The sequence below is a fragment of the Arcobacter sp. F2176 genome (genome assembly GCF_004116465.1).
GTDB classification, from domain to species: Bacteria; Campylobacterota; Campylobacteria; order Campylobacterales; family Arcobacteraceae; genus Arcobacter; species Arcobacter siniprincipis.
Map to the genome: position 1 here is coordinate 57,672 of NZ_PDJV01000004.1, position 115,343 is coordinate 173,014.

At 28.3% G+C, this 115,343-nt stretch carries 107 protein-coding genes and 13 tRNA genes (2 of these 120 cut by a window edge); 57 read left to right on the forward strand and 63 right to left on the reverse strand.

Annotation, left to right across the window (positions count from 1 at the left end; translation table 11 throughout):
• The 8 genes in view from CRU95_RS04985 to CRU95_RS05020 are tightly spaced (at most 14 nt apart) and all read left to right on the forward strand, a layout consistent with a single transcriptional unit that may run on beyond the window.
• Window positions 1-1,252, forward strand: the 3' portion of a protein-coding gene (locus tag CRU95_RS04985; protein ID WP_129100051.1) for a hydrogenase 4 subunit F. It extends 233 nt beyond the left edge of the window; the window shows 1,252 of its 1,485 coding nt (coding positions 234-1,485); its start codon lies beyond the left edge, outside the window; it ends in the stop codon at window positions 1,250-1,252.
• An 11-nt stretch (window positions 1,253-1,263) separates the two neighbouring features.
• Window positions 1,264-3,003, forward strand: a complete 1,740-nt coding sequence (locus CRU95_RS04990) for a hydrogenase large subunit (RefSeq protein WP_129100052.1) — start codon at window positions 1,264-1,266, stop codon at window positions 3,001-3,003.
• A gap of 9 nt (window positions 3,004-3,012) precedes the next feature.
• Window positions 3,013-3,549 carry a formate hydrogenlyase complex iron-sulfur subunit gene (locus CRU95_RS04995; RefSeq protein WP_129100053.1) on the forward strand — a complete coding sequence of 179 codons (537 nt, stop codon included), beginning with the start codon at window positions 3,013-3,015 and terminating at the stop codon, window positions 3,547-3,549.
• A complete protein-coding gene (locus CRU95_RS05000) occupies window positions 3,546-4,361 on the forward strand; it encodes an NADH-quinone oxidoreductase subunit B family protein (RefSeq protein ID WP_129100054.1) in 816 nt (271 codons plus the stop codon). The genes CRU95_RS04995 and CRU95_RS05000 overlap by 4 nt, the downstream gene beginning before the upstream one ends.
• Before the next feature lie 10 nt (window positions 4,362-4,371).
• Window positions 4,372-4,719: a formate hydrogenlyase maturation HycH family protein gene (locus tag CRU95_RS05005; protein ID WP_013134548.1), complete on the forward strand. Its 348-nt coding sequence runs from the start codon at window positions 4,372-4,374 to the stop codon at window positions 4,717-4,719.
• Complete coding sequence (locus CRU95_RS05010) at window positions 4,716-5,168, forward strand: hydrogenase maturation protease (protein WP_129100055.1); 453 nt, start codon at window positions 4,716-4,718, stop codon at window positions 5,166-5,168. Before CRU95_RS05005 ends, CRU95_RS05010 begins: the two co-directional genes overlap by 4 nt.
• 14 nt (window positions 5,169-5,182) lie before the next feature.
• On the forward strand, window positions 5,183-6,037 hold the full coding sequence (locus CRU95_RS05015) for a formate/nitrite transporter family protein (RefSeq protein WP_129100056.1): 855 nt from the start codon (window positions 5,183-5,185) through the stop codon (window positions 6,035-6,037).
• A 13-nt stretch (window positions 6,038-6,050) separates the two neighbouring features.
• Window positions 6,051-8,303 carry a molybdopterin oxidoreductase family protein gene (locus CRU95_RS05020; protein ID WP_129100057.1) on the forward strand — a complete coding sequence of 751 codons (2,253 nt, stop codon included), beginning with the start codon at window positions 6,051-6,053 and terminating at the stop codon, window positions 8,301-8,303.
• A 113-nt stretch (window positions 8,304-8,416) separates the two neighbouring features.
• Here CRU95_RS05020 and CRU95_RS16595 read toward each other — a convergent pair whose 3' ends face one another.
• The 8 genes from CRU95_RS16595 to CRU95_RS05055 form a co-directional block, all read right to left on the reverse strand.
• The gene (locus CRU95_RS16595) at window positions 8,417-8,590 is read right to left on the reverse strand and encodes a hypothetical protein (RefSeq protein ID WP_164969735.1); all 174 of its coding nucleotides are present in this window, start codon (window positions 8,588-8,590) and stop codon (window positions 8,417-8,419) included.
• A 261-nt stretch (window positions 8,591-8,851) separates the two neighbouring features.
• Window positions 8,852-10,639: a translation elongation factor 4 gene (gene lepA / locus CRU95_RS05025; protein WP_129100058.1), complete on the reverse strand. Its 1,788-nt coding sequence runs from the start codon at window positions 10,637-10,639 to the stop codon at window positions 8,852-8,854.
• Window positions 10,640-10,752: 113 nt separating this feature from the next.
• Window positions 10,753-11,784 carry an OmpA family protein gene (locus tag CRU95_RS05030; protein WP_129100059.1) on the reverse strand — a complete coding sequence of 344 codons (1,032 nt, stop codon included), beginning with the start codon at window positions 11,782-11,784 and terminating at the stop codon, window positions 10,753-10,755.
• A gap of 30 nt (window positions 11,785-11,814) precedes the next feature.
• Window positions 11,815-12,750 carry a ribose-phosphate pyrophosphokinase gene (locus tag CRU95_RS05035; protein WP_129100060.1) on the reverse strand — a complete coding sequence of 312 codons (936 nt, stop codon included), beginning with the start codon at window positions 12,748-12,750 and terminating at the stop codon, window positions 11,815-11,817.
• Window positions 12,751-12,823: 73 nt separating this feature from the next.
• Window positions 12,824-13,885, reverse strand: a complete 1,062-nt coding sequence (gene mnmA / locus CRU95_RS05040) for a tRNA 2-thiouridine(34) synthase MnmA (protein WP_129100061.1) — start codon at window positions 13,883-13,885, stop codon at window positions 12,824-12,826.
• Window positions 13,886-13,913: 28 nt separating this feature from the next.
• The gene (gene mnmA, locus CRU95_RS05045) at window positions 13,914-15,011 is read right to left on the reverse strand and encodes a tRNA 2-thiouridine(34) synthase MnmA (RefSeq protein ID WP_129100062.1); all 1,098 of its coding nucleotides are present in this window, start codon (window positions 15,009-15,011) and stop codon (window positions 13,914-13,916) included.
• A 118-nt stretch (window positions 15,012-15,129) separates the two neighbouring features.
• Window positions 15,130-15,609, reverse strand: coding sequence for a 2-amino-4-hydroxy-6-hydroxymethyldihydropteridine diphosphokinase (folK, locus tag CRU95_RS05050; RefSeq protein WP_129100063.1), 480 nt, complete (start codon window positions 15,607-15,609; stop codon window positions 15,130-15,132).
• A gap of 91 nt (window positions 15,610-15,700) precedes the next feature.
• The gene (locus tag CRU95_RS05055) at window positions 15,701-16,723 is read right to left on the reverse strand and encodes a M24 family metallopeptidase (RefSeq protein WP_129100064.1); all 1,023 of its coding nucleotides are present in this window, start codon (window positions 16,721-16,723) and stop codon (window positions 15,701-15,703) included.
• Between the two features lie 63 nt (window positions 16,724-16,786).
• Here CRU95_RS05055 and aroQ point away from each other — a divergent pair, with 63 nt between their 5' ends.
• From aroQ to sppA, 3 genes are read left to right on the forward strand one after another with little or no spacing between them, the layout of a single operon-like run.
• Window positions 16,787-17,269 (forward strand): type II 3-dehydroquinate dehydratase, encoded by a 483-nt coding sequence (gene aroQ, locus CRU95_RS05060; protein WP_129100065.1) that lies wholly within the window; start codon window positions 16,787-16,789, stop codon window positions 17,267-17,269.
• 2 nt (window positions 17,270-17,271) lie between these two features.
• A complete protein-coding gene (locus CRU95_RS05065) occupies window positions 17,272-18,498 on the forward strand; it encodes a metal-dependent hydrolase (protein WP_129100066.1) in 1,227 nt (408 codons plus the stop codon).
• Window positions 18,491-19,378, forward strand: a complete 888-nt coding sequence (gene sppA, locus CRU95_RS05070; RefSeq protein ID WP_129100067.1) for a signal peptide peptidase SppA — start codon at window positions 18,491-18,493, stop codon at window positions 19,376-19,378. Before CRU95_RS05065 ends, sppA begins: the two co-directional genes overlap by 8 nt.
• A 216-nt stretch (window positions 19,379-19,594) precedes the next feature.
• On the opposite strand, the gene CRU95_RS05075 is transcribed toward sppA, so the two are convergent.
• The 3 genes from CRU95_RS05075 to cowN form a co-directional block, all read right to left on the reverse strand.
• Complete coding sequence (locus CRU95_RS05075) at window positions 19,595-20,794, reverse strand: acetate/propionate family kinase (RefSeq protein WP_129100068.1); 1,200 nt, start codon at window positions 20,792-20,794, stop codon at window positions 19,595-19,597.
• 28 nt (window positions 20,795-20,822) lie between these two features.
• Window positions 20,823-21,821 (reverse strand): phosphate acetyltransferase, encoded by a 999-nt coding sequence (gene pta / locus CRU95_RS05080; RefSeq protein WP_129100069.1) that lies wholly within the window; start codon window positions 21,819-21,821, stop codon window positions 20,823-20,825.
• A gap of 232 nt (window positions 21,822-22,053) precedes the next feature.
• A complete protein-coding gene (gene cowN, locus CRU95_RS05085) occupies window positions 22,054-22,368 on the reverse strand; it encodes a N(2)-fixation sustaining protein CowN (RefSeq protein ID WP_129100070.1) in 315 nt (104 codons plus the stop codon).
• Between the two features lie 99 nt (window positions 22,369-22,467).
• On the opposite strand from cowN, the gene CRU95_RS05090 reads away from it, so the two are divergent.
• Window positions 22,468-23,469, forward strand: a complete 1,002-nt coding sequence (locus tag CRU95_RS05090; RefSeq protein WP_129100071.1) for an AraC family transcriptional regulator — start codon at window positions 22,468-22,470, stop codon at window positions 23,467-23,469.
• On the opposite strand, the gene CRU95_RS05095 is transcribed toward CRU95_RS05090, so the two are convergent.
• The 21 genes from CRU95_RS05095 to CRU95_RS05195 all read right to left on the reverse strand — a co-directional run bounded on the left by CRU95_RS05095 (window position 23,466) and on the right by CRU95_RS05195 (window position 34,997).
• Entirely contained in the window at window positions 23,466-24,662 is a 1,197-nt protein-coding gene (locus CRU95_RS05095; protein ID WP_129100072.1) for an acetate/propionate family kinase, read from the reverse strand. The two genes, CRU95_RS05090 and CRU95_RS05095, sit on opposite strands and share 4 nt — an antisense overlap.
• 87 nt (window positions 24,663-24,749) lie before the next feature.
• Window positions 24,750-25,379 carry a 3'-5' exonuclease gene (locus CRU95_RS05100; protein ID WP_129100073.1) on the reverse strand — a complete coding sequence of 210 codons (630 nt, stop codon included), beginning with the start codon at window positions 25,377-25,379 and terminating at the stop codon, window positions 24,750-24,752.
• Window positions 25,379-27,196, reverse strand: a complete 1,818-nt coding sequence (locus tag CRU95_RS05105; protein WP_129100074.1) for a putative nucleotidyltransferase substrate binding domain-containing protein — start codon at window positions 27,194-27,196, stop codon at window positions 25,379-25,381. Before CRU95_RS05105 ends, CRU95_RS05100 begins: the two co-directional genes overlap by 1 nt.
• 121 nt (window positions 27,197-27,317) lie before the next feature.
• Window positions 27,318-29,171, reverse strand: coding sequence for a sodium:solute symporter family protein (locus CRU95_RS05110; protein ID WP_129100075.1), 1,854 nt, complete (start codon window positions 29,169-29,171; stop codon window positions 27,318-27,320).
• Between the two features lie 12 nt (window positions 29,172-29,183).
• Complete coding sequence (locus CRU95_RS05115) at window positions 29,184-29,438, reverse strand: DUF4212 domain-containing protein (protein WP_129100076.1); 255 nt, start codon at window positions 29,436-29,438, stop codon at window positions 29,184-29,186.
• 175 nt (window positions 29,439-29,613) lie between these two features.
• On the reverse strand, window positions 29,614-30,276 hold the full coding sequence (locus CRU95_RS05120) for a response regulator transcription factor (RefSeq protein WP_129100077.1): 663 nt from the start codon (window positions 30,274-30,276) through the stop codon (window positions 29,614-29,616).
• On the reverse strand, window positions 30,257-31,837 hold the full coding sequence (locus CRU95_RS05125; protein WP_129100078.1) for a cache domain-containing protein: 1,581 nt from the start codon (window positions 31,835-31,837) through the stop codon (window positions 30,257-30,259). Before CRU95_RS05125 ends, CRU95_RS05120 begins: the two co-directional genes overlap by 20 nt.
• 72 nt (window positions 31,838-31,909) lie before the next feature.
• Window positions 31,910-31,986, reverse strand: a tRNA-Asp gene (locus CRU95_RS05130).
• 19 nt (window positions 31,987-32,005) lie between these two features.
• Window positions 32,006-32,081: transfer RNA gene (locus tag CRU95_RS05135), tRNA-Val, on the reverse strand.
• A gap of 3 nt (window positions 32,082-32,084) precedes the next feature.
• A tRNA-Glu gene (locus CRU95_RS05140) sits at window positions 32,085-32,159 on the reverse strand.
• Between the two features lie 33 nt (window positions 32,160-32,192).
• Window positions 32,193-32,268: transfer RNA gene (locus CRU95_RS05145), tRNA-Lys, on the reverse strand.
• Window positions 32,269-32,276: 8 nt separating this feature from the next.
• Window positions 32,277-32,353 (reverse strand) — tRNA-Asp (locus CRU95_RS05150).
• Between the two features lie 21 nt (window positions 32,354-32,374).
• Window positions 32,375-32,450 (reverse strand) — tRNA-Val (locus tag CRU95_RS05155).
• A 3-nt stretch (window positions 32,451-32,453) separates the two neighbouring features.
• Window positions 32,454-32,528: transfer RNA gene (locus CRU95_RS05160), tRNA-Glu, on the reverse strand.
• Window positions 32,529-32,561: 33 nt separating this feature from the next.
• A tRNA-Lys gene (locus CRU95_RS05165) sits at window positions 32,562-32,637 on the reverse strand.
• A gap of 8 nt (window positions 32,638-32,645) precedes the next feature.
• Window positions 32,646-32,722: transfer RNA gene (locus CRU95_RS05170), tRNA-Asp, on the reverse strand.
• Between the two features lie 21 nt (window positions 32,723-32,743).
• Window positions 32,744-32,819, reverse strand: a tRNA-Val gene (locus tag CRU95_RS05175).
• A 3-nt stretch (window positions 32,820-32,822) separates the two neighbouring features.
• Window positions 32,823-32,897 (reverse strand) — tRNA-Glu (locus tag CRU95_RS05180).
• A 53-nt stretch (window positions 32,898-32,950) separates the two neighbouring features.
• Window positions 32,951-33,026 (reverse strand) — tRNA-Lys (locus tag CRU95_RS05185).
• A gap of 40 nt (window positions 33,027-33,066) precedes the next feature.
• Window positions 33,067-33,573, reverse strand: coding sequence for a CinA family protein (locus tag CRU95_RS05190; RefSeq protein ID WP_129100079.1), 507 nt, complete (start codon window positions 33,571-33,573; stop codon window positions 33,067-33,069).
• A gap of 71 nt (window positions 33,574-33,644) precedes the next feature.
• Complete coding sequence (locus CRU95_RS05195) at window positions 33,645-34,997, reverse strand: FAD-dependent oxidoreductase (RefSeq protein ID WP_129100080.1); 1,353 nt, start codon at window positions 34,995-34,997, stop codon at window positions 33,645-33,647.
• Between the two features lie 329 nt (window positions 34,998-35,326).
• Between CRU95_RS05195 and ileS the strand changes: the two genes are divergently transcribed.
• The 4 genes from ileS to CRU95_RS05215 all read left to right on the forward strand — a co-directional run bounded on the left by ileS (window position 35,327) and on the right by CRU95_RS05215 (window position 40,310).
• Window positions 35,327-38,053: an isoleucine--tRNA ligase gene (ileS, locus tag CRU95_RS05200; RefSeq protein ID WP_129100081.1), complete on the forward strand. Its 2,727-nt coding sequence runs from the start codon at window positions 35,327-35,329 to the stop codon at window positions 38,051-38,053.
• A gap of 127 nt (window positions 38,054-38,180) precedes the next feature.
• Window positions 38,181-38,459, forward strand: a complete 279-nt coding sequence (locus CRU95_RS05205) for a NifU family protein (RefSeq protein WP_129100082.1) — start codon at window positions 38,181-38,183, stop codon at window positions 38,457-38,459.
• Window positions 38,459-39,052, forward strand: coding sequence for a hypothetical protein (locus CRU95_RS05210; RefSeq protein ID WP_129100083.1), 594 nt, complete (start codon window positions 38,459-38,461; stop codon window positions 39,050-39,052). The genes CRU95_RS05205 and CRU95_RS05210 overlap by 1 nt, the downstream gene beginning before the upstream one ends.
• On the forward strand, window positions 39,033-40,310 hold the full coding sequence (locus CRU95_RS05215) for a UDP-N-acetylmuramoyl-L-alanyl-D-glutamate--2,6-diaminopimelate ligase (RefSeq protein ID WP_129100084.1): 1,278 nt from the start codon (window positions 39,033-39,035) through the stop codon (window positions 40,308-40,310). The genes CRU95_RS05210 and CRU95_RS05215 overlap by 20 nt, the downstream gene beginning before the upstream one ends.
• Here CRU95_RS05215 and CRU95_RS05220 read toward each other — a convergent pair.
• From CRU95_RS05220 to CRU95_RS05240, 5 genes are read right to left on the reverse strand one after another with little or no spacing between them, the layout of a single operon-like run.
• Window positions 40,301-41,110 carry a hypothetical protein gene (locus CRU95_RS05220; RefSeq protein WP_129100085.1) on the reverse strand — a complete coding sequence of 270 codons (810 nt, stop codon included), beginning with the start codon at window positions 41,108-41,110 and terminating at the stop codon, window positions 40,301-40,303. The genes CRU95_RS05215 and CRU95_RS05220 overlap by 10 nt on opposite strands.
• Before the next feature lie 54 nt (window positions 41,111-41,164).
• Entirely contained in the window at window positions 41,165-42,070 is a 906-nt protein-coding gene (locus CRU95_RS05225; RefSeq protein ID WP_129100086.1) for a VWA domain-containing protein, read from the reverse strand.
• Window positions 42,063-42,446 (reverse strand): FeoB-associated Cys-rich membrane protein, encoded by a 384-nt coding sequence (locus tag CRU95_RS05230; protein WP_129100087.1) that lies wholly within the window; start codon window positions 42,444-42,446, stop codon window positions 42,063-42,065. The genes CRU95_RS05225 and CRU95_RS05230 overlap by 8 nt, the downstream gene beginning before the upstream one ends.
• Complete coding sequence (locus CRU95_RS05235; RefSeq protein ID WP_129100088.1) at window positions 42,443-43,279, reverse strand: DUF58 domain-containing protein; 837 nt, start codon at window positions 43,277-43,279, stop codon at window positions 42,443-42,445. The genes CRU95_RS05230 and CRU95_RS05235 overlap by 4 nt, the downstream gene beginning before the upstream one ends.
• A 3-nt stretch (window positions 43,280-43,282) precedes the next feature.
• Window positions 43,283-44,236, reverse strand: a complete 954-nt coding sequence (locus tag CRU95_RS05240; protein ID WP_375153684.1) for an AAA family ATPase — start codon at window positions 44,234-44,236, stop codon at window positions 43,283-43,285.
• Window positions 44,237-44,428: 192 nt separating this feature from the next.
• On the opposite strand from CRU95_RS05240, the gene rpsB reads away from it, so the two are divergent.
• The 5 genes from rpsB to gmk all read left to right on the forward strand — a co-directional run bounded on the left by rpsB (window position 44,429) and on the right by gmk (window position 48,407).
• Entirely contained in the window at window positions 44,429-45,229 is an 801-nt protein-coding gene (rpsB, locus tag CRU95_RS05245; RefSeq protein ID WP_129100089.1) for a 30S ribosomal protein S2, read from the forward strand.
• Between the two features lies 1 nt (window position 45,230).
• Window positions 45,231-46,277 carry a translation elongation factor Ts gene (tsf, locus tag CRU95_RS05250; protein WP_129100090.1) on the forward strand — a complete coding sequence of 349 codons (1,047 nt, stop codon included), beginning with the start codon at window positions 45,231-45,233 and terminating at the stop codon, window positions 46,275-46,277.
• Between the two features lie 64 nt (window positions 46,278-46,341).
• Window positions 46,342-46,995, forward strand: a complete 654-nt coding sequence (locus tag CRU95_RS05255; RefSeq protein WP_129100091.1) for an ABC transporter ATP-binding protein — start codon at window positions 46,342-46,344, stop codon at window positions 46,993-46,995.
• The gene (locus CRU95_RS05260; protein WP_129100092.1) at window positions 46,992-47,780 is read left to right on the forward strand and encodes a hypothetical protein; all 789 of its coding nucleotides are present in this window, start codon (window positions 46,992-46,994) and stop codon (window positions 47,778-47,780) included. The genes CRU95_RS05255 and CRU95_RS05260 overlap by 4 nt, the downstream gene beginning before the upstream one ends.
• Before the next feature lie 9 nt (window positions 47,781-47,789).
• The gene (gmk, locus tag CRU95_RS05265) at window positions 47,790-48,407 is read left to right on the forward strand and encodes a guanylate kinase (RefSeq protein WP_129100093.1); all 618 of its coding nucleotides are present in this window, start codon (window positions 47,790-47,792) and stop codon (window positions 48,405-48,407) included.
• On the opposite strand, the gene CRU95_RS05270 is transcribed toward gmk, so the two are convergent.
• Window positions 48,404-50,023 carry an EAL domain-containing protein gene (locus tag CRU95_RS05270; RefSeq protein WP_129100094.1) on the reverse strand — a complete coding sequence of 540 codons (1,620 nt, stop codon included), beginning with the start codon at window positions 50,021-50,023 and terminating at the stop codon, window positions 48,404-48,406. The genes gmk and CRU95_RS05270 overlap by 4 nt on opposite strands.
• A 106-nt stretch (window positions 50,024-50,129) precedes the next feature.
• Here CRU95_RS05270 and CRU95_RS05275 point away from each other — a divergent pair, with 106 nt between their 5' ends.
• Both CRU95_RS05275 and ccoS read left to right on the forward strand, forming a co-directional pair.
• Window positions 50,130-52,568 (forward strand): heavy metal translocating P-type ATPase, encoded by a 2,439-nt coding sequence (locus CRU95_RS05275; protein WP_129100095.1) that lies wholly within the window; start codon window positions 50,130-50,132, stop codon window positions 52,566-52,568.
• Window positions 52,569-52,796, forward strand: coding sequence for a cbb3-type cytochrome oxidase assembly protein CcoS (gene ccoS / locus CRU95_RS05280; protein ID WP_129100096.1), 228 nt, complete (start codon window positions 52,569-52,571; stop codon window positions 52,794-52,796).
• Window positions 52,797-52,822: 26 nt separating this feature from the next.
• Here the strand turns inward: ccoS and CRU95_RS05285 are convergent, their stop codons facing one another.
• Window positions 52,823-53,104, reverse strand: coding sequence for a c-type cytochrome (locus tag CRU95_RS05285; RefSeq protein ID WP_129100097.1), 282 nt, complete (start codon window positions 53,102-53,104; stop codon window positions 52,823-52,825).
• Between the two features lie 130 nt (window positions 53,105-53,234).
• Between CRU95_RS05285 and CRU95_RS05290 the strand changes: the two genes are divergently transcribed.
• The 10 genes from CRU95_RS05290 (at window position 53,235) to CRU95_RS05335 (ending at window position 61,106) form a co-directional block, all read left to right on the forward strand.
• Entirely contained in the window at window positions 53,235-53,834 is a 600-nt protein-coding gene (locus CRU95_RS05290; RefSeq protein WP_129100098.1) for an ATP-binding cassette domain-containing protein, read from the forward strand.
• Window positions 53,827-54,756 carry a ferrochelatase gene (gene hemH, locus CRU95_RS05295; RefSeq protein WP_129100099.1) on the forward strand — a complete coding sequence of 310 codons (930 nt, stop codon included), beginning with the start codon at window positions 53,827-53,829 and terminating at the stop codon, window positions 54,754-54,756. The genes CRU95_RS05290 and hemH overlap by 8 nt, the downstream gene beginning before the upstream one ends.
• A gap of 9 nt (window positions 54,757-54,765) precedes the next feature.
• Window positions 54,766-55,311 carry an AmmeMemoRadiSam system protein A gene (gene amrA, locus CRU95_RS05300; protein ID WP_129100100.1) on the forward strand — a complete coding sequence of 182 codons (546 nt, stop codon included), beginning with the start codon at window positions 54,766-54,768 and terminating at the stop codon, window positions 55,309-55,311.
• On the forward strand, window positions 55,308-56,105 hold the full coding sequence (gene amrB / locus CRU95_RS05305; RefSeq protein ID WP_129100101.1) for an AmmeMemoRadiSam system protein B: 798 nt from the start codon (window positions 55,308-55,310) through the stop codon (window positions 56,103-56,105). Before amrA ends, amrB begins: the two co-directional genes overlap by 4 nt.
• A complete protein-coding gene (locus tag CRU95_RS05310; RefSeq protein WP_129100102.1) occupies window positions 56,095-56,799 on the forward strand; it encodes a YdcF family protein in 705 nt (234 codons plus the stop codon). The genes amrB and CRU95_RS05310 overlap by 11 nt, the downstream gene beginning before the upstream one ends.
• 41 nt (window positions 56,800-56,840) lie before the next feature.
• The gene (locus CRU95_RS05315; protein WP_129100103.1) at window positions 56,841-57,689 is read left to right on the forward strand and encodes a S1 RNA-binding domain-containing protein; all 849 of its coding nucleotides are present in this window, start codon (window positions 56,841-56,843) and stop codon (window positions 57,687-57,689) included.
• An 88-nt stretch (window positions 57,690-57,777) separates the two neighbouring features.
• Window positions 57,778-58,302, forward strand: coding sequence for a thiol peroxidase Prx-SUH (prx-suh, locus tag CRU95_RS05320; RefSeq protein WP_129100104.1), 525 nt, complete (start codon window positions 57,778-57,780; stop codon window positions 58,300-58,302).
• Window positions 58,303-58,362: 60 nt separating this feature from the next.
• The gene (locus CRU95_RS05325) at window positions 58,363-59,553 is read left to right on the forward strand and encodes an NnrS family protein (protein WP_129100105.1); all 1,191 of its coding nucleotides are present in this window, start codon (window positions 58,363-58,365) and stop codon (window positions 59,551-59,553) included.
• A 69-nt stretch (window positions 59,554-59,622) separates the two neighbouring features.
• Window positions 59,623-60,564 (forward strand): protein-methionine-sulfoxide reductase catalytic subunit MsrP, encoded by a 942-nt coding sequence (gene msrP / locus CRU95_RS05330; RefSeq protein ID WP_129100106.1) that lies wholly within the window; start codon window positions 59,623-59,625, stop codon window positions 60,562-60,564.
• Window positions 60,564-61,106 carry a sulfite oxidase heme-binding subunit YedZ gene (locus CRU95_RS05335; RefSeq protein WP_129100107.1) on the forward strand — a complete coding sequence of 181 codons (543 nt, stop codon included), beginning with the start codon at window positions 60,564-60,566 and terminating at the stop codon, window positions 61,104-61,106. Before msrP ends, CRU95_RS05335 begins: the two co-directional genes overlap by 1 nt.
• Here the strand turns inward: CRU95_RS05335 and CRU95_RS05340 are convergent.
• Complete coding sequence (locus CRU95_RS05340) at window positions 61,098-62,759, reverse strand: GMC family oxidoreductase (protein WP_258238638.1); 1,662 nt, start codon at window positions 62,757-62,759, stop codon at window positions 61,098-61,100. The genes CRU95_RS05335 and CRU95_RS05340 overlap by 9 nt on opposite strands.
• Window positions 62,737-63,231: a gluconate 2-dehydrogenase subunit 3 family protein gene (locus CRU95_RS05345; protein WP_129100109.1), complete on the reverse strand. Its 495-nt coding sequence runs from the start codon at window positions 63,229-63,231 to the stop codon at window positions 62,737-62,739. The genes CRU95_RS05340 and CRU95_RS05345 overlap by 23 nt, the downstream gene beginning before the upstream one ends.
• Window positions 63,232-63,361: 130 nt before the next feature.
• On the opposite strand from CRU95_RS05345, the gene CRU95_RS05350 reads away from it, so the two are divergent.
• On the forward strand, window positions 63,362-65,404 hold the full coding sequence (locus CRU95_RS05350; protein ID WP_129100110.1) for an ATP-dependent helicase: 2,043 nt from the start codon (window positions 63,362-63,364) through the stop codon (window positions 65,402-65,404).
• A 131-nt stretch (window positions 65,405-65,535) separates the two neighbouring features.
• Complete coding sequence (locus CRU95_RS05355; protein ID WP_129100111.1) at window positions 65,536-68,253, forward strand: EAL domain-containing protein; 2,718 nt, start codon at window positions 65,536-65,538, stop codon at window positions 68,251-68,253.
• Here the strand turns inward: CRU95_RS05355 and CRU95_RS05360 are convergent.
• Window positions 68,250-69,350, reverse strand: a complete 1,101-nt coding sequence (locus tag CRU95_RS05360) for a GGDEF domain-containing protein (protein WP_129100112.1) — start codon at window positions 69,348-69,350, stop codon at window positions 68,250-68,252. The two genes, CRU95_RS05355 and CRU95_RS05360, sit on opposite strands and share 4 nt — an antisense overlap.
• Before the next feature lie 128 nt (window positions 69,351-69,478).
• Between CRU95_RS05360 and CRU95_RS05365 the strand changes: the two genes are divergently transcribed.
• Window positions 69,479-72,127, forward strand: a complete 2,649-nt coding sequence (locus CRU95_RS05365) for a valine--tRNA ligase (protein ID WP_129100113.1) — start codon at window positions 69,479-69,481, stop codon at window positions 72,125-72,127.
• A gap of 185 nt (window positions 72,128-72,312) precedes the next feature.
• A complete protein-coding gene (locus tag CRU95_RS05370; protein WP_129100114.1) occupies window positions 72,313-74,286 on the forward strand; it encodes an EAL domain-containing protein in 1,974 nt (657 codons plus the stop codon).
• Window positions 74,287-74,348: 62 nt separating this feature from the next.
• Here CRU95_RS05370 and CRU95_RS16600 read toward each other — a convergent pair whose 3' ends face one another.
• Window positions 74,349-74,501 carry a hypothetical protein gene (locus CRU95_RS16600; protein WP_164969736.1) on the reverse strand — a complete coding sequence of 51 codons (153 nt, stop codon included), beginning with the start codon at window positions 74,499-74,501 and terminating at the stop codon, window positions 74,349-74,351.
• A 16-nt stretch (window positions 74,502-74,517) separates the two neighbouring features.
• Window positions 74,518-75,981: an NAD(P)/FAD-dependent oxidoreductase gene (locus CRU95_RS05375; protein WP_129100115.1), complete on the reverse strand. Its 1,464-nt coding sequence runs from the start codon at window positions 75,979-75,981 to the stop codon at window positions 74,518-74,520.
• 159 nt (window positions 75,982-76,140) lie between these two features.
• Here CRU95_RS05375 and CRU95_RS05380 point away from each other — a divergent pair, with 159 nt between their 5' ends.
• The 3 genes from CRU95_RS05380 to CRU95_RS05390 are packed head-to-tail and all read left to right on the forward strand — an operon-like array spanning window position 76,141 to window position 80,145.
• Window positions 76,141-76,953: an efflux RND transporter periplasmic adaptor subunit gene (locus CRU95_RS05380; RefSeq protein WP_129100116.1), complete on the forward strand. Its 813-nt coding sequence runs from the start codon at window positions 76,141-76,143 to the stop codon at window positions 76,951-76,953.
• 1 nt (window position 76,954) lies between these two features.
• Window positions 76,955-78,502 (forward strand): efflux RND transporter permease subunit, encoded by a 1,548-nt coding sequence (locus CRU95_RS05385; protein WP_129100227.1) that lies wholly within the window; start codon window positions 76,955-76,957, stop codon window positions 78,500-78,502.
• Entirely contained in the window at window positions 78,502-80,145 is a 1,644-nt protein-coding gene (locus tag CRU95_RS05390) for an efflux RND transporter permease subunit (RefSeq protein WP_129100117.1), read from the forward strand. Before CRU95_RS05385 ends, CRU95_RS05390 begins: the two co-directional genes overlap by 1 nt.
• 37 nt (window positions 80,146-80,182) lie before the next feature.
• Here the strand turns inward: CRU95_RS05390 and CRU95_RS05395 are convergent, their stop codons facing one another.
• The gene (locus CRU95_RS05395; protein ID WP_129100118.1) at window positions 80,183-80,527 is read right to left on the reverse strand and encodes a helix-turn-helix domain-containing protein; all 345 of its coding nucleotides are present in this window, start codon (window positions 80,525-80,527) and stop codon (window positions 80,183-80,185) included.
• 94 nt (window positions 80,528-80,621) lie between these two features.
• Here CRU95_RS05395 and CRU95_RS05400 point away from each other — a divergent pair, with 94 nt between their 5' ends.
• The 3 genes from CRU95_RS05400 to CRU95_RS05410 all read left to right on the forward strand — a co-directional run bounded on the left by CRU95_RS05400 (window position 80,622) and on the right by CRU95_RS05410 (window position 82,725).
• A complete protein-coding gene (locus tag CRU95_RS05400) occupies window positions 80,622-81,686 on the forward strand; it encodes a 12-oxophytodienoate reductase (RefSeq protein WP_129100119.1) in 1,065 nt (354 codons plus the stop codon).
• Between the two features lie 72 nt (window positions 81,687-81,758).
• A complete protein-coding gene (locus CRU95_RS05405; RefSeq protein ID WP_129100120.1) occupies window positions 81,759-82,064 on the forward strand; it encodes an NIPSNAP family protein in 306 nt (101 codons plus the stop codon).
• A gap of 22 nt (window positions 82,065-82,086) precedes the next feature.
• The gene (locus CRU95_RS05410) at window positions 82,087-82,725 is read left to right on the forward strand and encodes an alanyl-tRNA editing protein (RefSeq protein WP_129100121.1); all 639 of its coding nucleotides are present in this window, start codon (window positions 82,087-82,089) and stop codon (window positions 82,723-82,725) included.
• Between the two features lie 351 nt (window positions 82,726-83,076).
• Here CRU95_RS05410 and CRU95_RS05415 read toward each other — a convergent pair whose 3' ends face one another.
• Window positions 83,077-83,616 carry a TetR/AcrR family transcriptional regulator gene (locus CRU95_RS05415; protein WP_129100122.1) on the reverse strand — a complete coding sequence of 180 codons (540 nt, stop codon included), beginning with the start codon at window positions 83,614-83,616 and terminating at the stop codon, window positions 83,077-83,079.
• A gap of 103 nt (window positions 83,617-83,719) precedes the next feature.
• On the opposite strand from CRU95_RS05415, the gene CRU95_RS05420 reads away from it, so the two are divergent.
• The 3 genes from CRU95_RS05420 to CRU95_RS05430 are packed head-to-tail and all read left to right on the forward strand — an operon-like array spanning window position 83,720 to window position 89,389.
• Window positions 83,720-84,874: an efflux RND transporter periplasmic adaptor subunit gene (locus tag CRU95_RS05420; RefSeq protein ID WP_129100123.1), complete on the forward strand. Its 1,155-nt coding sequence runs from the start codon at window positions 83,720-83,722 to the stop codon at window positions 84,872-84,874.
• Entirely contained in the window at window positions 84,871-88,008 is a 3,138-nt protein-coding gene (locus tag CRU95_RS05425) for an efflux RND transporter permease subunit (RefSeq protein WP_129100124.1), read from the forward strand. Before CRU95_RS05420 ends, CRU95_RS05425 begins: the two co-directional genes overlap by 4 nt.
• A complete protein-coding gene (locus tag CRU95_RS05430; RefSeq protein ID WP_129100125.1) occupies window positions 88,001-89,389 on the forward strand; it encodes an efflux transporter outer membrane subunit in 1,389 nt (462 codons plus the stop codon). Before CRU95_RS05425 ends, CRU95_RS05430 begins: the two co-directional genes overlap by 8 nt.
• Before the next feature lie 22 nt (window positions 89,390-89,411).
• On the opposite strand, the gene metA is transcribed toward CRU95_RS05430, so the two are convergent.
• The gene (gene metA, locus CRU95_RS05435; RefSeq protein WP_129100126.1) at window positions 89,412-90,320 is read right to left on the reverse strand and encodes a homoserine O-succinyltransferase; all 909 of its coding nucleotides are present in this window, start codon (window positions 90,318-90,320) and stop codon (window positions 89,412-89,414) included.
• Window positions 90,321-90,466: 146 nt separating this feature from the next.
• Between metA and CRU95_RS05440 the strand changes: the two genes are divergently transcribed.
• Window positions 90,467-91,240, forward strand: a complete 774-nt coding sequence (locus CRU95_RS05440; protein ID WP_164969737.1) for a hypothetical protein — start codon at window positions 90,467-90,469, stop codon at window positions 91,238-91,240.
• A 2-nt stretch (window positions 91,241-91,242) separates the two neighbouring features.
• On the opposite strand, the gene CRU95_RS05445 is transcribed toward CRU95_RS05440, so the two are convergent.
• The 4 genes from CRU95_RS05445 to CRU95_RS05460 all read right to left on the reverse strand — a co-directional run bounded on the left by CRU95_RS05445 (window position 91,243) and on the right by CRU95_RS05460 (window position 98,611).
• Window positions 91,243-94,329, reverse strand: a complete 3,087-nt coding sequence (locus tag CRU95_RS05445; RefSeq protein ID WP_129100128.1) for an efflux RND transporter permease subunit — start codon at window positions 94,327-94,329, stop codon at window positions 91,243-91,245.
• Window positions 94,330-94,410: 81 nt separating this feature from the next.
• Window positions 94,411-96,636, reverse strand: coding sequence for an EAL domain-containing protein (locus tag CRU95_RS05450; protein WP_129100129.1), 2,226 nt, complete (start codon window positions 96,634-96,636; stop codon window positions 94,411-94,413).
• Between the two features lie 12 nt (window positions 96,637-96,648).
• Window positions 96,649-97,296 carry a transglutaminase-like cysteine peptidase gene (locus tag CRU95_RS05455; protein WP_129100130.1) on the reverse strand — a complete coding sequence of 216 codons (648 nt, stop codon included), beginning with the start codon at window positions 97,294-97,296 and terminating at the stop codon, window positions 96,649-96,651.
• Between the two features lies 1 nt (window position 97,297).
• Window positions 97,298-98,611, reverse strand: a complete 1,314-nt coding sequence (locus tag CRU95_RS05460) for an MFS transporter (RefSeq protein ID WP_129100131.1) — start codon at window positions 98,609-98,611, stop codon at window positions 97,298-97,300.
• 76 nt (window positions 98,612-98,687) lie between these two features.
• Here CRU95_RS05460 and rdgB point away from each other — a divergent pair, with 76 nt between their 5' ends.
• Entirely contained in the window at window positions 98,688-99,278 is a 591-nt protein-coding gene (rdgB, locus tag CRU95_RS05465; protein WP_129100132.1) for an RdgB/HAM1 family non-canonical purine NTP pyrophosphatase, read from the forward strand.
• Here the strand turns inward: rdgB and CRU95_RS05470 are convergent.
• The 4 genes from CRU95_RS05470 to CRU95_RS05485 are packed head-to-tail and all read right to left on the reverse strand — an operon-like array spanning window position 99,273 to window position 101,004.
• Window positions 99,273-99,635, reverse strand: a complete 363-nt coding sequence (locus CRU95_RS05470; RefSeq protein ID WP_129100133.1) for a hypothetical protein — start codon at window positions 99,633-99,635, stop codon at window positions 99,273-99,275. The two genes, rdgB and CRU95_RS05470, sit on opposite strands and share 6 nt — an antisense overlap.
• A complete protein-coding gene (locus CRU95_RS05475) occupies window positions 99,632-99,982 on the reverse strand; it encodes a type II secretion system protein (protein ID WP_129100134.1) in 351 nt (116 codons plus the stop codon). Before CRU95_RS05475 ends, CRU95_RS05470 begins: the two co-directional genes overlap by 4 nt.
• Window positions 99,966-100,259 carry a hypothetical protein gene (locus CRU95_RS05480; RefSeq protein ID WP_129100135.1) on the reverse strand — a complete coding sequence of 98 codons (294 nt, stop codon included), beginning with the start codon at window positions 100,257-100,259 and terminating at the stop codon, window positions 99,966-99,968. Before CRU95_RS05480 ends, CRU95_RS05475 begins: the two co-directional genes overlap by 17 nt.
• The gene (locus CRU95_RS05485; RefSeq protein WP_129100136.1) at window positions 100,240-101,004 is read right to left on the reverse strand and encodes a pyrroline-5-carboxylate reductase; all 765 of its coding nucleotides are present in this window, start codon (window positions 101,002-101,004) and stop codon (window positions 100,240-100,242) included. Before CRU95_RS05485 ends, CRU95_RS05480 begins: the two co-directional genes overlap by 20 nt.
• Before the next feature lie 91 nt (window positions 101,005-101,095).
• Here CRU95_RS05485 and CRU95_RS05490 point away from each other — a divergent pair, with 91 nt between their 5' ends.
• The 7 genes from CRU95_RS05490 to CRU95_RS05520 all read left to right on the forward strand — a co-directional run bounded on the left by CRU95_RS05490 (window position 101,096) and on the right by CRU95_RS05520 (window position 108,088).
• The gene (locus CRU95_RS05490; RefSeq protein ID WP_129100137.1) at window positions 101,096-101,764 is read left to right on the forward strand and encodes an outer membrane protein assembly factor BamD; all 669 of its coding nucleotides are present in this window, start codon (window positions 101,096-101,098) and stop codon (window positions 101,762-101,764) included.
• 28 nt (window positions 101,765-101,792) lie between these two features.
• On the forward strand, window positions 101,793-104,210 hold the full coding sequence (lon, locus tag CRU95_RS05495) for an endopeptidase La (RefSeq protein ID WP_129100138.1): 2,418 nt from the start codon (window positions 101,793-101,795) through the stop codon (window positions 104,208-104,210).
• 4 nt (window positions 104,211-104,214) lie between these two features.
• Window positions 104,215-104,796 carry a hypothetical protein gene (locus CRU95_RS05500; protein ID WP_129100139.1) on the forward strand — a complete coding sequence of 194 codons (582 nt, stop codon included), beginning with the start codon at window positions 104,215-104,217 and terminating at the stop codon, window positions 104,794-104,796.
• Window positions 104,786-105,313, forward strand: a complete 528-nt coding sequence (locus CRU95_RS05505; RefSeq protein WP_129100140.1) for a rhomboid family intramembrane serine protease — start codon at window positions 104,786-104,788, stop codon at window positions 105,311-105,313. Before CRU95_RS05500 ends, CRU95_RS05505 begins: the two co-directional genes overlap by 11 nt.
• Before the next feature lie 266 nt (window positions 105,314-105,579).
• Entirely contained in the window at window positions 105,580-106,845 is a 1,266-nt protein-coding gene (locus CRU95_RS05510; protein ID WP_129100141.1) for a DNA polymerase IV, read from the forward strand.
• 65 nt (window positions 106,846-106,910) lie between these two features.
• Window positions 106,911-107,312, forward strand: coding sequence for an ester cyclase (locus CRU95_RS05515; RefSeq protein ID WP_129100142.1), 402 nt, complete (start codon window positions 106,911-106,913; stop codon window positions 107,310-107,312).
• Window positions 107,312-108,088 carry a CorA family divalent cation transporter gene (locus CRU95_RS05520; RefSeq protein ID WP_129100143.1) on the forward strand — a complete coding sequence of 259 codons (777 nt, stop codon included), beginning with the start codon at window positions 107,312-107,314 and terminating at the stop codon, window positions 108,086-108,088. The genes CRU95_RS05515 and CRU95_RS05520 overlap by 1 nt, the downstream gene beginning before the upstream one ends.
• Window positions 108,089-108,094: 6 nt before the next feature.
• Here the strand turns inward: CRU95_RS05520 and CRU95_RS05525 are convergent, their stop codons facing one another.
• The 8 genes from CRU95_RS05525 to CRU95_RS05560 all read right to left on the reverse strand — a co-directional run bounded on the left by CRU95_RS05525 (window position 108,095) and on the right by CRU95_RS05560 (window position 114,056).
• Window positions 108,095-109,141: a peptidase M42 gene (locus CRU95_RS05525; RefSeq protein ID WP_129100144.1), complete on the reverse strand. Its 1,047-nt coding sequence runs from the start codon at window positions 109,139-109,141 to the stop codon at window positions 108,095-108,097.
• A gap of 1 nt (window position 109,142) precedes the next feature.
• The gene (locus tag CRU95_RS05530) at window positions 109,143-110,189 is read right to left on the reverse strand and encodes a succinylglutamate desuccinylase/aspartoacylase family protein (RefSeq protein WP_258238639.1); all 1,047 of its coding nucleotides are present in this window, start codon (window positions 110,187-110,189) and stop codon (window positions 109,143-109,145) included.
• 5 nt (window positions 110,190-110,194) lie between these two features.
• Window positions 110,195-111,127 (reverse strand): 30S ribosomal protein S6--L-glutamate ligase, encoded by a 933-nt coding sequence (gene rimK, locus CRU95_RS05535; RefSeq protein WP_129100145.1) that lies wholly within the window; start codon window positions 111,125-111,127, stop codon window positions 110,195-110,197.
• A 2-nt stretch (window positions 111,128-111,129) separates the two neighbouring features.
• Window positions 111,130-111,555 carry a RimK/LysX family protein gene (locus CRU95_RS05540; protein WP_129100146.1) on the reverse strand — a complete coding sequence of 142 codons (426 nt, stop codon included), beginning with the start codon at window positions 111,553-111,555 and terminating at the stop codon, window positions 111,130-111,132.
• Window positions 111,556-111,724: 169 nt separating this feature from the next.
• On the reverse strand, window positions 111,725-112,336 hold the full coding sequence (locus tag CRU95_RS05545) for a TPM domain-containing protein (RefSeq protein ID WP_129100147.1): 612 nt from the start codon (window positions 112,334-112,336) through the stop codon (window positions 111,725-111,727).
• Entirely contained in the window at window positions 112,336-113,238 is a 903-nt protein-coding gene (locus tag CRU95_RS05550; protein WP_129100148.1) for a YgcG family protein, read from the reverse strand. Before CRU95_RS05550 ends, CRU95_RS05545 begins: the two co-directional genes overlap by 1 nt.
• 1 nt (window position 113,239) lies before the next feature.
• Window positions 113,240-113,830 (reverse strand): LemA family protein, encoded by a 591-nt coding sequence (locus CRU95_RS05555; RefSeq protein WP_129100149.1) that lies wholly within the window; start codon window positions 113,828-113,830, stop codon window positions 113,240-113,242.
• Window positions 113,831-113,972: 142 nt separating this feature from the next.
• Window positions 113,973-114,056: transfer RNA gene (locus CRU95_RS05560), tRNA-Leu, on the reverse strand.
• Window positions 114,057-114,228: 172 nt separating this feature from the next.
• On the opposite strand from CRU95_RS05560, the gene CRU95_RS05565 reads away from it, so the two are divergent.
• Both CRU95_RS05565 and CRU95_RS05570 read left to right on the forward strand, forming a co-directional pair.
• Window positions 114,229-114,666: a MarR family winged helix-turn-helix transcriptional regulator gene (locus CRU95_RS05565; protein ID WP_129100150.1), complete on the forward strand. Its 438-nt coding sequence runs from the start codon at window positions 114,229-114,231 to the stop codon at window positions 114,664-114,666.
• Window positions 114,667-115,343: the 5' portion of an SDR family NAD(P)-dependent oxidoreductase gene (locus CRU95_RS05570; protein ID WP_129100151.1), read on the forward strand. 37 nt of this gene lie beyond the right edge of the window; 677 of the gene's 714 nt are visible here — the first part of the coding sequence; the start codon lies at window positions 114,667-114,669; the stop codon falls past the right edge of the window.

Below are 115,343 nucleotides of genomic sequence, written 5' to 3' on the forward strand. Positions count from 1 at the left end.
AATAGCAGTAACAGGCTTATTAGTAAATTTATATTCTGTTAAATATATGCAATGGGAAATTAACAATAAGCATTTAGTTGTAAAAGATACGAAATTGTTTTTTTCATTATTCCACTTGTTTGTTTTTACAATGACTTTCTCAGTGCTTTCAAATAATATTGCATTGATGTGGGTAGGAATTGAAGCTACAACTTTATCTTCTGTATTTATGGTTGCTTTACATAAAAGTAGTAAATCAACTGAAACTGGATGGAAATATATAGTTATTTGTAGTATTGGTTTGGCTTTTGCTTTATATGCAACTGTATTGCTTTATAGTGCAGGGTTTAATGTAATCAATGACAGCCACAGCGCGATGCTTTGGACAACTATAATGACACATGCTAAAGATATAGATCAAGATGCATTAAAACTTATATTTGTTTTTGCTTTGATTGGTTTTGGAACAAAAGCTGGGCTTGCACCAATGCATACTTGGTTACCAGATGTTCACGCAGAAGGTCCAGCACCATCATCAGCAATGCTTTCAGGAATACTTTTAAAATGTGCAATATTAGGACTTATTAGATATTACGCAATTGTAGGGAACTCATTTGCAGGATTTGAATATGTTCAAACAATGATGATTTTTAGTGGATTGATTACTATATTTATAGCATCATTTTTTCTTCTTGTTCAACATGATGTAAAAAGAATGTTTGCTTATCACTCTATTGCACATATGGGTGTTATCGCTTTTGGTTTAGGAATTGGAGGACCAATAGGATTATTTGCTGCACTATTTCATGCTTTAGCACACTCAGTTACAAAAGCCTTAGCTTTTTGTGTAACAGGAAATATGATTCAAATATATGGAACAAGAGATATGAGAAAAATGGGTGGATTAATAAGAATAGCTCCTATTACAGCGATTTTATTTGGAATTGCTGTTTGTTCTTTAGTAGGTGTTCCTGGTTTTGCAATATTTGTAAGTGAATTCTTGATGATAAAACAAGCAATTATTAACAATATGAATGTCGAAGTGATTTTATTTATCATAGGACTTATAATTATTTTTATTGCTGACTTTTCACACTTTAATCTTGCTACATTTGGAGAAAGTAATTCAAGAGTATTAAGAAAAGAATTACCATTAAGTGCTAATTTACCTTTAATAGGATTAGGAGCATTAATTATGGTATTTGGATTATTTACTATTGAACCTTGGTTTACACTGCTTAAAAATGCAGCAAATATTATCATGGGAATTTAAGGAGCTATGTTATGAAAATAGGTGATAAATTAATAAATAAAGTGAAAGAAAAAATAACAATTCACGAAATATATAGACAACCAGAAGATCAAATTACAATAACTGTTGATAGAAATGATTTACCAGAAACTGTGAGAATTTTATATTATGATTTAGGTGGTTGGTTATCAAGCATGATTCCAAATGATGAAAGACAAATAAATGGTAATTTTGCTCTTTATTATGTTTTATCAATGGAAGGTGGGAAAATGACTCCTGAAGATGAGTTACCACAAGATGAAAAATGTTGGATTACAGTTAAAACTTTTATTCCAGCAAATGACCCAACTTTTCCATCCGTAACTTTAAAAGTTCCTGCTGCTGTTTGGTATGAAAGAGAAGCATATGATATGTTTGGTTTAACGGCAATTGGTTTACCAGATCCTAGAAGATTGGTTGTATCTGATGATTGGCCAGAAGGTTTATTTCCATTAAGAAAAGATGCTATGGATTATAGACATAGACCAGATCCCGTTGATCATAAAGATGAACCTGAAGCAAAATTTCTAAAACCAGAAGGTGCAGGAGTACTTGATGTTCCCTTAGGACCTTTACATATTACAAGTGATGAACCAGGTCACTTTAGATTGTATTGTGATGGAGATACAATTATTGATGCAGATTATAGACTTTTTTATCAACACAGAGGTATGGAAAAACTAGCAGAAAATAGAATGAATTATGACCAAATGGGATACTTAGCAGAGAGAGTTTGTGGTATCTGTGGTTATGCTCATGCTATTGGTTGTATAGAAGCTGCAGAAAAAGCAATTGGTTTAGAAATACCACTAAGAGCTCAAGCTATGAGAGTAATTTGTCTAGAAATAGAGAGACTTCATTCCCATTTATTAAATATAGGTCTTGCCTGTGAAGTAACTGGAAATGTAAATGCTTTTATGCATATTTTTAGAATTAGAGAATTTTCTATGGAATTAGCTCAATTAGTAACAGGTGGTCGTAAAACATACGGAAATGTTGTTATGGGTGGATTAAGAAGAGATATGACAGGAACTGAGATTAAAAAAAGTCTTGAGTTATTAGAAACGATTGAAGAACAAACTAAAGAAGTTTGGGAAGCTGTTATGGATGATAAAAATCAAGTTGATAGATGGAAAGGTGTAGGACTTTTAGATAAACAAGTAGCAAGAGACTTTTCTCCCGTTGGTCCAAATATTAGAGGATGTGGTTTTAAAAGAGATTCAAGATATGACCATCCATATGATTTTTTAACACAATTAGATTTTGAAATACCAACTGAAAATGGATGTGATGTATTTGCAAGAGAAACTGTTAGATATAGAGAATTATTAGAATCAGTATCTATTATAAGACAGTGTTTTGAGATGATGCCAGGAGGTTTAACTGTAATTAAACCACAAACCATGATTAAACCAGGTGCATATGCAATTGGCAATGATGAAGCACCAAGAGGTGAAAATATCCATTGGATTATGCATGGAAATGCACAAAAAGTATATAGATGGAGATGTCGAGCTGCGACATATAACAATTGGACATCTTTAAGATATCAGTTTAGAGGAAATACTATTGCTGATGCTGCACTTATTGTTTGTTCTTTAGATCCATGTTATTCTTGTACAGAAAGAGTAACTGTTGTTGATATTAATAGTAAAAAAACAAAAATATTAACTTATCAAGATTTGAAAAGATATTCACAATCTTCGAAAAATCATCCATTGAAAAACATGTAGGAGTAAGAGATGAAACTACTAGATATGACAAAAAAATATGGGAAAGCAACTTATAAATATCCTTTAGAACCTTATGAAGTATCTGAAGGATTTAGAGGAAAACCATCATATACATATGATAACTGTATAGGTTGTACAGCTTGTGGGGTTGCTTGTCCATCAAATGCAATAAATGTAAAATTAAATGAAGATAAAACAAAACTTGTATGGGAATTTGATGCTGCGAGATGTATTTTTTGTGGTAGATGCGATGAGGTTTGTCCTACTGGTGCAATTGTTCTTTCTCAAGAGTTTGAATTAGCTGTTAAGTTTGATAAAAATAACTTGAAAGAAAGAGGAGAGCTTGATGTTGAATATTGTGAAGTTTGCAATAAACCATTTACAACTAAAAGATTAATCTCTTACATCTTACATAGATTAGAAAAAGTTGGTTGGGACAAAGAAACTTTAGGTGAAAAAGTAAAATATGCAAAAACTTGTCCTACTTGTAAAAGAGAAGAAAAAGTTGAAGTTATAACAAAATATTTAAAAAGGGGTACAAAATGAGTAAAACATATGTAGTACCAACAGAAATAGAAAATTCAAATACTCTTGAAGCCAAACTTGAACATTTAAAAAATATTAAAAGAAGTTTCAATGTATATAGGGTGGATTGTGGCTCATGTAATGGTTGTGAAATTGAAGTGTTTGCAGCTATTACACCAATGTGGGATCCAGAAAGATTGGGATTTAAACTAGTAGCTAGTCCAAGACATGCAGATATTTTACTTTGTTCAGGACCAGTTACTAGACAAATGTATTATCCACTCTTAAGAGCATATGAAGCAACTCCAGATCCAAAAGTAGTAGTAGCAATTGGTGCTTGTGGTTCTAGTGGAGGAATATTTCATGATGCTTATAGTGTTTGGGGTGGAATTGACAAAGTTATACCTGTAGATGTTTATATTCCAGGATGTCCTCCTCATCCTGCAACTATTATACATGGATTGGCTTCTGCTCTTGGAATTTTAGATCAAAAACTACAATTCAAGGAGCATACACAAGATAGCGATGAAGCAATTCTTGTAGAAGATTCATTAATAGGAAATATTCTTTTTGAAAGAGATATTTTAATCGAATCAAAAAGATTGATGAGTTATTTTTTTGGTAGAAAACTTTATGAAAAATATATAAGTGCACTAAAAAAATCAACTGATATTAAAAATATTAAAAAAACTAAGGAGGTAATTGAAATATATAGTAGTGAAGAAGAAGATTCAAGATATGAAGAGTGTATGAAAAGACTTCATAATAATGTTTATTTGAGATATATGAAACAGTTTGCACCCATAAAAGACGATTATAAATTTATAATATAAGAAGTTTAAGATGATTGAAATATGTAAATTAACAAAAAGAAGAGTGGAACCCACATCAAATGAGTTACCTCAAAAATATGAACAAGTGAAAATTTTTTCTATGTCTGTTGGCCATGGTGTTGGCACAATTGATTTTATGGAATGTATAGAAGAGATAAAAGAAGAAGATTACAAAAAACTTATAGAACAATGTGAGGATTATGCACAGTTTAAATTAGGAAATTTAACTAAATATTTTGAAGTTGAAATTTTCCCAGAACATGCACAGAAATTAATTCCCCAAATGCCAGATTGTTCTTTAAAAGATATTTTTTCTTCTTTAGAAGAAGGTTTTATTGTTATAAGGAAAAGTATATGAAAAAAGCAATTCTTACAATAGGAAATACCTTAAGAGGTGATGATGGAATCACTTCATATTTAGGAAAGCTAATTGAAGGTGAAGAATCTTTAGATTGGAAAATATTTTATGGTGAAGATGTACCAGAGAGTCAATTTCATAAAATTAGAGAATATAAACCCGATTTAGTTGTTGTTGCCGATGCAATGACAGGAATGAAAATAGGACAAGTGGAAGTTATTGATATTAGCAATGAAAGAGATTATATGTATTCAACACATAATCTTCCAGCACCAATATTAATGAGTTATTTAAAAGGATTTTGTAAAAGCGTTCTTTTTTTAGGTCTTACAGTAGATTTAGAAAATGTATTAGAGATTAATGAGAATATTTCAAAAGAAGCTGAAATTACAGCTAGAAATGCATTGAAAAAAGTTTTTGAAATTGATTCAATTTTTGATAATAATTAAAAAAGGAATAAATTATGTTATCACCAGCAGATACAGCACAGTCGTTATTTAGTGGGATGAGTCATAAAGCAAAAATGCCAATAGTAAGTATTATATTTTTATCTATTATGGCAGGTGGCTCAATAGCAATGGGTGACATTTTTTGGGCCCATTCAACAGTTGGCGTTGCCAAAGCATCTTCTCCTGGAATTGCAAACTTTATTGGAGGAGTTGCCTTTTCAGTAGGACTTATGATGGTTGTTTTTTTTGGAGGACATTTATTTACAAGTTCTTTGATGACAGGAGTTTCAACAATAGACCATAAATTGACATTTTCAAAAATGATTGCTTATTGGGTTATTGTTTGGATTTTCAATTTTATTGGAGCTGCAGTAGTTGCTTATATGTATTATAGGTCACAACTGCCACTTAAATATGATGGAGAGATATTACATCACTTCCTTGTATTAGGTGTGGGAAAAAATAGTTTGTCATTTGAAGCAGCATTTATAAGAGGAATATTTTGTAATGTTTTTGTATGTATGGCAGTTTGGGCTGCAACTGGTGCTTCTGATGCTGCTGGTAAAGTTTTATCGATACTGTTTATTATAGCAGCATTTGTGGGTTCAGGTTATGAACACGTCGTGGCAAATATGTTTATTTTTACAGAAGCATTATTGGCAAAAGCACATTATTTACATGAAGTAGGAGGAACAATTCAGGCCTTGTCAGAACATATGAATATTTCTGTAGAGAAATTGGAAGCATTGAGTTTTACAAAAATCTTCCCTAATAATTTATTACCAGTTACTTTGGGAAATATTGTTGGTGGATTATTTTTTGTTGGTGTAATAGGATTTATGTCTCATAAGACAGATATGAAAAAATAAAAAGGTGAATATTATGAAAGAAACAAATGTTATTTGTCCATATTGTGGAACAGGATGCGGAATTAAATTAACTTCGCATGATAATAAAATTGTAAAAATAGAAGGTGTTAAAGAAAATCCAGTAAATGAAGGACATTTATGTCTTAAAGGATTATATGGATGGGATTATGTTGAGTCAAAAGATAGATTAACAAAACCTTTAATTAGAAAAAAAGATGGTGTTTTCTCTAAAGAAGGAACTTTTGAAGAATCTTCATGGGATGAAGCATTATCATTAGTTGTTTCAAAAATGAAAGAAGCTAAAGAAACATATGGTGCAGATTCAATAGTTGGAAATTTTTCAGCTAGATGTACTTTAGAAGAAAATTATTTAGCACAAAAATTTATGAGAGCAATCATTGGTACAAATAATGTAGATCATTGTGCCAGAGTTTGTCATGCACCTACAGTAGCCGGTCTGGCTAAAACAATAGGTAATGGTACAGCAACAAACAGTTTCACTGAATTTGAAGATCATACAAATTGTATTATGATGATAGGTTCAAATCCTGAAAATGCACATCCCATTGCAGCTATGTATATACAAAGAGCTATTAATAGAGGAGCAAAACTTATAGTAATAGATCCTATTAGAACAGAATTTGCACAAAAAGCAGATGTATTTATTCAATTACCACCTGAATATAATATTCCAATTATAAATGCATTGATTAATCATATTATTGCAAAAGATTTGTATGATAGAGAGTTTGTAGAAAATTATACTCATGGTTTTGAATATTTAAAAGAAGCAGTAAAAGATTACACTCCTCAAAAAGTTTCTGAAATGACAGGAGTTGATGCTAAATTATTAATCAAAGCAGCAGAATTATATGCAACTGTAAGTCCAGCTGCAATCACTCATGGTATGGGTGTTACTCACTTTAATCATGGTGTTGGTAATGTTTGTGATATTTCGAATATTATGTTAATAACTGGAAATATTGGAAAAGTGGGAGCAGGGGATTTACCACTTAGAGGTCAACAAAATGTTCAAGGTGCCTGTGATATGGGTGTATTACCAAATATATATCCAAACTTGAAACTTGTTACTAGTTTAAAAGAAAAAGCATTCTTTGAAGAATTTTGGGACTGTAAACAACCTTTAAGTACAAAAATTGGTATTCATAAAACAGAAGTTCCTGATGCAATTATGGATGGAAGAGTAAAAGTCTTTTATACAATAGGTGAAAATCCTGTTATGTCAGAACCAAATACAAATCACTTCTTAAAAGGTATATCAAAACTTGATTTTTATGTTGTTCAAGATATTTTTATGACAGAAACTGCACTTAAAGCAGATGTTGTTTTCCCAGCAGTTAGTGTTGGAGAAAAACAAGGATGTTATTTAAATGCTGAAAGAAGAGTTCAACTAAATGATAAAACATTAGATCCAAAAGGTGAGGCTAAACAAGATTGGGAAATCATTTGTGAATTAGCAAAAAGATTTGGTGCTACTGATTTTGAGTATGAAAAACCTGAAGATATTTGGAATGAGGTAAGAAAAGCAGATCCTGTAAGATTTGGTGGTATTAGTTATGCAAGACTACAAGGAAAAGAAGGTATTGCATGGCCATGTCCAACTGAAGATCATCCTGGAACACCAAGTTTATATATGGATAAAAAGTTTTTTACTAAAGACACAAAAGCAAATCTTGTACCTGTAATATTTGTTGATGATAAAGAAAATATGATTGATGCAGAAACTGAATTAAGAAAAAAACTTGATCTTCCAGAAAACTATCCTTGTATGATAGGTTCTGTTGATGAAAAAGTAGATGAAATGTATCCTATATCATTATTAACAACAAGAAAAGTATATCAATATACTGTTGGAACAATGACAAGACGATCAAAAGTTATTGAATACGGTGGTGATTCACATGGACCATCAGCAGAAATACATCCTGATTTAGCAAAAAGATATAATCTTAAAAATCATGACTTTATAAAAGTTGAGAGTAGATATGGTTATATTGCACTATTAGTAGAAATAACAGAAGTAGTTCCAGATAATATTATGCAAATGGCATTTCATTATTGGGAAGGATTATGTAATGAGCTAACAAGTGGTGGTTGGGACTATACAACAAAAACACCAACTTATAAAGCAGCTGTAAGAATGGAAAAAATTACTCAAGAAGAGTATAGTACTATTATGAGTCTTAAAAAAATGAAATTTAAAACTTCAAAAATAATTTATGACGATTATCATCATCATGAATAAGTAAAAAAGAGGACTTCCTCTTTTTTACTATTACTTAATTAATGATTCTTTTGTTTAGATTGATGTTTATTACTGATAATTTAGTATGAAAGTTTTTACAAATTAATTAAAAATTAATTAGTTTTATCTATACAAAATACTTTATCTACTCTCTCACCTGTTCTATAATTTAGAACATTTTCTATTTTATATTTTTTGTTTAATTTTGTACAATCTTCGATTGTAGTTTCATTAGATGTACATGAAATAAAAAGTACAGAATAAAATAATAATATTAATAATTTCATTAGATTTCCTATATAATAGAAATATTATAACATAAAAATTATTAAATAACAAAATATAATAATAATGAAACTGATAATGCATATTAATTCTATTTTAAATTTTAAAATTCATGCTTTTCATTGAAATAACAAAAATGAGTTTCCACTTTGTCCAATTTGTTGGAAAAAAAATGCTAAAGAACATCATTTAACACATGTAAAAAAAAATCGTTGGGGACAAGAATTACATTATTGTAAGATATGTATTAAGGAATTTTATCATTAAATCTTCAACACGGCCATAAAGGCTTCTTGTGGAACATTAACCTTTCCTATAGCTTTCATTCTTTTCTTACCAGCTTTTTGTTTCTCAAGTAGTTTTCTTTTTCTCGTAATATCCCCACCATAACATTTTGCAGTTACATTTTTACCTGTAGATTTTACAGTCTCTCTTGCAATGATATTAGAGCCAATAGACGCTTGTATTGCTACTTCGAATAGTTGTCTTGGGATTAACTCTTTTAAGGCTTTGATAAACTCTCTACCTTTGCTAAGGGCTTTATTTTCTGGAACTATGATTGATAAGGCATCAACAATTTCCCCTGCTACTTTTATATCAAGTTTTTGTAAAACACCTGGTCTAAAACCTATTGGTTCATAATCAAAAGATGCATAACCTTTTGTTGTTGATTTTAATTTATCATAAAAATCCATAACAATCTCATTCATAGGTAAATCATAATCAAGTAAAACTCTAGCACCTATATAGTCCATCTTATTTTGGATACCTCTTTTGTCATTTAGAAGTTTTATAACATTTCCTAAAAACTCATCTGGTACTAAGATTGTAGCTTTTACATATGGTTCAAATATCGTTTTTACTTGACTTGGTTCTGGAAGTTCAGAAGGATTTCTAATAACTATCATTTCCCCATTTGTTTTTTCAATTTCATAAATAACTGTTGGTGCTGTTGCTATTAAATCAAGATTAAACTCTCTTTCAAGTCTCTCTTTGATAACTTCCATGTGAAGCATTCCTAGAAAACCAGCTCTAAATCCACTTCCTAGTGCAGCAGAACTCTCTGGTTCAAAAGAGATAGATGAGTCATTTAATTGAAGTTTTGTAAGAGCCTCTCTTAAATCTTCAAATTTATCAGTTTCGATTGGATAAATACCAGCAAATACGAAAGGTTTTGCAGGCTCAAATCCATCAATGATTTGGGCAGTTGGATTTTTAGCATCAGTCATAGTATCACCAACGGCAATACCATCTAATGTTTTAAGTCCAAGAACTACGATACCAATTTCACCTGTTTTGATTTCAGTTGTATTTTGTCTTTTTAGTGGATGAGGATACATAAGGTTTAGAACTGGATGTTCAACTTTTGTATTCATCATTTTTAATACTTGATTTTTTTTGATACTCCCATCATAAACTCTTACAAGTGCTAAGGCACCAAGGTAGTTATCAAACCATGAATCATAAATAAGTGCTTTTGTTGGAGCTTCTTCATCACCTTTTGGACAAGGAACTCTATCAACTATAGAATCAATTAATTCTCTTACCCCAAGACCTGTTTTTGCACTAATTAAATTATGATATGTACAATCAAGTCCAATAGCCTCTTCAACTTCTTCTAAAACTCTATCTGGATCAGCACTTGGAAGGTCGATTTTATTTACAACTGGAAGAAGTTCTAAATCGTTATCCATAGCAATATATACATTGGCAATAGTTTGAGCTTCAACTCCTTGAGTTGAATCTACAATTAAAAGTGCACCCTCTGATGATGCTAAAGAACGGCTAACTTCATATGAAAAGTCCACATGACCTGGAGTGTCAATTAGATTTAAAACATAGTGTTGACCATCTTTTACATAATCTAGTCTTACACTTTGAGCTTTGATTGTAATACCACGCTCTTTTTCTATATCCATTGTATCCATCATTTGAGCAGACATATCTCTATCTGCTACTGAACCACACTCTTGTATAATTCTATCAGCTAGAGTTGACTTCCCATGGTCAATATGAGCGATAATTGAAAAGTTTCTTATATTTGCTTGCAAAATAAATCCTATGTTTATATTAATGTTCGCGATTATATCTAAAAAATTGTAATGATAATGTTAAGAGAGTAAAAAGTATTGATTTTAGGCAAAAAGCCTAAAATCATGTGTGATTATTTTGAGACAGTAGCTTCAATTCTTCTATTTTGAGCTCTTCCCTCTTTAGTTTTATTAGTTGCTTTTGGTCTTGTTTCACCATATCCAATAGTTTTTAATCTAGCAGGATCAACATCATATTTTTTCAATGCTTCAAATGCAGAATTTGCTCTTCTTTTTGATAACCATAAATTATATTTTTCAGTACCAGTGTAGTCAGTGTGACCTTCAATAGTAGCTTTTAATTTTGGATGTTTATTTAAGAATTCTGCAAATTCTTTGATTCTATGTTTATATTTCTCATCTATGATTGAAGAATCAATTGGGAAATGAACTTCTAAATCAAGCATAACAATACAACCATTTTTATCAACATTTGCACCTCTCATAGTATCAGGACATTGGTCTAATGAGTCAATAACACCATCATTGTCTGAATCTAGAACTTTAGGTTCTTCTACTTTTTTAGGTTCTTCAATTACAACAGGCTTAGGTTCTTCTTTCATGATAGGCGCAGGAGCTGCTTTTTTACCAAAAGGAATTGCTAATCCAACTGTATAAAGTAAATTGTTATTACCATTATCAAATGATACTAAATGTCTTACATCAGCTTTAATAGCCATGTCATTATCTAGTTTATATTTATATCCAAACCCATAATTTGCAAATGGCCCTGTTTCATTACCAAATTGTTCATTATCATAAACTTCAACACCAAGACCAGCTAAGGCATAAAGTGATGATTTAGCATTTAAACTATACTCTTTAATAACATTTGTAAAAACTCTTGTTACTGCTGTATCTTGATTACTATTTTTGTAATCAACATCATCAAGTGTTCTAAGAATTCCTAATTCAATTTGATCAAACATCGAGTCATCTAAATTAAATCCTAAAGAAATACCTGCATTTGCATAATTTCTATCTAAGTCTAAGTTACCTTCTGTAATTGCACCTGAAATCATAGGAGTAACTTCATATTTATATTCACTATTTGCAGCGAATAAAACTGACGAACATACTAAACTTGTCATTAATAGTTTTTTCATTTTTTCTCCTTCTTCTTTTTAATATAACATTTATTTCACAAATATACTATTAACTGATTCATTATTGTGAATTCTTCTAATTGTTTCACCAATAATATTAGAAGCAGTCAACACTGTAATCTTATCATGTTTTTGTTTTAAAGGAATTGTATCAGAAACAACTAACTCATCTAAAGCATCACCTTTATCAAGTCTTTCATAAGCTGGACCACTCAATACACCGTGTGTACAGCATGCCATTACCGAATTTGCACCTTTTCCTTTTAATACTTCAGCTGCTTTTACTAAAGTACCTGCTGTATCTACCATATCATCTACTAAAATTATATCTTTACCACTTACATCACCTATGATATTCATAACTTCTGATTCATTTGCTTTTTCTCTTCTTTTATCAACTATTACTAAATCATAGTTTAACTTTTCTGCATAAGATCTAGCTCGTGCTACTCCACCAATATCTGGACTTGCAATAATTGGATTAGCAAATTTCTTTGATTTTATATAATCAAGAAACATGATTGAACCAAAAAGGTTATCAGCTGGAATATTAAAAAATCCTTGAATTTGTGCTGCATGTAAATCTATTGTAATTACTCTAGAAATACCAGCTGCTTCTAATAAGTCTGCAACTAATTTTGCAGTAATTGGAACTCTTGGCGCTGCTTTTCTATCTTGTCTTGCATATCCATAATATGGAATAACAGCAGAAATAGATTTTGCACTTGATCTTTTTAATGCATCTACCATAATTAATAATTCCATTAAATTGTCATTTGTTGGAGCACATGTTGGTTGGATAATGAATACATCCATTCCTCTTACACTTTCTGTAATTTTTACAGAAATTTCTCCATCACTAAATTTTGTTAGTTTTGCTGGACTTATTTCGATATTTAAGTATTTTGCAACTTTCTTGGCAAATTCAGGGTTAGCTGATCCCGTGAATAGTCTGTATCCTCTCATGATTTTCCTTAGATTTATGTTTATAATTTTTTTGGATTATAGCTAAAACTTCATAAAAATTACTTAGTGCGGATTAATTTGTTTCCTTAATCCATGCACTACCAATAACTTTTTGGTCATCATAAAATACTGCTAATTGACCAGTAGCTACTCCAAAAACAGGCTCTTTTAATGTAATATTTACTTTATCATCTTCGATTTTTATTTCACAAGGTGTTGAAGTTGTTCTATATCTTAATTTTACAGTACAAGAAAACTCTTTATCATCAACAAACATGTTTAAATTATCTGCTATTACATTATTTATTTCTAGGGCTTCTTTTTTACCTACAACAATAGTATTATCTTTTGGATTTAATTTAGTTACAAAGTGAGGTTCATGTGCACCATTAACTGAAAAACCTCTTCTCTTACCAATTGTGTAGTGAGCATAACCTTTATGTTCGCCTACAACATTACCTTTTTCATCTAAAACATTTCCTGGTACATCTATATTTGCATGTCTTTTTACAACATCAGTATAAACAGTTTCAACAAAACAGATTTCTTGGGATTCGTTTTTTTCTGTAATTCTTTTGTATGCAGAGTCTAGTTCAGCACCAAATTTTACGATGTCTTCTTTTTTATAAGTACTTAGTGGAAACATCATATATGGAAGTGCTTCTTTGCTTACTTGAGATAAAAAATAACTTTGGTCTTTTGTTTTATCATCAGCTTCATAAAAAAACTTACCATCTGTTTTTGCATAGTGCCCAGTTGCAAGATAGCTTGCTCCATGTTCTTTTGCAAAATCTAACATTGCACCAAATTTGATTTGTTTATTACATTTAACACATGGATTAGGCGTAGTTCCCTCTAAGTAAGACTCAACAAAGTAATCATAAACTTCAGCTGTAAATTTATCAGCCAAATCTAAAATGTGATATTTTATACCTAAAAAATCAGCTACATCTTTGATATATCCTAAGTTTTTTTCGTGATAACCATCATTTCTGTTGTGAAGTCTTAAATAACATCCTTCAACTTCATAACCCCCTTTTTGTAGCATGTATGCTGTAACTGATGAGTCAATTCCTCCACTCATTCCTACCATGACTTTTTTTTTATCTGTAGGTAGGATTTCATTTTTTCCCATTATTTCCATCCTTTTTAGGTCTTTCTAATTAATAGTAATTGTTTATAAATCCCCCACCTAGACAATAATCCCCCTCATATAAAACAAGACTTTGTCCTAAAGTCACAGCTCTTTGTGGCTTGTCAAATTGTACGAGAACTCTATTCTCATTCGCTTCTGTCACTGTACAAGCTTGCTTTTGTTGACGATAACGAATTTGTGCCATTAATTTATCACCAATTTTAGGTGCTTCATCTAGTACCCAATGCATATGACTAGCTTCTACACTTTGGTTCATAAGTAAAGGATGGTTGGTATCTTGTACAACTGTTAATGTATTGTCTTCCATATTTTTTTTGGCTGCATACCATGGATTGTGGATATGATTAGCTGATTCAGTCTCTTTTATACCACCAAGACCAATACCTTTTCTTTGACCTAATGTGTAACAAATAAGACCTTTATGTCTTCCTAATACTTTTCCATTTTCATCTACAATATCACCTGGAATTGCTTTTAAATGTTGTGTAATAAATTCATCAAATTTTTGATTACCTATAAAACATATACCAGTACTATCTTTTTTATCACTAACTGAAAGATTGTGAACTCTAGCTATTTCTCTAACTTCTTTTTTAGTTAAATCTCCAAGAGGAAACATAGCATGAGATAGTTGTTCACTTGATAGTGCATGTAAAAAATAAGTTTGATCTTTACTATTATCTTTTGGAGTGTCAAGTACATAGTGGTCTTTATATTTAGCAATTTTGGCATAGTGTCCAGTTGCAATCATATCTGCACCCATTTTTTTTGCTTCATTTAAAAATACATTAAATTTAATTTCACGATTACAAAGTATATCTGGATTTGGAGTAAGACCTTTTTTTAAACCTTCTAAAAATACATCAAACACTTTAGTTCTGTATTCTTCAACAAAATCTTTACCTTTTACTTCAATACCAATTAGTTCACCCACTTTTTTAGCATCTTCAAATTCAATACGATTAGGGCATTGACTACCTTCGATTCCATACTCCCAATTACGCATAAATAAGCCTACTACTTCATAGCCTTGTTGTTTTAGCAGTAAAGCAGTAACTGAAGAGTCAACACCACCAGACATACCTACAACTACTTTTTTTTTCATTATCTTCCTTAAAAAAGTTCCTTTCTTAAGGGAACCATATATTTAATAACTTCTTTTAGCAGTGGAAGTAAATTCCACTTAAAGAAGCAAATTCTAAAGGGAACAACGAGTTGTTCTTTTATTTAAAATGTTTTAAAGGAATAATCACTGATTCTCTATTTGCCCAGTCTTTATGAGGAATAATAAGTTTTTCTGTATTTATTTTTTTATTATCAAAAAATATTATATCAATATCTAAGGTTCTAGGCGCATCTTGAAAGGATCGCTTTCTTCCGAATTTTTTTTCATATCTTTGCATAACTTTTAGTAAATCATTAGCACAAAGATTTGATTTAAGTCGAATTATACCATTTAAAAAATAATTTTGATGCAAATAACCAAAAGGAGGATTTAAAAGTAGGGGAGAAGTCTCTAATAAATCAAATCTAGAATCTTTTAATAAACATAAAAATAACTTATCAAATAATTGTTTTGTATTTCCTATATTTCCCCCAATACCTATGGTTATTAAGTATCTTTTATTGGAATTTTTTTTTATAAATCTAGGATAATTTGCAGTAAAAAAAAGTGTCAAATCTTTATTTATAGTTTTTTTCATAATTTCCTTAAATAATCTTTAGTAAAATACTCAAGAAATAGCCTATTTTATGTGTAAAATAAGCTAGAACTATCTTGCGTAATTTACTAAGTTATAATATTACAGCTTTTCCATTTTTCATTACAATTGTATCTTCGATTCTTACTCCAAATTCATTTGGAAGGTAAATACCAGGTTCAATTGTAAAAACCATATTATCTTCAATAATAACATCAGATTTTGAATTGATATATGGATGTTCATGAATATCAAGTCCTACTCCATGTCCAGTGCTATGAATAAAATATTTTCCAAAACCAGCTTTTTCAATGACACTTCTTGTTAAGTTGTCTATATCTTTTGCCTTCATTCCAACTTTTGCATTTTCTATTGCATTCAGTTGAGCTTTATAGACTAAGTCATAGATTTTTTGTTGTTTTTTTGATTTGAATTTTTGTTTTCTTGAAAAATTTAATTCACCACCAAAAGATGCTGTACAAGTTCTATCTGAACAATATCTTTTGTATTTCACACCCGCATCTACCAAAAGTAAATCATTTTTTTGTAATTTTTTATTTGTAGGAAGTGCATGTGGTTTTGCTGCATTTTCATTTATGGCAATGATTGGATCAAAACTTAAATCATATTTTCCCATATTTTTATATGCTTCCACTGCTTTAAAATGAATCAAGGTCTCTTTTTTATTTAGACCATTTTTATTGATATATTTTGCAAGTCTTTCAAAACCATTTCTTCCAATTTTGGCAGCTTTTTTTAAAATAGCAATTTCATCATCTGTTTTAATGACTCTTTTTAGATGTGAAAAATTTACTTGGTTTGTAAAGTTTACTTTTAAATTTTCTGTTAATTTGTTAAATTTATTATATGTAAAATCATTGCCATCAAAGATTATCTCTTTTATCTTCTCTTTTGTTAATATCTCTTGTGCACTTTTTATTAAGTCACTACTTTCTATTACTTCTGTATTTTTAACTTTCTCTTTTGCTTCTATTGTATATCTTGCATCTGTGATAAAAAAAGATTCATTTCCTAGTTTTATAAAAATCACATTATCACAAGAGTAGTTGCATTCATAATAAATTGCATTTTCATTTGTTAGTATATAATTGCTCACTTATTTAGCCTTAACTATAATTTGAATATAATCATAGCTAAATTTTACACAAGGAAAAATAATATGAAAATTGCGGTAATTCAAGGTCCAAACATAAATATGCTAGGTGTAAGAGAACAACACATATATGGACCTATGACTTTAGACCAAATTCATCAAGGTATGAAAGATCAAGCTTCTCAAAATGGAATAGAATTAGAATTTTTTCAATCAAACTTAGAAGGTGAAATCGTAGATAAAATTCAAGAGTGTTTAGGTGAGTTTGATGGTATTATTATAAATCCAGCAGCTTATACTCATACTTCAATTGCTATTAGAGATGCTCTATCAGCTGTAAATTTACCAACAGTTGAAGTACATATTTCAAATATATATAAAAGAGAAGAGTTTAGACAAAAGTCAATTACTGCTGCTAGTAGCACAGGTGTTATAGCTGGGTTTGGACCATTTGGTTATCACTTAGCACTTATTTCATTAGGTCAAATTATTAGTGAAGTAAAAGCTATGGAAAAAGCAAGAGCAGAACAAGTGGCTGCTAAAGCGTAAGTATGAAAATATTAAAAGCTTCTTGGCTTATATGTGTCGATGAAAATAGCACTATCATAAAAGATGGTGCTATTTTATTCGACAAAAAAATTAAAGATTTTGGAGAAATAGAGTCTTTAAAAGCTAAATATAAAGATTTAGAAGTAGAAGACTTAGGTGATAATACAGTTTTAATGCCAGGTCTTATTAACTCACATATTCATTTAGAATTCTCTTCAAATAGCACAAGTTTATCTTACGGAAACTTCATGTCATGGTTAAACTCTGTTATTATAAATAGAGAAGCTTTGATAGAAAAAAGTAATACAAAACTTATAAACACAAAACTTGAAGAGATGCTAAAAGGTGGAACTACTACAATAGGTGCTATTAGTTCATATGGTTTTGAAATAGAAGCTTGTAAAAAATCGCCAATAAATACTGTTTTATTTTCTGAGGTAATTGGAAGTAAAGCAGATATGATTGATACACTTTTTTCTGATTTTAAAGCTAGATTAGAAAGTGTTAAAAAAAATAGTTCCGAAAATTTTATACCAGCTATTGCTATACATTCACCTTATTCTGTACATCCTTTTTTAGTTAGAGAAGCTTTAAGACTTGCAAGAGAAGAGAATTTATGTGTTAGTGCACATTTTTTAGAATCAGTTGAAGAGTTTGATTGGTTACATAAAGATGAAGGAAGTTTTTTAGAGTTTTTTAAAAACTTTTTAGGACAAGAAAAAAGTGCAACAAAACCTATGGAATTTTTACGACAATTTTCTGGCATAAAAAATTTATCTTTTACGCATTGTGTGGAAGCTAGCAATGATGATTTAGCAAAAATTAAAGAACTAGGTGCTGTGATTAATCACTGCCCCACCTCAAATAGAGTTTTGAATAACAAAAGACTTAAAATAGAAAGTTTAGATGGAATAAATTATTCTATTGGAACTGATGGACTTAGTTCAAATAACTCTTTACAAATGTTTGATGAACTTAGAAATGCTCTTATGATACATACAAATTTAAATATAAATGAACTATCAGCTGATTTAATAAAAGCTGCAACTCTAAATGGTGCAAAAGCTTTAGGACTAAATAAAGGTAGAATAAAACAGGGCAGTGATGCAGATATAATTGTATGCAAACTTCCAGATGAAGTTAAAAATGAAAAAGAACTTTGTACACAAGTTATTTTACATACAAAAGAAGTACAAGATGTCTATATAAATGGAGAAAAACATGTTTAATTTTTTTAAGACGATTTTTACACCAATAATTGCTATTTTAGATTTTATAACAAAATATTTTAAAACAATAGTATTTTTAACTATTATTTATTTTATTGTAAGTTCAAATAGTACTTCGGGATTAAGTTCAGTTGAAGATAATACAAACTTACAAAAAATAGAATTAGCTGGTCCAATTTTAAATGTTGATAAAGTTTTAGATGAAATAAATAAAGCTAAAACAAATCCAAACATAAAAGGGGTTTTATTAGTAGTTAATTCTCCTGGTGGCTCAGTAGCTCCTTCTGTTGAGTTAGCTTATGCAATAAAAGAGCTAAGAGCAGTGAAACCAGTAGTTGCTTATGCAAGTGGTGTGATGGCTAGTGGAAGTTATTATGCATCTATTTGGGCGAATAAAATTATTGCAAATCCTGGAAGTATGGTTGGATCTATTGGAGTTATATTCCAAGGTGCAAATGTTGAAGAACTAATGAATAAAATTGGTGTTTCTACTCAAACTATCAAAGCTGGAAAATATAAAGAAGCTGGTACTTTCTCAAGAGAATGGAATGAAAATGAAAAAGAGGAATTAGAATCAGTTATATCAGATACTTATGATATGTTTATAACAGATGTTGCAAATGCTAGAAAACTAAAAAAACAAGATAATGAAAAATATGCAAATGCACATATTTTTACAGCAAGACAAGCTAAGAAAGTAGGGCTAATTGATGAGGTTGGAACTATTAGTATTGCTAAAAATGAACTTTATAAAATATCAAAAGTTAGAAATCCTGTTTGGAATAAACAAGATAAATTTGATAAATTCATTGATAGAATAGTTAGTGAAACTGTGACAAACTTTTCATTGAGATTCAATGACGGTTTAAAAGCCTATTAAAAAAACAAATTTAGCTCTTTAACTTACTTTGAAAATCTTCGTTAAAGAGTTAAATTTACTCAGTCACATACTCTTTGTATGCTCCTTCCTAAATTCATCTCTTTGCCTTAATTTTCTTTGTAATTTAAATTCTAAATTTGTTTTTAGTATTAAATTTTAAGACATAAAAAAAGGTAAGAATTTATATTCTTACCTTTTTATTTTAACTCTAAATTATTATCTAGATTCAGTAACTACTTTAAATGTATCATTTGCTATTACATACTCTTCATTTGTAGGAATTACAAAGATTCTTGAGGCTGAACCATTTGTTGCTATATCTCTAGCTGTTTTTGATCTTTTGTTGTTTTTAACAGGGTCTAAAACTAATCCCATAGCATCAAGACCTGCACAAACTTTTTCTCTGATTAGCGCTGCATTTTCACCAATACCACCAGTGAAACATAATGCATCAACTCCATCAAGTGCTGCAACATATGAACCTACATATTTTTTAATATTATATGCAACCATATCAACAGCTAATCTACATCTTTCGTCACCATTTTGCATACCTTCAAGTACTTCTCTAAGATCTGATGATTTTCCAGAAATCCCTAAAATACCTGATTTTTTGTTCATAATATCTAGTGCTTCTTCTATTGTCATATTTTCTTGATGCATCATAAATTGTAAAGCCCCAGCACCAACATCTCCAGATCTTGTACCCATCATAAGACCTTGAACAGGAGTAAGCCCCATAGAAGTATCAATACACTTACCATCATGAACAGCAGAAACAGAAGAGCCATTTCCTAAGTGACATACGATGATTCTAGTATTATGCTTTCTATCCAACATTTGTCTAGCTTCATTTGATACAAAGAAGTGACTAGTTCCATGGAAACCATATTTTCTAATACCATGTTTAGTATATTGATCATATGGAAGTGCATACATATACGCATAATCTGGCATTGTTTGGTGGAATGCTGTATCAAATACTGCAACATTTGGTTTACCAGGCATAAGTTCTTGACAAATCTCCATACCTAAAATATTTGCAGGATTGTGTAATGGCGCAAGAGGAATAAGTTTTTTCATTGTCTCAATTACTCTATCATTTACTAAAATTGAAGCTGAGAATTCTTCTCCACCATGTACTGCTCTATGTCCTATTGCTTCAATATCATTGATTGAATCAATAACTTTACCTTCCCCCGAAGTTAAAGTTGATAAAACAGCTTCAATAGCCTCTTTATGTGTTGGCATTGAAATTTCAAGTTTTAACTCTTTGTCATCCCCATACTCATGTTTTAAAACCCCATCAATTCCTATTCTTTCACAAATACCTGATGCAAAAACCTTTTTTATAATTGGATTCATTAATTGATACTTTAATGATGAACTTCCTGCGTTTAAGATGAATACTAACATAAATAAAACTCCTTTGTTTGATTGTTAATTATTTTACTACTTGAGTTGCTGTAATAGCTACTAAATTTGATATATCTTCCACTGAACAACCTCTTGATAGGTCATTTACTGGTTTGTTTAGACCTTGAACAATAGGTCCATGTGCTGCAGCCCCTGCAAATCTTTGTACTAGTTTATATCCTATATTTCCAGATTGTAAATCAGGGAATACTAAAACATTAGCTTTTCCTGCTACTTTTGATCCTGGTGCTTTTGAAGCCCCCACCGCTTCAATTATCGCAGCATCTGCTTGCATTTCACCATCAAAAGAGAAGTCAACATTTCTCTCTTCTAAAATATCACATGCAAATTGAACTTTATCAACTAAAGGATGTTTTGCACTTCCTTTTGTAGAAAAAGACAACATTGCAACTCTTGGTTCTAATCCAACAACACTTTTTGCAGTTGCTGCTGTTGCACTTGCAATATCTGCTAGTTGTTCAGCATTTGGCTCTGGGTTTACAGCACAATCTGCAAATAAAATTAAACCATCATCTCCGAACTTTCCATCGGCAGTTTCCATTATAAATGTAGAAGAAACAGTGTTTATTCCAGGTGCTGTTTTAATAACTTGAATTGCAGCTCTTAAAACATCTGCTGTAGGAGAATTTGAACCTGCAACTAAACCATCAGCATCTCCAAGTCTTACCATCATACAACCAAAAAATCTAGGTTCAGTTGTCATGATTTCTCTTGCTTCTTCTTTAGTTAAGCCCTTAGATTTTCTTAATAGAACTAATTCATCTACATATTTATCTAAATTGTTAAAAGATTTTGGATTTATTATTGAAGCTCCGTCAATATTTGCTCCACATGCTTTTGCATCAGCTTTGATTTTATCCTCATTTCCAATTAAAATAACATTAGCAGTTTTATCTTTTAAAACTTGCTGTGTTGCTTTTAGAACTCTTTCATCTTCAGATTCTGGAAGAACGATAGTTCTTAATTGCTCTTTGGCTTTTGATTTAATACTGTCAATTAGACCCATAGAATTAACCCTTTCTGCTTAATTTGTATTTAGATTATATTTTACTAAGATAGCATTAATATAGCAAGTATGTATAATCTAAAAAGTACATAATAATTTTATGAAATGTATTACCAAAAGATACATAATTTGTACATATTTTGATTTAAAATAAAAATATGGGAAGAAAAGTAATAAAAAAGTAGTTGAAAAAGATTTATTTTGTTAGTAGTTGTGTTTCAAGAGTGTATTATTAACAACACTCTTGTTCACATTTATTTAATGCATTAATTGCTTGTTCATCTTCTGCTTTTTCAAAAAGTTCATCTAAATAAAAACTATTAGAACAAACTAAATACAAAAGTTCTTCTTTTGTGTCAGATTTTGGATCCCTATCATAATATGCTTTAGGAATCATTGGCACAATTTTTTTCCAATAAATATTCATATTTTTTGGATTTTCAAGAACCCTTAACATATTGTCAATAACTACACAAGCATTTTCAAAACAATCAATATTTTTGAAGCTTTCATAGCTTTCGTTTACTCTTATTTCAAAATTAGACATTTTTTCTCCTAGATGTTGTTTAAAAATTATACAGTTTAATATATTATTTGATATGCTATGAAATGAAAAAATATTGACATTTTACGAAAATGGAGTTGCATGGCACAGGTTTCTTCTATTACATTTCACTATATACTCAAAGCACTAGAAAAAAGTACTTTGATTTCAATTGATGAAATGTTAAATCAAGTTAATTTATCAAAAAATGTTTTACTAAAAGAAGATATTAAAATAGATAGTTCAAAGTTATCTGATATTTTCAATTATTGTATGAAAAAAAGTGGTGATTATACTTTGTCTTTAAAAATAGGTAGTTCTATTACTTATCACTCTTTAGGAATTTTAGGCTATTTATTACTAAATGCCAAAAACCTAAAAGAAGTGATTGAAAAGTTTGATTATTACCAAAAAATTATTAGTGGATTTATAAAGTTTCATTTAATAAAAGATGAACAATATTATAAAATGCTTATATATATAAATGAAAATCCAATGATACCAGTACCAAATTTTCATGCTGAAGTTCACTTAAGTGCAATAATGGCAATTTTAAATCAAATAATTGGTTATAAAATTACTCCTGATTTAACAAGCTTTTCTATAGGTAGTTTGGAAAATATTGAAAAATATAAAGATATATTTGGTGAAAATATTATTTTTAATAAAAGTGAAAATGCAATTTTATTTAAAATGGATAAATTAAATATTGAAATAAATAATTCAAACCCAGTAATGCTAGAACATTTTGAATCACAAGCAAATAATATACTTGAAACTATGCAAATAAGTACTTGTTATTCAAAAGTAAAAAGGGAAATTTTAAAGAATATTGGAGAAAATGAAATAAGCATAGAACTTATAGCAAATAGACTACACGTTAGTATTAGAACACTACAATATAACTTAAAAGCTGAAAATAAAAAATTTAGAGATGCACTGTTAAGTGTTAAGATGCAATTAGCAAATCATTATATAAAAAATACAAAAATGGATTTTGGAAGTATCGCTATTTTATTAGGATATAAAGAGTCTAGCTCATTTTTTAGAGCTTATAAAAAGTATTATAATCAAACTCCTAAGAGTTTCGAAGTAAAGGGTTAGTTACCCTTTACTAGCTTATATGTATCTTGTGCTATTACTAGTTCTTCATTTGTAGGAATTACAAATATTCTTGTATTCGAATCTTCTGCACTTATTTCTCTATTTTCTTTTGATCTAATTTTATTTTTTTCTTTATCTAGTACTATACCCATAAAGTCCAAATCAGAACAGGCATTTTCTCTTATTAAATCTGAATTTTCACCAATACCAGCTGTAAAACAAATAGCATCAACTCCACCCATTAATCCTGCATAAGAACAGATAAATCTTTTAATTTTATTACATAACATTGTGATTGTAACTTTTGCTCTTTTATCTCCATCATTGGCAGCTTTTATTACCTCTCTTAAATCAGAACTGATACCAGATAGTCCTAAAATACCAGATTTTTTATTTAGATAATCAATTATTTGATGTGGATCCATATTCTTTTTTCCCATTAAATATGGAATAACACCAGCGTCAATATCTCCACATCTAGTTCCCATAATTAAACCTTCTAGTGGAGTTAATCCCATAGTTGTAGATAATGATTTTCCATCTTTAACTGCACAAAGTGAAGAGCCATTTCCTAAATGACAAACAATAATTCTAGTATCTTTTTTGTTTCCTAAAAGTTTTATTGCTTCTTTTGAAACATAACTGTGACTTGTCCCATGAAAGCCATATTTTCTTAATTTAAATTTTGTATAATCTTCATGTGGAACAGCATATAAATAGTTTTCAGGTGGCATTGTTTGATGAAATGCTGTATCAAATACAGCAACATTTGGTTTTCCTGGTATTAATTCTTGACAAATTCTCATGCCTAAAATATGAGCAGGATTATGTAAAGGTGCTAAAGGTATTAGCTCTTCAATTTGTTTTATTACTTTTTCTGTGATTATTACTGATGATTTAAAGTGCTCCCCACCATGAACAACTCTGTGCCCAATAGCATCAATTTCATCAACAGAATCAATAACTTTTGTTTCATAAATAGTTAATGTTTTTAAAACAAGTTCTATTGCTTCTTTATGTGTTGGCATCTCTATTTCAAAAGTTAATTTCTTATTTACACCAACTTCATGTTTAAGTATTCCATCAATTCCAATTCTTTCAACCAATCCACTAGCTATTGCTTCCCCTGTTTTCGTATCCACTAGTTGATATTTTAAAGAAGAACTCCCCGCATTTAATACAAGTACTAACATATATAAATCCCTTCGTTATAATTTAAGGTAAAGATTATAGTAGTATTTTTTGGAAATACTTATTAAGTTATTATTTAAATTTGTTTGTTAAGTATAAAATGTTGATTTGGCAGCTGGTAAGCCTTTTAGTTTTAGAAAAATCATAGAAGTCATTATTGCATCATTTAGAGCATCATGTTTTCCTAATAGTGGTATATCTAGTTCTTTCATTATTGTGTCAAATTTTAAATCAACAAATTCATAGTCACTTCTTCTTTTTTTAGTTTTATAATACATAGAAGATACTTCAATTGATGAGTTTGGAAGTTTTATTCCAATATATTTTTTTGTGTATTTTGAAATAATTGCCATATCAAATTTTATGTAATATCCAACAATAACTCTAGAACCTATGAATTTAATAAGTTCATAAATAGCTTCTTCTGGTTCAATTGCATTTTCTAAATCTATTGGTCTTATTCTATGAATAAGAATTGATTGCGTAGATATTTTATCAGATGGTTTTACATATATGTTAAATGTTTTGCTCATTAGCACTTTATTTTCTTTAATAATAACTGCACCAATAGATAAAATTTCATCTTTTTTGGGATTTAGACCTGTGGTTTCACAATCTAAGCAAACATATTCATTTTTTGGTTCTTCATCAAAAAGATATTCAAACTCTTTTTTTATGAGTTTTTTCTTTTGCAGATTTCTAAAAAAGTTTCTGAACATTATGAAATCTTATCTATTCTAAATGTATATGTAATGAATTTCTTGAAGTCAATTACAATTTTAAAACTATCTTTTAATAAATCCCTTTCTATTTTTCCCAAAGAATGAGTATCTATTTCATTATTTATTTTTTTATTTTCTTGAAGTTTTAAAAGTTGTGATTTTAATCTTAAGGTACAAAGTACATCAAATGCTTCCAATAACTCATTTGCCATACTTGATTCTAAAACTTTTTTTCTCTCTAAAATTTTGATTCTTTTTACTGTTGTTGTTTCTCTAATTCTTTCTCTTAGTGCAAGACTTCTTACTCCTTGTACAATTGGAAAAATACCTGTTTTTTTTATATCAATATAGTGAGTTTTTGTCATAAAATTTGCAATAATATTTGGTGTATCAAAGGCTAGAGTTGCTTTTGCAAAGTATGCCATAAAGACATCTTTGTCATGTAGTTTATTAAATAAATCATCTTTTAATTTGATTAATAACTCTTTATCTCCTGCAACTGCAAAAGAGTCAAAAAATATTGCTAAATCCATATAATTTTGCATATCAGGTGCTTCAATCCATTTTTTTGTTTCATCTGTGTATGCTTGAAAACTTTTACACCAAAATGGATTAGAAACCATTATATTACCTTCACAAGGTGGATAACCAAAATCTATTAATGTTCTTGTTATCTCTTCCATATATGGTCTATATTGCTCAACATCAACTCCATCTTTTATAATTAAAGCATTATCTTGGTCAGTTTTTATGATTTGTTCATTTCTTCCTTCACTACCCATAACAACCAAACAAGCACTGTTTAGTAACTCTTTTGGCATAATTAAACTATATAGTTTTTTATAAACTTTTGTATTTAATTGACCAATTAAATTTGATATATGATTTACTTTTACACCTTTTGCATTTAAAATTGTAATTGTATTGATTAACTCAATACTTGCTTGTTTTAAATCTTTTATATTTGAGGCTTTTTTTATTTTTGAATCTACTACGTAAGTATGATTTGCAAAGTGTGATAAAACATCAATTTGTTCTAAAATGCCTATCATATTTCCACTATTATCTACAACACCAACTCTTTTTATATTTTTCTTTATTAGTATTGAAAAGGCATCGAATAAATAGTCATCTTTATTTACAGTTAAAAGCGGGAAAATCGCAATATCATCTACTGGAATTGTCAATGTTCGTCCCTCTAATAGAACTTTCATTTTTAATAATGAGTCTGTTATAATCCCATACTTTCCATCTTTTTGAACAATGATAGTTGAAGTATTAAATTTTATAGAATTTTCAATTGCATCAATTAGTTTTGTGCCACTTTGCACGATACAAGGTTCGTGGGTAACTGTATCAGATACTTTAGCAATCATGAAAGATGATAGTTCTGAAGTATATTTTTTTTCTTTTAAATTTTGTAATTTGCTTACTAAATTATTTAAGAAAAACTCTTTAAACTTAGCATTATTTTCAATTAGAGTAAGAAAAGTCTTTTTTTCTAATTCATAACAAATTAAATCTTCTTTCACTATAAAATTGTTTTTACATTCACCATAAATTAATGAATTTGCATCAAATGAATCTTCTTGATGAAAATCCATGACCAATTGCTCTTCACTTGTAATTTCATGAACAGTACCTTTTATTATGATAAAAAAATGAGTCGAAACTTTTTCAGGACTTAATATCGTTGTATCTTTGGGATAATAGGCAATATCCATATTTCTAATACAAAGTTTCATTTCTTCTTCATTTAAAACTTCAAAGGGATGAATATTTGATAAGAAAGATTCTTGGTCTCTTAAACTCATTTAAAACCTTTTTTAAAGTATTGTACTCTCTTATTTATACTCTTCTAATAAATAAAGTAGAAATAAAAAAGTAAAAAAAAAGTATACCCGAAGGTATACTTTTTAGTAACTAATCTTAAGATTAGTGATCTACAGCGTCACCCGCACCTGAAGGAATTCTAATTCTTTCAACAAGATCTTGAATCTCTTGTGGTGGTGGAGGAGTCATTCTTGATACAATCATTGCAACAATTAAGTGTAAGATTGTTCCTATTGTTCCAATACCAGTTGGATCAATTCCTAAGAAATAATTTGCTTTATCTCCACCTAAAAATACGAAGTAAACAATGTATCCAAAAGTAAAGATAAGACCAGTTAAAATACCAGCAATAGCACCTTCTTTATTCATTCTCTTATCAAATACCCCAAGAATAATTGTAGGGAAGAATGCAGCAGCAGCAAGTCCAAATGCAAATGCAACAACTTGTGCAACAAATCCTGGAGGGTGAATCCCTAAGTAACCAGCAATACAAATTGCAACTACCGCAGAGATTCTAGCCCACATTAACTCAGTTTTTTCATTTAATGTTGATTTACCAGTATCTTTATCTTTGAAAATAACTTGCCCCATTAAGTCATGAGAAATTGCAGAAGCAATTACAAGTAATAAACCAGCAGCAGTTGATAATGCAGCAGCAAGACCCCCAGCAGCAATGAATGCAATTACCCAATTAGGTAAGTTAGCAATTTCAGGATTAGCAAGAACCATGATATCTCTATCAACATATAACTCATTTTCTATTTTCCCACTATTTGCAGCAGGAACAGCATTTGTAGTTATTCTTTCCCCATATTCTCCAGTTTTAGTACCATCGAATGCAGGTTTACCTTTAAATGCAGCATCCGGAGCATATTGAATTTTACCATCACCATTTCTATCTGTCCATGCTAATAATCCACCATGTTCCCATGTTTTAAACCATTTACCATTATTACCTTCAATCTCACCATTAACGAAAGCTTTATATTCAACATTTTGAACATTTTTAATTAAGTTAACTCTTGAGAATGCAGCAACTGAAGAAATCGTTGTATACATAATCGCAATAAATACTAATGCCCAACCAGCAGATACTCTAGCATCTTTAACAGTTGGTACTGTAAAGAATCTAACGATAACGTGTGGTAAACCAGCTGTTCCTAACATAAGAGCAGTAGTTAACATAAATACATTTTTTAAGTTACCTGATTCAGTATATGCTTTAAAGCCTAAGTCAGTAACTGCAGTGTCTAATGCATGTAGTAAATATGTACCTTCTGGAATAACTCTAACACCATCATCAAATGCAAATGTTGTAGTATTAAAAATACCTAATTGTGGTAAAAATGTATCAGTTACTTGTAACGATAAGAAAATTGCAGGAATCATATATGCAAAAATCATAACAACATATTGAGCAACTTGTGTATATGTGATACCTTTCATACCCCCAAGAACAGAATAGAAGAATACAATACCCATACCAATAAGCACCCCAGTATTAACATCAACTTGTAAGAATCTTGAGAAAACGATACCAACACCTCTCATTTGTCCAGCAACATATGTGAACGAAACGAAAATAACACCAATAACAGCAACTAATCTTGCTGTATCTGAATAATATCTGTCACCAACGAAGTCAGGAACAGTAAATTTACCAAATTTTCTTAAATATGGAGCAAGTAACATAGCAAGTAGAACATATCCCCCTGTCCAACCCATTAAGTAAGCACTTCCATCAGAACCTTTGAACGATATGATACCTGCAAGCGAAATAAAAGATGCCGCTGACATCCAATCTGCTGCTGTTGCCATACCATTTGCAACTGGGTGAACCCCCCCACCAGCTACATAGAAATCCTTAGTAGAACCAGCTTTTGCCCAAAGAGCAATACCAATATAAATTGCGAATGAGATACCTACGAATAGATAAATTAATGATTGTAATTCCATACTCTATTTCTCCTATTCGTGAACGCCATATTTTTCGTCAATGCTACTCATTAATTTAACATAAACGAAAATAAGAACAACAAACACATATATTGCACCTTGTTGTGCAAACCAAAATCCAAGTTTAACACCACTGATTTCTATAGCATTTAATTCATTAATGAATATAATACCACATCCGTAAGAAACAACAAACCAAACTATAAGAAGTTTAAAGATTGTTGAAATATTCTCTTTCCAATAAGCCTGAGCTTTTTCTGGACTCATAGGTTCTCCTTTTTTGAATTTATCAAAAGAAAAAGTTTCTCTTTTAATAATTAACAATGTAATTGTAATAAGGGTAAATAGCAAAAGGGTAGCAATCGAATGATTTTCTGAAGAAATTTTGAAATTTATGTAAACTTTATGTAAATAGGATCATAAAGTACCAAATAAAGGTACTTTATGATGAATAGTATCTTTCTACTTTATATCCAAGTCCTCTAATATTTTTAATAAAGTCTTCTTTTAGTGCTTTTTTTAATCTTGAAATTTCTGCTCTAATTGTAGGATTATCTATATCTTCTGCATCCCAAACATCAACTCTAAATCTTTCAAAATCTACAATCATATTTATATTAAGTGCAAGTATATGGATTATTTCTAATTGTTTTTTAGTTAAATTTTGAGCTTCATTATTAAAATATAAAATTTTATCAGTTTTTGAATATGAATAGTTTTCAGAAAATTTTATATGAGAAGTAGTTTGTTTGTCTTTTTTCAAAATTTGATTAATTTTAATACCAAGCTCCTCTAAGTGAAAAGGTTTTTTTATATACTCTCTACACCCAAGTTTGTATGCTTTTGTTATGTCTTCTATATCTATAAGTGCAGTAATGAATATTGTAGGTACAAATGTATTTTTTTTATTTAATGTATCTAAAATATCAAAACCATTTATAGTAGGGACATTTACATCTAATATCAATAAATCATAAGATGTATCTACATTGTCTAAAACATCTTGACCATCAGTAAAACTAGTGACTCTATGTCCAATATTAGATAAGTATTCACTTATGGCATTGTTTAACATCATTTCATCTTCAAGAAGTAGTATTTTCATTTGTTGTAAACCTATATGTAAATTTTGTATTCTCATTTGTTGAATCTAAGTTAATTATAACCTTATTCTTATCACAAATTTCTTTTACGATTCTAAGACCCAATCCAAAGCCACCTCTAGCATCATTTTCCCTATAGAAATCATTAAATATTTTTTCAGTATTTTCTATTCTTTTTGAAATTGTTTTAACTTCAAAAATTATTCCTAAGTCATCTTTTAGCAATTTAATATAAATAGGGGAGTCTTTAAAAGAGTATTTTATTGCATTGGAAATATTATTATCTAGTATTCTTTGTAATAGTGTTTTATTAAAATTTATAAAAATAGGATCTTGAATATTTGTGACAAAAAATAGTGAATTTGAAGTACAAATATCATCAAAGAAGTCTAATCTATTTTTTAAGTATTCTGAAAAATTAAAAAATTCTTTTTCATAGTTTACCCTATCTTTTTTTATCATAAAAGACAAATCATCAAAAATATATTGGATAGTTTTTGCTCCACTTTCTATGTTTCTTATGTATTTGTTAGTTGGATTACTCATTTTATATAAATCAAGATTTGTTTGAATAATAGATAAAGGTGTATTTATTTCATGAACAGAGTTTTTAATAAACTTTTTCTGTTTTTCAATTAATTGAGTTAGTTGCTTTGTTTGTTTTGTAACAGTTGTTTCTAAGTGAGTATTTAAATCACTTAACATATTGTTTTTGCCTTTAATACTATGCATTGCATCATAGGCATAGTTAGCAATAATTTTAAACTCACCAAAAATGATTTTATTTTGATTTATAGGATTATCATTATTTTGAGAATCTTTAAAGTATTTTCCAATAGCTTTAACATCATTTACTATAAGAATAGTTGCATTTTTATATATAAAAATAGAATATAAAACTAACATTATTGTTAAAGACAATATTTGAAGGGTATAGTTTGAAATTTTTTCATCGTATTCAAATTGCTTCTGAGCAACTATTTTATCCAAGTCAGTTAAATATACACCAGTTCCTACTGTCCAGTTCCATGGTTCATAAGACAAGGCAAACGAAATCTTTTTTACTTCCTTTTTGTCTTTATGTTTAATCCATAAATATTCAACATATCCTCCTGAATTATCTTTTGAAACATTGATAAGTTCTTTAACTAATTTTTTGCCTGTTTTATCAGTATAATTAAGAAGGTTTTTTCCAACTAATTGTTTTGATGCAGGATTGTAAATTGCTGTTCCAGAATAATTATAAATAAATAAGTAATTGTCTTTTTTATTTTTATCTCTCATATTTTCAATTGCTTCTAAAATATCTTTTTGAAGTTCTTTTTGAGATTTTGCATTTTTATATTTTTTGTCGTAAAAGTCTATAAAATTAATTACATTTTCTATTTCATTTTTCATTTTATATTTTTGTTTATTTGCATAATCAGTTTTTATTATTTCTATTTTTTCTTGAAAGTCATCAAATGCATTTTCTATTATTATAAAAGTAAAAAAAGATATTAGAATAATTATAAAAATAATACTGTAAAGAATTAAGTGATAAAGAGATTTTGCTTTAATCATATTTTGTCCTATTTGAGATAAAAGAGGATATCAAATTTTAGATGATAAAATGATTATGTGAGATTTTAATAGTGGCGCGGCTGAAGGGACTCGAACCCTCGACCTCCTGCGTGACAGGCAGGCGTTCTAACCAACTAAACTACAGCCGCACTATTATTTTAAAAAAAATGGTGGTCGATATAAGACTCGAACTTATGACATCTACCTTGTAAGGGTAGCGCTCTACCAACTGAGCTAATCGACCGATTGGTGACCCCTAGGAGACTCGAACTCCTGTGATTGGAATGAAAATCCAAGATCCTAACCGCTAGATGAAGGGGCCAATCGAAATATTTGAAAAGTTTACTTTTAAAAGTGGTGACCCGTAATGGATTCGAACCATTGGCCCCCTCATTAAAAGTGAGATGCTCTACCAACTGAGCTAACGGGTCATAAATAGTGGCGCGGCTGAAGGGACTCGAACCCTCGACCTCCTGCGTGACAGGCAGGCGTTCTAACCAACTAAACTACAGCCGCACTAATTTATAACACTTAAAATGGTGGTCGATATAAGACTCGAACTTATGACATCTACCTTGTAAGGGTAGCGCTCTACCAACTGAGCTAATCGACCGATTGGTGACCCCTAGGAGACTCGAACTCCTGTGATTGGAATGAAAATCCAAGATCCTAACCGCTAGATGAAGGGGCCAATCGAAATATTTGAAAAGTTTACTTTTAAAAGTGGTGACCCGTAATGGATTCGAACCATTGGCCCCCTCATTAAAAGTGAGATGCTCTACCAACTGAGCTAACGGGTCATAAATAGTGGCGCGGCTGAAGGGACTCGAACCCTCGACCTCCTGCGTGACAGGCAGGCGTTCTAACCAACTAAACTACAGCCGCACTAATTTATAACACTTAAAATGGTGGTCGATATAAGACTCGAACTTATGACATCTACCTTGTAAGGGTAGCGCTCTACCAACTGAGCTAATCGACCGATTGGTGACCCCTAGGAGACTCGAACTCCTGTGATTGGAATGAAAATCCAAGATCCTAACCGCTAGATGAAGGGGCCAATCGAAATAATGTGTATTAAAAATAAACATGAAAATAAATCATTTTAATTAATGGTGACCCGTAATGGATTCGAACCATTGGCCCCCTCATTAAAAGTGAGATGCTCTACCAACTGAGCTAACGGGTCGTCTTAATTAAAATGGAGTGGAATTATAAGAAAAAATTTTTTATTTGTCAAGGGTTTTTTGCAAAAATTTTGAAATTTTAAATAATGAACTTTTTGCAGCTTGAAATTGTACTTCTTCTCTGTTACCAAAAAATTGAAATATATCTATTTCCTGATAACCGTCATCTCCCATTATTCCGATGATTACATGACCTACAGGCTTAGTTTTTGTACCGCCATTAGGTCCTGCAACTCCAGAAATTGCTATTGCATAATTTGCATCAAATTTTTTTATTACTCCACTTAACATTTCCTTAACTGTTTCTTTGGAAACTGCTCCAAATTTTTCTAAGGTTTTATTTTGTACATTTAGTTCTTGATTTTTTATTTTATTTGAATATGAAACTATACTTCCATTAAAAATATTTGAAGATCCAGATATCTTAGTTATAAGTGAAGCAACTAATCCTCCTGTACAAGATTCAGCACAAGTAATACTCTTATTATGTTTAAGTAATAAGTTTTGCATATCAATCATATCTTGTTCATTAAATATCTCATTAAACATGTTATTCCTTTAATATAAAAAAAAGGGTATGAGAAGCTCCCATACCCTTTTAAATAACTTTATTATTAATATTATTCAGTTAAATCTGCTAAAAATTGTTTTTCGTCAAATTCTAGGCCTAAATAATCAACAATATATCTTATATCTCTTTCTGCATTTCCTAAACATGAAGTTGCACCTGGGCTTGGAGTCATATTAAAAATAATTCCATTACCTGGATTTATTGATGCTTCACCTAACATAAGTTTTTTCTCTGTTTTATTTAAAACTTGAGGTCTAACTCCTCCAAATCCTTTTGCATACTCTAAATCATCTTTAGTTAATGAAGGAACAATTTTTCTTGCATCTTTTACAAAAAGACCTTTATTGATTCCTGGTACTTCAAATAAGAAGTTTTTAAATACATAGTTTCTAATTTCACTATCTTTAATTAAGTCCCACATGATTTTCATAATACTTCCATCGAAGTTCATAGTTTTTAGACATTGGAAGAAAGATTTTAAACCTTTATATCTTTCAAGTACTAATAGTGCAAGTGCTGTTGGTCCAAATCTAGTTTTACCATCACATAAAATATCAGGATCACCATGTAATGCTGCAAATGGTAATTTTGGATTTTGTACCATATAAACTTTACCATTTAAGAATTTATCATTTGTAAGGTAAAAGCTTCCTGCCATTGATAAAGAACCCATATCTTGCCCATATCCCATTTTATGAGCTAAAAACAATGAATGGGCTCCTGCATTAACTACAACAAAGTCTGCTGTATAGACTGAACCACCTATTGTACTAACTTTAAATTTATCACCAATTTTTTCAATAAATTCAACTTCAGAGTTATAATATATGTCAGTAATTTTTTCAGGATCAGCTTTTTGCCCAGCTTTTGCTAATTCTTCTGTCATTAATCCATATTCAACAGTTGTATATTGGTCATTTGCACCCATAGCAATAATTGGTTCTGGTCTTTCTACTTTTCTATCTTTATCAGCATAAACTAATAAAGGTTCTAATTCTTTTAATTTTTCCTTATCCCACAATTCTAAATATGGAAAAACTTCTTTAAATTCGTTATATCTATTTTTGATAAATTCGACTTCTTTTTCTCCAACACCTAAAGCCATCTTTTGATGTTTAAACATAACTTTATCTTGTAAGTTATATTGAAGACAGAACTTCTCAATCATTTTTGCAGTTCTTTTTGTGATTTTTGCTTTGTCTAATGTATAGTTAGTCTCTATATCACCAACATGAATTGTTTGTGAGTTACTTGTACCTTTTGAGTTTAAAGTTGCCAAACTTTCATATTTTTCAAGCATACATATGCTTTTAATATTTGTATATTTCGCAAATTCATAGAATGTCGCAGCACCCGAAATTCCACCACCTACAACTAAAATGTCATAATGTTTATTACTCATTGTTCAAATTCCTAAAATAAAATATAGCAAAATAATAGCATAGATAATAAAAATTAATCTGAAATTTAATGTAAATTTATGGGCAAGTACAAAAATATTCTATTTAGTAACATTATATAGATTATAGTTTTGTTATAATTGTGTACATTAGAAACATTATATAAAGTATTTTGTATAGAAAGTGGACTATGTTGTACAATTATTGTACAAGCTATTTTGTATATAATAATTTAAAAAAAGATTATTTATCTTGTTTTTATAATGATAACTTTATATTAAATTATCTTTGGATATAATCACCCAATTTTAAGAATAAGGTAATTATAAAAATGGATTACAAAGATAGTATATTACTTCCAAAAACAGATTTCCCAATGAGAGGGAATCTTCCTCAAAATGAACCATTAAGATATGAAAAATGGGATAAGCAAAAAGTTTATGACAGAATGAAAGAGAATAGAAAAGGTGCTCAATCTTTTACATTACATGATGGACCTCCTTATGCAAATGGGCATATTCACATAGGTCATGCACTAAATAAAATTTTAAAAGATATGATTAATAAGTTTCATTATTTTGATGGAAAATCAATTAGATATGTTCCGGGTTGGGATTGTCATGGTCTACCAATTGAACAAAAAGTTGAAGAAAAAATTGGAAGCACTAAGAAAAAAGAACTTCCAAAATCAAAATTAAGACAACTTTGTCGTGATCATGCTTCAAAATTTGTAGATATTCAAAGGGAAGAATTTAAACAATTAGGTGTTATCGCTGATTGGGATAAGCCTTATTTGACTATGGATTTTAAATTTGAAGCAAATATTTATAGAGAACTTTGTGCTATTGCAAAACAAGGTTTATTGGTACAAAGATCTAAACCTGTTTACTGGTCTTGGGCTGCTCAAACTGCCTTAGCTGAAGCTGAAGTTGAATATGAAGATAAAACTTCACCTTCTATTTATGTTGCATTTAAACATGAAACTATGGATGCTAGCGTAATTATTTGGACTACAACTCCTTGGACACTTCCTGCAAATACAGGTATTTCACTTAATGGTGAAGAAGAGTATGTACTTACAAGTGATAAATTTATAGTTGCTAAAAAACTTTATAATTCACTTATAGAAAATGAAGTAATTTCTGGGAAAGTTGTAGAAACAATTAATCCAAAAGATTTGGAAAATAGCTTTGCAATCAATCCATTAAATGATAGAAAATCTAAAATCATTTTAGGTGAACATGTAATGATGGATAGTGGTTCAGGAGCTGTTCATACTGCACCTGGGCATGGTGAAGATGACTACAAAGTAGGGCTTCTTTATGACCTTGAAGTTATTATGCCTGTTGATGCATATGGAAAATATGATGAAACAATTATTAGAGAAAAACTATTTAAGGATACTGAAAAGTATTTAGGACTAAATGTATTTAAAGCAAATGAGTTAATTCTTGAAGAGTTAGGTGATGCTTTATTAAAAAGAGTAGATATAAGACACTCTTATCCACATTGTTGGAGAACACATACACCAATTATCTTTAGAGCAACAAAACAATGGTTTATATCAATAGATGATAAATATGGAAAAGAGAATAAAACTTTAAGAGAAAATGCTTTAAATGTGGTAGAAAATCTTAAATTTTACCCAGAGTGGGGAAGAAATAGATTAAAATCAATGCTTGATGGAAGACCTGACTGGTGTATTTCAAGACAGCGAGATTGGGGTGTTCCAATTGCCTTTTTTAGAAATAAAAAAACAGATGAAATTGTTTTTGATGAAAAAGTAATGAATTACACTGCAATGATTTTTGAACAAAAAGGTTGTGATGCTTGGTATGATTTAGAAATTAGTGAATTATTATATCCAGGAAGCGGTTTAAATCCTGATGATTTAGAAAAAACAGTTGATATTTTAGATGTTTGGTTTGATTCTGGTTCTACTCAAAATGCAGTTTTGAGATCAAGAAATTATGATGCAGGAACATTTCCAGCTGATGTATATTTAGAAGGAAGTGATCAACATAGAGGTTGGTTTCAATCTTCTTTACTTACTACTTTAGCATCAAGTGAAGTTGCTCCTTATAAAGCTTTAGTTACCCATGGATTTACTATGGATGAAAAAGGCGAAAAAATGTCTAAATCTAAGGGTAATGTAATTGATCCTGCAAAAATCATGAAACAGTATGGTTCTGAAATACTTAGATTATGGGTTGCAATGAGTGATTATCAAAATGATCAAAAGATTTCTGATAATATTTTAAAACAAAATGCAGAACTTTATAGAAAAATAAGAAATACAGCTAGATTTTTATTAGCTAATATTAGTGATTTAGAAAAATTAGTTGATGTAAAAGATTTTGGTGTTTTAGACAAATGGATTATGAGCAAATCAAAAAAAGTTTTTGATGAAATTGATGCTTCGTTTAGTGTTTATGAATTCTCAAAAGGCTTAAATAAATTAAATAACTTTTTAGTTGTGGATTTATCTGGTGTTTATTTAGATATTTGTAAAGATAGATTATATTGTGATGATAAAAATGATGTTCACAGAACGGCAGCTCAAAGTGCAATGGCTTTAATTGCTAAAAAACTTTTACTAGTATTAGCACCAATTCTTACATATACTGTTGATGAATTATTAGAGTATGCACCCGCAATTTTAAAAGATGATGTTAATGATGTATTTGATTTAAATAAATTTGACTTCCCTGAAGTTGAAAGTAAACTTAATGAAGAATATTTAATAAAAGTTAAAGAGAAGTTTTCTGAATCAGTTGATAAACTAAAAAAAGATAAAATAATAAAATCTACATTAGAACTTGATATTTATACAAATTCTGATGATGTTCTTTCTTTAGATACTATTGAAGCTGAGGATTGGTTCTTAGTTAGTGATATTTTAACTACTAAACAAGAAGAAGCATTAATTAGTTTTGAAATAGATGGAAAACTTTTTGAAGCATATAAAGCAAAAAATGCAAAATGTCCTAGATGTTGGAAATTTAAATCACAAAGTGAAGATGAACTTTGTCCAAGATGTAACGAAGTTATAGGATAATTTTTATGTTTACAGAAGAAGTAACACTTTTTACAATTTTTACAACAATAGCAATAATATTAGTTTTTATGGTTATTGGAATATTTTTTGTAAAGAACAAAAAGATAGAAGATTAAAGGTTTGAGAGATGATGCCATTTAGTGATGAGGATTTATTCCCTGTTGTAAAAAATATAATTGATAATAAAATAGCACCTATGCTTGCACAAGATGGCGGTGCTATGTCTTTATTAGATGTTAAAGATGGAAAGGTATTTGTGCAGTTAAATGGTGCTTGTGTTGGTTGTAGTGCTAGTGGAAGTACATTAAAATATGTTGTTGAAAAAGAATTAAAAGCTGCAATTCATCCTGAATTGATTATAATTAATGTAGAAATAGGTATGGAAAATAGATTAGAGGAGTTGTAATGGTAAATGAAAAAAAATTATTAAATGATGCAAATAGCTATTTTTTAGATAAAGAATTTGACAAAGCAATGTTTATTTACGCTCAATTATCATCGATTTTTAAATACAATAAAGAGTATCCAATTTATGCACTATTTTGTGATATAGCAAATGATGATGAAAATAAAGCATTATCATTATTTGACTATTTTACAGTTGCAAAAGATAAAGATATTGATGAAGCCATCGCTTATGTACATAATGTAATTGATGCATATGATGGGGATATTGATAAAATGATGGATATGTTAAAAGATTTGACTACTTCTACAGTTGACTCTTTGGATGCTATTAAATATGATGATTTTAAAACTTTAATTGAATCAAGAGGTTCTTTTAGAGTAGCCTTTGAAGACATAATGTTTTCTACTAAAGTTGCAATTGATTCAAAAGATGATTTTTTTGATTTTGTAACAAAATTAATAGAAAATGATTTTAACACAACTGCATATTCATACCTTGAAGGCTTTAATGAATATTTTGCATATGATTCAAAAATAGAAGAACTATATAAAATGCTAGAAGAAAAAAAAATTGCAACTTCACATAAATAATAAAACATATACAGATAATTCTAAAGAGGCAGATGAAAATTTTGCCTTTGTTTATTCTAAACAAAATGAAAAATTCATTGATGATGCCAAAAAAAATGGTTGTGTTGAGATTATAAAAGCTGAAGATTTAAAAAATCATTGTGACTTTTCTTCTATTAAAATCATAGGAATAACTGGAACAAATGGTAAAACTACAACAGCCGCTGCTATTTATTCTATTCTTTTAGATTTAGGATATAAAGTTGCTCTTCAAGGCACAAGAGGCTTTTTTATTAATGAACAAAGAGTTGAAGAATATTCTTTAACTACACCTGTTCAACTTGGTAATTTTGCACATATTCAAAAAGCTATAGAGAACTCTTGTGATTTTTTTGTGATGGAAGTTAGTTCCCACGCAATTGAGCAAAAACGAATAGAGGGCTTAAATTTTGAACTTAAAATTCTTACAAATATTACAAGGGATCATATTGATTATCATAAGAGTATTGAAGAATATATAAATGTAAAAAACTCTTTTTTTAGTGATGAGAGTAAAAAACTTATTAATAAAGATGAAAAAAAAGCAAAATTTAATCCTAAAAACTGCTTAACTTATGGTCTTGATGCTCCTAGTACTTACAAAGTTCAAGCGTATTCATTTAAAGATGGAATGCATGTGGCTTTGCAGAATTTTGAAAAAGTAGAGAGTTTTACTTCTATGATGATGGGTTTGTTTAATATATACAATTTAACAGCTGCAATAGCTGCTGTTCACATGACTACAAATAAGTCATTAAATGAAATTTGTGAAGCTGTAGAGAACTTTGCAGGAGTTTCTGGAAGAATGGAAACACTTAGTTTAAATCCCTATATTATCGTTGATTTTGCTCACACACCTGATGGAATGAAAGAGGTATTACAGAGTTTTGGACACAAGGATATTATTGTAGTTTTTGGGGCAGGGGGAAATAGAGATAAACAAAAGCGTCCACTTATGGGAAAAATTGCACAAAACTATGCAAAACACATTATAGTAACTAGTGATAATCCAAGATTTGAAGATCCTGATTTAATTATTAATGATATCTTAGAAGGGATTAGTGATAAATCAAAAGTTGAAGTTGAGATAAATAGAAAACTTGCTATAAAAAAAGCTATAGATTTATTTGAAGAAAATAGTGTGATTTTAATTTTGGGAAAAGGTGATGAAGAGTATCAAATCATTTATGACCAAAAGCTAGCCTTTAGTGATAAAGAGGTTATAAATTCTTATCTATAAGCTCTTATAGTAAAACCTCTTTTATCAGCAGTATCAGCAATATAATTTACATAAGTGATAATTGCTTCTTTCCCTAGTCTTTTTTTAACATGCCATGATGCTTCTAATACTCGTTTTCTTGATAATCCTTCCATTAAATAGTCTTTTAAAGGTTTTTTATCAATTTTTGTATCTTTTATATTCTCAATTATATTATTTATATAAAGTCTATCTTTTGCATCAGTAACAGGGATTATTTGAAAAGAAGTTGCATCTTTGTTTTCATCTAAAAATTTATTAATTCTATCTAAACATGAAGGATAAAAAACAAAAGTACCTTCTTGTTCATCATAACAACCTGTAGCATCATATTTTTTTGATCTATATTTTTGAGCATCTACTCTTATTTCATTTTTTTCAATATTTGCTAACTCAAATTTTTCATTTAAAATAGAAAGCTCTTCTTTTAAGTGCTTAACTTTTATATTTAGTTCATCTTCTTTTGCTTGAACACTATTTTGTAAGGTGTCTTTTGATACATAAATAGCTTGTACATTAGAAGGTAAATCATCAAAAGTAAGTGGAGTCGTTCCCTTGTTTGTATTTTTATTTTTATTGATAAATAAAAAAGCTCCTACAATAATTAAGGCAAGGATTATATAAAAAAAACTAAAACTACTTTTTTTCTTTTCTTCTTTTTCAATTTTTATTTTTTTTGTAGTTGTTTTTTCTTTTGGAATTTCTTCTTCAATTGTGCTTGTTTCATTTAAACTCTCTTTTGAACTTTTCTCTAACAAGTCAATTAATTCTTTTTTATTCATTTATCTTCTTTAGTAATTTTTATTATTATAAGCAAAAATCATTTAAATATCAAGTCAATCTCTATTTTTTAGGTAAATATAAAAAATTAAAAAAATTATTCCTATAAAAAGTGGGTAAAAAAATAGATAATCTTTTAAGATCAAAGTATTTTTATCAATATCTGATTTCTCTAATTTGTTTATTGTATTATAAACTTCCACTAAATCATCTTTAGAGTTAGCAAGAAAAGATTTTGCTGCAGTTTCTTGTGCAATTGCACTTAAAATTTGTCTATTTGATTCACCAATACCAATTGTATATATTTTTATTTTATATTTCATTGCAAGCTTTAGTACGATTTGAGGAGGTATTTTACTTGCGTTATCTTCCCCATCTGTTAAGAGAATAATAATATTTGATTTTGCTTTACTGTTTTTTAATATATTTATTGAAGTTGCAAGGGAGTCAAACATTGCTGTTTGTTCGCCAACAATTCCAATATCTATATATTTTATAATCTCTTTTTGTGAATTTTTATCAAAGCTTAAAGGAGAGGCTGTTAATACCGAACTTCCAAAAACTACTAATCCAATATTATCATTTACTCTTTTTTCAATAAAATCTTGAACTACATTATTTACAACATTCCATCTATTTTGTTGTATATCATTTGGATTAAAACCACGCTCTCTCATAGAACCACTTGTATCTAAATCCAAAATGATGTTTATACCATCTTTTTTTATAAGTTGGTTATCTGAAATTTTAACAGGTGAGGCAAGGGCAACTAGAGTTAAGATGATAGTTATATATTTGCACACATAAATAATGACATTTGTATTATAACTTAGTTGGTTAAATATTTTGAGATGTACAAAATAATAAGAAGAGTTTTTTGCTTTACAATACATATCACAAAATATAAAAATAAATATAAGGACTAAAACCCAAGGATATTCAAAAGAAAAATTACTAAACATCTATTGTTTCCATAAAAAGTTCATACTTTTGGATAATATTATTTTCAAACTTTTTCACATCTTTTTTATATTTATACTCTTCCAATAGGGATATTAACTCTTCTGATATTTTTATTTCTCTTTCATTTTTTGCTAGTTTTCTTGCATACAAAGTTATTTGATATGCTGCATTTTTAGTATCATTTAAATCAAGATTTTTAATTATTTCATAATATCTTTTTCTTGGATTCTTTTTATTTTTAAAAAATCTATAAATTAAATATCCTACAAATCCAATAATAATTGTACCTAAAACAATAAGAAGTATTAAAATATAAAAAGAGATATCAGGAATACTTACTAAATCTTTTATATCATTTATTTTTAATTCATTCATTTGCTCACCAATGTAATTATTTTTGAAGCTGCTTCTTCGTGGGTACATATTTTTGTAAATCTTACATTACACTTTTGTAAATGATAAAATAAATCATGGTCATTTTTTTTGATATATGCTTTATAATCCTTGATTGAGTATTTATCAATAATCCCTTCAAATTTTAATCCATTATTTGTATCAACTAAACTTATATTTCCTAATTCTTGTGGATTTTCTTCAAATATATCTCTTATGATTATTACAAATATTTCGTGTTTTTGTGATAATAGTTTTAAATCAAAGCCTTCTATTCCAATAAAGTCTCCAATTAAAAATAAGATTGATTTCATTTTTATTAATTTAAATGACTCATTACATAAAAGTTTATAATCAATCTCTTTTCCTATTGGATTATAATTAAATATTTGCTCACTCATACTTGCTACACTTGCAAGTTTTTTACTTCTTTTTGTGATGTTTTGGAACTTTTCATTTACTATAAAAGAAGAGAAAGGATCCCCTTGCTTTATACTAGAAAATGCTAAGAGTGAACAAACCTCAGTAACTAAGTCTTGTTTTATTTTTTTAGTTCCAAAAATCATACTCCCATTTAGAATTGGTAATATATTAATATTTAGCTCTTTTTGTGCATGGAAAACTTTCACATATGGAGTGTTCATTTTAGCACTTATGGTCCAGTCAATATTTTTAATATCTTCACCAAACTCATATTCTCTTAATTCTAAGAAATCATAACCTTCACCTTTTAGGCTTGAACTATTATTTCCAGAAATTTCTGTAAAGACTTGTTTTTTTGTTTTGATTAAAATCTTTTTTAAATTTTTATTCATATCTTATGGAATTTCAACTTTTTGAATTACTTTTTGTAAAATATAATCACTAGTAATATCCATAGCTTGTGCCTCATAAGATAAAACAATTCTATGTCTTACTATATCTTTAAATACTAAAGCAATATCTATTGGAGTAACATGGTCATTACCTCTTATAAAAGCTTTTGCTTTAGCAGCTTTAAACATATCTATTGTTGCCCTTGGACTTGCACCAAATTGAATATAATCTTTAATCTCATGTAAACCATAATTTTCAGGTTCTCTTGTTGCAAAAATAAGATTTACTATGTATTTTTCAAGTTCTTCATCTATATGTACATTCACTACGGCTTTTTTTAATTCAATTAAATCTTCCTTGGTAGCTACTTTATTTGGAGTTTCAAAGGAGTTTAAAGTTACACTTTTAGCTATTTCATACTCTTGTTCTTTTGAATTATAATTAAGCAAAATCTTAAACATAAATCTATCAAGTTGAGCTTCAGGAAGTTCATAAGCTCCTTGTGATTCAATTGGATTTTGAGTAGCAAGAACTAAAAATGGAAGTTCCAAAGAGTATGTTTCATCTGCAATTGTCACTTGTTTTTCTTGCATAACTTCTAATAGGGCTGATTGCACTTTTGCAGGAGCTCTATTAATCTCATCTGCTAAAAGTAAGTTTGTAAAGATAGGACCTTTTTTTATACTAAACTCAGCTGTTTTCATATTAAATATTTGAGCCCCAATAATATCTGATGGTATTAAATCAGGTGTAAATTGAACCCTTTTAAAGTTTAGACTTAAACACTTAGACAAGGCTTTTACAGCAGTGGTTTTCGCAAGTCCTGGAACTCCTTCAAGTAAAACATGTCCATCACATAAAAGTGCAATAAGTAAGGCATCTATCATATCTTGTTGCCCAATTATTGATTTAGACAACTCACTTCTAATCTCATTTATCTTATTCATATAATCCATTTAAAATTTCCTTTTTAAATCATTTGGAGATTTTATCGAAAATGATTTAATAAAATATTAAAGTTTACTTAGATAAAATCACGGTTCTATTTTAAATAGAAACCTCACATGTGTCAATCCTGGTCTGGGTTGTGTGAAAACATTAAGGGGCACAGAGGCTAAACCCAAATAAAACATAAACAAGGAAAAAACATGGTTACAATGAAAGACCTATTAGAATGTGGTGTACACTTCGGACACCAAACGAGAAGATGGAATCCAAAAATGAAAAAATATATTTTTGGTGTAAGAAAAAATATCTATATTATAGATTTACAAAAAACTTTAAGATACTTCAGATATACATATACTCTTATTAGAGATGCTGCTGCTGAAGGTCAAACAATGATGTTTGTTGGTACTAAAAAACAAGCTAGTCAAGCGGTTAAAGATGCTGCTATCTCTTGTGGTATGCCTTACGTTAACCATAGATGGTTAGGTGGGATGTTAACAAACTACGGAACAATTAAAAAATCAATTAGAAAATTAGAAATTATTAAAAAAATGAGAGAAGAAGGTCAACTAGATCTTTTAACTAAAAAAGAAGCTTTAATGCTTTCAAGAAAAGAAGAAAAATTAGAATTATATCTTGGTGGTATCAAAGATATGACTAAACTACCTGATATGATGTTTGTACTTGATGCAGTTAAAGAAAAAATTGCTATTGCAGAAGCTAGAAGATTAGGAATTACAGTTGTTGCTCCTTTAGATACAAATTGTGACCCAGATGTAGTTGATTGGCCAATTCCAGGAAATGATGATGCGATTAGATCAATTCAATTATTTTGTAGTGAAATGGCTGCTGCTATGAATGAAGGTAAAGCTGCATACGCTGAAGCAAATGGTGAAGTTGTTGAAGAAACTGTACCTGCATCAAGTGAAGAAGTTGCTGAAGTAGTTGCAGAAGCACTTGCTGAAGGTGAATCAGAAGTAGTAGAAACAGAGGAAGTATAAGATGGCTGGCGCAACTCCTAAATTAATAAAAGAATTAAGAGAAAAATCTGGTGCAGGTATGCTTGATTGTAAAACTGCTTTAAATGAGTGTGATGGTAACTTAGATGAAGCAATGAAATACTTAAGAGAATCTGGTTTAGCAAAAGCTGCTAAAAAAGCTGGAAATGTTGCAGCTGAGGGATTAATTACTATTTTAGTAAATGATGATTCTACAAAAGCTACTATGGTTGAAATCAATTCTCAAACTGACTTCGTTGCTAAAAATGATCAATTCATTGCTTTAACAAACGAAGTTACTGCTCATGTACAAGCTGAGGGTTGTTCTGAGAAAGAAGAACTATTAAAAACTACTATCAATGGTGTAAACTTTGAAGAGTATTTAAATAGTAAAATTGCAACAATTGGTGAAAATATCGTAACTAGAAAAATGACAACAATATCTTCTGATAATGGCGTTGTTAATGGTTATGTTCACTTAGGTAAAGTTGGAGTTATTTTAGCTGCTACTTGTGCTGATAGTGCAAAAGATAAAACTAAAGATATATTAAAAAAAGTTGCTATGCATGCAGCTTCTATGAAACCAACAGTTATCTCTTATAAAGATTTAGATGCTGATTTTATTGAATCTGAAAACAAAGCAATTATTGCTGATATTGAAAAATTAAATGAAGAATTAGTAAGACTTGGAAAACCATTAAAAAATATTCCTGAATTTGTTTCTCAAGTTCAATTAACTGATGAAGCTATTGCAGCTGCTGAAGCTAAAATGAAAGAAGAATTAATTGCAGAGGGTAAACCTGAAAAAATTATTGGAAACATCGTTAAAGGTAAAATTGCTAGATGGATTGAAGATAATACTCAATTAGATAAAACTTATGCTTTATTATCTCAAACTTATGTTATGGATGATTCAATGACAGTTGAGCAAGCTATCAAAGCTTGTGATGAGTCAATCGAAATCGTTGAATATGTAAGATTTGAACTTGGTGAAGGTATCGAGAAAAAAGAAGAAGATTTCGCAGCTGAAGTTGCTGCTCAAATGGCTTAATAAAAATTATTAAGAAATTACTAAAAAGAGGTTTCTACCTCTTTTTATCTAAGACTGGAGAAAAATGAACGACCAGCCTATACTACAAGCAAAAAATATCTCTCATAAATTTGATTATGAACTTTTTAATAATATAAATCTCTCATTAAATGAAAAAGAATCAATTGCTATTATTGGAAAAAGTGGAAGTGGAAAATCAACTCTGCTCAATATTATCTCATCACTTTTAAAGCCATTTCAAGGTGAAGTAATTTTCCAAAATCAAAACATTTATACAATAAAGAATAAAAAGCTTTTAAACATAAGAAGAGAAGATTTTGGTATAATATTTCAAGCACATTATCTTTTTAGAGGTTTTACTGCAAATGAAAACTTACAAATTGCTCAATTTTTAAGTAATCAAGTTGTAGATGAAAAACTTTTAGAAAGTTTAGATATAAATCATGTCTTGCATCAAGGTATTGGTGAATTAAGTGGTGGTCAACAGCAAAGATTATCTATTGCTAGGGTTTTAACAAAAAAACCAAAAATAATTTTTGCTGATGAACCAACAGGAAATTTAGATAAAGATACTGCACATGATGTAATGAATACTTTATTTGAATATATAAAGTCTAATAATGCTGGATTAGTTCTTGTAACACATGAAGAAGATATTGCTTTTAAGTGCGACAAGGTTTATAAACTAGTTGATTTGGAACTACAGGAGATTAAGTGACTTTATTGTTGATAACAAAAACAAATATGATTGTCAAAATTTTTGATTTGATATGTACAAAACTTGATATAAGACTTTTTGTTCAAGAGAGTTCAAATGTTAGTAAAAATTATGATTTTGTAATTGTTGATCAAGATTTAATAGATGATAAATTTAATATCATTAAACAATTTACTTCGAAAATTGGTGCAATTTCAAATGAAGAATTACCCTTTGATAAGTCAAGGGATTTTTTAATTTCAAGACCTTTTTTACCCCATGATTTATTTTCAATTTTAAATGAACAAATTGCAATAATTAATGAAGAAGCAAAAGTACAAAGAGAAAATAAAAATAAGTATTCCCATGATGAAGCTGATGATGTTTCTGAGTACATAGAAACTTTAGCAGATGATATAGCATATGATATTGAAGATGAGAGTGATGAGAGTATTATATCAATTGCAGCACTTAAATCAGGTGGTATTTTAGATGTTGGTGAACTTGGAAAAATTAATAGTATTTTAAATGATGATGATTTACAAAAGAGATTTGAAAAAGAGTTTGCAGATGAGTCAGAAATGAGTGAAACTGATTGGAAAGATCTTTCTCAAATTATTGATGATGCCTTAGGTGAAGTAAAAGAATATGAGTTTGATTTAGATCATAAAGAACCATATGAATTGATTTTAAGTAAATATAATATAGATGAATTAAGACCATTATTGACTAAATGCAATCAATCAATAATAGATAGACTATCTCAAGGTGAGATTGTTGATTTAAAATTATCAATAAGTAAGTAAGGGTAAAAGTTGGTAAATGAAAAAAAAGGTGCGATATTAATCATATCAGGGCCAAGTGGTTGTGGAAAATCAACTTTATTAAAAGAAGTATATAAAGATATCGATGATTATTATTTCTCTATTTCTTCAACTACAAGAGCTCCAAGAGTTGGAGAAAAAGATGGAGTTGATTATTTCTTTATTAGTAAAGAAGAGTTTTTAAAAGATATAGAAGCTGGTTATTTCTTAGAATGGGCAGAGGTTCATGGAAACTATTATGGAACATCTTTAAAGCCTGTAATGAAAGCTGTAAATGAAGGAAAGTTGGCAATCTTTGATATTGATGTTCAAGGTCATGAAATTGCTAGAGAAAAATTAGATAACATAATTACTTCTGTTTTTATAACAACACCAAATTTGAGTGAATTAGAAAATAGGTTAAATAATAGAGCAACTGATAGTAAAGAAATTATTGAAAATAGAATTATAAATGCAAAAGAGGAGATAAAGTATTTCCAAGAGTATGATTATTTTATAGTTAATGATGATTTACAAAAGGCTAGTAAAGAGCTTGTAAGTATTGCAAATGTAACTAGAATCAAAAGTAAACTTTTTGATTCAAAATTACCTGAGAGTTGGATAGATTAAATTTTATCTTTACTTTCAGGTCTTCCAAAATAATACCCTTGACAATAATCAATATCTAATTCTTTAATCTTTTCATAAATTTCTTCTGATGATACAAATTCTGCAACAGTTTTAAATCCAAATTTCTTAGAGAAATCAGCAATTGTTTCAACAATTATTTGTTGATTTTTAGATGTATCAATATTTTTTATTAATGAACCATCAATTTTTACAAAGTCAATATTTAAATTTGTAAGCATGTTAAAGTTAGAATAACCAGCCCCAAAATCATCAACTCCTACACTACAACCTAAAGATTTAACTTTATCAATAAATGTAGTAACTGTCGCAAAGTTATTTATCTCTTCTGATTCTAGTATCTCAAACTCTAAAAGATGAACATGTTCTTTATTCTCTTCTAGTGTATCATAGATCTTTTTAGTTGTTTTTGTATTTGTAATATCATCAAATGAGATATTAACTGCAACTCTTTTTTTCTGTTCTTTTATTAAAGAAATTGCTTCAAGAAGCATTATTTCTATAATATAAGAATATAGTTTTGCTTTTTTTGCTATATCTAAAAATTTAATAGGTGCAATTACTTCACCTTGTTCATTTATGTACCTAATTAGAGCTTCATATTTATAAATTTTTTGGGTTTGTGTATTTACAATTGGTTGATAAAAGGCTACAAATAAACCCTCTTTTAAACCTTTCTTAACTTCTTTTACCCATTTGATATTATCTTCAAAAGATTCTTGAATATTAAAAGAATTATCATAAACTAAGATTTGTTCAAATCTTTTTCTTGCATAGTTTATAACTCTCTCTGTATATTTGTAAGCTAATTTATTGTCAGCACAAGCAATTCCTATAGTAACATTTAAATCAATCTCATTTTCATCAATGAAAATTGCATTTTCTTCAATATGATTTGCAAATTTTTCACAAAGAGATTCAAACTCTTTTATATCCATTGCATAATCTTTTGCAACAACTGCAAATTTATCAGACTCTATTCTATATACTCTATAATCATCAGAAGAGAAAAATTGTTTTATTATCATTGAGAATTGAATTAATAATTTATTTCCATTATCTTCACCAAAAAGGTCATTGATAGTTGAAAATTTATCGATATTAATAAGTGCCATTAAATCTTGTGCTGTTAAGTCTAAGTCTTTTTTTAATTTATTTCTGTTTGGTAGTCTTGTTAGTTTATCAACATACAAATCTTTTAATTCATGGTAAAGTAGTGATTGGCTCATCACTTGCAAAAGTTTCTTCATATCAATTGGTTTTAATATATATTTATCAACTCCAATATCAATGGCTTCTAATAGATATTCAGTATTTGAAAAAGCAGTTGCTACAATAATAGGAATATTTGGATTTATCTTTTTAATCTCTTTAATCATATCTAGGCCATTCATTTGTGGCATATTTACATCTGTAATAATTAAATCGATTTCTTCTTCATGTTTTTTAAATAGTTCTAAGCCTTCGAGCCCATTTTCTGCAACAAATTGCTTATTTGTAAACCCTTTTAGTATATTTAGAGTTATGTCCCTAAGAGATTTTTCATCTTCTGCGTACAAAATTGTAATATTTTTTAAAATTGAAATATTATTAATCATTAACCTAAACTCCAAAACTAATAAGATATAATATGAATTGCATTATATCTAAATAGTAGCATAAATAAATTAAATAAGTAAATAAAATTGAATTTTAGGAATATTAGTGTCAAAAGTTAAGTGTAATCATTGTCATTTAGAATTTAATGATAATGTGATGATAAAAGAAGAAGAGTTAAACTTTTGTTGTAAAGGTTGCCAAGGAGTTTACCACCTCTTACAAGATCAAAATCTTGATTCATTTTATGATAAATTAGGTAACAAAACTATTGAACCACCCCTTGAAGTAAATAGTGATTTAAATAAATTTGATACCCAAAGTTTTGAAAAAATCTATGTAACTCTTGATGAAGATGGATATAAAAAAGTTGATTTAATTATTGAAGGAATTCATTGTGCCGCTTGTATTTGGCTTAATGAAAAAGTTCTTTATAATACAGATGGAATAATTGATGCAAGCATTAATTTTACAAATAATAAAGCAAAAATAGTTTGGAATAGTAAAAAAATAGCTTTATCTCAAATAATAGAAAAAATAAGAAGCATAGGATATAACGCCTTTGCTTATAATTCTAAAATAGCTGATGAAAAGGCATCTTTAGCAAAAAGAGACTATTTTATTAGAATGATGGTAGCAGTTTTTGCAACAATGAATATAATGATGCTTTCCGTTGCAAAATATACCGGATTTTTTACAGGAATTACTCCTGAAGTTAAACATTTAATTCATTTAGGTGAATTTATATTATCTACACCTGTAATTTTTTATAGTGGATGGATTTTTTACAGAGGTGCATATTATGGCTTAAAAAACCGTATATTAAATATGGACTTTTTAGTAAGTGCAGGTGCCACATTTAGTTATATTTACTCTGTTTTTATACTTTTTGGACTAAAAGGTGAGAGCTATTTTGACTCTGTAAGTATGATTATTACTTTTGTATTAGTTGGTAAATATCTTGAAGTACTTGGAAAAAAATCTGCAGTTGATACCCTTGATACGATTAAAAGTCAAATACCTTTAGAAACGACACTTATAAAAGAGGGTAAAAAAGTAGAAGTATCTGTAGAAGATATACAAATAGGTGATATAGTAGAATTAAAAACAGGGGATAAAGCAAGTGTTGATGGAATAATTACTAAAGGTGAGAGCTCTTTTGATGAGTCCTCAATTTCTGGTGAATCATTACCTATTTATAAAAAAGTTAATGATGTAATTTATTCAGGAACATTAAATCAAGATTCTCTCGTGCAATATAGAATAACAAAAACTTTTAAAGATTCGACTTTAAACTCTATTGTTACCTTATTAGAGGATTCACTTGCTTCAAAACCGAAAATAGAACATAAAGCAAATGAGATATCAAAAGGCTTTTCTTTAATGATTTTAACTTTGTCAATTCTTACTTTTTTTGTTTGGTACTATTTTGGTATTGATTTAGGCTTTAATTATGATGGCGTTAATCATTTTGAAAAATCATTTATTGTAGCAATTTCAGTTATTGTAATAGCTTGTCCTTGTGCTTTAGCCCTTGCTACTCCAATTGCAAGTTTAATTGGAATATCAGAGTTAGCAAAAAAAGGTTTACTTTTTAAAGAAGCAAAATTTATTGAAGAGTTAGCTCGAACTACTAAATTAGTGGTTGATAAAACAGGAACGATTACCAATGGAAAATTATCTATTGTAAAAGCACAAATTTTAGATGATAATATTCACAAATTGGATTTATTATATTCTTTATTAGACAGTTCTACTCATCCTATTAGTATTTCAATAAAAGATTATTTAAAAAACCATTATAAAAATTTGAGTTTGAAAAACTTAAATAATGTGAAAACATTACAAGCAAAAGGTTTGAAAGCAATTTATAAAAATTTGGAAGACAAAGAGTTTGAAATTCTTGGTGGAAATCAAAAACTTATGGAAGAGTTTGGAATAAAATATAAGTTTGATTCACAAAACTCTGTATATATTTTTGCTATAAATAAAAAAGTAATTGCTACTTTTGAATTAAAAGATGAGATAAAAGATTTTGCAAAAGAATTTGTAAGTAACTCTTTAAAAAATAATATTGATGTTATAATGTTAACTGGTGATAATCAAAATGTAGCAAATTATGTTGCGAAAGAAGTTGGAATTAAAACTGTTGTTGCAAATATAAATCCAATACAAAAAGCAAAATATATTAATAAGTTAAAAGAAGAAGGTCATATAGTTGTAATGGCAGGAGATGGAGTTAATGATTCAGTAGCACTAAGTAGTGCAAATGTTTCAATTGCCATGGGAAATGGTGCTGATATTTCTATTGCTGTATCAGATATTGTTTTATTGAATAACTCTTTGGAAAGTCTAAATCAAGCTTTTATTATCTCTAGAAAAACATATAAATTTATAAAACAAAATTTAGCAATATCTTTGATATATAATTTAGTTACGATTCCTTTAGCCATGGCAGGATTTGTAATGCCACTTGTTGCTGCATTATCAATGAGTTTAAGTTCATTAATAGTTGTTGCAAACTCACTTAGAATAAAAGGAAAATAGATGATAGGAAGTACACTTTTGTTGATGTTAGTTGTTGGATTAGTTGTTTCATTCGCAATTTTAGGCATGTTTATTTGGGGTGCAAAAACAGGACAATTTGATGATAGTAATAAAATGATGGATGGATTGCTTTTTGATTCGCAAGAAGATTTAAATGAGGCAATTAATAGAAAAAATAAAAAAGAACAAGATAAAGAAGATCAAAAAAAAAGTAAGTCAAAAAATTGACTTACTTTAACAAAGTTTAAAAATGATTATAATTTAGAAATTTTTTCAGCGATTTCTTTTATGTCAGCATCAGAAAGTCTTGCAACTTGACCTTTCATAACACCTTTCATAGCACCACCATAAGTCCCAGCTTTATAACCTTTTAAAGCTTCTTCTACTTTTGCAGCAGGCCAACCTTTAATAATTTGAGATTTTCCCAATGCAGGTTTTTCAAAGTTTGCACCATGGCATCCAGCACATGCAGCTGTATTTGCAGCTGCAAAAAGTGATGCTGTCGCAATCACTGTTCCTAAAACTATTTTTTTCATTTGTTCTCCTTGAAATTTGAAGCTTAATTTTACCTATAATTTCTTTTTATTAGCTTATATTATTTGCTAAATAACTTTATGTAAAGTCTATTTATAATATAGTTAATAAATTATTAATATTAGGCATAAAATGGATAATAATGAGTTTGTTCTTCAAATAAAAGAGTTAAATTTTGGCTATAAAAAAGACAAATTAATTTATAATAATTTTTCCTTAAATTTAAAAAAATCAGAAGTTAAATCAATAGTTGGTGCTAGTGGAAGTGGTAAAAGTACCCTTTTTGAACTAATTACAAAATCACTAAAGCCTTTAAAAGGGCATATAATCTCATCAAAAATAGCTTCAATTTATCAAGATCCTTACAGTTCATTTCATCCTACATATTCAATACTTGATCAAATAAATGATGTAGTTCCTAATATAAATAAAGAAGAATTAAATTCTTTATTAGAAGAATTAAGTTTAGATTATGACTTGATATTAAATAAACCACATAAATTGAGTGGTGGACAACTTCAAAGATGTTCAATACTTCGTGCTCTTTTGATGAAACCAGAACTTTTGTTAGTTGATGAAGCAACTTCTGCTTTAGATAATATAATTGCCCTTGATGTTATGAAGTTAGTATTGAAATTTTTGCCTAATTATGGAATACTTCTAATAACTCATGATATGCATTTAGCATCTTGGTGTAGTGATGAAATAATAAAATTGGATATTTATGAATGAAAATAAAAAAGCTTTAGTTCTTTTAAATATGGGTGGACCAAGAGATAAAGACGAATTAGAGATGTTTTTACGAAATATGTTTAATGATAAAAATATTATTACTGTAAAAAGTGATATTCTAAGATCTTTTATAGCCAGTATGATAGTTTTAAGTAGAAAAAACTCTGCTTGGAAAAATTATGAAGCTATTGGTGGTTCTTCTCCAATCAATAAATTAACTGAAGAGTTAGTTTCTAAATTAAATAGAACCTTTGAAGATTTTGAAGTATTTCAAGTGATGAGATATACTCCTCCTTTTGCGGCTAAATGTATACATCAACTAAAGCAAAAAAACATAGAAGAAGTTGTACTTCTACCTTTATATCCTCAATACTCAACTACAACTACAAAATCTTCTGTGGAAGACTTTATGGATATTGCAAAGAGTGATTTTAAAATAAGAGTAATAGAACCTTTTTATAAAAATGAAAAATTTAATGATAAAGTTACTGAAGACATAATAAGTAGTGTTGAAGATACTAAATTATACAATTTAATTTTTTCAGCACATGGATTGCCTCAAAAAATAGTAGATGCTGGGGATCCATATGAAAAACAAGTAAATGAGCATGTAAAAATTTTATCTGAAATATTTAAAAACAAAGAAATAGAATTTGAATCAATTTCTTTAGCATATCAATCTAAAGTTGGACCATTGAAATGGTTAACTCCATCTTTAGAAGATAGATTAAAAGAACTAAAAGATAAAAATGTACTTATTTATCCAATTGCTTTTATTGTGGATAATTCTGAAACTATGTTTGAACTTCATATTGAGTATGAAGAGATAGCAAAAGAGTTAGGAATAAACAAGTACAAAGTAGTTAGTTGTGTAAATGATAGTGATGAATTTATTAATGTAATAGAAGAGTTGATAAGATAAGGGGTAATAATGTCTAATTCCATAATTTTAGAAATAGCAAAAGATGCGATTGAAGAAGAACTTTTTGATAAGTCAAAGATTGATAGGGTTGATTTAGAAGCAAGTTTTGATTTTTTGAATGAACAAAGAGCTTGTTTTGTGACACTTTATTATGATGAAAGACTGAGGGGATGTATTGGTTCTTTATTTCCTACTCGAAAACTAATAGATGATATAATAGTAAATGCCCAAAATGCAGCTTTTAGAGACTTTAGATTTCAACCTTTGTCAAAAAAAGAGTTTGATAAGGTAGAAATAGAAGTATCTTTATTAACTATTCCTAAAATTGTAATTTATGATTCAATTGAAGAACTAAAAGAAAAAATTAGACCAAATATCGATGGTGTAATTTTAAAACAAGAACAAAATCAAGCAACTTTTTTACCTCAAGTATGGGAAGAATTACCTACTTTTGATGAGTTTTTTGAAAATCTTAGTTTAAAAGCTGGCTTAGATATTGGTTCACTTACTCACTTCCCTGAAATCTTTACATATCAAGTAGAAAAGGTAAAATGATAAAAAACAAAATGAATTTTTCTGGCACATTTTATCCTGATGATAAAAAAGAGCTTTTAAAATATTTTGAAGTTTTTACTGCAAATGAAGAAAAAATCAAATTAGATATTAATCCAAGAGCTATTATTGTGCCCCATGCAGGATATGTTTATTCTGGAAGTGTTGCAAATGTAGCATATAATTTATCAAAAGATATAAAGTCAAAAAGAGTAATAGTTATTGGTCCTTCCCATCGGTATTTTTTGCAAGGTGCCTCTATCTCGCAGTTTGACTCCTATGAAACACCTTTAGGTGATTTGCTTATTGATAAGGAGTTTGGCTCAAAGTTAATTGATAAATATGATTTTTTGCATTTTGATGAAGATGCTCATATGGAGCACTCAACTGAGACTCAAATACCTTTTATAAAAAACTATTTTGATGTAAAAGTTTTAGAAATAGTATATGGCAAAATTGATGCTAAAGAATTGTCTTTATTGGTATTAGAACTTTTAAAAGATAAAGATAACTTTTTAGTAATAAGTACGGATTTAAGTCATTATTATACTTTGGATGAAGCAAATATTTTAGATGGAATTTGTATAGATGCTATTAAAAATCAAGATATAGAAAAATTGACTAAGGATTGTGAAGCTTGTGGGAAAGAGGGTGTTAAAGCACTTTTACAAACAGCTAAAGTATCTGATTACAAAGTGAAGTTTTTAGATTATAAAACAAGTTATGAAATAACAAAGGACAAATCAAAAGTTGTAGGTTATGCTTCTTTTTTAGTAGGAGAGAGTATTGCTATTTAATTTGAAAAAATTTGTTTCATTTTTTTTAGAACCTTTTACTTTTGGATTTTTAGTATTATTATTAGCCTTTATATTTTTACTCTTTAATAGTTATAAAAAAGCAAAATCGATTTTGTTTGTAGGTTTGATTTTTCTATTTTTGATTTCAAATTCTTTGTTTTCTAATTTTTTAATATCACCTTTAGAAAATCAATATAAAGATCAAAAAAATATTGATATTTCAAAAGTAGAATATATTTTATTATTAGGTGGAGATTTTGAAGCAAGGGCTTATGAAGTACTAAAATTAAGTCTAAGATTAAAAGATGCCAAAATAATAACATCTGGTTACGCTGGTAAAAAATTGATATCTGATGCTTTATATGCAAAAAATGAGTTAATAAGTTTAGGAGTAAATGAAAATAGAATAATTATGCAAGATAAACCTAAAGATACTATTGAAGAGGCTATTTCAATAAAAAAACTTATAAATGATAAACCTTTTATTTTAGTAACCAGTGCTTATCATATGCCAAGGGCTATGAAGATATTTCAAAAACAAGGCTTAAATCCAATAGCAATGTCCACTGACTTTACTTCAAAAAAACAGAAATCAAATAGTTATTTGAGTATAAAAGAATTAAAAAAAGTTACTATGGCCATTCATGAATACATTGGGCTTGCTTGGATAAAGATAAAAGAGATTTTTAATTAAATAATTTTGGTATAATAAATATAAATTAATAAAGAGACGGAATGACTAAATTAAATGAAAAAATAGAACTTGGAGTAATAAATACTCTAAAAGTAAATAGATTAACAGAACCTGGAATATATTTAGAAGCTTTAGATGAAGAAGTTGTACTATTACCAAATGCGTATATAAGAAGTTATATGGAAATAGGGTCTTTAGTAGATGTATTTATATATACAGATTCAGAAGATAGATTAGTAGCAACTACATTAAAACCATATGCAATGAAGAATGAATATGCTTGCTTAGAAGTTGTAGATACTGCTAGATTTGGAGCTTTTGTTGACATTGGACTTCCAAAAGATTTACTTGTCCCTATAAATAGACAAACTTCAACTTACAATGTTGGAGCTAGAAAAGTTTTAAAAATAATTGAAGATGAAAAAACACAAAGATTAATTGCAACAGAAAAATTCACTAAATTTTTATCAAAAGATATAATTGGCTTAGAAAAAAATGATGAGGTAATGATTCTTTTATATTCAAAAACACCATTAGGTTATAAAGTAATAGTAAATAATTTATATGAGGGAATGATTTTTCACACAGAGATTTTTGAAAATATCAATGTGGGTGATTTAAAAAAAGCCTATATAAAAAATATAAGAGATGATGGTAAACTTGATTTATCCTTACAAAAAATAGGTCAAAAAAAGTCTGGAGATAATTCCCAAAAAGTTTTAGAAGTTTTAAAAGAAAATAATGGAAAAATGAACTTTACATATAAAAGTGAAGCTGAAGATATTATGAAAGTGTTTGCTATGAGCAAAAAAGCTTTTAAAACAGCACTTACTCAGTTGATATCAAAAGAAAAAATTAAATTAGAAGATAGTTATATACAGGTGAAATAAAAAATTAAATTGGATTTGGAAAATCTAATTAAGATAATTTTTATCCTAATTAAATATAATTACATCAAAAATTTAAAGAAGGATTAATATGGCAACAACAAAATTACAAGGTAATACAATAAATTTGTTAGGTAATGAAGTAAATGTTGGAGATAAAGCTCCAGTTGTTAATGTTGTTGGACAAGATTTAAAAGACATTGAAGTTGGTAATAAAGCACAAATTATAATCATTGTTCCATCACTAGATACTCCTGTGTGTGCAGCAGAAACTAGAAAATTTAATGAAGAAGCTGTAAAAACTGAAGCAGAAGCTATAGTTGTGTCAATGGATTTACCATTTGCAATGGGAAGATTTTGTACAACTGAAGGAATTGAAAACTTAAAAGTTGCATCTGATTTTAGAAACAAAGATTTGGCAAATGCTTATGGTGTATTAATAGGTGATGGTCCATTAGCTGGAATTACATGTAGAGCGGTATTTGTGATCGATGCAAATGGAATTGTAAGATATAAAGAAATTTGTGAAGATATAAGTGATGAACCAAATTATGATGCAGCACTTAATGCTGTAAAAGAAGTAACAGAAACTTCTTGTTGTGGAACTTGTCATTAATCAATGATTTAAGTTAAAAAAACTTATACAATCTCTTAATTAATCTTAGGAGATTGTATTATGAAAAACTGGTATAACAAATTTATATCTCAACCTCATCAACCTTTTTTTACAAGTGGTATTCTTTTTTTACTACTTTTTATTTTAACTATTTTTTTAAACTATTCAAATCTTGTTACTATTAAAGTACCTTTATTAGTATTTCATGCATATTCTTTACTTTTTGTAGTATTTATACAACTATTTTTAGGCTTTTTATTTGTTGTATTTCCAAAATTTTTAGTGCAAGCAGACATTAAAAAAGAAGTTTATTCAAAACAAGCAATTTTATATTTTATTGGTTCTTTAATATTTTTTATATCAATATTTACAAGTGAAGTTTTAAATATATTTTCAATATTTTTTCTATTTTGTGTTCAATTGAGTAGTTTCAAAATTTTATACAATATTCATATAAAATCAACTGTAAAAATTAAGAAAGATACTTTATGGGTACTTATATCATTTGCTTGTGGACTTATTGCAAATTTACTATTTATTTTTTCTTTTATTCCTTCAAATTATGCAGAATTTTTGAGACAACTATCTATAAATAGTGGATTTTATCTTTTTATATTTATGTTGATTTTTGCTATTGCACAAAGAATGGTGCCTTTTTTTTCTTCAGCTAAAATTGAAGGATATGTAATAAATAAGTCAAAATATATTTTGGAAACAGTGTTTGTTCTTTTAGTTTTAAAAGTAATTATTTTAACTTTTTTACCAAGTACTTATAATCTAATCAGTGATATTCCTCTTTTTATAATATTTACAAAAGAATTAATAAAATGGAAAATATCACTCAAAAAAGTAAGTTCTATTATGTGGATTTTGTATATTTCTTTATATTGGATTCCAATTGGATTTTTTCTTTCAAGTATTCAATCACTAATAAATATTTTTGATAGTTCAATTGTTTTTGAACAAAGTATTATTCATATATTTGCTTTAGGATATTTTTGTACTATTTTATTAGGATTTGGAACAAGAGTTACTTTAGGACATTCTGGATCTATTCCTACCGCCAATAGATTTACAGTTATTTTATATCTTATTTTTCAAGTAGTTGTATTATTGCGACTATTTGCAGCATATAGTATAAATTTTGATTTTGATTATTTATTTTTTATAAACCTAAGTGCTTTATTATTTTTAATTGTCTTTATTTTATGGTCATCAAAATATATTGTAATACTTCTAAAAGGAAAATAGTAATTTTTTAAACTACACATTTTCTTAACATATTTAAAATAAAATAAAAAATGAAATAAAGGATATGTTATGAAAATAAATGAAAATGAAATAACTCCAAAAGAACTATTTGAAGATAGAAGAAAGTTTTTAAAACTAGGTGCTGCCTCAGTAGTAGCTAGTTCAACTTTGATGGAACTAATGGCAAAAGAGAATTTGCCAACACCAAATTTAACTTATAAAAAAGATATAAATGCAAATAATCTAAAACTAAATAGTTTTGAACAAATTACTTCTTATAATAATTTCTATGAATTTACCACTTCCAAAAAAGATGTAAAGTTCATGGCTCATACTTTGAAACCAAATCCTTGGACTATAGAGATTGATGGACTTGTTGAAAAACCATTTACAATTGATATAAAAGATTTGATTAGTTCAAATCCTTTGGAAGAGAGAATTTATAGATTTAGATGTGTTGAGGGCTGGTCGATGGTTGTTCCATGGATTGGTTTTGAACTTGCTAAATTCATAAAAAAATGTAAACCTTTAAATGATGCAAAATATGTAAGGTTTGAAACTAAATATGACCAAGAGATGTTCCCTGACCAAGAAAGGAGTGTTGTTTTTGCAAATATTAAAAACTATCCTTATGTGGAAGGTCTTAGAATGGATGAAGCAATGAATCCTCTTACTTTATTAGCTGTTGGTCTTTATGGGAAAACTTTAGAGAATCAAAATGGAGCACCATTAAGATTGGTTGTACCTTGGAAATATGGATTTAAATCAATAAAATCAATTGCAAAAATATCATTTGTAAAAGAACAGCCCTTAAATACATGGCAAGATATAGCATCAAATGAGTATGGCTTTTATGCAAATGTAAATCCCAAAGTTGACCATCCAAGATGGAGTCAAGCAAGGGAGAGAGTTTTGGGTAAATTTTTAAAACAAGATACTTTGATGTTTAATGGTTATGAAAAAGAAGTTGCTTATATGTATAAAGGAATGGATTTAAGAAAGAACTTTTAATGAAAGTAATTATTTTTATACTATTAATTTTACCATCATTTATTTTGGGATATGAAGTCTTTATTGTACAAGATCTTATAGACCCCATAAAATATATCTATACTGTAACAGGTGCAATTGCAATGGTCTTGCTATTTTTTTCAATAACTATTTCGCTTATAAGAAAAAAAGTAAATCTAATCTCTTATAGGAAAATGATAGGGCTTTTTGGTTTTTATTATGTATTTTTGCATTTTTTAAATTTTGTAATTTTGGATATGGAAGTTGATTTTGCAAAAGTGATAAATGAGACTTTAGAAAAACCATTTATTTATCTAGGAATGATATCTTTTGTTCTTTTAATATTTATGGCTCTTACATCATTTGGAAAGCTTTTTAAACTATATTTTAAATATCATAAAGTCATATATATAGTGTTAATACTTTCTACCATACATTTTGTTATGGCTCAAAAAGCTTTATCTATTCCTCAGATGGGATATTTACTGATTATGATTATAATTGGATTTTTAAAATTAAAACAAAGAGTAAAGTTAAATTAACTTACTCTTTTTAATATAATCAGCCACTCTAAATGAGTTTGCATATATTGTCCAAGTATAAGGAACACTTCCTCCTGTTGGCATAAAACTTCCATCTGTGACAAAAAGGTTTTCTATGTCATGGCTTTGGCAATATTTGTTTAAGACAGATTTTTTTGGGTCATTACCAAATCTACATCCACCAGCTTGTAAGTTAGCAGAGGGAAGTGGTGAAATATCACTTTTAATATCACTAGCTCCCATTTGTTTTAAAACAACTATTGCTTTTTGTGCTAAAAAATTACCAACTTTTACATCTTGTGGATGGGCTCCAATTCTAATTGTTGCAACGGGAACTCCATATTTATCTTTGTATTTTTCATCAATACTTACAAAACAATTATCATTTGGCATCCAGTCTGTAAAAACTTCAAAATTTAGTATTCTTGATTTTGTAAAGTTTTTGTATATCTTATCTTGTAATTCTTCTCCAAATAAAAGATTTCCATTGTCATCAGACTTTAATCTTAGTGCTTTTCGTATAGGATTTGCATGGTCAAATAAGAAATCTATAGTTCCACCTTTAAACTCTTTTGTAAAATACCAATCTTGAAGACCTCTATTCACAAAAAAACCAGTTTCAAATAACTTATCTTTTTTTAATATTTTTGTATCAATGATAGCACTACCTTGTCCACCACCTGTAAAAAGCATATTTTTACCAACTTGTCCAGATGAGTTTGCTAAACCATTTGGAAAATCACTATTTTTTGAGTTTAAAAGAAGTCTTGAACTCTCAACTGCTTGAGTTGCTACAACAAAAAGTTTTGCTTCAACTGTTTTTTCTATCTTTTCTTTTGTGTAATATACAGCTTTTTCGATTTTTTTATTTTTATTTGTAAGAAGTTTAAAGACAAAGGCATTTGGTATTATTGTAATATCTGTATTATTTAAAATAGGTTGTATTAAAGAGGCTCTTGAACTTCCTTTTGCTCCACTTGAACAATTGTACGAACCACAATAGTTCGAATAATAACAGGCATTTCTTTTATCTTTATTTTGTGAGATAATTGCTCGTGGAACTTTATATGATACATAATCTAGTTTTTCACAGGCTTTATCTATTAAATCAACTATTGGGTGTTCTTTTAATCTTGGATATGCATAGTTTTTACTACTTCGGGGCTCCGCATGTTCGTATTTTGTATATTCCCCTGATACTCCAATGACTTTTTCGACCATATCATAATAGGGTTCCAACTCATCATAAGAGATTGGCCAATCAACAACATTGGCACCTTTATATTTGCCAAAAGTTGATTTTAATTTAAAATCTTTTGGCTTAAGTCTATGAAAATATCCACTCATAAAATTTGATGAACCACCTAATATATTCCCATTCCAAAAACTCCAACCAGTTTCATATGTAGGAAATTTATACCATTTGCCATCGATTTTTTCTTCTATTACATGGTATTCATCTTTTAGGTTTGGAGTAAATATATCTCTTCTTGAATAGGCTATTTCATCTTTTGAAAAGTCCTTTTCTGTGTATATATCACCTTTTTCTAAGATTAATACTTTTTTGCCTTCTTTTGCAAGGGTATAAGCTATTGGTCCAGCACCAGCTCCACTTCCTATAATACATACATCATATATCAATTTTTGCTCCATATTTTCTTTTTGGTCTTGGAATTCCAGGCTTATGACTTAATGCCATCCACCCTGATTGAAATTTATTCCCACCATAAATTGGGTCACTTAGCATGGCTTCAATTCCATAATAAACTAAAATATTAATCCATGAGTTTCCATATTCACTTGAATTTGCTTGTTTTATGATTTCTAGTTTTTCTTCTTTTGTTGCTTTAAAGAATTCTGGAAAAGTCTCTTTGAAAACTTGAGCTGCATTTAAAATAAGTTCTAAATCATCTTTATCAAAACTATAGTGGTCGATATTTTGTTTTAGATATGTAACACTACCAAACTCTTTTGCACTAGGCATTTTTGAAGTTTTTGGTAGAAGTATATTTTGTACTTCTAAAATAGTTGTCCAAATTTTATCATCAACATCTTTTGCCATCATGTAACTATTTACAATAATAGGTGTAAGGGAGCTTAGTTTTATAAATGTTCTTCTTTTCATAGTTTTATCTTATATAAATTTTGTAAATCTTTTGTGTAGTAATTATTATATCATAGCTTTAATTTTTACTATTTAATAAAGCACTTTATGATACTATTCGCAAATGACAAATAAAATGAATATATACTAAATGCCTTTATCTAATCTAAACGAAGAACAATTATCAGCTGCTACATGTAAACCAGGCTTTAACCTTATTATTGCAAGTGCAGGGACTGGAAAAACATCTACAATTGTTGGAAGAATTGCTACCTTAATTAATGGTGGAGTTAAACCTTCTGAAATAATACTTTTGACTTTTACAAATAAAGCTGCCCAAGAGATGGTACAAAGGGTTTCTAAATTTTTTGGTAAAGACACAGCTGGTGCTATCATGGCTGGAACTTTTCACAGTGTAAGTTATAAATTAATAAAACAATTACAAGTAAATATTACACTTAAACAACCAAATGAGTTGAAAACACTTTTTAAATCTATTTATGAAAAAAGAGTTTTTTTTGAAAGAGATGATTCAACAAGTCCATATGATGGAGGCTATTTATATGATATTTATTCTTTATATTTAAACTCTAAAAATAATGAAGAGTTTGGGGATTGGATAGTTGAAAAAAATGCTGGACATGAGATTTATACTGCTATTTATGAAGATGTAATCAAAGAGTTTCATACATTAAAAAAAGAGTACGGTTATGCCAATTTTGATGATTTATTAACTATTATGCTTGAACTTCTTGAGACAAATGATTTTGATTTTAAAGAAATTCTTGTAGATGAATATCAAGATACAAATCCTTTACAGGGAAAATTATTAGAAGCTTTTAAACCAAAATCACTTTTTTGTGTAGGTGATTATGACCAAAGTATTTATGCTTTTAATGGCTCTGACATTGGGATTATTTCTACCTTTGCTGATAGGTATGAGGGTGCAAAAGTTTTTACTTTAAGAAAAAACTATCGTTCAACTAGACCAATTTTACAACTTGCAACAAAAGTGATTGAACACAATGAAAGAATTTATGATAAAAATCTTGAAGTAGTAAGACAAGATGCAGAACATTCTCCTAGACTATTAACTTTTAATGAACTTTTTGATCAATATGAGCATATCTCAAAACTAATTTCACAAAGTACCACACCACATATAGATATAGCGATAATATTTAGAAATAATTCAAGTGCAGATGGTATAGAAGCAAACTTAAGAGAATTTTCAATACCAGCAAAAAGAAAAGGCGGAAAGAGTTTTTTTGAAGCTGCTGAGGTAAAATTTGTATTAGATATTATTACTTTACTGAAAAGTCATAATGATATGATGGCAGCTATTCATATTTTGGAGTATGGAAAAGGAATAGGAAAAGCTATAGCAAAAGATATATTTGATGCTTTGATGAAGTTAGGGCATGGAGATTTATTTCAAGGTTTATTTAATCCAGACCCAAATATAAAAAGTCCATATGTATCAACAAAAACAAAGAATATACAGTTAGGGCTTTTTGATGATTTTGCAGAATTAGGTTCTGTTTCTAAATTCAAAGATTGTGGTTTTGATGATAAATTTTTAGGAAATCCAATCTTAAAACATCCAAAACTTTGTGTTGAAGGTGGAGAGTTTTTATTTGAATTTTATTTGATAGTAAAAGATTTAAAAAGAATAAAAAACCCAAGAAGTGCTATTGATCATATTTTCAAATCAAATTTATATGACCATTTAATTGAAATGCTTTCTAACAAAAGAGCTACAAGAAAAGATGGACAAATTGACCCTGCTATGAAACAAACTTCAATTGTAAGAATAAATAGAAAAATAACTTTATTGAAATCTTTATCTTATAATTATAGCGATATAGAAAAATTTATAAATGCCATGGTTTTAGGTGGTAGTGAGATGAGTGAAGGTGATGGTGTAAATTTACTATCTGTTCATGCATCTAAGGGCTTAGAGTTTAAAGAAGTTTATGTAATAGATTTGATGAATGGAAGGTTTCCAAATCAAAAATTAATTGCAAAAGGTGGAAGTATAGAGGAAGAAAGACGGCTGTTTTATGTGGCAGTTACTAGAGCAAAAGATATTTTGTATCTCTCTTATGCAAAGTATGATAAAGTTAAAAAATTAAGTTTTGTGCATTCTCAGTTTTTAAAAGAAGCTGGACTTATAAAAGATGAAAGTGAGTAATTAAAAGCTTCGGTAAATAAATTATTTTTAAGACTAAGTTAATAATTAGTTAATTAATAATAACATATTGAAGATAGAATAGACCTATCTAAATAAAGAGAAATGCTTTTAATTCTTTTGAGGTATACAATATGAAACTCACTCTTTCAAAAATAAATTTCTTAAATATTTTTTCAATAATAGTTATTTTTTCAATTATACTGGGCTTTTTTATTTATGAATTTAATCAAGACTTATATGAAAAAAAAGTGATCTCACTAGAAAAAAGTTATTATTTAAAAAATAAAGCAATAATCAAAAATGAAATACAAAGAGCTATAAGAAGAATAGAAGTAATAAATAATTTGATTTATGAAAAGAATGAATCTATTTTAAAGGAAAAGGTAAATTTTGTCAAAAATTTATTTGATTCTAATGATGACAAAAATTTCGATGTCATTTTGACTAAATATAAAAAAGAACTAAATTTATTAAAATGGGATAATGGAACAGGTTATTTTTATATATTTGATAAAAATGGAAAAATTTTATACCATGGTGGCAATAAAAAATATATAAATACTAATATATTTGAATCAGCTAAAACAAATGATAGTTTATATCAATTTTTAAAAGAGACTTTAGTTTTAGATGAAAACTATGGTTCTTATAAATGGTACAAACCAAATGAAAGTCCAAAGGAAATTTACAAAAAATATGTATATATAAAAAGAGATGAAAAACATGATATTTTTATAGCAGCTGGTGTTTACAAAAAAGAAATAGATAAAAAGATACAAGAATTAGTTTTTAATGATTTTAGAAAAGATAAATTTGGTGATAACAAATATGGCTATTTTTGGATATTAGGATTAGACAAAGTTATGAAAATGCATGCACTTAATCCTGAAATTGAAGGTAGAATAAATGATGATGTACTTTCTACAGATGGAAGAATTCTCAATGACATTAGTATAAAAATGGCTTTAAACGGTGGAGGGTATGTAAATTACAAATGGATAAGGCCAGACACAAAAAAAGAAGATGAAAAATTTTCTTATGTAAAATTAATACCTAATTGGAATTTTATCATTGGTGCAGGATTTTATGTTACAGAACTACAAAATATATTAAAAGAAGAAAAAAAATCTCTAAAAGAGTTATCTGATGAATATTTGATAAAAGTTTTTATTGTTCTTACTATTTTGATTTCTATATCTTTGATGATAGCAAGATATCTTTCTTTAAAAATTCATAATGTTGAAATAGAAAGAGAAGATCAAATGAATATTCTAGAACAATATAAGTTATTGTTAGATAGAAGTGCTGTTGTTTCTAAGACAGATAAAGATGGGATTATTACTTATGTAAATGGTAGCTTTGAAAAAATAAGTGGATTTAATAAGAATGAACTTATAGGAGTGACACATAAACTAATTGCTCACCCAGATACTCCAAGAAGTCAATCTAAAAAATTATGGGATACTATTTTAAAAGGGAAGATTTGGAAAGGTATTCTTAAAAATAAAAGAAAAGATGGTGATAGTTATTATAATAGTATTACTATTATTCCAATAAAAGATTCCCAAGGTAATATTCAAGAGTTTATATCAGCAGGTACAATAGTTACTGAACTAATAGAAAATCGATCAAAACTTAAAAATCTATTTAAAACTGATGCCTTAACAGGTTTAGCAAATAGAGTAAGTTTGATAGACCAAATTTCTAAGCAAAAAAGTGGAACTTTAGCATTAATTAATATTGATAGATTTAAAGAAATAAATGATAGTTATAGTCACATTATTGGTGATGAGGTAATAAAAACATTTGCTGATAGATTATTTAAATATTTTAATGAAAAAGGGTATGAATTATATAGATTGCAATCTGATATTTTTGCACTTACTATAAATAATAAAGATAACATAATTGTTGATATAAAGAATTTTATGAATACATTAGGAAAAGAACCTTATTTATTTGAAAAAAATAAATTCATGCTTACATATACTTGTGGAATAGCATCTAATAGTGAGAATTTATTAACTTATGCAGATATTGCACTAAGCGAAGCTAAAAATAAAAAAGTAAAAATAAAAGAGTATAACCCTTCTATGAAAAATGTTGAAGAGTTTAAAAATAACTTATTGTGGGTAGAAAGACTACACCTTGCAATAAAAGAAAATAGAATCTTTCCCCATTATCAACCTATATATAACTATAAAACTGGGAAAATCGATAAATATGAAGCTTTAATGAGATTAGAATTAGATGGAAAAATCATATATCCAAATGAGTACTTAGATATTGCTAAAAAAACAAAGTTATACTCAGAATTAACATATAAGATGGTGGAAAAGGTAATAAGTAAATTTGCAACTAATAATTATGAATTTTCACTTAATTTATGTATTGAAGATCTGATGAATGAAGAACTGATGATATATGTGTTTGATTATGCAGAACAAAAAGGTGTATTTGATAGGATGGTTTTAGAAATCGTTGAATCAGAAGAGATAGATGATAGTGATTATATAAATAAACTTCTTAGAAAATTTAAAAATGAAGGTGTAAAAATAGCAATAGATGATTTTGGTAGCGGTTATTCAAATTATGACTATTTGATTAAGTTACAAGCTGATTATCTAAAAATTGATGGTTCAATCATAAAATTAATCGAAAATGATAGTAGGACACAAGATGTTGTAAAATCAATTTTTGAGTTTGCTCAAAAGTCTAATATAAAAGTTATTGCAGAGTTTGTAAGTAATGAAAATATAGATAAGATATTAAGAGAAATAGGCATAGATTATGCACAAGGTTTTTATTATGGAAAGCCAGAAGCTAAATTAATTGATGAAATAAATTAAGATATTCTTCCTCTTACTCTATTTTTTCCTTTATTTTTTGCATCATAAAGCATATCATCTGCATTTTTGATTATTTCATCGATTGTATTTGTATTAGTGGAATCACTGACTCCAAAACTAGCCGTAATAAATAGGTCTGAATAAGGTACTCTTATTACTAAGGTTTCAATCATTTTTCTAATGTCTTCTGCAATAGTTATTGCTATATCAATTTTTTCATTGGGAATAGCAATAATAAATTCTTCTCCACCTAGTCTTCCAAATATAGTATCTTCACTTAAATAATTATTTATAGTACCTGCAAATAGTTTTAGAACTTTATCTCCCATTTCATGGCCATATGTATCATTAAATTTCTTAAAGTTATCTATATCTATCATTATTATACTCATAGGTTTATTTGATTTCTTTTGATTTTGGAACATTGAATTTGCATGCAAAAAGAAACTTCTTCTATTTTTTATTTGGGTCAAATAATCTGTATGTGCTAAATCAAAAAGTTTAAGGTTAACTTTTTCCAATTCTTTTAAAGTGTGAGTAATTTGACTTGTTCGTTCATTTACTTTAGTTTCTAAATTATCATTAACTATTAAAATGTGTTTTTGATATGTGCTTGTAATTATAATGGTTAATATTAAAAAGATAATTGATAAAGAAGAAAAAATTTGAATTGAGTTTTTACTTGCGATTATTATATTTTGCTTTGATTTTGTTTTGATGTGTAAGATAAGTTTATTCTTCATATCAAGAAAATGAAAGTCATTAATTAAAAATAAATTCAATTTATAAGTATCTACTTTAATATTTTCTTTATTAATTCTTTTACTGTGTATAGTTGTTTTTATTAAACATTCGTCAAAGTGATTCTCACATATTCTTTTTACTTCTTGATAGTAAGACTTTTCTTTTAAATTTGTTTTTTGAGTAGAAATATTTAATGCATAAATAAAGTTTTTTATATCTTTATTATTTTGGGTTTGTTCAATTTCTTTATATATACCCATAGAGTAATTGTAACAAATATAGAGGAATAAAAAAGTAATAATCACCAATGGTAACAAAAATACAATAGTCTTATCATCAAATAATTTTTTCATGTTATCCTTACAATTTAAAAATAATTATTATACTACTTTTGTGTTTAAAAAAACTTTTTTTTGCCATTAATCTTTTATATACACAAAATTAGGTATAATCGCGTAATTTTAGATAAATAGGATAATTTATGAGCGAAAAGTATGAACCTTCAATTGTAGAAGATAAATTTTATAAAATATGGGAAGATAGAGGTTACTTTGAAATAGATGGTAACAAAAACATACAAGAAGATGGGAAGAATTTCTCAATAATGATGCCACCACCAAATGTAACAGGAAGTTTGCATATTGGTCATGCTTTGACATTTACATTACAAGATGTTATAACTAGATATAAAAGAATGGATGGCTATAAAACATTATGGCAACCAGGAACTGACCATGCAGGAATTGCAACACAAAATGTTGTTGAAAAACAATTGTTAGCAGAAGGTACGACAAAAGAAGAAATTGGAAGAGAAAAATTCTTAGAACGAGCTTGGAAACAAAAAGAGACAAGTGGTGGAAACATAGTTCACCAAATGAGAAAACTAGGAGTTACTCCTGCTTGGAAGCGTGAACGATTTACTATGGATGAGGGTTTACAAGAAGCAGTTAAAGAGGCTTTCGTATCTTTATACAATGAAGGACATATCACTCAAAATAACTACATGGTAAACTGGTGTACTCATGATGGTGCGTTATCAGATATTGAAGTTGAGCACGAAGAAGTAAATGGTAAGTTTTATCATATGATTTACAAGTTTGCAGATGGTTCTGGAGAGTTACAAGTTGCAACTACAAGACCAGAAACATACTTTGGAGATACGGCAATAATGGTTCATCCTGATGATTCAAGATATACAGGTATTGTAGGAAAAGAAGTTTTACTTCCACTTACAAATAGAGTTATTAAAGTAATTACAGACTCTTATGTTGATATGGAATTTGGAACAGGTGTCGTTAAAGTTACTCCAGCTCACGATCAAAATGACTACGAAGTAGGTAAAAGACACGATTTAGAGTTTATCAAAGTATTTGATGAAAAAGGTATTTTAAATGAATACTGTGGAGAATTTGCTGGACTTGAAAGATTGGAAGCTAGAAAACCAATCGTAGAAAAACTACAAGCTGAAGGTTATATAGTAAAAATAGATGAACATGTTCACCAAGTAGGGCATTGTTATAGATGTAAAAATATTGTTGAGCCCTTTATCTCTCAACAATGGTTTTTAAGCTCAGATATGGCTCAAGAGTCTATTAGAAAGACAAAAGAGACTACAAAAGAGAGAGCAAAAAGCGGTGAGCATAATGGAACATTATTTCACCCAGCACATTGGATAAACTCATATACAGCATGGATGGATGAGTTAAGACCTTGGTGTATCTCTAGACAACTTTGGTGGGGACATAGAATCCCTGTATTTACATGTGATGATTGTGGACATCAATGGGCTGATAAAGCAGATGAGCCAGAAGAATGTCCAAAGTGTAAAAGTAAAAAATTAACTCAAGACCCAGATGTACTTGATACTTGGTTTTCTTCAGCGCTATGGGCAATGTCACCTTTAGGTTGGGGAAATAATGGAAAACTAGAAGATTTATATAACTCTACTGATGAAGCTAATTTTTATCCAAATTCTTTATTAATCACTGGTTTTGATATTATGTTTTTCTGGGTAGCAAGAATGATGATGATGGGTGAACACTTTAAAAAAGAGTTACCGTTTGAAGATATTTATATGCATGCCTTAGTTAGAGATGAGCATGGTGCAAAGATGTCAAAATCAAAAGGTAATGTAATTGACCCACTTGATATGGTTGAAGAGCACTCTGCTGATATTATTAGATTTACTTTAGCATATTTAGCAGTTCAAGGAAGAGATATAAAATTAGGAGCTAAAAACTTAGAGCAGTTTAGAAACTTCACAAATAAACTTTACAATGCTTCAAACTTTTTACAACTAAATGTTGATACTTTCCCTGATTTAAAAGATATAGAAATCAAAACACCACTTGGTATTTATATGCAAAGCAGATTAAGTGATGCAGTTGATGAAGTAAGAGCTACACTTGATACTTTCAAATTCAATGAAGCAGCTTCTATTCTTTATAAATTTGTATGGAATGAGTTTTGTGATTGGGGTATTGAGTATGCAAAAGCTAGCAAAGATTCAGTTGTAGAACTTGGAGCAATATTTAAAGAAACACTAAAAATGGTAAGTCCATTTATGCCATTTATTTCTGACTTTTTATATCACAAATTAAGTGGAACTTCTTTAGAAGAGGGGGAATCTTTGATGATAACAAACTTCCCTAAAGAAATAGCAAAAAATCAAGAAATGGAAGATATGTTTGCTATCATCGAAGAAGCAATTGTTGCAATAAGAAGAGCAAAAGTTATCATAGATATGGGTAATAGTAAAATTGCAAAAGCTTATATCAAACTTGATAAAACTATTGATAAAGATGTAGCAAAACCATTTATAGAAAAACTTAGCAAGTGTGAAAATATAGAGTTCGTAGATGCAAAACAAGAAAACTCTATAACAGATGTATCTGATAACCTAGAAGTTTACTTACCAACTGGTGAGATCGATATGACTCCTATTATTAATAAACTTTCTAAACAAAAAGAAAAATTAGAAAAAGAGATAGCAAAATTATCTGGAATGTTATCAAATGAAAGATTTGTAGCTAATGCTCCTTCTAATGTTATAGAAGAGAACAAGGCTGGATTATCTTTGGCTGAAGAAAAGCTTGTTAAAGTTGAGGCTGAATTGAAGTCTTTGAGTTAATTACTTTTAATGAAGACCTTTATTGGTCTTCTCTTCCTTAAAATAATAATTTTTATGCTAAAATTAAACAATTATTAGAAATATATTATAAAAATAAGAAGAATGATAAACTTAAGATATAAAAATTATATGCAGAATATTATCCTAAAAGTTTATAAATTTTTACAACGAAAGATAAACTAACTATGTCTAAAAAGAGTACAAGCTACAATCAAATTACCGCAAAAATGATATTTATTATTTTATTAATAACTTTGGGACTTGCACTTGCATATATTGAATATATCAAAAGAGATGTTATTGTTAACCTTGCAAAAGTAGATGCAAAGAAAACAAGCAGATTAGTATTTGAATCAATGTATTCAGCTATGCAAAAAGGGTGGAACAAAGATGATATTCAAGAGATTGTTCATAGACTTAACAAAGTAGATAAAAATCTTGAAATTCTTATATATAGAGGAAAAATAGTTGCTAGTATTTTTGGAGATATTGAAAATGATAAACTAGTAAGAACTACAGATAGTAGTGTTAAAAATGCTTTTAAAGGAACTGAATCCTTAGATATAATCAACTCAGATCTTATTAAATATTATTTCCCTGTAATTGCGAATGATAAGTGTAAATCTTGTCATACTAATTCCGTTTCAGGTGATGTATTAGGTGTTATAAATATAAATTATCCTATAACTGATTTGAAAATATCTTTTAATGATATGATTGATATATTTTTTATTTTTATTATTGGTTTTACAATTATAATCTTTATACTACTGTTTTTAAATTTTAATAAATATTTACTTTCACCTATTAATAATTTTATTAAAACTGCGAATATTATCAAAAAAAGTAGTGATATAAAACAAAGAGTAACAGTAGATTATGATATTAATGAGATACAATCAATGCAAGTTATTTTTAATGAAATGCTTGATTCAATTGAGCATCAATTTTATTATGATCATTTGACAGGACTAAAAAACAGAAGAGCTTTATTGGAAGACTTAGATAATAAAAAAGATTTATTATTTATGATAATCAATATAGATAAATTTGAGCAAATAAATAATCTTTATGGTGATGAAATTGGTGATAAAATACTTTTAAAATACAAAGAAAAATTCAAAGAACTTCTTCCCTCTACTTCAATTTTATACAAAATGCATGCGGATGAATTTGGTGTAATATCACATGGCTCAATTGACTTAGAAGAGTTTGAAAATATTGCTTCATATATCATAAGTCAACTAGGTAAGTATGAATTTAAAATATCTGATGAAAAAACTATTTTTATCAATCTTACTATTGGTATATCTCATGGATCAACTCTTCTTCTTCCAAATGCTGATATGGCACTTAAACTTGCTAAAAAGAATAAGAAAAACTATCTTATTTATACTGATGATATGAGAACTTTAAAAGAGTATGAAAATAGATTAAGTTGGACACAAAGACTTATGAGAGCAATTGAAGAAGATAAAATTGTGCCACTATTTCAACCTATTGTTGATTGTACCACTTTAGAAGTTATTAAGTATGAAGCTCTTATGAGAATAAAAAGTGATGAAGATGATTATATTGTTCCGATACATTTTTTAAATATCTCAAAAGAAAACAAAATATATTTTAAATTGACCTTGATAATGTTACAAAAAACTTTTGATATTTGTAAGAAAACAAATTATAAATTTTCAATAAATTTGACTAAAGATGATATGTTAAATGATGAAATTATTAGATTTATAGAAAATGAATTTAAATCATCTGATATTGCTAACAAAATTACATTTGAGATACTTGAGTCTGAAGGTATTGAAAACTATAATGAAATAATAAATTTTATAACAATTGTAAAAAAATATGGAGCAACAATATCTATAGATGATTTTGGAACAGGATATTCAAATTTTGAATATCTAATAAAATTAAATTTTGACTATCTAAAAATAGATGCTAGTATGATAAAAAATATTGACAAAGATGAAAAGGCACAATTAGTAACGAAAACAATAGTTGACTTTGCTCAAAAAATTGGTGTGAAGACAATCGCTGAGTTTGTTTCTAGTAAAGATATCTTATCAAAAGTACAAGAATTGGGTATAGACTATGCTCAAGGGTATTATTTAGGGGAACCAACTTCTATAAAAGCTCTAAATAAGTAATTAGAAACGAAGAATAAACTCTTTAAGGGAGTATAATAAAGAAGATTTAACTTCTTTATTAACTAGTGCGATTTTCTTACAACCAATATCATCTTAATATTAATTACAATAAATCTAATGATTTGCCATAAGATACAAGTTCTCATAAATCTTACAAATCTACTTGGTTTTGGTGGATAGTATGCTTGCTCATAAGGTTTAGTATTTTTATTCATAATTATATTTCTCCTATTATTCTGGGATTAAAGTCCAGCCCGGTTTTAGTTGAGCTTTATATATAAACATATGATGTAACAAATGTTTAATCCAATGTCCTGCTGTTCCTACTTCTCCAAAAGTTGAGTCTTGGTCTCTTCCTGTTTCTGGATATTTTTCATAGTCTGGAACTACGGGATAAACTGTCATTGCAGCAGCTGTTCCTGTAAAGAAACCTTTACCCGTACTTGCAACACAAGCAGCACCCATACTACTCATGCTTGCTGTATGTGTAGGAGTAGTTGATTTTCCAGTAATCATATCGCAAATAGAATGTGCAACTGCTTTTCCCATGATACCACTTGGCATACCCGTTCTTGGTGGTGTTGGAGTTATCATTGTACCATTTGGTGATTTTTGTGGTTTTGAAATAGGGTGAGGAGGTGCAAAAGCAATACCAACTGCAAAAATATTTTTATAAATTGGATTTTGTAATGTTTTTGGCCAATCACTAGCTTTCCAATCTTCATATGCTTTTGGAGTATAATCAGCATCAACTTTTAAAAATCCATTTGGTGCAAAAATTGTATCAGTGATATCACTTCCATCTTTACCATATGCTTTTAATCCAACTCCAGCAAATGGTGGAATCAACATAGCTAAATCAAACTCTTGAGAATGGTATTCTCCATTTAATAGTTCGTAATGAGCTAAGCCTTTTTCTATTTTATTTACATGAGCACCTGTAATCCAACTAAGTCCTCTTTCTGCATAAATTGATTCAGTAAATACTCTTGAATGTGTTAGGTATCCACCTCTATTGATATGCATTCCTCCCATACCAAAGTCACCCAAAGTCTCTTCATTTGATATCCAGACTAGATTGGCATGTTCTCTAACACCTCTTTTTTTAAGAATATGTTCGATATTAAAAATATATTCAAAAGCAGCACCTTGACAAGTACACATTCCATGTCCTGTCCCTACTAAGATAGTTTGTTTTTCACCTTTTGACATTTTTTCAATGCATTTTTCTAATTCATGATATGCATGGACAGCATGATCTGCTGTACAAACTGAAACTGTATTTCCATCAACTTCAGGATCCAATCCAGGTGTTGCAGCAAAATTTAGTTTTGGACCAGTTGCATTAATCAAATAATCATAAGTAAGTTCTTCTATTTGTGAAGCTTTATCTTCACTGGTATATTCAATAGTTACATAGGGCTTAAAATTTTCAGTTTTTCCATCAGGATGAATAGATAAGGCTTTTGCTTGTTTATATGTAATACCAGCTTTTTTATATATAGGTGCTAAATCAAAAGTTACATCTTCTTTACCCATTTCTCCTACTCCAACCCAAATATTTGATGGTATCCAATTCCATTTTGAATTTGGTGTAACAACTACAACTTCATGGGATTTCCCAAGCCATTTTGCTGCAAATGATGCAGCAGTATGTCCAGATACCCCTCCTCCTAAAACGACAACTCTTGCCATAATCTATCCTTATTATAGTATAATGACAAATTCTATATCTTTATAAATTATATAAAGCTTAAATTATAAGAATATCTTATTTTAAAATAATTTAATATTTATATAATTTTTAAAAATGTATAATTATAAATACTTATAATTAATTGGAGTAAAATATTAATGAAAACATCTCTTTTAAGTCATCTATTGAAGGTCTTTATACTTTCAATAATCTCTACAAACCTATATAGTGAGCCTTTAGAATTATCTAGTTTTATTGTTAGTGATAATCAAAAGACAATTTCAAGTAAATATAATGGATATATAGAAAAAATCTATATTAGTGAAGGTGAATATATTAAAAAAGGAAAACTTCTTTTGAAAATAGATTCAAAAGAAATGTCAACTTCAAAATCTCAAACTTTGCTTAGTATTGAACAAGCCAAGTTAAATTTTAATATTGCAAAAAATGATTTAGATAAAGCTACAATTGATTTTGATAGATACAAAAGACTTTTTGAAAAACAGATGATTTCAAAAAATGATTTTGAAAATTTTGAACTTAAAAAAAATAATCTAGATAAAAATCTACAAATAGCAAAAAAATCTATAAAACAAAGTGAAGATAAACTTCAAGAGATAAATAAAAATCTCAAATATCTAAATATAAGAGCTTCAAGCGATGGTTTAATAATCAAAAAAAATATCAATGAAGGGGAATTGGCAACAGCTGGTACACCACTTTTAACAATAAGTGATGTTGATAATTTAAATCTTTATTTAGATGTAGCTGAGAGTGATTTATCAAAATTTAGAGAAAAAGAGAATTTAGATATCTATATTGAATCTCTTAATATAAATCAAAAAGCAATAGTAGTAGCGATATTGCCAAGTGTTGATTCTGGGATTAATAGTTTTAGAGTAAAGCTAAGTTTTAAAAGAACAGATAAAAGAGTACTTCCTGGAATGTATGCAAAAGTGAGAGTTGAATAAGATGGATTACAAATCTATAAAAGTACACAATATTGGTGGACTACTTTCTAAAACTTTTCTACATAACTCTTTAACTCCCGTAATTGCGGTTTTTATTTTGATTTTAGGATATATAGCACTTACTTTTATGCCAAGGGAAGAAAATCCACAAATGATTGTTTCTGGTGGGAATATTATAGTTTCACTTCCTGGTGCAACACCTCAAGAAGTGGAAAATGTTATTGTAAAACCAATTGAGAGAAAGATGAAAGAGGTTTTAGGAGTTGAGCATGTTCAAGGAATAGCAAGACAAGATGTGGGAATAATAAATGTCATGTTTTTTATTGGAGAAGATAAAGAGCAATCAAATCTAAAAATGTATGATAAGATGATGCAAAACTTAGATATATTACCACTGGGAGCTAGTCAACCGCTTATAAAACCTCTTGATATTGATACTGATATTCCTATTTACTCTATTGCTTTTTATTCTAAAAATAATAAAATTAGTCAAGCAGATTTATATGAAAAAGTAAAACAGTTACAACAAAAATTTAATGCTATAGAAAATATAGCACAAGCTAATATTATTGGTGGACATAAAAAACAATTTAATATTTTACTTGATACCAATAAACTAAATCGTTACAATTTAACAATCAATGACGTAAAACAAGCCCTTAGTGCTATTATAATTAATTCTCCCCAGTTAAAAAAAGCTAGGGGAAATGAGATAAGAATTGGAAGTATAAAAAATGTACTTCAATCTATAAATGATGTTCAAAATATAATTATTCCCGCAAGTAATACAATTGTATATTTAAAAGATATAGCTACTATAAGTGATGGGGTTGACTTTCAAAACTATAAAAAAGTAGAAATAAATCTAAAAGATAAAAATCTTTATCCACAAGTTACACTAACCCTATCTAAATTAAAAGGTTCAAATGCCGTTGTAATAGCTGATGAAGTAACTGAAAGATTATCTGAAATGAGAAGTGAATTTGAAAAAGAGGGAATAAATTACACTATTACAAGAAATGATGGTGAGAGAGCAAATGATGCTGTAACTGAACTTATGTTTCACCTTTTGATTTCAGTTGTTATTATTATTTTATTATTGATATTTGTGCTTGGTTGGAAAGAGGCTATGATTGTAACTTTTACCATTCCTGCTATTTTTGCGATTACTCTTTTTGTAGCATATTTAGGTGATCAGACAATAAATAGAATTACTCTGTTTGCTTTTCTTTTATCCCTTGGACTTTTAGTTGATGATGCTATTGTTGTGGTAGAAAATATTCATAGACATTTTCATAAAGAAGATAGTAAAAATAAAACAAATGAAGAGATTATGGTAGAAGCAACTGATGAAATTGGAGCTTCTACAAATATAGCAACAATAGCAATTATTCTAACAATGGTACCTATGGCATTTGTAGGACAAATGATGGGACAATTTATGAGACCAATTCCTCTAAATGTACCAGTAGCGATGGCTGCTTCACTTATAATAGCATATATTTTTACCCCATATTTTGCAAATAAAATATTAAAAAGAGGAAAATAATGAATAGTATTAATAATCTGGTTCATTTATGTATAAAAAATAAAAAAAATAAAACAATAATACTTTTGGTAACTCTATTTGCCTTTTTATTTTCTGTATATTTACTTCCTTTAGAAGTTGTAAAAGCAAAAATGCTTCCAGGAAAAGATTCAAATACTTTTACGGTATATGTAGATTTACCAACAGGAAGTTCAATCTATCAGACAAAAAAAGTAACTGATGGTGTTGTTGGTGTATTACAAAAAGAAAAAGAAGTTTTAGACTCAGAAGTTTTTTTAGGAACTTCATCTCCCCTTGATTTTGCAGGACTTGTTAAAATGAGTGGATTAAAAAGTGGAGAGAACTTTGCAGAAATAGTTGTAAATATTTTAAAAAAGCATGATAGGGAAGAACCTTCATTTCTTATGGCTCAAAGATTAAGAATAGAGATAAATAAAGTTGTTGAAAAAATCAATCCAAAGGCTACTATAAAAATGGTAGAACCACCAGCTGGTCCTCCTGTATTAGCAGCAATCGTTGCAGAAATTTATGGAGATAATTATAACTCTATAGAAAAACTTGCAAGAAAAGTTGAAAAAGTTTTCAAAAAAACTGATGGCTTAGTTGATATTGATATTATTGGGGATGATGATTATGAAAAGTATGAGTATATCCTTGATTATGAAAAAATAAAAAGACTTAGAATAAGAGTAAATAGTGTAACTGACTTACTTGAAACAGCATTTAATGGTAAAGTTGTAAATACTAAAAATTCATCAAAATATTCTACTCAAATTGATTTATTTATGAGAACAAAACAAAGAGATTTTGATGTGAATAATGCCTTATCATCTTTAAAAGTAAAAAGCTCAAATGGTAATTTAGTGCCTTTAGTAAGTATTGTAAAAGTAAAAAAAGTAAAAAATGAAAAAACGATATATTCAAAAGATTTGAAAACTATGTTAAATGTAGTGGCAGAAACAGATATGGTATCTCAAATCTATCCACTACTTGATGCTAGAACTTTTATAAAAGAGAATTTTGGTGATGAATATAAAGTGACAAGTGCAAATATGTTAAACCTTTGGCTTACAGATAAAAAGACAGGTGAAAAATTAAAGCTTGTTTGGGATGGAGAATTAAAAGTAACATTAGATACTTTTAGGGATTTAGGTGGGGCTTTTATAGCAGCACTTGTTCTTATATTTTTACTTATGGTTGTTTATTATAAAAACTTTGCTTTAAGTGGAATTGTATTGTTATCAAGCTTCTTATCAATCATTGGTGTGATTTTTGGACATCTATTTGTAGATATAGTTACAACCCACACTTTCTTTTTAACAGCAACTTCTCTTATAGGTTTTATTGCTCTAATTGGTATTAGTTCAAGAAATGCACTTTTACTAATAGATTTTACAAAACATTTAGTTGCAACTGGAATAGAGAAGAAAGAAGCAATAGCAACATCTGCATCAATAAGAGCAAAACCAATTATTCTAACAGCTGCCTCGATTATCCTAGCTTCATTATTACTATCAAACGATGCAGTTTTTGGAGGTCTTGGTGTCTCGTTAATCTTTGGAACAATAGCAGCAGTAATTGCATCAATTTTTGTTGTTCCTGTATTGATTGATAATATTGATGAGAGTGTTTTAAAGGATTAGAAATAATTTGAGAAAATAAAAAAGTGGATTAGTTTTATCACTTTTTTACTTCTCCATACTCTTCTGCCATTTCATCTCCCCATTTTGATAATTGATAAAAAATCGGTATAAGTTTTTCACCATTTTTTGTTATTGTATATTCTACCTTTGGTGGTATGACTGGATAAACTTTTCTTGAAATAAGGTTATGTTTTTCCAAATCCCTAAGGGTTTGAGTCAACATTTTTTGTGTGATTTTCCCTAAAATTTTATGAATTTCATTATATCTCATTGTTCCCTTACTAAGATGCCAAAGAACAAGTCCTTTCCACTTTCCAGATACGATATCTAGGACAAACTCAAAGGAACATGTATAATCTTTTTCTTTGTATTTTATCTGCATTAGTATCCTTTTGGTATGTATATACCTCTTGAGGTAGTTCTTGACAATATAACATATAAAAGTTAAAGTTTCGAAAAAATAAAAGGAAATAATCATGAAAGAAAATTCAATTTTATTCTCTCCTATTACTTTAGGAAATTTAACTTTAAAAAATCGTATTGCAATGGCACCGATGACAAGAACACAAGCTAAAAATAATATACCAACAGAAGATATGATAAGTTATTATGATAGAAGAGCAAAAGGTGGCACAGCATTAATTATAAGTGAAGGAACATTTGTAAATCATGAAGTTGCAAATGGTAATTTTGATGCTCCTGCATTTTATGGTGATGCTTTAATTATGTGGAAAAAACTAGTGGATAAAGTTCACGCTTCTGGGGCAAAAATAATGCCACAACTTTGGCATGCAGGAAACACAAGAAAACTAGGAGTATCTCCAAATGAAAATATGCTAAGTATTGGTCCAATGAATGAATATATTGAAGGTAAACAAACTGTAAGAGCTATGAGTCAAAATGATATAGATGAAGTAATTAAAGCATTTACAAAAGCTGTCCTTGATGCAAAGGAGTTGAATTTTGATGGAGTAGAACTTCTTGCTGCCCATGGATATTTGATAGATCAATTTTTTTGGGAAAAAACAAATCAAAGAACAGATAAATATGGAGGATCATTTACTAATAGATTGCGTTTTGCAAGTGAATTAGTAAAGTCAATAAAAAAAGCAGTAGGAAAAGATTTTCCCGTAGTATTTCGTTTTTCACAATGGAAAACTGGATATTATGATGCAAAAATTGCTAAAAATAAAGAAGAATTAAAAGAGCTTCTTTTATCACTAGTTGAAGCAGGGGTTGATATTTTTCATGTTAGTGAGAGAAGATTTTGGATGCCAGCTTTTAAAGAATCACCACTTACTCTTGCTGCATATGTTAAGAAAATAACAAATAAGCCAGTAATAACAGTTGGAAATATTGGACTTGATGAAGATTTGGAAACTATTAAATTAGTAGAAAAAAAACTACAAGATAATGAGTTTGATATGGTTGCTGTAGGAAGAGCTTTGTTAGCTGATGCTAATTGGGTAAATAAAATAAAAGATAATAGAATAAGTGAAATCATTCCTTTTAATGAAGATTGTTTAAAAGTACTGTATTAAAATCAATGACATACTTGTTAATTTAAGAGCAAAGTAGTTAGAATTTTGCAAAATAAATATTAGGAATATACTATGATAACATGTTATTTAAATTATATAATTGATGCAAATAAAATAAAAGAGTTTGAACATTATGCAAAATTATGGATTCCTTTAGTAAATAAGTTTGGAGGAACACATCATGGATATTTTCTTCCATCAGAAGGAAAAAACAATGTTGCTTTAGCTTTATTTACATTTCCAAGTTTAGCTACTTATGAAAAATATAGAAATGAATCTTTTGAAGATAAAGAGTGTATAGCTGCCTTTAAATATGCAGAAGATACAAATTGCATTATCAGTTATGAAAGAAGCTTTTTTAGACCAGTTTTTAGTTAATAAGAAAATAAAAAGAATTAAAATGAGTAATAAAGTATTTTGGAAAAATCCATATCAGACTGAATTACATACAAGAATAAAATCAATTGATGATAATAAGGTTGAATTAGAAGAGACAATCTTTTATGCTGAATCAGGTGGTCAAGAAAGTGATAAGGGAACAATTAATGGCTTTGAAGTAATTAAGGCAGAGAAATCTGGTAAGTCAATTTTTTATACACTTGAATCAGCCTCTAATTTTGTTATTGGACAAGATGTATTAGTTAAAATTGATTGGACTCGACGGTATAAACTTATGAAATTACACTTTGCGGCTGAAGTTGTATTAGAATTATTTTACAAGAGATTTACTAATCTCGAAAAAATAGGTGCCCACATATCTGAAAATAAAAGTCGAATAGATTTTGAATTGAATGAAAGCATATCTTCTTTGCTTTCTGAAGTTCAAGCAGAAGCACAAAGTTTAATTGATGCAGATTTATTTATTGAAAGTGCTTATTCAGATGAGAAAAACGAACGAAGGTATTGGAAAGTTGAAGATTTTGCACAAGTAGCATGTGGAGGTACTCACTTGAAAAAAACATCAGAAGTAGGGCAATTGATTTTAAAAAGGAAAAATATTGGTAAAGGTAAAGAGAGAGTAGAGATTTATATTAATTAATATATAAGTTTAAATTCTAACTTTTCTCTCATGAATACCTAAGGGTTTTCGCTTCTTCACTTTTTGGTGGCAAAAAGTAAAACCTGTGTTTGCACTCTATTTGAGAAAAAGCCATCAACCATATCAAAGCCCATTGGATTTAATGATTATTGCACTATCAAGAAGTTTTATTTTTCTTGTTATTTTTAGTAATATCAATTGCTGAAGCGGTTACTTTTGTGCTTGCAAGTGTGTTATTTAGAAAAATTAGACCAAAAAAATAGCTTGAGAATATATGTGTAAAAAGTGATATACTAGAAATTAAATACTTTTTGAGTTATAAATACCATGAAAAATAAAACTAAATCATTTTTATAATAGAAAAGTTTTCAAATCTTCGAAAATTTCTTTTTGTTCTTTCTCTGATAGATTGATGTATTTTAAAGTCATAGAAGTAAACATTGCTTCTGAAAATAAGAAAGCTAATCTTAACTTTTTACCTTCATCTGTATTTGTATCAATTGATCCTAGGGCACTGCTATGCCAATCTTGTAATCCTTCGAAAACAGATTTGTCTTGCAAAAGCACAGTAATAACTTTAGATATTTTATCCAATTCTTCATTGCTATTATACTTTGAAATATATTCAATATGTGCTTTTAATTCGGAATATTTTGAATTCGTATCTTTTGACAAATTTTTTATTTGATGGTTATAATCATCATCATTCTTTTCAAAAACTGCTTTTATCATAGCCTCTTTATTTCCAAAAATATATTGAATACCACCTATTGAAATATTTGCTTTTTTAGCTACCTTTCTAATACTTAAACCAGAAATACCTTCATTCAAAATAATATCTTCAATAATACTTATTAAATAGTTTTTATCTATTTTATTTTTTGTACCCAAACGCTTCCTTTTTTCATTTTATATTATTTAATAAAAAATTAAGACTACTTTAAATAGTATTCATGCCATTAAATACATACGTATGTATTGTAAAGGTTAATTAATGAAATTTTGCTTAAAAGGTTTATTTTTATTACTACTTACGATTCTTTTATTAGGATGTGGTAATCAAAAAAAGAATGATTTTTCGGAAGAAAAACAAAAAATTGAAGTTGGATATATAACACTAAATAAACAAGAAGTTCCTTTTCAACAAGAGTTATCAGGAAGAATCAAAGCTATTTACAAATCTGAAGTTAGACCACAAATTGATGGTATTATAAAAAAACGACTTTTTAAAGAAGGAAGTTATGTAAAAAAAGGTGATATTTTATATGTAATCGATCCCGATTCATATCAAGCCACTTATGAAGAAGCATTAGCAACATTAAAAAGTTCAGAAGCAAATTTAATTACACTAAAATTAAAGAATGAGAGATATAAAGAATCTGTAAAGTTTAATGTTATATCTAAACAAGAAGCAGATGATGCCAAAGCTGCTTATTTACAAGCAATTGCTTTGGATGAACAAAATAAAGCTTTGGTAAAAAGTGCTAAAATTAATTTAGATAGAACAAAAATAAAAGCACAAATCTCAGGCTTTATTGGAATATCTAATTACACTGTTGGTGCTTTAGTTTCGCAAAATCAAACAAATGCATTAACTACAATACGAGATACAAATAAAGTATATGTAGATTTAAGTCAATCTAACAATCAACTATTTAAATTGAAAAAATTAAATAAAGATAGAATAAAAGAAGATGAAATAAATGTAAATATCATTTTGCCAGATGATACTGTGTATAAACATACTGGAAAACTCAAACTTCAAGAAATATCAGTTGATGAAGATACTGGATATGTAACTTTAAGAGCAGAATTCCCAAATCCAGATGGAGAATTATTAGATAATATGTTTGTAAATACGGTAATTGAGAGTGGTAGTTCTAGTGCTTTTTTAGTTCCCCAACAAGCTGTTACTTTAGATGCAAAATCTAATTATATTGTTACTACCATTCAAAAAAATAATACTACTGAAACAAAAATAATAACCGTAATAAGAGCAATAGGCAATAAATGGCTTGTAACAGATGGTATTTCACAAACAGATAAAATTATAATTGAGGGTCTAAATAAAATCAATGAAAAAAGTATTGTTATTCCAAAAGATCTTAACAATTTATATGTAGATAACTCAAAAGCAGAAGTAAAATGATAGCTCGTTTTTTTATTAATCATCCTATTTTTGCATGGGTAATATCTTTACTTATAATGTTATTAGGATTACTTTCTATAAAAAATTTACCAGTAGAACAGTATCCAGATATTGCTCCTCCTACAATTAATATTCAAGCAACATACGCTGGAGCAACAGCTAAAACTATTGAAAATAGTATCACTCAACTTATAGAAGAAGAATTAACTGGATTAGATGGATTGTTGTATTTTTCTTCAACTAGCCAAACAGGAAGTTCAAGTATAAATGTTGTATTTGAAAAGGGTGTAGATCCAGATATTGCTCAAGTTAAAGTAAATAATAAGATTCAACAAGTACTTCCAAGACTTCCAGAAGATGTTAGAAAAGAAGGGGTTAGTGTTGTAAAATCACAAGATGATTTTCTTATGATACTTAGTATCCATGATGAATCAGGAAAATCAAGTGAAAATGATATTTCAGATTATTTAATCACCAATATAAAAGATGGACTTTCTAGAATAAATGGTGTTGGTGGAGTTGAACTTTTTGGTTCAGAATATGCAATGAGAGTTTGGATAGATCCCAAAAAACTTAAATCTTATAATCTAATGCCTTCTGATATTAATAATGCAATTTTAAAACAAAATGCACAAGTATCTGCAGGAAGTATTGGAGCAAGACCACAGGTAAAAGGTCAAGAGTTAAATGCAGATGTTGTATCAAGAAGTAAATTAGAAAATGCAAAAGAGTTTGAAAATATTGTAATAAAAAGTAATAAAAATGGTGCAGATGTTCTTTTAAAAGATGTTGCAAAAGTTGTATTAGGTAGTAATGATTACTCTTTTATATCAAAAAATAATGGATATCAAGCAAGTGGTATAGGTGTAAAATTATCTTCTGGTGCAAATGCTGTTGATGTAGCAAAAAGAGTTAGAGAATATTTATCATCATTTGAAAACTCTTTACCAAGTGGATACATAATTTCATATCCATATGATACAACTATTTTTATTGAAGAATCTATAAAAGAAGTTGTAAAAACACTATTTGAAGCTGTGTTTTTGGTAGTCGTTGTAATGTTTGTTTTTCTTAATAGTTGGCGAGCAACTATAATCCCTGCTATTGCAGTACCCGTGGTACTGCTTGGTACCTTTGCTATTTTGAATTTTTTAGGATTTACAATAAACTCTTTAACTATGTTTGCAATGGTATTATCCATAGGTTTATTAGTTGATGATGCAATTGTTGTTGTTGAAAATGTAGAAAGGAATATGAGAGAAAAAAAGCTTTGTGCTAAAGAAGCAACTATTATAGCAATGGATGAAATCACGAGTGCTTTAATTGGAGTTGCAACTGTACTTTCTGTAGTATTTTTGCCAATGATATTTTTTACAGGTTCTACTGGAATTATATATAAACAATTTGCAGTTACAATTATATCTTCAATGGTTTTATCAGTTGTTGTAGCCTTGACACTATCTCCTGCTATTTGTGCTACCTTTTTAAAACCTCATAATCCAAATAAAAAGAGTAATGATGTACTTGATTGGTTTAATAGAAAATTCACTAATTTAACAAAAAAATATAAATCAGGAATTTTTAAATTTATTAATGCTCCTATGAGATCACTTGTTGCTTATATTGCAATAATAGCTGTAAGTATTTTATTTTTTGTAAAATTGCCTACGGGATTTATACCACCTGAAGATCAAGGTGATTTGATGATTCAATTTACCCTTCCAGCTGGTGCAAGTACAACACGTTCTGAAAATACTGAAAAAATAATAAGAGATTATTTTTTAACAGAAGAAAAAAGTAATATAAATTCTATTTTTTCAATTGTTGGTTTTACTTTTTCAGGAAATGGACAAAATGGAGGATTAGGATTTGTTGAGTTAAAAAATTGGGATCAAAGAGCTGGTATAGAAAATAGTGCAGATTCCATTGCTAATAGAGCAATGATGAAGTTTACAGATAATAAGTCAAAATATTTTATAAGAGATGCACAAGTATTTGTAATGAATCCATCTTCTGTTCCTGGTTTAGGTAATACAGATGGCTTTGAATTTCAATTGCAAGCTGGTGCTAAAATGACAAGAGATGATTTATCAGTAGCAAAAGATTCTTTATTAAAAAAAATAAATTCAAATAAATTGATAGTAAATGCAAGAGTTGAAGGAACTGAAGAGACACCAAAATTAAAACTTGATTATGATAAGAAAAAAATCTTTTCATTGGGATTATCTTATGATGATATTGATAATACCCTAAATACAGCTTGGGCAGGTTCTTATGTTAATGATTTTATTGATAAATCAAGAATAAAAAGAGTCTATGTACAAGCTGATGCAAAATACCGATCTAAACCTGAAGATTTATATCAATGGAATGTTAGAAATAATGAAAATAAAATGGTCTCTTTTGAAGAGTTTACTAATATCTCTTGGAAAAAATCTGAGAAATCATTGACAAGATATAATGGCTTAGCTTCTTATTTAATTCAAGGTGAAGCTGCTTTTGGGGTAAGTTCTGGAGTTGCAATGGATGAGATGGAAAGATTAGCAAAACTTAATAATAAAGATACTAAATATGCATGGAGTGGCTTATCTTATCAAGAAAGATTGTCAAGCGGTCAAGCTATATATTTATACGTATTATCTTTAGTTGTTATATTTTTATGTTTAGCTGCTTTATATGAGAGTTGGAGTATTCCTTTTTCTGTTTTATTAGCTGTACCCTTAGGAGTTGTTGGAGCCGTTATTGCAGTATATTTTAGAGGATTAAACAATGACATTTATTTTCAAGTTGCACTTTTAACAACAATTGGATTGGTCTCTAAAAATGCAATATTGATAGTTGAGTTTGTTGAAAATGCATATAAAAAAGGTGAATCATTAACAGTTGCAGCAGTAAAAGGAGCAACTTTAAGATTTAGACCAATAATTATGACTTCATTAGCTTTTATTGCTGGTATTATTCCTTTAGCAATTTCAACAGGGGCAGGAGCAAATAGTAGGATTTCAATAGGTACAGGAATTATTGGTGGTACACTAACAGCCACGCTCTTAGTAATATTTTATGTTCCTCTTTTATTCATTTTAATAAAAAAAGTATTTGAAAAAAAAGAGATAAAAGGTACAAAAGATGTTTAAATTTTTATTTATTTTAATAAATATTCTTATATTTACAGGATGTAGTTTAAAGCCAGAAATTGCATATAATAACTCTATAATACCACCTAAATTTAAGGATGCAGTAGATAAAAATACTAAGGTAGAATATATACAACCAAAGTGGGAAGATTTTGTAAAAAATGATAAATTAAAGAAATTGATTAAATTGGCTCTTGAAAATAATAGAGATTTAAAAATAGCAATTTTAAATATAGAATCAGCAAGAGCTACATATAAAATAGAAAAATCAAAATATTTTCCTTCTATTGATGCAAAAGCCAATAATACAAACTCAAGAAACATTACATCAAATAATAATACAGAAATCTCTCGTACATATTCTTCAAAATTTGGAGCTTCTTATGAGCTTGATTTATTTGGGAAAATTAGAAATTCAAATGATTTTGCATTACAAAGTTATTTAGCTACAAAATATGCAACAACTGCAACAAAAATTAGTTTAATCTCTGAAGTTATTAATAGTTGGAATACTCTTTGTGCAAATATTGAACAGTTGAAAATATTAGAAAAAAGTATTGAAAATTTAACTTTATCATATGAATTAACACAAAAAAAATTTGATATGGGTATTGCCTTAATTGATGATGCTCTTAGTGCAAAAACGAGTTTAAAAGAAGCAGAAGTAAGCCTTTTAAATCAGAAAACAATTATTGAAAAAAATAAGAATACGTTAGAACTCTTGGTAGCAACAACAATTCCTAAAAATTTAATACCAACTGGTTTTGAAGAAAATGAAAAAAGTCTTATGCTAATTCGACCTGGAATTTCATCAAAAGTTTTATTTTCACGCCCTGATATTATTCAAGCTGAATACAATTTAAAAGCAAAAAATGCAAATATAGGTGTTGCAAGAGCTGCATTTTTCCCTTCAATTAGTTTAACAGCAGATTATGGTCTTGCAAGTAATTCTTTGAGTTCATTGTTTAATGGAAATTCTCATACTGTGTGGTCTTTTATACCAAGTATTAATTTACCTATTTTTAAAGGAGGTGAAAATATGGCAAATTTGGATTATGCTAAAGCTCAACAAAAAATAGCTCTTGCTCAATATGAAAAAACCATACAGTCTGCATTTAAAGATGTATCTGATGCATTGAGTGAAAGATCGAATATAACTAAACAGCTCAAGGCACAAAAAGATTTAGTAAATACAGCAAAAAAAAGTTATGACATATCTTTAAATTCTTATAAGTATGGATTAGGGAACTATTTAAATGTTTTAATTTCACAAAAAAAGTTTTTTGATTCAAAAAGGGCTTTAATTGATACTGAATTAAGTGAGTTAATAAATAGAGTAAATTTATATACTTCTTTAGGAGGTAATGAGAAAATAGATTAAATCTATTTTCTTTTTTTTATTTTTATTTCAACTCAAAAGGGGTTTCTTGATAAACGAAATAATTTAACCAATTAGCAAATAATAAATGGGCAGCTGAACGCCATTTTACTTTTGGGCCTTTTTCTGGGTCATTGTTTTTAAAATAGTTTTTAGGTACCTCTATCTCAAGCCCTTTTTCTACATCCCTTAAATACTCTTTTTGTAAAGAATCAAAATCATACTCAACATGTCCACTCATAAATACATGTTTTCTATCCTTTGAAGCTACTAAACAAACACCTGAATCTTCTGAATATAGAAGTAATTCTAAATCATCAACCTTATCAATATCTTCTTTTAAAACAGTTGTATATCTTGAGTGTGGAATATAAGCTTCATCATCAAAACCTCTTAAAAGAGGGTTTGTTTTATTGAATAAATCATGTTCAAAAACACCAAATGTTTTTTTGTCTTGTTCATATTTTGGTATTCCATGATGATAATAAAGCCCTGCTTGTGAGCCCCAACAAATATGCAAAGTAGATGTAATATTTGTCTTTGAGTATTCCATAATTTGTGTCAACTCTTCCCAATAAGAAACCTCTTCAAAAGGCATAGTCTCTATGGGAGCCCCTGTTATTATTAGTCCATCAAAATTGTGTTCTTTTATCTCTTCAAAGGTTTTATAAAAACTTTCTAAATGATCTTCTGAAGTATTTTTTGATTGATATGTTGCCGTTTTCAAAAGGGTAATCTCTGTTTGTAGGGGAGTATTCCCTAAAAGTCTTAATAATTGAGTTTCTGTTTCTACTTTATTTGGCATCAAATTTAGTATTAAAATTTTTAGAGGTCGAATATCTTGTTTCATAGCTTTTTTATCATTCATGATAAAAATATTCTCTTTTTGTAAAATTTTAACAGCTGGGAGTTTTCTAGGAATAACAATAGGCATATTAACCTCCTTAATAATTTTTGGAAATTATAACATTAAAGTAATAAAAAGAGCAGATTGTATTATTTTTGCTAGATAAAATAAAATAGTTTTTATGTATCAATATGCTAGAATAGAAACCAATTTATTAATAAAAAGGACAAAGATTGCCATATTTGAAAAATATAATATTACTTGTAATAACAGTATCATTTTTTACTGGATGTGTTTCCATAAAAAAAGAGAATGTTCAAGAGATGTTTCAATCAAACAATGCTGTTGAGATAAAAAGTGATTATAAAAAAATCAGTAAATTAGTTATTAGATTAAAAGAAAAACTTGATAAACGAAATCCAAGAGCTTATGATGAAAATTTAGCAAGTAAAATTTATACTGAAATTGACAATTTACAAGATACTGTAAACTTAAAATTTAAAAATAATGAGGTAAGCTCGTATAAAAGTTATTTACAAATTGCTTTTAGTAAAGATGATATTAAAAATAGAAATGATTATTTGATACTTGGCTTATATAAAAACATTTATGATGCATATGATATGTCTAGTAGTTATAAGATAACTGCTTTTTCATATGATAAAGAGAAGCTTTTAAAACTTTACAATAATTTGCAAATATTAGCTTGGAAAATTAAAGTTGAAAAAGATTTAAGCAATAATTACCTTTTTTTAACTTGGCAAAATAATTGGCAAATAGAATTAGAAAAAAAAGTTAAAGCTGGATTAAAACCAACTTGGAAAGATTTTGAAAATCTTGCTTTTATTAAAAATGGACAAGAGAGTATTTTTGGATATTCAAATTTATCATTTGAACATATTCTTTTACAAATGAAAGCTAGAGTAGGTACTACTTTAGAAAGACTAGGAACTGAACCTACCCAAATGAGTTTAAATACTATAAAATCATTATTTATCTTTTTATAGGATTAAAAACTCTTTCTTAGTTTGTGTGTAATTGTAAACAAAACTGGTAGATAAATAAGATTTAAAATTGTTCCCCATAAAAGCCCAAAGCCAAGTCCTATGGCTATGGGTTGAAATATAACTGCTTGCCCTGATGGAAAAAATATCAACGAACTCATACCTATTAGTGTTGTAATTGTTGTAATGAAAATTGGTCTAAATCTTTTTGTTGCTCTAGAAAAAATCTCATCTATATTTTTTGCCTTTTTTAAATATGTCATCATAATAATTCCATCATTTATGACAACTCCTGCTAACCCAAGTGCTCCAATAAGTGAAGGCATTGAAAGATTTAAGCCCATAATATTATGACCTATTAAAACTCCTAATAATGAGAAAGGGATAACACTCATCAAAATAAAAGTTTCCCTAAAAGAATTAAATAAGTACAACATTGACAACATAATTAAAACAAAAGTTAATGTAGAAGCAAATAACATATCACTTCTTAAGCTTGCTTGTTTCTCTGCTTCACCTTTTAGAACTAATTTAATCCCTTCATTTTTAAACCTATCTAAAATAGGTTTTATCTTTTCTAAGGCTTCACTTGCAGTTAGAATTTCAGGATCAACATTTGCATAAACATAAAAATTCTTTTCTCCATCTTCTTTCATAAGTTGTTCAAACCCTTTTATTATATTAAAATCTGCAACTTCGTATAAACTAACAAAAATTCCATCACTTAGTGGGATTTGTGTATTTTTAAAAGCTTCAAAATTGTCTTTGTTTAAGCTTTGTATTTTTATATCAAGCATATCAGTAGTATCAAAACTAACAGCTTTTTTCTTTAAAAGATAAAGATTAGACAAATATGAACCAAGACTTGACTCATCCAAACCAAGATACTCTCCATAAGTGTTTACCTTTAGTTTTATTTCGTCAATTCCAAACTTCAGAGTATTTGAGGCATTTTTTATACCATTTAATTGTTGGAGAGAACTTTGTAGTTCATTGACTGCTTTTATTATCTTTTTATTATCATTTGATATAAGTCCGATTTTAATATCAGACTTTATAGGTCCTACTCTTTTTTCTAGAACTGATATTTCTGATAGTTTATATTTAGATTTGTAATCTTGTTTTATTAAGAATTGTTTTAATTGTTTTGCAATCTCTTTTGATTTTAATTCTCTTGTTCTATTTTTATCATCATAATAAAAACTCAAATAAGGAGTTACATATTTATCCAAAAAGTTTGCTTCTTTTGGTTTTTGAAGCTCTAGTGTCATATACATAACATAAGAAAATCTTTCAGTATTATTTGCCGTATCTCTTCTATATCCTGCAACTGAATCAATACTTTTTATATAAAAATCATCTTTTTTAGCTATTAAGTCTTTTTCTATATCTTGTACTATTTTAAAGGCATCTTCAAGTTTTGTATTCTGGTTAGCTTTAATTGTTATTTTCACATCTGTAGCATCAAATTTTGGAAACATCTGAAATTTTGAATTTTTTGCTATAAGATAAGTAGAAAGGGGTACTAAAATGATAAAAATAGTTAAAAATGTTTTTTTCCAATCCATAAAAAAATGAAGTGTTTTATTATAAAGAACATTTACTTTTTCCCAAGAAGTGACTTTTGAATCGCTTTTAAGAGTATGTGCTGCATGTATTGGTAAGAATATAAAAGATTCTATTAATGAGGCAACGACTAAAGCTGAAAGAGCTATAGGAATAAGTTTCATAACTTCACCTAGTGTTCCACTTATCATTAAAATTGGTAAAAAAGAAAATAAAGTTGTAATTGAAGCTATGGTTACAGGTTCTACCATCTCTTTTGCACCTAATACTGCTGCTTCTTTTGGGGCATATCCTTCTTCTATATATTGTTGAATATTTTCACTTACAACAATAGCATCATCAACAACTATACCAATGGCTATCAAAACTCCAACAAGGGAAATCATGTTTATTGAATAACCAGATAAGTAAAAATATATTGCAGCTATTACAAATGAAGTTGGAATACCAAGGGCAATAATAAAAGACATTCTAGCATTGATTAAAAGCATAACTATTATTGTAATTAGAATAATACCAAGCATGATATTTGAAATGACAATATTTAATCTATCTCGTATCCTCTCGCTATTATCATCTGCTATTACAATATTTACATCTTTATTTTGTTTATTTAGTTTTGGCAAAAGTTTTTCAATATCTTTTGTTATAACCAAAGCATCTGCTGTATCATTTTGTTCTACTTTTAAAGATAAGGCATTTTTGCCATTAAAGGAGTAAAGAGTTGAAGAGTCTTCATACTTCTTTTTAACAGTTGCAATATCACTTAAATAAACTGTTTGATTTCCTATTTTTATAACACTTTTTGCAAATTCTTGGGCATTTTTTGCACCATTGTATGTTGATATATAATAGTGTTTTTCCCCTTCTATTTTACCTATTGGGAAAATATATGAAAGTGTTGATATGGCATTAAATATTTCGGTCTTATTTAATTTAAGGGCTTCTATTTTATTATCATCTAGTGATATTTCATAAAACTTATCAGAATCACCAAATATAGTTATTTCATTTATGCCACCTATTGTCATTATCTGACTTTTAATATCATCAGCTAAAGGTTTTAATTCATCAAGAGTGTATTTTGAAGAGGTCAATGATATATCCAATAAAGTTCTAGTTCTATCTATTACTTTAACAGTTGGTTCATCCATATCAGAGGGAAGGTCTTTTTTTACAGAAGTAATTATATCTTTTACTTTATCTGATTCGTTGTATCTATCTTTTCCTTTTTTTAGTTCTAATATAATAGAGAATTTACTAGGACTAATAATAGTAGTTATTGTATCAACGCTATCAAGATTTTTTAGGTCATCTTCTATTTCATTTACTACCATCTTATCAAGAATATCAACAGATGCTCCTGTATAAGAACCACTTATTGAAATCATTTCAAGTTCAAAAGTAGGAAAAATTTCTTTTGGAGTTTTGTTATATGCCCAGATTCCAATTGCAAAAATCATGAAAAAAAGAGTGTAATTGATTCTTGAATTTTCCACAAAAAACTTTAAAATTTTTTCAAACATATTTTGCCTAAGTTTAGTATTTACATAAAATTATAGATAGTAATTATTAATTTTGGATTAATAATTACTAATATAAGCTTTTTATCTGCTAGCTGCGTGTAGTCCTATTTCTTTTACTTTCTCTAAGTCTTCATCTGCTTTTACATTTTCAGCCATTACTTGTATATTTACTAAATTACACAAGTCTTGCATAGACTCTACAAAAGCATGTTTTCCAGAATCAGAAGATATTCCATTTGTATAATCTCTAGCAAGTCTTATAAAGTCAAGATTTAAGTCTTTTATACTCTCTAATGGGATAAATTTTGATTCAAATCTTTTTACAATAATTCTAGCATGATATTGATTAACAATTTTTGCAAAAACTTTAAAGTGCTCTATATCTTTCGCAACTCCATATGCTGTAATTGAAAATACTAATTTTTTTGCAATCAAATTGTTATTCTCAAGAGTAATTGTTAACCAATCTATAAAGTTAGAATCAATAATAGAATCAAGAGATAGGTTTATTGAAATATTATTTTCAATTTTATTTTCTTTAATATGATTAATTACACTACTTACAACAGCTTTATCAAAATCTAATACTTTTTCATATTTTTCAGCAATTGAGATAAATGTTCCAATTGGTATTTGTTCACCATTTTTATCATATGCAGAAGTAAAGGCTTCTTGCATAATAAGTTTACCTTCATTTTCTCCTGTTAATATATATTCATTATTGATATATTTTACATCAAATTTTGAATTATCTATAATATCAAAAATTAACTCTCTCCATGATTCCATATCTCTTGCTAAATCATTTGCATCTCTTATTACTGCTTCATTTGGTCCAATTTGTTTTGCACTTTCTCTTGCTTCTATTGCCGCACTTAACATTTCAGGAATTGTTCCTATTTGGTTAAACATAGTTATCCCAATATTTGAAATATTTTTTAAATTTGTTTCTTTTGAAAAAACATCAAATTTCGCTTTGAGATATTGGCTTAATCTTTTAATATCATCTTCAGAACAACTCTTAGCAATTAATGCAAATTCTGAACCAAAAAATCTAAAGGCTTTTATTTCAAAGTTAAATGATTCATTTGAGTCTTGTAATATATTTGCAAAATCTTTGATGAATTTATCTACTGCACTATTTGAGTTATTTTTAGCAAATTCAGCTAAAGATTCGATTTTTAAACTTATTACATAACCATCCGTTTTAGAAATAAACATATTTTTCATATCTGTTTCAAATGTTTGTCTCATCTCTAATTTAGTAAGTCCATCTTGAGAGATTTTTTTAGTAACATTTTCAATATTTGCATTAAGTTTTTTGATAATTCCTTCAATCTTGCTAGACATGTCATTCATAGCAATTGCTACATTTTTTATCTCAGTTGTTACAGGTAGTTTATTTATTTTTCCAAATTTACCATGGGCAATATTTACTGCTAGTTTTTCTATATTTTTTAAAGGTTTTAAAATAAGTTGTAAAAATAAAACTAAGATAGCTAAAGATACAAAAAAGGCAATAAGTGAATATATTATAGCTCCTCTAGCTTGTTCATATAGTTTTGCATAGGCATCGCCTGCATTTGAACTTACAAAAATAGTTGCTACTTTTTTCCAACCATCACTTATTTCACTAGATTTTTCTTGCATATTTAATTGGATTAGATTTATAAACCATTGAGGCACATAGTCAAATTTCTCTTCTCTATACTCTTTTACTAAAATTTTATTTAGATTTATTTGAGATTTGGCATTTACTAATTTATTATTAATTTTTACTTTAAATGAAACTTCAAAATCACCACCATCTTTATATTCATCTGTTGGTGTAAAAATATATTTAGTATTTGTTTTAATATCATTAGCTACTACTTCATTATTAGAAACAGAATCAAGAGAGTCTAAAGCATTTTCAAAATAAGAGTCATTGGTATCTTTTTCTATTTTCCCATATTTAGGGTCAATTTTAACATCGTCAATAGTGCTATATTTATTTATATTCATATCTTCGATATTTTTGATTAAATCATCATTTGTAAATGAAATTTCAACATCTTCAAGTCTTATTTCTTTATAAAATCCTCTATTTGCAATTGCCTTTATTGTACTTTCTATTTCGGGGTCATGTTTATCACCAATAAGTGATTTAAGACTTATTCCCAGTGCAGTTGCAGTATCTTGTGCTTTATTTGCTGATTCTATTTCTAAATACTCTTTTGTATTATTGACACTAATAATAAAATTACCTACAAATATCGCAAAAAATATTACAGATATTATTAAATAAAGTTGTTTAGATAAAGACATATTTTTCCTTTGTTAAATTCTACTCATTAAATCTTTCCAAGATTTTAGATTATTTTTCCCCACAAGTTGTGAAGTCTTACCTTTATTTTTCGCTTCCCATAATCCTTGGGCATTGAAACTATAAACTGGTTTTAAGTCTGGTCTTTTACTGGCTAGTTTTAATATTTTATTTACATTATCTAAGACTACAGGTGTAGAGCTTGGTGTATGATAATATGTCAAAACCATGTGAGCTTGTTCATATTTTGTTCCCCTTTGAAGTAGCTTTACATAGGTTATTCGTAATTTATCTTCAGGAACACCTAGCTTTCTTAGGGTAAAGTATTTAGCAATTGCATAATCTTCACAATCTCCAGCTCCTGTACCCATAAATTCAAAAGGAGCTGCCCAATAATCTTTTTTATTCCAATGGCTTTGGTCTGTTTCATATCTTATTTTATTGAAAAAGTCATTTACATCTTTTAGTTTGTGTAGAATATCTTTTGATTTAGCATTTTCAACCATCTCATCCCAAACTAAAACTCTTATTCTAGCTTTTTCGCCATATTTTTGCGTAAATTTATCTAATTTTTCCTGAGAAATATTAAATGTCTTTACACTAAAGGCAAAGCTTATAAAAGTAATAATAAGAAGAAAAGAGATGATTGGTTTTTTTCTCATATCATTTTAAAGTGCTTTTTAGCTCATCCTCACTTATTTTATCTTTATCATATTTTACTATTAAAAGATTTTCTGTATCATTTACATACCATTCATCAATTATATCACTATTTTCAAAATTTGAAAACTTTGATTTGTCATAGTCATCTAAATTTAAATAAGCAGTTTGTTTTTTCAATGGATTTGGAAGTGTAAAAATCATAATTGCCCAAGCAATACAAATAGCTGCTATTGCTATTACTATATCAAAAAGATTTACTTTTTCAAAAAATACTCCACCTAATAAACCACCAATAAAAGTTCCAAAATAACCATAAGAATTAAATACTCCTAATACAAAACCTCTTTGGTGAACTTTTGCATATTTTGAAGCAAGTGATTGCATAATTGGTTCATGTACATTAAAACCTATAAAAAATAAAACTACACCAATTGCAAAAATAGTGGCACTAGATGATGTTCCAATTACTAGGTATGAAATAGCAAAGAAAATAATTCCAGCGATTAGCACTTCTTTATATTTTCCTTTTTTCTCAGCTAATATAGCAGCTGGTCCCATCGCAAGCACTCCAAATATTGTAGCTGGCATATATACTTTCCATAAATCTGACATTGACCATTCAAAATGTTTTATTAAAACCATAGGAATAATCATAAAAGCAAAAGTCATAAAACCTTTTTGTAAAAAGTTTGTAAGATTCATTTTTAATAAGTTTTTATTGAATAATACAGATGTAACAGCACCTTTTTTATTATAAGTGTGAGTTATTTTTGGAGGATTTGGAACTGCTTTTATTAAAACAAAAATTGAAGCAAAGGCAATAACAGCAGTAATAATAAATAAAGACTGAACTCCTAACCAAGAACCTAGTGTTGGTCCTAAAATCATAGCAAAAGCAAATGCCATAGCAATACTTCCACCCATTAAAGCCATCGCTTTAGGTCGTTGTTCTTCTTTTACTAAGTCACTTATAGTTGCAGTTACAACTGCTCCAATAGCTCCTGCACCTTGCATCAATCTTCCAAGTAATAAAGTCAAGATATCATTTGAAACAGAACAAATTATTGATCCTAAACCAAATAAAATAAGTCCTAGAATGATAGTTCCTTTTCTACCAAGTTTATCACTCATAATTCCAAAAGGAACTTGAAAAATCATTTGAGTTAGAGCGTATCCTCCAACTATAATTCCAACAATAGTAGTTGTTGCACCTTGTAAGTTCATTGCATATACAGAGATAACTGGTAATACAATAAATAATCCGAAAAATCTTAGTGAAATAATAACACTTAATGGCATAATAGATTTAATCATTTATAATCCTGAAGTTTGATAAAATAAGAAAAAATTATATACTAAATATATTAATATAACATAAATAAGGAAAGCAATGAAAATAGTTTTAGCTACATCAAACAAAGGAAAAATAGGGGAGTTCAAAAAGCTTCTACCAAATGAAGAGGTATATACTTTCAAAGAGCTAATTGGAAATATGGAAATAATTGAGGATGCCAATAGTTTTAAAGGCAATGCAATAATAAAAGCAAAAGCAATATATGATAAATTAAATAGTGAAGAATACATTGTAATATCAGATGATAGTGGAATCACAGTTCCTGCAATAAACAATGAGCCTGGGATTTATTCAGCTAGATATGCAGGTGAGGGTGCTAGTGATAAAGAAAATAATGCAAAATTAATCTCAAAATTAGAAGAAAATAACTTGCAAATAACGCCAGCTCATTATACAGCTTGTATATGTATTATTTATAAAGGTGAAGTTTCAACTGTACATGGTTGGATGTATGGAAATGTGATTCCAAAAGAGATAGGATCTGAAGGCTTTGGATATGATCCTATGTTTATTCCAAAAGGTTATGATAGAACTTTAGGTGAATTAACTCATGAGGAAAAAAATGAGTTTTCACATAGAAGCAAAGCTTTAAAATTAGCAAAAAAAGTTTTAGAGGTGATTTTATAACTTTTTGATTAGTTGTTTATGCAAATTTATTTCATTATTTAGTGTTTTTGCATTTATAAAAATATCAATAGTGACACTTTGAGGAAGAGTACTTAAACACCCTTTTTCAAATGTTACTTTTGCTTTTAATTTATAAATATCATCATTAAAAGATAACTTCTCGGTGCAATTAGATTTCAAATCTAGAGTATTTATATAATCTTTGAAAAAATCCATATGTAGTTTTGCTTGAGTTTGTAAATATGAATTTGTTAGATTTGAAATAGATAATGATTTTGTTTGAAGAATAAGTACAGTAAAAAATGAAAATATTGATATCAAAATTAAAGTAATAAGCAAAGAAAAAGAGTTTTTCATTTTATAATAACCACTTCTTTACAAACTCTATTTTCTAAACAGATATCTATTGAGGCATATTTATTATTTACTGTTAGGTTATACTTATTTACATCTTTTAAAAGTAAAGAGTTTTCATAATAGAGATTTCTGTTTTTGTATGTTAATTTATCAAAACCTAAATTTTTCTCTAAAAAAAGTTTGAAATTTAAAAGTTCAAGTTTTGTTTTCTCTTCTTGAAAAGTTTGTTCATTTTTTACAAAAATTTCTTTATAAAAATAGATTGAATAAATAGAAATAAGTGAAACTATAAAAATACAAACAATAAGTTCTATTAAAGAAAATGCTTTTTTATTTGATAAGTTCATATTTGTATAACTTTATTTCATCACTATTTGTAGTAATCTTTTTCACTAGTAATTCTTTTCCTACACCATTTTCTAAAATAGTAATCTCTTCTTGAGAACTTTGCATATTTGAATAATCTGACTTTTTAAGTTTATTTGAGAGTGTATTTAATTTTTGGAATTTTTTATTTGTATTATTATCGTAACTTAATTTAAAAAATATAGCTACGATAATAGATACAACTATTAAAGAAACAATCGTTTCTAAAAAGATAAAACTATTTTTTTGAGATTTCAACGGCTTTTTCGTGAGCTGCTTGGATTGCTTTAATCATAGCATCTCTTACACCTTTTTCTTCTAAGGATGCAACTCCTGCGATTGTTGTTCCCCCAGGACTTGTAACTGAGTCTTTTAAAACAGCAGGATGGTTTTTTTCTAATAATCCAGCAACTCCTTCAAAAAGGCCTTGTACTAAATAAGTGCTAAATTCTCGCTCTAATCCTGCTTTTACAGCACCATCTGCAATACCTTCGGCAACTAAAGCCAAAAATGCAGGACCACTTCCCGCAACTGCTGTTGCAATGTCAAGTTGTGCTTCTGTATTTACCCATAAAGTTTTACCAATTGAATTAAATAGTTCAAGTGCTATATTTTTTGCTTCTCTATCACCTGTAATTGTAGTCATAGATTTTCTAATTGAAGCTGCAACATTTGGCATAACTCTAATATATGTTTTTGATAATATATGTTTTTTTAGACTTTCAATTTTTGTACCGGCTAAAATTGATATAAATAAGTTTGCTTTTCCTTCAAGTCTTACTGCTACACTTTGTAAGGCGTAAGGCTTAACACAAAAAATTATATTTTTATTTGTAATATCTTCAATATCATCTAAAACTTTTACTTCAACTTCTGGTATTAATTCTTTTAATTTCTCTAATTTAACTTGGTCTCTTCCCAAAATTTCGACTTCATGACTTTCTATTAAACCTTTTGCTAAGGCTCTTGCCATCATTCCATTACCTATTAATGTGATTTTCATATTTTACCTTAATATTGTTTTTTAGATTATATCAAATATTTCCTAAGCTTGGATTAGTTAAAATACTTCTTTTTACAAAAGGATAGTAATAATGATTGGTTTAAGCACAATAGCAAAGAAGAGTTTGAGTTTGGTAATAATTGCAGGGTTTGCAATGACTCTTATATCTTGTTCATCAAAAAAAGGACCTAAAGAGTATGGTCAGCCTGCTATTTATTGGTATAATAAAATAACTGATGACATAGCAACTAGTGATTTAGAAAGTGCAGATGATGCTTATATTTCTTTAGAGAGTGAACATAAAAATTCACCTTTATTAGCAACAGCATTAGAAATTTTGGTTAATGCACACATTGAAGAAGAAGAGTATGCCTTAGCAAATTTTTATATTGATGAATATACTAAAAGATTTGGAGTGAGTAAAAGTATTGATTATTTTAGATACTTAAAAATTAAAGCAAACTTTTTATCTTTTTCTTCTGAGTTTAGAGAACAAAATTTGATTACAGAAACACAAAGAGAGATAAATGAGTTTATTATCAAGTTTCCAAATTCTCCATATATGCCACTAGTAGGAACAATAAATGCAAGATTAGCTATGGCAAAAGCTTCTTTTGATAAAGAGATTGCAGATTTATACACAAGAATTGATAAACCAAAAGCTGCAAAATTTTATGAAGAAAAAGTAAGTAAAAATTGGGTTGACCCAAAAGAGATAAAAGAAGTAAATGTTCCATGGTATAGAGCAATCTTCGAATAATACAAATATATTTTAGGAGTTAATTTTAATGGATTTAACAAATTATGATGAATTTCCACAGGAATTACCATTAATTATTGAAGATGAGGTATTTTTATACCCATTTATGATTGCACCACTTTTTTTAAACAATAAGACTAATATAAGTGCAGTTGAAAAAGCAATAAATGAAAATAAGTTAGTAATAGTTGCTGTGAGCAAAGATGGGCAAGAGAGCCAAGAAAGAGCTGATGGTCAATTTTATGATGTTGGTGTAATAGGTAACATTATGAGAAAAGTATCTTTACCTGATGGTAAAATAAAAGTACTTTTTCAAGGTTTAGCAAAAGGGCGAATTAGTCAATTTAAACTTGATAACCCAGATGTTTGCCAAGTAGAATTAATACAAACAAAACCATATTCACTAGAAAGTGTCACTTCTATATTAAATATTCTTAGAGAAAATGTAGGAAAATTATCGAAAATCAATACTAAGTTTCCAGTTGATTTGATAAAAACTATTGATGAAAATAATGATGCAGTTAGAATTGCAGATTTAATATCTTCTGTTTTAAAGGTGACTAAATCACAAGCTTATAAATTATTTTCTCAAACAGATATTGAAGCTAGATTAGTTTCAATTATAGAAATAATACAAAAAGAGATAGAAAATTTTAAAATTCAAAAAGATATTACTCAAAAAGTAAATTCTAAAATTGAAAAAACACACAAAGATTATTTCTTAAAAGAACAAATAAAAGCAATACAACAAGAACTTGGAACTGGAAATAAAAAAGATGAAGAGGTAAAATCATATTCTAAAAGGCTAAAAAAACTTAAGCCTTTTATGGGGAAAGATGCTTTTAAAGAGACAAAAAAACAAATTGAAAAGCTTTCTCGTATGCATCAAGATTCACCTGATGCTTCACTTTTACAAACATATGTGGAACAAGTTTTAGATATACCATTTGGACAATACTCTGATGAAAAGATATCTGTAGATGCAGTTGAAAAACAATTAAATAAAGATCACTATTCCCTAGAAAAAGCAAAAGAGAGAATCTCTGAATATTTTGCAGTAAAACAACTTTTAGAACAAAGGGGAGTTGAAAATGCCAAATCAAGAGGAACTGTACTTTGTTTTGTGGGACCTCCAGGTGTTGGTAAAACTTCTTTAGCAAACTCTATATCAAAGGCACTAAAAAGACCACTTGTAAGAGTTGCTTTAGGTGGGATGGAAGATGTTAATGAATTAAGAGGTCATAGAAGAACTTATGTTGGAGCAATGCCAGGGAGACTTGTAAAAGGCTTGGTTGATGCTAAAAAAATGAATCCAGTAATGGTTCTTGATGAAATAGATAAATTAGGAGCAAATAACAGAGGTGATCCAACAGCTGTTATGCTTGAAGTTTTAGATCCTGAACAAAATAATGAATTTAGAGATTTATATTTAAATTTTGCAATAGATTTATCACAAGTGATTTTTGTATCAACTGCAAATGATGCTAGAAGAATACCAGCAGCACTTAGAGATAGAATGGAATTTATTGAAATATCTTCATATACTCCAAATGAAAAGTATCATATCGCAAAAGATTATTTGATACCTCAAGAGTTAGAAAAACATGGACTGAAAAAAACTGAAATAAGTATGAGTCAAACAACAATTGAAACAATTATTTCAAAATATACAAGAGAAGCAGGGGTTAGAAATCTTAGACGAGTTTTTTCTAAACTATTTAGAAAAGCTGCAAAGAAAATATTATCAAAAGATGAATCGAAAGTTTTAATCAATACTAAGAATATAAAAGAGTTCTTAGATAATCCTATTTTTGAAATAGACCCAGCAGATAAAAAAAATATGGTTGGTGTTGCTAATGGCTTAGCTTGGACAGCTGTTGGTGGAGATGTATTAAAAATCGAAGCTATAAAACTAAAAGGAAAAGGTAGCTTAGTTGTTACTGGGAATCTAGGTGATGTAATGAAAGAGTCATCAAGAATTTCATATTCAGTTGTAAAAGTTTTAATTGATGAAGGTAAAGTAAAAATTGATCAAAACCTTATTCCTATGTCTTTAAAAGAAAAAGATGAAAATGTAGTTTTAGAATCAAGTGAAGTTTACAAAAGATATGATATTCACTTACATATTCCTGAAGGTGCAACTCCAAAAGATGGACCAAGTGCTGGTATTACAATGGCTTTAACTATTGCTTCTATTTTAAGTAATAAAGAAATCAAGTCTGATATTTGTATGACTGGAGAGTTAACGCTTACAGGAAAAGTTTTACCTATAGGTGGATTAAAAGAAAAACTGATTGCTGCATTTAAAGCAAAAATGAAAAAAGCTTTAATTCCTAGAAAAAATTATGAAAGAGATTTAGAAGAGATTCCACAAGAAGTTAAAAATGCTTTAGAAATAAAACCAGTAGACAAGATTGAAGATGTACTAAAAGAGGGTTTAATTTAACTCTATGAGCGCAAGCCAAAAAAGAGCAAGTCAAATAGTAAATAACTTTTTTACTTTGGCTTCTATTATTATGATTTCTGTAGTAATAACTCTTTATTCTAAATATGGACCAAAAGTGAAAAAAGAAGTTAGGGTGAACTCTAATTTAGAGTGTCAAAAACAAACTTTCACTTTTGATTCTATCACAAGACCTGAACTCTTAAAAGATGCAAGTTATTTTTTTAAAAATGGTTTGTATGTTTTAAGTGGAGGTTTTACAAAACCTCGATTTGGGAAATTTTATTTAAAAAATAAAATTTCTGTAGATGAAGCAGATAGTTTTTTTAGAAGTTCAATTGCTTTTGCTCAAAGAGAAAATCCAGTAAAATACTTAAAAATAAAATATGAAATCATAGAAAACGATAAAAATGACCCTAGAAAAAAAGATGAAAAAAGTAAATCTTTTGCTGGGACTATATTAAGCTCTTTTAGAATAAATGGAAAAGAAGTCTTTATGATGGAAACAAACTTTTTACATTATGATAAAAATGAGATTAAAAATAGAATAGAATGTACAATAAAGGCTTTTAAACACAATGCAAAATGAAAAACTAATAACTGTCACAAATATAATTATTTTTATAACTGTTGTAATGTACCTAGTTCAAATAAATATGAATAATGGTTCTTTATATTTAGGACTAAATATGTTCTTTCTTGAGGGACTTTGGTATCAACCTTTATCTACAATGTTTGCTCATGGTGGAGTAGGTCATATCTTGATGAATATGTTTGTACTTTTTCAATTTGGAAATATGATAGAAAAATATAGAGGTGTAAAAGCCTTATTAGTTCTTTATTTCATGGGGGGAATAATAACTTCATTATTAAGTTTTTATTTTATGCAAGCAATTGGTATGAATAATAATTTAGTAGGTGCATCAGGGGCAATTTGTGTGCTTTTAGGTTATATTGCACTAATTGATACTTATCAAAGAAAAGGTATCATTACTTGGATTTTAATTATCTCTGTTGCACCTGTTTTAATAGGTCTTCCAGTAGCTTGGTATGCTCATCTTATTGGTTTGGCTGTTGGTTTTGTTATGGGTAAATTTTTTAAATAAATTAATTTACAAAATAAGTAACTATACTCATAACAGCTATTACGAAAAAAATTCCAATAAAAATCTCTTTTAATTTAATAGTAGGGTTTAAAATCCCACAATAGGGACATTGTCTTAGCTTTGGTTCTATTTGGCTTTTACAGTTTCTACAAGGTTCTATTTTTTATCCTTTAAAATTGAAAATATACAGCAATATTTTTTTAAAGTCAAATATTACATTATGCCATTTTATATCAAATTGTAATAAAATATTGTATAATAGCTTTATGATTATACACCTAGATATCGATTCATTTTTTGTATCTGCCCATAGAACACTAGACAGTACACTATTAGGCAAAGCAGTTGCTGTTGGAGGAAGAAGTAATACCTCAATATTTGATAATAAATCAAATGATAAAAAAGTATTAAGTGAAAGTAATGGTGCTTTTGTAAGTTCGATTTTAACAAAAAATAGTAAGAGTTCTGATGAGTATTACAAAGATCAAAATGGACGAATAAGAGGAATAATTACAACATCTTCATATGAAGCTAGAAGATATGGAGTAAAAACTGCTATGAGTGTAAATGAAGCTTTGATGCTTTGTCCTCACTTGATAATGATTCCCCCTGATTATTCTTTGTATCATGATTTATCCCAAAGACTTAACAAGTATTTATACACAAAAACTCCCCATGTGGAGCAATCTAGTATTGATGAATTTTTTATAGATTTAAGTGGATATATTGAAGATCATGATATTGGGAATTTTGCAAAAGATTTAAAAAATGAAGTTTTTGAAAAGTTTAAATTACCAATATCTATAGGTATTGCAAATACAAAATATATAGCAAAACTTGCGACAAATGGTGCAAAACCAGATGGTATAAAAATAGTCCAACAAGATGAAGTTTATGATTTTATAAAAGATAAAGTAATCTCAGAATTCCCAGGAATAGGAAAAGGTACTGAAAAAAAATTATTAGCACATGGAATTAGAAGACTAGGTCAAATAAGAGATAAAAAAGAGCTTTTTTATTCGTGGAAAAAATCTGGAATACAACTTTATAATAGAGTATTAGGATTAGACAAAGAAAAAACACAAACAAAAACTACTAAAAAATCAATAGGAATAGGACGAACCTTTGATCCTGTGCAAGATAGAGTTGAGATAAATAGAAGGCTTGTTATTTTATGTAGGTATCTTAGTTTTTTAGTATTTAAAGAAAAAGTTACTCCCCAAACATTCTTTTTACAAATAAGTTATGACTATAAAAACAAATCAAAAGATTATATAAATACAAATAGACTTTTCAATGAAACATATTTTAAAAACTCGATTTTAGAACTTTTTAAAACTATAGATATTCATCCAACTCATTATATTGTTCAATTGAATTTATCTGTATCAAATTTTATAGAAAATAAAAATCACAGTTTTAACCTTTTTGAGTATGAAAAGGACAAAAAGAATTTAGAATTAACTAATAAATTAAATAAGTTAAGGGACAAGTATGGAATTGATATAATTAAAAATGCAACAGAACTTTAATATAAATAATCGAAAAAAAAAGAAAAAAAGTAGTATAATTTTTAAAATTTCAATAAAGAGAGAAAATGAACAGAAATAAAGAAATCGTAAAATCTTATTATGAGAACCTTTGGAATAAAAAAGATAAATCATATATTGATAAACTATTTCATGATGATATACTTTTTAGAGGTACATTAGATGTAGAAACACATGGTAAAAAAGAGTTTGAAGAGTACTTTGATATGATTTTGCATGCCCTCCCAAATTTATATCATGGGGTTGAACTTATGATTGCAGAAAATAATTTAGTGAGTGCAAGAGCTATATATAATGGAACGCATTTAGGAAAACTTTTTGACATAGAAGCGACTAATAGAAGAATAAGATATAACGGAGCTTCATTCTTTAGAATAGAAGATGACAAAATAAAAGAAATTTGGGTTTTAGGTGACTTAAATTCATTATATAAACAATTAAGCAAATAATGAAATTAAATACAATAGATGATTTTCACCTAACTGATATTGATAATGAAGCCCACCCTTCAGTATTTTTCAAAGATGAAAATTATGATTTATTTATAATTAGAATTCCTAAAATTACAAACAATAGAGTAGTTCCAGTAAGTAAAGCTTTTATAATTACAGATAATTCTTATTTTTATTATGATAGAAAAAATAGAAATTTTGTTGATTTAAAAAATATTGATGGATTTTATGAATTCTTAAATAAAGATATTGATTCAATATTGAACATGGTAAGTAATTACATAAATGAAATAGAAAATATTGAAGATAGCTTTTATGAAAACAAAATAGATAAAAATTTTAATAAAAAATGGTTTTCTTACAAAAATGATTTTATTAAAATGAATAGAGTATTATTTAAATGTGTTGAAGTTATTGGAGTATTGATAAATGATTATAAGAAAGATGACGACTATTTAAAAAGTAACTTTGAAGATATGCAAGAACATTTAAGCAGAGCACATAGAAACTCTGGAATGCTCTTAGAAAAGCTTGATGCTTTGCATAACTCATATATAGTAGAAAATAATGAGCAGATGAATAGAACTGTTTATATTTTGACTTTACTATCAGGAATATTTCTACCATTAAATTTAATTGTTGGATTTTTTGGTATGAATACTACTTCTTTACCTTTTACTCAAGGAATTGGTGGTACTCAATTTGTAATAAATATACTTCTTTTTTCAGCTATTGTATCAATTCTTTTAGTGTTTTTTATTAAAAAAAGATAACTGTTTTTAGTTATCTTTTTTCTCAATATAAAGTTTTGATAAAATTAAAACCATTGTATCTATGGATTTTTTAGTAGTAGTTTCCCTTACTGTATGATATCCAATAGTTGGAATTTGAAGAGTTGTACCTTGAATCTCACCATCTGTTGCATCAATTATTCTTCCTAGTTCTGTAACTCCCACTGAACCTTTTGTTCCTGCACTTAACATTTGATTTTCTAAATAAGCATCTTTGTAGTGGTAATTTATATTATTTTCAATAACTATTTTTTTAAGTTTTTCTTCTAAAGGTGATTTGAAAACAGCATTTTCATCTCTATTCCTCAACACAATATCTAAATTTGTAATATGATCTACACTACTGTATGGACTTGTATCTAAAACAAGAAGTTCATCTGTTGTTAAATTAAATCTTCTGAAATATTCAAGTAAAAATCTCCAACTTTTTCCAGCTTCTTCACTTGCTGTAAAAAATGCAGTTCCTTGATATCCAAGATGGTACAAATAAATAATCATAGCAATAGAGATAACATTATCAAGTTGAGCAGAAACTAAGCCATTCTCATCTATGTTCAGCGTATCCATAAATGCTATAGCAGTTCCGGGTAGAAGATGTTTAAGACCATCAATTTTAAAAATAATATTTTTTCTTCTATCACAAAGAAAGGCATCTTTAATAACTCCCATTCCCAAATAACTTCCAGACCATGGCTCATATGATTGAACTTTATGATCCATAAATCTCATTTCAAAGTTTTTTAAAAGTTTTTCAGAGTTTGAATTCCCTCTTAAGTCAGCTTGATTTTTTGCAATAAAAGCAGCATATTGGAACTCATTATGTCCTGTACAAATCAAACCATGTCTATCTGCATGGGCAGAAATATATCCCTCTTGTGGATTACTTCCTTTTGCAACTAAAACACCATCATAGTATTCAACATTTAAATCTAATTCTTCAAGCTCTCTTTTCACTCTCATAAAAAAAGGATGTTCTGCTCCCACAACACTTGGTGTTCTAATTAGCTGTTTTAAAATATCGTAAAATTTTTCCATGTTATTCTATTATCTCTTCATTATTTAATTCGTAAAATTCGCTTTGTTTTATGGCATCTTCATTGAAGTATTCCATCTTGTTTTCGGCAATATTTAAGTTACCAAATTTTGCTATGTGAAAAACCGCATCACCTTCTTGAGCAAGGGGAATTTGAGATTTCCCTATAATGATTCCATCAAAGGGTGCTAATATTTCAAAACTATTATCATCTAATGGTTCATCAATATAAGCAATAACTTCATTCTCTTTTACAATATCGCCCAAGGCTTTTATTGTTCTTATCATTCCACTTTCACTGGCTCTTATCCATTTACTTACTCTTGAAGTTATTGGAGTCTTACTTCCTTTTCGTATTACTTTGGGAAGCATGGCATTTTCTCTTAAGACGTTAATAATACCTTTTACTCCGATTCTTATACACGTTTCATCAAAACGCAATGCTTCACCTGCTTCATAAAGAAGTATTGGTATACCACTTTCTTCACCTTCAGCTCTTAGTGACCCATCTCTTAATTCTGAGTGTAAGATGACAGGTGCACCAAAAGCACGAGCTAGTTTTAGAGTATATTCATTATCCATATTTGTTCTTATTTGTGGTAAGTTTGATTTGTGAATAGAGCCTGTATGCAGGTCAATTCCTAAATCACACTTTGAAACTATCTCTTCAAAAAAGATTTTTGCAATTCTACTTGCAATTGAGCCTTTACCACTTCCTGGGAAACTTCTATTTAAATCTCTTCTATCAGGTAGATATCTAGATAGTGTCATAACTCCATAAACATTTACAATGGGTGCAAAGATTATAGTTCCATGTAGTTTTTTTAAAATATTTAGTTTTCTGATTCTTCTAATAATCTCTATACCATTTAATTCATCCCCATGAATTGCTGCACTTATAAAAACTATCGGTCCTGCTTTTTTACCTCGTATTACTCTTATTGGCAAATTTGTAGGAGTATTATAAAGTTTTGGTAACTCTAAATTTATCTTTACTTCTTTTCCCCTTGGTACAACAATACCACCAATTACCAAATCACTACTTTGCATCTAGTTTAAGCTCCAATATTATCTTTTTTTATTTTTCTTTTTTTAGTACTTTTTTCTGATGCTGGAGTTACACTTTTTTCAATATAATCCATGATTTTACTTGCAATATCTAGATTTGTCGATTTTTCAATTCCTTCTAATCCAGGACTTGAATTTACTTCCATAACAAGTGGTCCTCTAGATGAGGGTATCATATCCACTCCACAAACTCCAAGACCCATAGCTTTGGCAGCTGCTATTGCAGTTGATTTTTCTTTTCTTGTTAGTTTATGTGCTGTAGCACTTCCACCTTGGTGAAGATTTGATCTAAAATCGCCTTCTGCACCTTGTCTTTTCATGGCTCCTACAACTTCCCCATTTACAACTAATACTCTAATATCAGCTCCTCCTGCTTCTTCAATATACTCTTGAACAAGTAAGTTTACATCCATGCCATAAAAGGCATCAAGAACAGACTTTGCAGCTTTTTCGCTATCAACTAAAACTACACCAACACCTTGTGTTCCTTCTAATATTTTCAAAACTAAAGGTGCTCCACCTGATAGTGCTATTACATCTTTTGCACTTGATTTATTTGAAGCAAATACTGTTTTTGGCATATCAACATCATTTTTTGAAAGAACTTGTAAACTTCTTAGTTTATCTCTACTTCTTGTAATTGCTAAATTTCCAGAAGTACTAAATACATCCATCATCTCAAAGTGTCTTACCATTGCTGCACCATAAAAAGTTCTACTTGCTCCAATTCTTGGAATAATTGCATCAGGAGTTGGTAATACTTTACCTAAATAATTTATGATAAGTTCACCTTTCATTATCTCAATAGTACATTTTAAATAATCAATTACTTTAACTTCCCAATTCTTTGCTTGGGCTGCTTCCACTAATCTTCTTGTTGAATACAACTCTTTATTTCTTGATAATATATAAACTCTCATTATTATTTTTCCTCTTTTTTATTACATAAATACTCTTGTGAAACATCAACTAAAAACTTATCTTTTAAAAATCTTCTTCCAATTAACATTGGAAATTTCATATCAGCTCTATTTGTCAGAGAAATGATACTTTTATATTTTTTACCAAAAAATTTTACACTTACTTTTATGGATGGTCTTATTTGAACTGTTCCATTTGAACTTTTTACACGTTTTATTTTATATATAGGTAAAGTTATTCTTTTACCATGATATGAAGCATGCACTTCATCAAGTAAAGTAAAACTTACTTTATTTTCTTCGATTTCAATATCATCACAATGTAAAGCATTTGAATCAGCACCCGTATCTACTTTAGCATCTAAATCAAACAATTCCAAGTCAAGTATTGAGATACTTTCTTTTCTGCCAACTATCTTTTTTTCGATGAAATATCCTTTATAGTTTTAAAAATTATATCATAGTTTAATATAAAAATTATGTCTAAATAAAAATGTATAGCTTGATTGTAATAAATCTAAAAGGAAGATTAATGATTATATTTTTATAAGAATAAGTTATTAAATTTGTAAAAGGAAGGGATAGTAACTTTGATATTTAAAGTTCTATCACTTCATTACTAAGTTCATTTTTGTCATTTTTTTCTATAGGGAAATTATTTATTAAAATTTCACTACAGTTTTTTATTGCTTTTTCATATCCCTGTGTGAATTCTTTATTTTTTACATCTTTAATAAATTCATTTACTATCTCTTGCCAATATGTATCATCTATTTTTTCTTTTACATTTTTATCTGTAATTATTTCTACATATTTTTCTTCAATTGATACAAAAAACATGATTGCTAGTTTTGTTTGAGTGTCATAAAGTCCTTGATTAATAAACTCTTCTTTGGCCTTTTTTGAGGCTTTGTTATACTTATATTTTTTTGGTAAAAGATATAAAAAGTACTGTTTAAAATTATGAAACATAAGTATAAAAAATGCAAAAGTTGATAATTGTATCTCAAAAAACATTATCGTACTTGCATTAAAATATAAACTAATAAGTGAAATCAAAAATGTAAAAACTAAAGAAAATATTAAAATCAATAGATTATAAGAAGATGAAAAGTCTGTAATAACAGCAACAAGTTCTGCTGAACTTTTCTCTTCAAGTTTTTTTATTTGTTTTTCTATAGATTCTTTTTCATCGTTATTTAAATACATTACCATCCTCCACTAGCGCCACCGCCACCAAAACTTCCACCGCCTCCACCGAAGCTGCCACCAAAACTACTAGAACCTGAACTAAAGCCACCACCAAAACCAGTTCCAAAACCAATACTATTATCGTATCTAGAACTATGATTTGAATTACTTGTTGAATTGACTATTTTACTATTTACTCTAAAGATTGTTAATGTAAAAAAGATAAAAGCAATAAGTGAAATGATAAAGCTACCTGTACCAATTGTAATAAAAAGTCCAGCAAACCCACCAAATGTCATTGATTGAAAAACTCTTGATGTCTTTTTTAAGTTCATTTTAGCAAATATTGTACCAATAAATGGAGCTAAAAATATTATCATAAAGTATAAAATAAATAGCGGGAATATATTCCCACTACTACTAGTATGTGTTTCTTGTTTATATTCACCTTTTATTGAACTAATAATTGCATTAGTTCCTTCTAAAAGTCCTTTATAATAATCACCTTTTTTAAAATATGGTTTGATTTTATATTCGATTATTTCGTGAGATCTAGCATCTGTTAAACTTCCTTCTAATCCATATCCAACTTCGATTCTGATTTTCTTTTCTTTCATTGAAACAATTAATAAAACACCATTATCTTTATCTTTTTGTCCGATTTTCCAATATCTTCCTATTTGATAACCATAATCTTCTATTTCATTACCATCAAGAGATTTTAAAGTCAAAATAACTATTTGATTTGAAGTCTCTTTTTCTTGGGCATTTATTATATTTGTTAAAGTCTCTTTTTGATTTGAAGTTAAAATCCCTGCATTGTCAACTACTCTTCCTGTTAATTTAGGAAAAGCAATATTTGCTACAAGTAGATTTTGTAAAAGTAAGATATTAAAAAGTATAAAAACTATTTTTTTCATTTTAGAAGTTTACTTTTGGTGTTTCTTGTTCTTTTTGAGTAGCTGTAAAATTCTCTTTTACTTTAGCTTCAGGATAAAGAATTGCTGCAATAATTTTTCCAGGGAAAGTTCTTAATTCCATATTATATTTTTTTACACTTTCTATGTAATCTCTTCTTGCAACTGATATTCTATTTTCAGTTCCTTCAAGTTGAGATTGTAGTGCTAAAAAGTTTTTATCAGCTTTTAAATTTGGGTATTTTTCAACAACAACCATAAGTCTAGAAAGCGCAGAACTTAAAGCCCCTTGTGCTTGTTGGAATTGTTGAACCAATTTAGGGTTTGATAACATCTCAGGAGTCAAAGATATTTTTCCTACATTTGCTCTTGCTTGAGTAACTTCAGTTAGAGTAGATTTTTCATGATCTGCATAACCTTTTACTGTTGATACTAAGTTAGGAATTAAATCTGCTCTTCTTTTATATTGATTTTGAAGTTGTGAAAAAGATGCTTTTACATTTTCATCTAAGGTTGGGACATTATTAACATTTGCAAATAAAATTCCAACAAATGCCAAAATAATAACACCTATAACTATTAAAAACGCTTTCATATTAAACCTTTATTTTAAAGTATTAGTATGGTATTGAAATTTTAATTAACAAGCAATGAAAAGAGTTTTATTTTTAATGAAAAAGTTGTAAGAAGAAGCTGTTTCATAAGGATAATTACAAATTATTGTATATAAAGTTTTTTGGTGCAGATGATGAGATTTGAACTCACACGACTCTCGCCACGAGCCCCTCAAGCCCGCGTGTCTACCATTCCACCACATCTGCATTTAAAATATCTAAATCTTTAATATATGATTATTTATTTTAAGTGCGGAATTATAGCAATAAAACCTTATAGATTTAATTAAAAAGAAATTTTTATGAAACTACTTGTTAAAACAATATTTGTCTTGACAAGTAATTTAAAAAAATGTATAGTAATACATAAGGAGTATATATGAATTTTGATATGAATAATTCCTTGGATTTTATTTTAAATAGAACTGCTTTAGCTATGAAAACAGGTTTTAATAAACAAATAAAAGAGTTTGATATCTCTCCTGAACAGTGGTCCTTGATTTTTAGGATTGTTGAAAATAATGGATTGACCCAAAAAGAGTTGGCAAGTAGTACATATAAAGACCAAGCTAATATTACAAGAAGTCTTGACAGGCTTGAAAAAAAAGGTTTTTTGACTCGATTAGTAAATAGTAAGGATAGAAGAATTATAAATATTTTTTCAACATCAAAAGCAAAAGAGTTGGTTGAAATAATAGTTCCCATATCTAAACAATATAATCAACTGCTTTCAACAGGTTTGAGCCAAGAAGAATATGAAAGTTTAATTGGCTTATTAAATAAAGTTTATACAAATATTGAAGAAGAAGGAGACTAGATGAATTTAGAGAATAAAACTGTATTTATTACAGGTGCAAATGGTGGTTTAGGTAGTGCATTTGTAAAAGAATTTTTAAATTATAATGTTAAAAAAATATATTGTAGTGCAAGAGATATAAGTAAATTGGATTCTATAAAAAAATTATCTAATAAAATAGAATTAATAGAATTAGATATTACTAATAAAGAACAATTTAAAAGTTTAGCATTAACTATTGGGGAAATAGATGTTTTAATAAACAATGCAGGTGCAAATAGTGCTAAAAGATTGTTTGATAATGAAATTTTAGATTTTGATGTAAATTTATTTGGTACTTTGAATAGTTGTAGAATTTTATCAGAAAATATAAATAATGGTGGGATTATTATTAATATATCCTCTGTATTGGCACTAATAAATCTTCCTATTATGGCTTTATATTGTGCTTCAAAAAGTGCTTTACACTCTATAACACAAGCTTTAAGAGCAGAGTTGAAAACAAAAGATATATCAGTATATGAAGTATTACCAGGTCCTATTGATACAACTATGTCAAAAGATTTACAAATGCCAAAGACTTCACCTAATGATATTGTAAAGGCGACTATAAATGGTCTAAATAGTGACGAATATGAAATATATCCTGATTCGTTTGCAAAAGTTATAAGACAAAGATTAGAAGAAGATAGAATAAA

Coding starts and splice junctions, on each gene's coding strand:
- prx-suh (WP_129100104.1), top strand. CDS start 57,778: ATGGCAACAACAAAATTACAAGGTAATACAATAAATTTGTTAGGTAAT.
- hemH (WP_129100099.1), top strand. CDS start 53,827: ATGAATGAAAATAAAAAAGCTTTAGTTCTTTTAAATATGGGTGGACCA.
- mnmA (WP_129100061.1), bottom strand. CDS start 13,885: ATGGGAAAAAATGAAATCCTACCTACAGATAAAAAAAAAGTCATGGTA.
- CRU95_RS05255 (WP_129100091.1), top strand. CDS start 46,342: ATGAACGACCAGCCTATACTACAAGCAAAAAATATCTCTCATAAATTT.
- CRU95_RS16600 (WP_164969736.1), bottom strand. CDS start 74,501: ATGAATAAAAATACTAAACCTTATGAGCAAGCATACTATCCACCAAAA.
- CRU95_RS05505 (WP_129100140.1), top strand. CDS start 104,786: ATGCAAAATGAAAAACTAATAACTGTCACAAATATAATTATTTTTATA.
- CRU95_RS05205 (WP_129100082.1), top strand. CDS start 38,181: ATGATGCCATTTAGTGATGAGGATTTATTCCCTGTTGTAAAAAATATA.
- CRU95_RS05290 (WP_129100098.1), top strand. CDS start 53,235: ATGGATAATAATGAGTTTGTTCTTCAAATAAAAGAGTTAAATTTTGGC.
- CRU95_RS05395 (WP_129100118.1), bottom strand. CDS start 80,527: ATGCAGATAAAATACAAAGAAAAAGATTATACATGTTCCTTTGAGTTT.
- CRU95_RS05445 (WP_129100128.1), bottom strand. CDS start 94,329: ATGTTTGAAAAAATTTTAAAGTTTTTTGTGGAAAATTCAAGAATCAAT.
- CRU95_RS05490 (WP_129100137.1), top strand. CDS start 101,096: ATGATTGGTTTAAGCACAATAGCAAAGAAGAGTTTGAGTTTGGTAATA.
- aroQ (WP_129100065.1), top strand. CDS start 16,787: ATGAAAATTGCGGTAATTCAAGGTCCAAACATAAATATGCTAGGTGTA.
- CRU95_RS05035 (WP_129100060.1), bottom strand. CDS start 12,750: ATGAGAGGATACAGACTATTCACGGGATCAGCTAACCCTGAATTTGCC.
- CRU95_RS05210 (WP_129100083.1), top strand. CDS start 38,459: ATGGTAAATGAAAAAAAATTATTAAATGATGCAAATAGCTATTTTTTA.
- CRU95_RS05015 (WP_129100056.1), top strand. CDS start 5,183: ATGTTATCACCAGCAGATACAGCACAGTCGTTATTTAGTGGGATGAGT.
- CRU95_RS05450 (WP_129100129.1), bottom strand. CDS start 96,636: ATGTCTTTATCTAAACAACTTTATTTAATAATATCTGTAATATTTTTT.
- CRU95_RS05400 (WP_129100119.1), top strand. CDS start 80,622: ATGAAAGAAAATTCAATTTTATTCTCTCCTATTACTTTAGGAAATTTA.
- CRU95_RS05345 (WP_129100109.1), bottom strand. CDS start 63,231: ATGAAAAGAAGAACATTTATAAAACTAAGCTCCCTTACACCTATTATT.
- CRU95_RS05515 (WP_129100142.1), top strand. CDS start 106,911: ATGAACAGAAATAAAGAAATCGTAAAATCTTATTATGAGAACCTTTGG.
- msrP (WP_129100106.1), top strand. CDS start 59,623: ATGAAAATAAATGAAAATGAAATAACTCCAAAAGAACTATTTGAAGAT.
- CRU95_RS04990 (WP_129100052.1), top strand. CDS start 1,264: ATGAAAATAGGTGATAAATTAATAAATAAAGTGAAAGAAAAAATAACA.
- ccoS (WP_129100096.1), top strand. CDS start 52,569: ATGATAGGAAGTACACTTTTGTTGATGTTAGTTGTTGGATTAGTTGTT.
- CRU95_RS05520 (WP_129100143.1), top strand. CDS start 107,312: ATGAAATTAAATACAATAGATGATTTTCACCTAACTGATATTGATAAT.
- CRU95_RS05020 (WP_129100057.1), top strand. CDS start 6,051: ATGAAAGAAACAAATGTTATTTGTCCATATTGTGGAACAGGATGCGGA.
- CRU95_RS05390 (WP_129100117.1), top strand. CDS start 78,502: ATGAATAGTATTAATAATCTGGTTCATTTATGTATAAAAAATAAAAAA.
- CRU95_RS05510 (WP_129100141.1), top strand. CDS start 105,580: ATGATTATACACCTAGATATCGATTCATTTTTTGTATCTGCCCATAGA.
- tsf (WP_129100090.1), top strand. CDS start 45,231: ATGGCTGGCGCAACTCCTAAATTAATAAAAGAATTAAGAGAAAAATCT.
- rdgB (WP_129100132.1), top strand. CDS start 98,688: ATGAAAATAGTTTTAGCTACATCAAACAAAGGAAAAATAGGGGAGTTC.
- CRU95_RS05475 (WP_129100134.1), bottom strand. CDS start 99,982: ATGAACTTATCAAATAAAAAAGCATTTTCTTTAATAGAACTTATTGTT.
- CRU95_RS05225 (WP_129100086.1), bottom strand. CDS start 42,070: ATGTTTAGTAATTTTTCTTTTGAATATCCTTGGGTTTTAGTCCTTATA.
- CRU95_RS05485 (WP_129100136.1), bottom strand. CDS start 101,004: ATGAAAATCACATTAATAGGTAATGGAATGATGGCAAGAGCCTTAGCA.
- pta (WP_129100069.1), bottom strand. CDS start 21,821: ATGGGTCTAATTGACAGTATTAAATCAAAAGCCAAAGAGCAATTAAGA.
- CRU95_RS05470 (WP_129100133.1), bottom strand. CDS start 99,635: ATGAAAAACTCTTTTTCTTTGCTTATTACTTTAATTTTGATATCAATA.
- CRU95_RS05195 (WP_129100080.1), bottom strand. CDS start 34,997: ATGAGTAATAAACATTATGACATTTTAGTTGTAGGTGGTGGAATTTCG.
- CRU95_RS05325 (WP_129100105.1), top strand. CDS start 58,363: ATGAAAAACTGGTATAACAAATTTATATCTCAACCTCATCAACCTTTT.
- CRU95_RS05455 (WP_129100130.1), bottom strand. CDS start 97,296: ATGAGAAAAAAACCAATCATCTCTTTTCTTCTTATTATTACTTTTATA.
- CRU95_RS05565 (WP_129100150.1), top strand. CDS start 114,229: ATGAATTTTGATATGAATAATTCCTTGGATTTTATTTTAAATAGAACT.
- CRU95_RS05530 (WP_258238639.1), bottom strand. CDS start 110,189: ATGCAAAGTAGTGATTTGGTAATTGGTGGTATTGTTGTACCAAGGGGA.
- CRU95_RS05235 (WP_129100088.1), bottom strand. CDS start 43,279: ATGAATAAAAATTTAAAAAAGATTTTAATCAAAACAAAAAAACAAGTC.
- lon (WP_129100138.1), top strand. CDS start 101,793: ATGGATTTAACAAATTATGATGAATTTCCACAGGAATTACCATTAATT.
- CRU95_RS05270 (WP_129100094.1), bottom strand. CDS start 50,023: ATGATTAATAATATTTCAATTTTAAAAAATATTACAATTTTGTACGCA.
- CRU95_RS05285 (WP_129100097.1), bottom strand. CDS start 53,104: ATGAAAAAAATAGTTTTAGGAACAGTGATTGCGACAGCATCACTTTTT.
- CRU95_RS05550 (WP_129100148.1), bottom strand. CDS start 113,238: ATGAAAAAAATAGTTTTTATACTTTTTAATATCTTACTTTTACAAAAT.
- CRU95_RS05425 (WP_129100124.1), top strand. CDS start 84,871: ATGATAGCTCGTTTTTTTATTAATCATCCTATTTTTGCATGGGTAATA.
- CRU95_RS05385 (WP_129100227.1), top strand. CDS start 76,955: ATGGATTACAAATCTATAAAAGTACACAATATTGGTGGACTACTTTCT.
- CRU95_RS05500 (WP_129100139.1), top strand. CDS start 104,215: ATGAGCGCAAGCCAAAAAAGAGCAAGTCAAATAGTAAATAACTTTTTT.
- CRU95_RS05000 (WP_129100054.1), top strand. CDS start 3,546: ATGAGTAAAACATATGTAGTACCAACAGAAATAGAAAATTCAAATACT.
- CRU95_RS05230 (WP_129100087.1), bottom strand. CDS start 42,446: ATGAATGAATTAAAAATAAATGATATAAAAGATTTAGTAAGTATTCCT.
- mnmA (WP_129100062.1), bottom strand. CDS start 15,011: ATGAAAAAAAAAGTAGTTGTAGGTATGTCTGGTGGTGTTGACTCTTCA.
- CRU95_RS05525 (WP_129100144.1), bottom strand. CDS start 109,141: ATGGAAAAATTTTACGATATTTTAAAACAGCTAATTAGAACACCAAGT.
- CRU95_RS05355 (WP_129100111.1), top strand. CDS start 65,536: ATGAAACTCACTCTTTCAAAAATAAATTTCTTAAATATTTTTTCAATA.
- folK (WP_129100063.1), bottom strand. CDS start 15,609: ATGAAAAAAACTATAAATAAAGATTTGACACTTTTTTTTACTGCAAAT.
- amrB (WP_129100101.1), top strand. CDS start 55,308: ATGATAAAAAACAAAATGAATTTTTCTGGCACATTTTATCCTGATGAT.
- CRU95_RS05190 (WP_129100079.1), bottom strand. CDS start 33,573: ATGTTTAATGAGATATTTAATGAACAAGATATGATTGATATGCAAAAC.
- CRU95_RS05405 (WP_129100120.1), top strand. CDS start 81,759: ATGATAACATGTTATTTAAATTATATAATTGATGCAAATAAAATAAAA.
- CRU95_RS05410 (WP_129100121.1), top strand. CDS start 82,087: ATGAGTAATAAAGTATTTTGGAAAAATCCATATCAGACTGAATTACAT.
- sppA (WP_129100067.1), top strand. CDS start 18,491: ATGTTTAATTTTTTTAAGACGATTTTTACACCAATAATTGCTATTTTA.
- rpsB (WP_129100089.1), top strand. CDS start 44,429: ATGGTTACAATGAAAGACCTATTAGAATGTGGTGTACACTTCGGACAC.
- CRU95_RS05375 (WP_129100115.1), bottom strand. CDS start 75,981: ATGGCAAGAGTTGTCGTTTTAGGAGGAGGGGTATCTGGACATACTGCT.
- CRU95_RS05125 (WP_129100078.1), bottom strand. CDS start 31,837: ATGATTAAAGCAAAATCTCTTTATCACTTAATTCTTTACAGTATTATT.
- CRU95_RS05420 (WP_129100123.1), top strand. CDS start 83,720: ATGAAATTTTGCTTAAAAGGTTTATTTTTATTACTACTTACGATTCTT.
- CRU95_RS05350 (WP_129100110.1), top strand. CDS start 63,362: ATGCCTTTATCTAATCTAAACGAAGAACAATTATCAGCTGCTACATGT.
- CRU95_RS05095 (WP_129100072.1), bottom strand. CDS start 24,662: ATGTTAGTACTTGTATTAAATGCGGGGAGTTCTTCTTTAAAATATCAA.
- CRU95_RS05010 (WP_129100055.1), top strand. CDS start 4,716: ATGAAAAAAGCAATTCTTACAATAGGAAATACCTTAAGAGGTGATGAT.
- CRU95_RS05430 (WP_129100125.1), top strand. CDS start 88,001: ATGTTTAAATTTTTATTTATTTTAATAAATATTCTTATATTTACAGGA.
- CRU95_RS05075 (WP_129100068.1), bottom strand. CDS start 20,794: ATGTTAGTATTCATCTTAAACGCAGGAAGTTCATCATTAAAGTATCAA.
- CRU95_RS05120 (WP_129100077.1), bottom strand. CDS start 30,276: ATGAAAATACTACTTCTTGAAGATGAAATGATGTTAAACAATGCCATA.
- CRU95_RS05005 (WP_013134548.1), top strand. CDS start 4,372: ATGATTGAAATATGTAAATTAACAAAAAGAAGAGTGGAACCCACATCA.
- CRU95_RS05100 (WP_129100073.1), bottom strand. CDS start 25,379: ATGTTCAGAAACTTTTTTAGAAATCTGCAAAAGAAAAAACTCATAAAA.
- CRU95_RS05460 (WP_129100131.1), bottom strand. CDS start 98,611: ATGATTAAATCTATTATGCCATTAAGTGTTATTATTTCACTAAGATTT.
- CRU95_RS05370 (WP_129100114.1), top strand. CDS start 72,313: ATGTCTAAAAAGAGTACAAGCTACAATCAAATTACCGCAAAAATGATA.
- metA (WP_129100126.1), bottom strand. CDS start 90,320: ATGCCTATTGTTATTCCTAGAAAACTCCCAGCTGTTAAAATTTTACAA.
- CRU95_RS05115 (WP_129100076.1), bottom strand. CDS start 29,438: ATGAGTCCAGAAAAAGCTCAGGCTTATTGGAAAGAGAATATTTCAACA.
- amrA (WP_129100100.1), top strand. CDS start 54,766: ATGTCTAATTCCATAATTTTAGAAATAGCAAAAGATGCGATTGAAGAA.
- CRU95_RS04995 (WP_129100053.1), top strand. CDS start 3,013: ATGAAACTACTAGATATGACAAAAAAATATGGGAAAGCAACTTATAAA.
- CRU95_RS05545 (WP_129100147.1), bottom strand. CDS start 112,336: ATGTATTTAAATAACGATGAAAAAGAATCTATAGAAAAACAAATAAAA.
- ileS (WP_129100081.1), top strand. CDS start 35,327: ATGGATTACAAAGATAGTATATTACTTCCAAAAACAGATTTCCCAATG.
- CRU95_RS05335 (WP_129100107.1), top strand. CDS start 60,564: ATGAAAGTAATTATTTTTATACTATTAATTTTACCATCATTTATTTTG.
- CRU95_RS05315 (WP_129100103.1), top strand. CDS start 56,841: ATGACTAAATTAAATGAAAAAATAGAACTTGGAGTAATAAATACTCTA.
- CRU95_RS05555 (WP_129100149.1), bottom strand. CDS start 113,830: ATGAAAGCGTTTTTAATAGTTATAGGTGTTATTATTTTGGCATTTGTT.
- CRU95_RS05240 (WP_375153684.1), bottom strand. CDS start 44,236: ATGGATTATATGAATAAGATAAATGAGATTAGAAGTGAGTTGTCTAAA.
- rimK (WP_129100145.1), bottom strand. CDS start 111,127: ATGAGAGTTTATATATTATCAAGAAATAAAGAGTTGTATTCAACAAGA.
- CRU95_RS05065 (WP_129100066.1), top strand. CDS start 17,272: ATGAAAATATTAAAAGCTTCTTGGCTTATATGTGTCGATGAAAATAGC.
- CRU95_RS05105 (WP_129100074.1), bottom strand. CDS start 27,196: ATGAGTTTAAGAGACCAAGAATCTTTCTTATCAAATATTCATCCCTTT.
- CRU95_RS05360 (WP_129100112.1), bottom strand. CDS start 69,350: ATGAAAAAATTATTTGATGATAAGACTATTGTATTTTTGTTACCATTG.
- CRU95_RS05090 (WP_129100071.1), top strand. CDS start 22,468: ATGGCACAGGTTTCTTCTATTACATTTCACTATATACTCAAAGCACTA.
- CRU95_RS05030 (WP_129100059.1), bottom strand. CDS start 11,784: ATGAAAAAACTATTAATGACAAGTTTAGTATGTTCGTCAGTTTTATTC.
- CRU95_RS05220 (WP_129100085.1), bottom strand. CDS start 41,110: ATGAATAAAAAAGAATTAATTGACTTGTTAGAGAAAAGTTCAAAAGAG.
- CRU95_RS05365 (WP_129100113.1), top strand. CDS start 69,479: ATGAGCGAAAAGTATGAACCTTCAATTGTAGAAGATAAATTTTATAAA.
- CRU95_RS05110 (WP_129100075.1), bottom strand. CDS start 29,171: ATGGAATTACAATCATTAATTTATCTATTCGTAGGTATCTCATTCGCA.
- CRU95_RS16595 (WP_164969735.1), bottom strand. CDS start 8,590: ATGAAATTATTAATATTATTATTTTATTCTGTACTTTTTATTTCATGT.
- CRU95_RS05340 (WP_258238638.1), bottom strand. CDS start 62,759: ATGGAGCAAAAATTGATATATGATGTATGTATTATAGGAAGTGGAGCT.
- cowN (WP_129100070.1), bottom strand. CDS start 22,368: ATGTCTAATTTTGAAATAAGAGTAAACGAAAGCTATGAAAGCTTCAAA.
- CRU95_RS05380 (WP_129100116.1), top strand. CDS start 76,141: ATGAAAACATCTCTTTTAAGTCATCTATTGAAGGTCTTTATACTTTCA.